Here is a 101,909-nt window from a genome sequence, read left to right as displayed (position 1 = left end):
GCGGGGCTGGGCGGGGCGGGGCTGGGCGGGACGGGCCGAGGTAGGGCGGAGACGGGGCTATGGAACGGGCGTGGGGGAGAGGACTCCGCGGCGGATCAGGGTGGTCACGGCCTCTCGGCCGGCCCGGTTGGCGCCGACCGTGGACTGGGACGGACCGAAACCGATCAGGTGGATGCGCGGGTCGGCGGTCACCGCCGTGCCGGTCAGCTGGATGCCGCCCTGTTCGTTGCGCAGGTGCAGCGGGTCCAGGTGTGCCAGGGACGCCTTGAAGCCGGTCGCCCAGAGGATCGCGTTCACCGAGGTGAAGGAGCCGTCGGCTTCGCGGACACCGTACGGCTCGATCGCGGTGAACATGGGCCGGCGTTCCAGGGCGCCCCGGTCTCGGGCGGCCTGCGCGTACGGGGTCCAGATCAGACCTGTGTAGGAGACAACGCTGCCGGTCGGGCGGCCCGCCTCGACGTCCGCCGTAACCTTGGCGATCGTGTCGCGGCCGGCGCCTTCCGGGGTGAAGTCGCCGTCCAAGAATACCGGTTCGCGGCGGGTGTACCAGAACGTCGTCGCCACCCGGGAGATCTCCTCGAGCTGTTGCAGCGCCGAGATGCCGCCGCCGACGATCGCCACCCGTTTCCCGGCGAACTGATCGGCCGACACGTAGTCGCGGGTGTGCACCTGCGGTCCGGTGAACGTCTCCTGACCCGGGTAGTGCGGGCGCACCGGGTTGTCCCACGTGCCGGTGGCGTTGATGACGGCATCCGTGACCCAGTTTCCCCGGTCGGTCTCGACGGTCAGGCGTTCGCCCGGGCCCGAGTGGACGGCGGTGACCCGTACCGGACGGAGGATCGGCAGGCCGGACGCCTGCTCGAAGCCCGCGAAGTATCGTGGCACGGCCGTGCGGCTGGGTTCGTCCGGGTCGAGGGGTGGTTTCGGGAACCCGGGCAGGTCGAAGATGCCGTTGACGGTGGCCATCCGCAGCGACTCCCACCGCTCCCGCCACGCCCCTCCGGGTGCCTGTGCGGCGTCGAGGATGACGAACGGGACGCCGCGCCGTTTCAGGTGGTATCCCGCCGACAGTCCCGACTGTCCGCCCCCGATGACCACCACGGTCGTGCTGCGTTCGTCCACGAGCATGCCAACCCGCATGATCACCGGGTTATTTCACCGGCGGAAGGTGCGGCGGTACGTCTCCGGTGGCACTCCCAGTTGCCGGCTGAAGTGGCGGCGCAGGGTGGTGGCGGTGCCCATGCCGGTGCGGGCGGCGATCTGCTCCACCGACAGCGCCGACGTCTCCAGTAACTCTTGAGCACGGTGGAGGCGCTGGGTGAGCAGCCACCGCAGTGGGCTGCTGCCGGTGACCGCGTGGAAGTGGCGGGCCAGGTTCCGTTCGCTCATGCCGGCCCGGCGGGCCAGGTCACGGACGGTCAACGGCTCGGTCAGGTGCTCGACGGCCCACGGCAGCACCTGTTCCAGGGCGTGGGTCGGGCCGTGGGACACCGGCGCAGGGATGAACTGGGCCTGTCCGCCGGTCCGGTGCGGCGGCACCACCAGGGTGCGGGCCAGGGCGTTCGCCACGGCGGTGCCGTGGTCGGTGCGGACCAGGTGCAGGCACAGGTCCATGGCGGCGGACTTGCCGGCTGACGTCAGCACGTCACCCTCGTCGATGTAGAGGACGTCCGGGTCGACGCGTACGCCGTGGTGCAGGGTCCGTAGCAGATCGGTGTGCGCCCAGTGTGTGGTCGCGCGGCGGCCGTCCAGCAGCCCCGCCTCGGCGAGCACGAACGCGCCGGTGCACAGTGCCGCCACCCGCGCGCCGGCCCGGTGTGCCTCGCGGACCGCCTCGACCAGGGCCGGCAGTGATGCCGTCTCGGGATCCCGGATGGACGGGACGATCACGGTGTCCGCGGTGACCAGCGCGTCCAGCCCGTGTCCGATGCCGGCCCGCAGCCAGCCGCCGACCAGGCCACCGTCGTCGCCGCAGATCCGGAAGTCGTACCACCACGATGCCAGCTCCCGGTCGACGCCGAAGACTTCGCAGGCGGTGGCCAGCTCGAACAGCGGGGTGCCGTCGGTGACGGCCAGGGCGACGGACGGCATGTCTGAAACTGTACGGGCCATGGCGTTCCGGACACTGGTTCGGCCGGGTCGTACCGGCCAGGCTGAACGGCGTGAACAAGCGAGTAGCCGTCCCCGGAGCGGGCGGGCACACCGGCACCTTCGTCCAGGCCGAACTGCGGTCGCGGGGCCTCACCCCGATCCCGTGCGACCGGAACACCGACCTCGACCAGGCGTTCCGGCAGGCCGACGCGGTGATCAACTGTGCCGGGCCGTTCGCGGCGACCGCCCGGCCGACGATCGAGGCGGCGATCCGGGCGGGCGTCCCCTATCTGGACGTGACGGCCGAGGTCGAGGTGATCGGCGAGACGCTGACCGATTTTGCCGACGCGCCGATTCCGATCGTGCCGGCGGTCGCCTTCTACGGCGGGCTGGGCGACCTGCTGGCCACCGCACTGCTCGGGGACGGATCAGGCGCGGAGCGGCTGCTCATCGCGTACACCCTCAGTGATTGGCATCCGACCCGCGGGACGCGCGCCACCGGGCTGGTGTCGGCGCAGCGCCGCGGGGGTCGCCGGATCGTGTGGGCCGGTGGTCGCTGGGCGTTCCGGGACGGGGACGCGCCGGTCACCAACTGGGCATTTCCGGACACGGAGCGGGCGGTGGTGGGGGAGTTCACGATGGCCGACAGCGCCACCGTCCCGGCTCATCTCACCATTCCCGATATTTCCACGTTCATGACGATGAATGCCGTCGCCGACCTGCGTGATCCGGACACCGGTGCACCCGTTGCGGCCGACGAGTCCGGGCGCTCGGCGCAGACGTTCCTGGTCGACGTGATCGCCGAGACCGGCGGGACGCGACGGCGGATGATCGCGAGCGGACGTGACATCTACGCGATCACCGCGCCGCTGGTCGTCGAGGCGGCCACCCGCATCCTGGACGGCACGGGCGCCGCGCCGGGTGCGATCCCGGCCGGCGCCCGCTTCGACGCCGAGGACTTCCTGATCTCTATCGGTCCTCAGCGGTTGGTCCTCGATCGTCAGTAGACGACCTTGACCCCGGCCTCCTTGCACGCGGCGGTCAGGGCGGCACCGGCCTTCTCGGCCTCCTTGGTGTCGCCGTCCTCGACCGGGTTCGCCGAGGCGGCACCCTTCGCGGCCTCGTCGGCCATCTGCTTCATCGCGGTCGCGACGGCGCTGTCGCCACTGCCGGCCGCCTCGCTGAGACCCGTGGCGAGCTGGGTGTAGAGCTTCTTGCCCACCTCAGGCGTCACATCGCCGCCGCTCTTGAAGATCTCGAGGATCTCGTTCTTGAACTCCTTGCTGACCTTCTCAGCGGCGGCGCAGAGTTCCTTGTCGGAAGCCGCGGGGGCGGCGGCAGCGGCACTGGTGGTGGCCTCGGCGGCCGGAGCGGCGGCCGAGGTGGTGGCGGTGGGAGCGGCGGCGTCGGTCGACGTCGTGTCGGTGCCACCACAGGCGGACAGGGCAAAAACGGACACGCCGATAAGGATGGCGGAAATACGTGCGTTGATCACAGGCGCGGACGGTAGCCGATGCTGTCAAGCACGGTTCACAGTGGAATTCTCCGGCGGTCCGGGTGCGACGTCCGCTGCCGCTCCTTTGCGGGTACGCGCCGCGCCGACTCCCGTGGCCGCGGGCGACGCGAGGCCTCTGCCCGCTCCCGCCCGCTGCCCGCGACGCCCGCTCCGATCAGTGGTCCCGCTCGTGGTCAGACCTGGTCAAACGCCGGTTCAGCAGTGTGCGGGCGGCCGGCCACTCGTCGTCGACCAGGGAGTAGAGGACGGTGTCGCGCCAACTGCCGTCCGACCGTCGACGGTGTTTGCGCAGCACGCCCTCACGGGTCGCGCCGATGCGTTCGATGGCGGTCTGAGCTCGTACATTAAGAATGTCGGTGACCAGGGTGACCCGGACCGCGGACAGGGTCTCGAAGGCGAACGTGAGCATGAGCAGTTTCGACTCGACGTTCGCGCCGGTGCCCTGCCACGCCCGGCCCAGCCAGGTGTAGCCGATCGTCAGACTGCGCAGCCCCGGATCCGGGTCCGCGAACGACGTCGTCCCGGCGAACGCGCCCGTGACGGCGTCGATCTGCGCGTAGGGGAGCCGTGTGCCGCGTGCCCGGGCGGCGAGCGCCGACGTGATGTGTGCACGGGCGTCGTCCACGGTGGCCGGAACCGTCAGCGCACCGCCGGCGGGACTCTGCCAGCGGAAGATGTCCGCCGACTCCTGTGGGGTGCCGGCCGCGGCCAGGTATCCGGGGGCGTGCTCGATCGTCAGCGGTTCCAGGCGGATCCGGCGGCCGGTGAGGGTGGGCAGCGCGAACCAGAGATCAGCATCGGTCACCGCCGGATGGTTCCAGTTTTCGCGGCGGTTGTCTCTCAGAATGGGCGTGACCAGGGGCTGGCCAGGGCGCGCTCGAGGATCGGCCGCAGCCAGGGTTGGGGGGCCTGCGTTTGGAGGGTGCTCAGGGCGTACCCGAAAAGGTCGCCGTCCGGGGTGAAGAGTCTCGATGCCGTCAGGGGTCCCGGGCCGGTGCGCTGGGCCTGGAGGCTGCGGCGGGACGGGTGATATGCGGGGTACGCCCAGATTTCCCACGGCAGCGGCGCCACTCGTGGCCCGGGGCCGGCGTCCCACACCTCGCCGGTCTGCGGATGCCACGGGACCAGGACGATGTCGGCCTCCGGAGCGGAGCGTCCGGGACCGGCGAGCGCGACAGTGCACGGGGTGGACGGCGATGAGGGCTGCGGATGCAGCACGTCGAGCGCCGGCCGGAAGACCTCACTGAGCACCCCGCCGGGCAGCTCGATCGGACGGCCGCCGGAGTGCGCCAACAGATACGCGAGGGCGTGCCCGGCCGCCGCCTGCCAGATCGGGTTCCACCAGCCGGGTTCGTCGACCGGCGGCAGACCGGGGCGGGTGGCGACCAGCTCGTCCCAGGTCAGGACCGGTGCCACATCGTCGCCGACCGGGCGGGTCGCCTCGGCGTGCAGCCAGACGACCTGCCACTCGCCGCAGTCGTCGACGCGGGTGGCCACCGGGGTCCGGCAGGCTTCACAGAGCAGATTGGGGGTGCCGGCCCCGGCCACGCCACAGCACCCGTAGCCGTCGGCGACCGGGACGATGATCGTGCCGTGGACGTCGCCGGGAGCCACCGCGACGCCGCGATCCGGGTCGGCGGCGTAGGTGCCGTGTGCCATCAGAGTGTCGTCGAAGGGGTTGGCGTACCGCCTGCGGGACTGGATCGGCAGGGCCACCCGGGACAGGGGGACGGTGAGGACGGCGTCGCAGCCGTGGCAGGTGAAGACGGTCAAATTTACTCTCCGGCCTGGGGGTTCGGACGGTAGTCGATGCCGTCCATAAAGATCAAAGTAGACTCCCGTCCTCGTGAGATCACGTATCAGCGTCCTGGTCGCCACTTCGGCGATCCTTCTGTCCGCATGCTCCGGCAATTCCTCCACCGAGACGGCCCCCGATCCGGCCGTCTCCAGCGTCGCCCCGGCCGCCGCGGGGGCCGCCGAGGCCGGCCGGGTCGGCGAAGCCGGCTCCGACTGTCCGATGCCGATCAGTGTCGGCCTGGCCGAGGGCTACACGGCGAAGGCTGTGGTCCTGTCCGAGGACGACGAGCTGGCCGCCCTCGCCCGCCGCGGCACCCTCACCATGGTGTGCGAGATCGACGCCAAGCCGGCCGGCAACATCGGCTACCTGCGTGTCTACACCGGCAAGGGCACCGACCTCAAGACCACGCTGACCGCCTTCATCGGCGAGAAGGCGCTGACCCCGGCGTTCACCGAACTCACCATCGGCGGGCAGCCGGCGATCGAGGCCGTCTACACCGAGAAGAGTCAGCTCGACGACACCATCGAGCCGGAACGCGCCTTCGTCGTCAAGGCCGGGGACGGCATCACGGCGGTCTCCCTCGAGAGCCTGGACGGCGACGAACACCAGGCGATGCTGCCGGCCTACGAACTCGCGAAGTCCGCCCTGAAGCTCACCGCCTGACAGTCGGACTCGGTCCGGGCGCCGGGTCGTCCCGCATCGAGTCGTGTCACGTGTCCGAGGGGTCCGGCGCGTCGGGTCGTCCCGCATCGAAGCGCATCACGTGTCCGAAGGGCCCGGTAGTCGAGTTATCCCGCATGTAGAGCCATCCGGTGCATCGATCGCCCGTCACGTCGTGGTGTCCCGTGATCGTGCCGCCCGCCTGATGAGGGGCGGTCGACGCACCCGAACCGCGATCGGGGACGCCCACCATCCCGACAAGGGCGGCAGTCGCACCCGAACCCTTGATCGGGTGCGGCTACCGCCCCAGCCGCGTCCGGCCGCTCCCGATCGAGTCCCGCAGCCCGGTCCAGCGAACCACCGGCACCACGACGAGAGCCGGGAACCCGCCCAGCCGTTGCTGACGGCTGCCCAAGCGATGCAAGCCGTTGCTGACGGCTGCCCAGGCGACGCAAAGTCGTAGGTCTACGTCCGCGATACCGCTGTTCTCGACTGTCCCGCCGTTGCCCCTCGCCCGTCATGCCGCGGTTCTCGACTGGAAACCGCCGTCGTCGATCACCAAGCAGGCTCTGCCGTCGTCAACGGCTGAGTTTGGCCTTCTGGTCAGCCGTGATTGACGGCTCGGGCTGTCGGGCCGTGGGCTGTGGTCGGTTGGTGGGCTGAGTGTGGCCGTGGGCGACGGCCGGTGTCGGTGAGCCGTCGTTGAGGGCTGATTTTCGCCTCCTGGTCAGCCGCGATCGACGGCTCGGGCGGTCGAGCCGTGGCCTGTGGTCGGTTCGCGAGCCGGAAACGACCACAGGCGACGGCCGAGCGACCGTAAGCCGTTGCGGGCGAACACCTGTGACGGCTGGGCTGCCTGTGACGGCTGGGCTGCCTGTGACGGCCGGGCTGCCTGTGACGGCTGGGCTGTCGACTGTGGCCCGTCTGCGCGCCGAAAGACGACCCTGGAGCACGGCTGGGGTGGGCTCGGCCGTCGTGTGTGGTTCCTGGGGAGGACTGGAGCGACCGTGGGCGAAGAACCGGCCGGATGACGGCAGGTGTTCGGACGCCGGCGGAGGTCTCCCGGCACCTGGGCCCGGCGGACGCTCCGGTGAGCTCGAGTGGCACCCTGATCGCGCGGCAGCCACGGTTCTCCCGCCGACGCGTACAAGATGATGAGACGACGGCGGCTGACGCGCCGCACGCGGGTCTCCACCGCCTTGCCCGCGCCGTTAGCGCAGCGTCAGGCGGAGGCGGGTGACCGGGAGGGCGGATCGTCAGCGGCGCAGGTGGGACTGCAGGACCAGGGCGGCCGCCCCCGTGGCCGAGGCCGTCGCCGCGGCCAGTGACACCGTGACGGTGACCGAGCGGCGCCAGGTCCGGGCGTCTGCGGCGGCCATCCGGCGCTGGATGGCCGGGCCGTAGACGAAGCTGGCCGCGGCGAAACCCGGTCCGGTGAGTACCACCAGGTCGATGTCGAGCAGGTTGACCACCGATTCGGCGGCCGCCGCCACGTAGCGGGCGGAGTCTTCGAGCAGGGCCAGGCAGCGTGGGGCTCCCGCCCATGCGGCGCGGGCGACGGCGGCGAAGTCGGCGGGGACGCTGCGGCGGCCGGTGTGGTCGAGGCCCGCTTCGGCGGCGGTGGCCGGGTCGGCGAGGGCCGCGGCTGTCACCGTTCGGGGGCCGGCCAGCACTTCCAGGCATCCGCGGCTGCCGCACCAGCATTCCGGGCCGTCGACCTGGACGCAGACGTGGCCGAATTCGCCGGCTGCGCCGTGGCCGCCGCGCATGGCCCGGCCTTCGACGATGATGCCGGCGCCGAGCCCGCCGCCCATGTAGAGGGCGGCGAACGCCTGTTCCGGTCCGACCCGGGCCACCCAGTATTCGCCGATCGCGGCGGCGGTGGCGTCGTTCTCCACCAGTACGGGCCAGCCGGTCGTGGCGCCGAGTCGCCGGCCGAGGTCGTCGGGGTCCCAGCCGCGTAGCCGGGGTGGGCCTTCCTCGGTGGAGCCGCCGCGCGGGCCGGGCCAGACCACGCCGATGCCCAGGCAGCGGGCCCGGTCCACGCCGGAGCCGGCCAGGAGTACGTCGACGTCGGCGGTCAGGTCGGCGAGGAGGGAACCGGAGACGTCGGTGGCGGGCCGGGCCAGGCGGGAGATGACGCCGCCGGTCTGGCCGGTCAGGACGTACGTGGTGGTGTCCTGGTCGAGGTAGACGCCGACGGCGAGGCGGGCGGCCGGGTCGAGGCGCAGCAGGGTGCGGGGTTTGCCGCCGGTGGGGGCGCGACCGGTTTCGACGACCAGGCCCTCTTCGAGGAGGCGGCGGACGGTCATCGAAACGGCGGCTTCGGTCAGGCCGGTCAGCGCGGCCAGTTCGACCCGGCTGAGCGGTTCGGACGCGCGGATGGCGTCGAGGATGCTCTCGCGGGCGCCGGGCCGGCGGGCGCGGCCTGGTCTGCCGTTCGGCGCGGCGTCGCCGACCGGTTGTCTCACTCGGTCACCACCCTGTCAGGCAGATCGGCCACGGCCGTGGCGCGCACGAGCAAGACGCGATCCGGGAACATCACCGGCAGCCGCAGGCCGGAGGCCCCGAGGGTGCGCCCGGTGAGGTGGACGCCCTGCGGCGTGCACCAGGGTAACGCAGCGCCCCAGGCTGCGGCGTTCCCGTCCGCCACGTCGCCGGGCGGTTGCGGGCGGACGTGGTAGCGCAGGCCGGGGTCGAGTCCGGGCAGCGGCACGGATCCCGGCGGGTAGGACGCGCTGGTCGCGGTGGCGATCACCATGAAGAGCGAATCCGAAAAATCCGGCGCTACCACCCCTGTCACGCTATAGGCGTCATCGGCTACGTCGGCATGCACCAGCGTCCCCGAGTGCAGCAGCCCCCGCACCGACTTGTAGAGCGACACCCACCCGGCCAGCGAAGCCGACTCTGCCGCCGACAACCCCGACAGATCCCATTCAATGCCGAGATGTCCGAAGATGGCAGTCCCGGCCTGGAAGGCGAGCGGCAGCGCCCGTTGTGTCGTGTGCGCCACCGGCGATCCCACATGAGAACCCATCAATTCCAGGGGTACGAGAAGACTCGTCCACCGCTGAATCGGAACCCTCTCGTGCGCGTCGATGCAATCCGACGCCCACACCCGTTCGGTCCGTTCCAGGATCTCCAGGTCGACCCGCCCGCCCCCGGACGAACACGACTCGATCTCGACCGCAGGGTGCCGTTCCCGCAACGTGTCCAACAGCCGATAAGCGGCGTAGGTCTGATCGTGAACGCCCGCACGTCCGTTTAGCGGATGCCCGGCGTCGACCAGGTCCCGATTGTGGTCCCATTTCAGATAGGCGATGTCATAGGTGCTCAGCAGGTCGTCCAGCCGCTGCAGGATGTAGTCGAAAGCGGCCGGATTCCCCAGGTCGAGAACCTGTTGGGAACGGGCCGGCGGCGGCAGCCGTTCGCCGGCCGCCATCATCCATTCCGGATGCTCCCGGGCGACGTCGGAATCGGGGTTCACCATCTCCGGTTCGACCCACAGGCCGAATTCCATGCCGAGTCCCCGGACCACCTCGATCAGCGGGTGCAGTCCGTCCGGCCACACCGCGTCGGAGACCACCCAGTCGCCGAGCCCCGACGTGTCGTCCCGCCGGGAACCGAACCACCCGTCGTCCAGCACGAACCGTTCCGCGCCGACCTCCGCGGCGGCCCGTGCGAGCGCGCTCAGCCGGTCCAGGGAATGGTCGAAGTAGACCGCCTCCCACGTGTTCACCACGACCGGCCGGTCCCGTTGCGGATGCTGTGGTCGGGCCCGCAGATGGGTGTGGAAGCGTTCCGAGATCCCGTCCAGACCCCGGTCCGACCAGCACCCGTACAACCACGGTGACGTGTAGGACTCGCCGGCCGCCAGACCGATCTCGCCGGGCAGCAGCAGTTCCCCGCCGCCGAGCGCGGAATGCCCGTGGTAGTTGCGTTCGGCGAGGGTCCGCGAATTGCCGGAGAACGCGGTGTGCAGCCCCCACACCTCGCCGTGCCGATTGCCGAATCCGGGCGTTCCGGCGCACATCAGGAACGCGTTGTCGTATCCCGTCCGGCCGGTCCGGTTCTCCCGCAGCCGCAATCCGTGCGTGAACGCGGTCCGTTGCGGCGCCCGTTCCCGCAGATGATGTCCGGTGAAGTCGAGCAATTCCGTGGCCGCCGCCGGCACCGGCAGGAACAGTGTCAGATGTTCGAGCCGATAGATCCCGTCGCCGGCGTTCGTCAGCGTCGCGCGGGTCCGGACCACCCCGGCCGGCCGCATCTCGATCTCGAGGTGCAGCGCCAGCCGGGCATCGTCGTCAAAGCTTGTGAGGTGTACGCCGTGCGCCTGCCGAAGTACCTCGACGGTCCGGAACGCGCTGGACCAGGCCCGCCCGTCCCGGTGCCCGGCGAGTCCCGGATGCCCCAGCCAGCCGGTCGACTGTTCGGGGAGGATCGCGGGGCGGACCGTCCCGTCGGCGGAGAAGCCGATCGGTTGCGGCGCGACGGCCAGTGCCAGCTCGGCCAGGTCCTCGTCGCCGGGGTCGGCACCCCAGTGCACGACGACGGGCAGTGCGGGCCCGCGGCAGTCGAGGACGAGGGCCGTCCCGGCGGCGCTGAGCCGCAGCAGCCCGCCCTCCGCGGTGTTCGTTCCGGGCCGCATCGCGCCTCCGCTCCGCCGTCGTTGACCTACTTCGTTCAGTAGCTTAAGAATGTTAGCGGCCCGGCCGTTTCTGACGAGGGAGAGCCGCGATGCTCAAGATCGAGCTGCATGAGGGCTGGACGGTCCGAGCGGTCGGCGGCCGGGTGCCCGAGACGATCGCCGGTGCCGTCCTGCCCGCCGCGGTCCCCGGCACCGTGCACGTCGATCTGCTGGCCGCGGGCCTGATCGACGACCCCTACCGGGGCGTCAACGAGAGCGCGCTGACCTGGTTCCACCGGTCCGCCTGGCGTTACGAGACGGTCCTGACCGCCGCCCCGGCCGAGCCCGGCGAACGCGTCGACCTGGTCTTCGACGGGCTGGACACGGTGGCGACCGTCGAGTTGGACGGCGCCGAGCTGGGACGCACCGCGAACATGCACCGGGCGTACCGGTTCGACGTCCGCGAGCTGCTGAGCGCCGACGGCGTACCCCTGAATGTGCGTTTTGATTCCGCCCTTGAGCACGCCGAGCAGGTGGAGAAGGAGATCGGCGCGCGTCCGAGCGCCTACGACCACCCGTTCAACGCGATCCGCAAGATGGCCTGCTCGTTCGGCTGGGACTGGGGCCCCGACCTGCAGACCGCCGGCATCTGGAAGCCGGTACGCCTGGAACGCTGGCGGACCGCCCGGCTGGCCGCGGTCCGCCCACTCGCCACCCGGGACCGGCTCACCGTGCACGTCGAGATCGAGCGGGACGCCCCGGCCGACCTCGTCGTGGTGGTGAGCGTGCTGGGGCGTACCGAAGAGGTCGCGGTGACCGGCGACCGGGCGACCGTCACGATCGCCGTCCCGGACGCGCCCACCTGGTGGCCGGCCGGGTACGGCGACCAGCCCCTGGTCCCGGTCGAGGTGACACTGCGGGCCGGGGACGAGACGCTGGACGAGCACCACGCCCGGGCCGGGTTCCGCGACGTCCGCCTCGACGAGAGCCCCGACGAGATCGGCAGCCGGTTCACCCTGCTGGTCAACGACGTCGAGGTGTTCGTGCTCGGGCTCAACTGGATCCCCGAGGACCACCTGCTCACCCGGATCACCCGCGCGGACCTTGCCGCGGCGGTCGACCGGGCCGTGGCCGCCAACGCGAACCTGCTGCGCGTCTGGGGCGGCGGCATCTGGGAGTCCGACGACTTCTACGACGTCTGCGACGAACGGGGCGTGCTGGTCTGGCAGGACTTCCCGCTGGCCTGCGCGGCGTACGCCGAGGAGGACCCGATCCGCGCCGAACTGCTCGCCGAGGCCCGGCAGAACGTCACCCGTCTCGCCCCGCACCCGTCGCTGGCGGTGTGGAACGGCGGCAACGAGAACATCTGGGGCCACGAGGACTGGCACTGGAAGCCCCGACTCGGCGACCTGACCTGGGGCGCCGGCTACTACTACCGGGACTTCCCGGAATTGCTGTCCGATCTGGACCCGACCCGGCCGTACCACCCCGGCAGCCCGTCCAGCCCGGGACACGACCCGGAGGTGGTGCACCCCAACGACCAGCGGTACGGCACCCGCCACGAGTGGGAGGCGTGGAACCGCGAGGACTACACGTACCACGACGGGTTCGTGCCGCGTTTCTGCTCCGAGTTCGGCTGGCAGGCACCCCCGGCCTGGGCCACCCTGGTCGCCACCCTCGACCCGGGCGACCTGCGCAAGGACTCGGACGCGTTCCTGCTGCACCAGAAGGCCGAGGACGGCAACGGCAAACTGGAGCGCGGTCTCGCCCACCACCTGCCGATCCCGGACGACTTCGCCGCCTGGCACTGGGCCACCCAGCTCAACCAGGCGCGGGCGACGGCGTACGCGATCGGCCACCTCCGCGGGCACGCGCCACGAACCATGGGCAGCATCCTGTGGCAGCTCAACGACTGCTGGCCGGTGACCTCGTGGGCCGTCGTCGACGGCGAGAGCCGCCTCAAACCCGCTTGGTACGCCCTGCGCCGGGCGTACGCGCCAAGAACGGTCTCCTGGCAGAACCGCGACGGGGGCACCCGGCTCGTGGCGGTCAACGACACCGATCTGCCCTGGCGGGCGCCGGTCGCGGTGCGGCGGCTGCGGTTCGACGGCACCGAGCTGGCCGCCACCGAGGTCAGCCTGCACGTCGCGCCCCGGTCGGTGCAGGTCCTGAACCCGCCGCCGGCGCTGCTGGCCGCGGCCGACCCGGACCGTGAGGTGCTGGTGGCCGACGCCGGGGAGTTGCGTGCCACGCACCTGTTCGCCGAGGACACCGTGTTGCGCTACGACCCGGCCGCGGTCCGGGCGCACACCGTGGTCGTCGACGGCGGATACTCGGTCACCGTGACCGCCGCTTCGTTCGCCCGTGACGTCGCCGTGCTCGCCGACCGGGTCGCCCCGGACGCGGTCGTCGACGACATGCTCGTCGATCTGCTGCCCGGCGAGACGCGCACCTTCACCGTCACCACCGGGGCGTCCGTCGACGCGGAGGTCTTCTCCGCGCCGGAGGTGCTGCGGTCGGCGAACGCCCTGGCAGCGCCCACCCGGGTCGGCTGAGATGACGGCCGGCGGCCTGATCGGGCTGGTGCTGACCGGCGACGCCGCGCGGGTCGGCGTCGAGCCGTTCTTCATGGAGCTGATCGCCGGCATGGAGGAGGCCCTGGCACCGGACGGGGTCACCGTCCTGCTGCTGGTGGTGCCGGACCGGGACGCCGAACTGGCCACCTACCGGCGCTGGGCCGGCGACCGCACCGTACGCGCGGTGGTCGTCGTCAACCTGGTGCACGACGACGTGCGCCCCGCCCACCTGGCCCGTCTCGGCCTGCCCGCGGTGCTGGCCGGCCGGTCCGGTCCGCCGGGGTTCGCCCGGGTGGTGACCGACGACGCCGGGGCGATGACGGCGGCCGTCGAACTGCTGGCGTCCCTGGGCCACCGGGTGATCGGGCGGGTCAGCGGGCCGGCCGACCTGGTGCACACCACGGACCGGTCGTCGGCGATGCTCGCCGCGGCGGGCCGGCACGGCGTACGGGTCCGGATCGTCGAGGGCGACTACAGCGCCCGTTCCGGGGCGGACGGGGTCCGTGAGCTGCTCGCCGGGGAACCGGCGCCGACCGCGGTGGTCTTCGACAACGACGTGATGGCGATCGCCGCCGAGCACGAGTTGCAGCGTTCCGGCGTGCCGGTGCCGGGGCGGGTGAGCCTGCTCGCCTACGACCACTCGCCGCTGTGCGAACTGGCGGTGCCGCCGCTCTCCGCGCTCAGCATCGACGTGCACGAGCACGGCCTGACCTTGGGCCGGGCCGTGCTCGCCGTGCTGGGCGGGGCCGCTCCCCGGGAGATCCCCGGCCCGCCGATCCGCGTCCTGCGCCGGGGGAGCACCGGACCCGCACCGGTCAGTTGCTGACCAGCACCCGCGTCGAACTCATCCCGGACAGCTCCTCGACCAGCTTGGTCGCGGTCTTGAGGACCTCCCGTTCGCGGCCCTCCTCGCTGAAGTCGCGTCCCGGCCGGTGTACGACGACGAAGTTCTCCGCCTTGTGCACCAGGCGCAGCAGGTCGGCGACCGCACCCGGGTGCTCCCGGCACAGCTTCACCGCGATCCGCAGGCGACGCTCGGTGGTCCCGGCACCGGCCAGGTACTCCGGCATCCCGGCCTCCCAGGCCGGCGGGTAGACGAGGTACCCGGCGGGCAGGTGACCCGGGCCGCCGGCCACGGCGAGGACCTTGGTGCGGTCGGTCAGCAGCGGCGGCGCCTTCACTCCGGTGTACGCGAGACCGACGACGGCCAGCGCCACCAGGATCCCGAACGCGAAGACCGGATTGCCGGTGCCCGCCGTCACGATCATCGACAGGGCGGCCAGGACCAGCCCGCCGGCCACCACCGCACCGCCGTGACCGCCGTCCGAAGCGCGCCGCCTCGACTCCGCGATGCACTTGTCGATCACACTGTTGAGCAGCGCATCGGTGGGCTGCCAGCGGTCGTCCCGCGTGGGCACCTGAGGTGTGGTCGACGGCGTGGTGGGCACGGGTTCCCCTTCCGTGGCTCGCAGAGCCCCGAGAGATCGGGTCCGGGATGACCGCGATGTCTCCGGAATTGCAGCGGAGATCGGTTGTCCGGGGGCACCGCTGAAGGGGTTGTGCGTTGTATTACGGGTGCCGGCCCACCGAGGCGGCCAGCACGGTCGCCACGGCCACGCACGGCACCACGAAGAAGAGCCCGAACACCCCGTGCTCGGGCAGCAGCACCAGGGCCAGGCCGGCCGCGAGCACGTTCGCCAGGGTGGCCAGAATGATGATCACTTTGCGCCGGGTGGACCAGACCGGCAGCGGCTCGGACGCGGTCGCCCAGCCGGCCACCAGCGCGTCGAACGGATCCGGGCGGACGTCGTCGAATGCGGCCCGGGTCAGCCGCAGCCGGTTGCAGATGTCCACGACGCCCGGGGTGTCCCGGACCAGAGCGGCGACAGTGGCCCGGACGTGCGGCGAGGTGACCGAGCCGGTCAGGGTCACCACCCGGTTCTGCGCCTCGACGGTGATCCGTTCCTGCCGCAGCTCCGGGCTCTCCAGCAGACGCTCCACCACCTGTCCGGTCAGGCGCAGGTCGGGGTCGTTCGCCGGGTCGGTGCGCCGGTCGAACCACGAGCCGTCGTCGTAGGGAAGAGGCCACACAGGTCAGTCACTCCGTACTCGCCATCGCCCGGGGTGGGGTGGTGCGAACCCCACACCGGGCGACGACGCCCGAACCGGTACGCCGCCACCGGGCGCGGTCCCTGAAGTCTTGGGTGTCCTGGCGACGGTTCCGACCCGGTTCCATGACAGCCGGATGACGATTACCGTTCCTCAGCCGCAGGCGGTGCCGTTCAGCTTGACCGCGGCCGGGGCGGACGCCGTGCCGTTGGCGGTGAACCCGATCGTCACCGCGCTCGCGGCGGGCAGCGACGGCGAGTGGGACGGTGCCGCCGCGGTAACTGTAGTACCGCTCTGTGTGACCGTTGCGTTCCACCCACTGGCGAGGGTGACACCCGACGGCCAGGTCCAGGTCACCTGCCACGGGTTGACCGCCGCGCCACCGGTGTTGGTGACCTTCAGCGAGCCCTGGAAACCGCCCGCCCACGAACCGTCCTGGGTGTACACGGCGGAGCAGGTGCTCGTTCCGGTGGACGGCGACGGTGACGGTGACGATCCGCCGCCCGGCGCGACCGGGGCGATCAGATACGGCTGCAGGATCGCCTGCTTCGCCGTGTTGATCGTGGTCCAGTCGTCGTTGGCGATGCCCCCGGTGTCGCCGGAGTTGGGGTTCCATGCCCAGTAGGTGAAGGACATGCCATCGACGCCCGTGCCGGTGTACGCCATCAGACTCTGCAACCACACCCTGTCGACGTCGTTGGCCAGCGTGGTGCCGAACTCGCCCATCATGATCGGGGCGATGTTCTGCTTGTACAGATATCCGAAGTACTTATCCCAGATGGCCGGCATGTTCGCCGGGTACGTGGGGTCGTCGAACCAGGCCTGGTGGTAGACGCTGGTGGCGTACTCGTGCGGGGAGTAGACCAGCCGGTTCGCCACGTTCAGCCGGACCGGGAACTCGCCGGCCTTGGACAGGTTGCCACCCCACCAGCCGCAGTCCTCGTCGTTGCCGGGGTCGTTGTCCCAGATGTTGGAGAGGCCCCCGCTCGGGCAGCTCACCCCCTCCACGAAGATCAGCCAGTTGGGCTGCACCGACAGGATCGCGTTGCCGGCCCGCTCGGCGGCCAGCCGCCAGTCCCGGGCGGTGTCGCCGCACCCCCAGCAGGAACCGGTCGCGTTCGGGTTGGTGCCCTCGGCGTGCGGCTCGTTGTGCAGGTCGGCGCCGATCACCGTGGTGTTGCCGGCGTAGCGGCGGGCCAGTGCCTGCCAGTTCGCGATCCAGGTGCTCTCCGGGACCGCGGCGGTGTACCAGAGCGCGGTCTGCCCGGCGGCGGTCGGCCGGTGCCGGTCCAGGATCACCCGCATGCCCTTCGACCCGGCGTGCTCGATGACCTTGTCCAGGATCTGCAGCGGGGACAGCCCGATCAGGTCCGGGTTGACGTAGTCGTTGATGCTCGTCGCCGCCGCGTCGCTCTTGAGCGCGTCGTCGGAGAACGGGATGCGCAGCGTGTTGTAGCCCAGCGAGGCCATCGTGTCGACCTGGTTGCGCCACGGGTTGCTGGACCAGAGGCCGTGGAACGTCTTGTTGTCGGTCTCCATGCCGAACCAGTTGATGCCGGTGAGCCGGACGGTGGCCCCGGTGCTGTCGACGATCTTGTTGCCGCTGGTGTGCAGATAGCCGGTTCCGGTGCCGGCCGCGGAGGCCGGGCCCGCACCGGCGACGATCGCGACGACCGAGGCGACGGCGACCGCTGATCCGGTGAGCAGCGCTGAGAGACGGCGGGGAAGGGGCATGGGGGACTCCTTCGATGACGGTGGATGTCCATCGTGACATGGGAGCGCTCCCATTGGTGGTTCTTCCTCTCATCGCGTACGCCGCACAGCGCTCCGCCCCCGCAGAGCCCCGGCTAAGTCCCACCGGGCGCGTGCCGACAAGGCAGGCATGGAACGTCGCATGATTGGCGTGCTCCGCTGGCTGGTGCTCGGCCTCAGCCTGAGCTTCGCCGTCATGCACCTCGCCCGGCTCTACCCGGTCACACCCCAGTGGGTGACCGCCGGCCTGATCCTCGGCGTGTACGGCGGCGCCACCCTGCTCGTGCTCCTCCGGGCGCTCCGACATCCGGTCCGGGCCGTCGCCTGGCGCTGGATGGCCGCCGGACTGTTCTGCTACACCGCCGGGACGACCTACTCCTGGATCCACACCTGGAACGGCGCGATCCTGCCGTTCCCGTCGCCGTCCGACATCCTGTGGCTCAGCTTCTACCCGCTCGCCTACATCGGCAGCCTGGAATTCCTCCGCGAACGCGACACGCCCCGCCGCACCCTGCTCGACGGTGCCATCGCCGGACTGGGCGGCGCCACCGTCTTCTCCGCCTTCGTCGTCGACCTGCTGATCGACCCGGCCGGCACCGGCGGACTCGCCAACTACGTCGCCCTGGCCTACCCCCTGGGCGACTCGCTGCTGGTCGGCACCCTGCTGGCGCGGGCCGCCCTGGGCAGCTGGACCGGCGCCCCCAGCGCCCTCATCATGGCCGGCTTCACCACCTTCATCGCCGCCGACACCGGCTACATCTACCAGGTGTCGCACGGCAGCTACGACCCCGGCTCGATCGTCAACCTGCTGTACGTCCTCGGCCTCGCCATGATCGGCCAAGCCGCGTGGCAGCACCCCACCCCGGTCCGCCCCGCCCTCGACGACCACCACCGCCTCGGCGCCTCGGTGATCTTCGCCTGGGCGACCCTGGTCATCCTCCTGCTGGGCAACCGGGTACGCCTGTCCGCCCTCACCGTGGGCCTGGCCGGCCTCAGCCTGATCATGGTGGTGCTGCGGACCATGGTCTCGATCCGCGAACTGGAGGCGGTCAGCCGCGCCCGCCACCTCGAAGCCCGCCGCGACGCCCTGACCGGCCTCGCCAACCGCAGGGCCGTGATGGAACACCTGGACGGCCTGCTGGACCGGCCCGACCCGCCGCCGATCGCGCTACTGCTGATGGACCTGAACCGCTTCAAATTCGTCAACGACACCTACGGCCATCAGGTGGGCGACCGGCTCCTGGAAGCCGCGTCGGAACGCCTTCAGCAGACGACCCGCGCCGAGGACGTCCTCGCCCGGCTGGGCGGCGACGAATTCGTGGTGGTGCTGGCCGGCCCGCAGGTCGCCGAGCCGGCGGCGGCGGGCCTGGCGACACGCATCCGCGAGCGGCTGTCCGGCCTGTTCCACATCGAGGGCCTGGACATCGAGATCGACGTGAGCATCGGGATAGCGCTGCGCTCCGGCGACGACGACGCCAACCTGCTCCTCCAACACGCCGACATCGCGATGTACGAGGCGAAGCGCGCCGGCGGCGGCCACATGATCTTCCACAGGCGCCTGCTGGACGTCCCGCCGTCGATCGACACCCCCGCCCCGGCCGCCCCGCCGTCCCCCTCACCGGCGTCCTCCTCGCCGGCCTGACAGACCACCCCGGCCCGCGTTTCCGCGCCCGCCTGACAGGCCGTCCCGGCCCACGGTTCCGTCCTCTCGCCCCGCGCTCCGCCCACCTCGCGTGACGGCCGTGCTCCTGCTCCGGTGCCGACTCGGGCTACGCATGGCGCTCATTCCCGCGCGGATGTATCAGCGGGTCCACGACAGCAGTCTCTTCGGCGAGGAACCGCCGACGATCCGAGGTCTGCCATGTCGCACCTGATCGAACTCGCGGTGCGGGCGCTGTCCACCGCCCGCGCCGCCACCCGCGCCACCGGCCATGAGGCGCCCGCCGTCGAGGCGGCGCACCTGAACGCCACCGGTGTCCGTGCCCAGCTCTCCCAGGACCGGGCTGAGGAGACCGCCGACCGTCTCAGCGACGCGGATCCGGGCGACGACGGCCTGCTCGGTGAGATCCGGGACTGGTTCCTCGACCACCTGTCCTGACATCGCTCTGTCCTGAGATCGCTCTGCTTCGAGATCGCCCAGTCCTGAGATCGCCCAGTCCTGACATCGCCCTTCGTTCGGAAAGGAACGCGGAGATGGCCCGATCGCACACCGCCTGGGGAATGTTCGCCGCTCTGAAGATGCTCGGCGCCGATGACCGAGGAGAGTCCTACCGATTCTGGTTCGAGGCGTGGCCCCTCGAACCCGGCGAGCACGCCCTCCAGGGCTGGCGCGCCGTCCAGCTCGGCTCGTCGAAGGTGGGCCGGTACGGCGAGGTGGTCGGCAACCTGGTCCTGACCGGCCGCCGCATCCTCTGGGAGCCGACCGCGAGTCACCGTTCCGGGTACGGCCCGGACGGCCGCAAGGCGACGGTCAACCTGCTCGCCCGACTCGGCGAGTCGCTCTCCCCGCGAGTTCCGCTGCAGTGGCGCCTGCCCGGGGTCGCGGCCACCGGCCTGCCCCACCGCGAAGCCGTGGCGATCACCGACCACCGGGGCACCAGCGCCTCCTTCAGCTTCACCCCGCACCCGCTGGGGCCGGGTGATCCGCTGAAGCGGGCGGCCTTCCTCGACCGTCTCCAGCAGGTGACGAACGGTCAGAGCGGCGTCTCATGACCGGCTCCGGCAGGGGGATGGTGGTTCGGTCCGCGTGCGGCGCGCTCCACCACCTCCTCGCCGGAGAGCGGACTCTTGGGGTGATGGGTCAGGCAGAGCGGTGACTGCACCTTGACGAAGGACGCACTCTCGATCGTGGCGTAGAACTGGCCCGTCCGGAGACGGCCCACATCGGCGATGGCGCTGCCCTTCGCCCGGGCCATCTCCTGCGCCGCGTTGATCTGTGCCGGGCTGTTGAGCAGGCCGAAGAACTGGGTCGCGGCGTTGCCGGGGATGGCGTTGTGCAGGCCTTTCGGCTGCTGGGTGGCGAAGATCAGCCCGAGGCCGTACTTACGGGCCTGGGAGGCGAGCGCCAGCGTGCTGTGGGTGCAGGGCGTCATCGCCCCGGACGGCGCGAGGGTCTGGGCCTCGTCCATCACGAAGAGACCACCCAGTGGACGGTCACCGGCCGGATGGCGTTTGATCCAGGCGAACAGCCCGATCTGGAGCTGGTTGACGAAGTTCTGCCGCTGCTGATCGTCCGGCAGGCCAGCAAAGTTGATCACCGAGACCCGGGCCCGGAACCCGGGCGACGGCGTGAGCAGGTCTCCCGGGTCCGCGGGGGCGCCGTCGCCGCCGAACATCCGGTCGTTGACCGTCTCCGCCCGGAGCAACTGGGCCATCCTTCCGGCGAGCTTGGGGGCGTCGGCGATCCGGCTCACGTCCTCGGGGAGATCAGCGAGGGCGCCGATGAACGCGGTCAGGCTGTTACCGCCGTTCCGGGCGTACCCGATCAGGGCCTCTCGCAGGACGGCCCGGCCGAGAACCGCCTTGTCGGTCTTGCCGTCGACCTTGGCATGCGGGGCCAATGCGGCCAGGGCGGCGTCGATACCGGCCTCGAACGCGTCCGTGTCGTCCAGGATGTCGGCGAAGTCGGGGAGCGGCTGGAAGCTGAGCGGACGGCCGCTCACCCGGTTGGGGGTCCAGACCACGACCTCGGTCTCGCGGAGGTACTCCTCGGAGCGTCGCCGGTCGTCGCTGGTCCACGCGTCCGGCGGCACGGGCCAGGGGTCACCGAGGCGGGCCAGGTCGTTGTTGGGGTCCAGCACGATGGCCGAGACACCGCGGAGCGCGCACTCCTCGACCAGGCGCCGGATCAGCACGGTCTTGCCGGATCCGGAACCCGCGAAGATCGCGATGTGCCGCCGGAACGCCTCGAGGCCGAGGGCGACGGTCTGTCCGCCGTCGACGGTCTTGCCGACCGGGACCGACCGGGCGTCCGCTGATGGTGTGCGTGTTTCACCCTTGTGAGGGGGCGCAGGCGCCGGAGTGTCCGGCGTGGTCGGTGCAGCCGGAGCGACGGTGGCAAGTGCCTCCTGGAGCACACCGATCGTGGCTGCCGGCCGCCGGCTGCGGAACCAGGGGAGCAGCGCCTCCGGACCATGCTTGGCGAGCAGCTCGCGGAGGGCCGTCAGCCGTCTGATGTCGGCCTCCTCGAACGGCAGGGTCACACCACCGGCCTCGTCGAAGTCCCGGATCACCTCCCGGGTGCGGATCCCCTTGCCCCACGGGTTCGACGCCAGATTGCGCAGCAGGATGAGCCGCCGCTTCTGGACGCCCTTCGTCAGGCCGGCGGTGGTCACCGCATTGCGGACCCGGTTGAGGATGGCGATGTGGTGCGGCGAGCTCACCGCGCGGAAGGCCCAGTGCTCCTCGTCCTCCGCGGAGGCGTCCTCGTCGGTGTCGTTCAGACTCCGGCGCAGGCGGCCGTGCAGGGTCGGCTTGCCACCGGCCTGAGGGTCGATGCTGAACTGTTCGGCGGCGTCGCCCTGTTCCGCGATCCAGGCGGTGAGGCCGGCGGTGAGCAGCGCCGGAACTACGGCGTCCTCGGTGTCCTTGTGGACAGCCGGGTGTGGGTCGGCCTGCCGGATCAGCTCAGCGTAGTGGGTGTCGACGCCGTCCAGGTCGAGGTCGGTGCTCGAGGCTCGGGCCGGGACGGGCCGGGCGGCCGGCTCGGTGCGGGCGGTGTCCTGGGCGTCAAGCCGCGTGAGCTCGGTGACCTGCTCGGTGGCCAGGCATGCCCGGACGTGCGTGTCGACCGTGCGGAGCAGCTCGCGGGGGGTGTAGCGGTGTCCCAGGGCGAACGCCTCCGGCCGGACCGGCCAGCTCGGGTAGGGCGGGGTGAAGCGGGCAGCCGCGAACAGTGGGGCGAATCGGCGTTCGATCAGTTCCCGGGCGAGCTCCGGGGTGGGGATGCGCCGCAGCGGCGCGGCCTCGCGGAACCGGTCCTGCACGGTGTCGGTGGCCTCGGTGATGATGTCGGTCCATGTCTGCGGCAGGCAGGTCACCACGGACAACGAACGGCGGGTGGTCTCCCGCAGGGACATCAGCCCGCCGGCGACCTGTTCCAGCAGCAGCGCCTGCTGCCAGTCGACGGCCCGGTCGCTGCGGGCATTGGTGGCCTTGGCGGACTGGGAGATGAGCAGATCGATCTGGTCGACGGCCAGGACCGAAGGGCCGGTCAGGGCGAGCAGCCGGGAGATGTCCCGGACGACCTCCTGCGCCGACCGCTTGCCTCGGCGCATCCCCCACGTGGCCCGGTCGCCGGTCTCCTCCTCGTCGTTGGAGCACAGGAACTCGTAGCCGATGTCCTGCGCGCGGGAACTCTCGGCGGCGCGCAGGGCGAGCGCCCGGGCGGTGTCCTGGGCGTCGATGCCGACCTGGCGGTTGTGCTTGCGGATGAGATCGACGAACGCGTCGAGGCTCGGCCGGTTGAGGTCGGCCAGCCCGGTGACGGCCCGCCGGACCGACCGCGGCGCGCCGACCACGTCGACCAGACGGTTGAGGAAGACCGCCAGCTGACTCTCGCCACCGTCCACCGGCCGGTCCAGCCCGTCGAGCACCGACAGGGCGGTGCTGCGCCAGAAGGCGCTCGTCTCGAGCAGACTGATCAGGAAGAAGTAGCCGCCCTCGGCCTGTACCCGCTCGCGGACGGCGCCGAGGAGGTGGGTCTTGCCGGTGCCGCGCTGGCCGAGGATGGCCACGCCGATGGGGCTCGACTCGGTGGTGTCCCTCGCCTCGTGCACACCGTCGAGCACGGTGCGCATGACATCACGCTGGAGACCGTCGACGTGGAACGGGGCCGACCGCCAGACGTCGTCGGGGGTGGGCGCCCAGTTGAGGCGGAGGGCGGACAGAGCACGCTGCTCGTCGGCGTTCATCAGGACCGGACGGCGAGCAGGTGCATGTCCTGGTTGCCGATGCGGACCGCGGCGGCGCGCTGCCCGGCGGTGAGGACCTTCTGGTTCGACTCCGGGACCAGGTGGACGTCCGGCTGCCGGTCGAGGTCGAGCAGGGCGGTGTCGAAGTCGTCGCGAGACACCCCGGGGAGGGCGGCGCGCAGGTCCTCCAGCATCACGTACACGTTCGGACCATGCGCGAGACCGTCGTAAGCCACCCGGATCTCCGAGCCGACCGTCCGCTCCACCTCGCCCGTGTCCGTGTCCGGAACGGTCACGGGAGCCGCGGTCGGAGCGGCCACCGAGCCGAAGAAATCGGCCGCGGAGAGATCGTGGTGATCGAGGTATTGACGCAGGAAGCCGAGCAGCAGATAAAGCGTCCCGCCCAGGGCGCCGGCCCGCGGCGGAATGTCGGCGGACAATTCCTCGATCGCGCGCGCCCAGCCGTTCTCGGTCAGCTCGAGAACGAGCGGCTTGTCGGTCACCGTGATCAGTTTCCGGTCACGGAGATCATCACGCTTGGGCTTGTCGAGGCTGATCTTGACGGTGTCGGCCAGGAACGTCCGGGGTAGCGGACTCGCCTTGATCATCAGGGCGACGAGTGTCGCCCGCTGGGCGAGAGTGAGTTCCTTCTCCGGCATGCTGACGTGCCCCTCTCGGGCGTGACGCCCGTTTCGCTCAGGCTTATGCCTTATGGTGGCGACATTGATGATCGAATGGCGGCCGAAGCCCGGCTCACGATTGTGCCGATGTCCCGGATGGCTGCGCAAGGCTCGCCGGGGTGCTGCAAAAACCCGACACGAACACATTGTCGATCTTCGAATCTGCAGCTCACGGATTGCCGGGCGGTCCGGGTGGCGGCCATCGACAAAAAGGCCATTGTCATTCGACCGGTCGGCATGCAGCATGACCCGAGCGAGCGCCCGGCCGCTGCGCTTTCCCGGCTGATGGAGGTTGATGACGGTGCCGTCCGAAGTGGTGCGTTACCAGGTGGACGACAAGACCGTCGCCCGGTTCGAGTTCGAGCCCGCGCCGGGCTTCCGCCCGGCCGGTGTCGCCGGTGGTGTCGCCGGAATGGTGCGGGAGGCGGCCGCGCCCTCGATCGAGGCGGCCCGGGCGGTGCTGGAGCAGGCCAGGGCGCTCGCCCCGGACGCGGTCCAGGTGAAGTTCGGGGTCAAGGTCACCGGCGAGGCGAGCTGGGTGGTGGCGAAGGCGGCGAGCGAGGCCAGCTTCGAGGTCACCCTGACGTGGCAGGGCGACGACGCCGTCTCCGGTCTCGCGACCGGCGCCTGACGGCGACCCGGGAGTGGGCGTCACCGGTCCGGAGTCCTGGGCCGTCTCGCTGCACGCGGGTCCGGATCCCGGTGCCGGCGACGAGGTGCTGGGCGCCGGCGTGGTCGTCGACGACTGTCTCGTCCTCGCCTGTGAACACGTTGCGTTCCAGCTGGACGGCCTGCGGGAGATCTGGGTCGCGTTCCCCCGGGCCTTCCAGGTGGCGCCGGGCGTACGCCGCAGGGTCCTCACCTGCCGCCACAACGGCCGCACCGACCAGGGTCTCGACCTGGTCCTGCTGGAGCTCGCCGAGCCGATCCCGCCGGGAGTGTCCCCGGCCAGGCTGCGCCGGCCCTCCGGGACGGACCTGTCCGGCCGTGCCTGGCGGGCCTACGGGTTCCCGGTCGGCAGCGACGGAGGGCGCTCCGCCGAGGGCGTGGTCGGTGGCGAGGGCGGATACGGCCGGGTACACCTCAGCCCGGAGTCCGGCGCCGGCGTCGCCCCGGGGTTCAGCGGTGCCGCCCTGTGGTCACCCGACTACGAGGCGGTGGTCGGTGTCGTGGTGTCCGCCGATCCCACCACCGGTGTCGGTCACGCCCTCACCCTGGCGTACGCCGACGAGCACCTGCCCGGGATGAAACTGTCCACCCTCGACGCCTGGCGGGTCGGCGACGCCGACGATCCGACCCACGCCGCCTGGGGCTGGACACTCGCCGCCGACGGTGAGGCGTCCCGGCACTGGCTGCCGCGGTCCCGCGGGGTGGCCTCCGGCAGCGAGACCGGCAACCGTTTCCGCGGGCGTGCGGTGGCGTTGCGCCGGCTGCGGGAGTTCCTCGACAGGCCGGAAGCGTCCGGCCGCCCGCTGCTCGTCACCGGTTCGCCGGGGGTCGGCAAGTCGGCCGTTCTCGGCCGGGTGGTCACCACCGCCGACGCGGAGATCAACGCCGCGCTGCCCGGCGGGGACACCGCGGAACAGGCGACGGTCGGCTCGGTCGCCTGCGCGGTGCACGTGAAGGGCAAGAGCGCCCTCGAGGTGGCCGCGGAGATCGCCCGTGGCGTGGGCGTCGGGTTCCCGCAGGCCACCGTCGACCTCATGCCCGCGCTGCGGGATCGGCTCACCCGTCGGCCCCGGCGTTTCAACCTGGTCGTCGACGCCCTCGACGAAGCGGTGTCCACGGCGGAGACCCGTCTGCTGATCAACGACGTGCTGGTGCCGCTGGCCCGGTCGTGTGCCGTACTCGGTGTCCAGGTGGTGGTCGGCACCCGCCGCGCGGACGACGCCGGTGACCTACTCGGGGCGTTCGGTGCCGACGCGGATGTCATCGATCTGGACGCGCCGGAGTTCTTCTCGGCGGAGGACCTCGCCGACTACGCGCTGACGACCCTGCAGCTGGCGGGGGCGGGACGGGGCTCCCGGGCGTATTCCGACGCGGCCCTCGCCGCCCCGGTCGCCGCCCGCATCGCAGCCCTGGCCGGGCGTAACTTCCTGATCGCCGGGTTGGTGGCGCGGACCCGGGCACTGCGGGACCTGGCGCCCGTCGACCCGCGGCAGGTCTCCTTCACCGCGACGGTCGGTGACGCGCTCCACGAGTACGTCAGCGACCTTCCCCGGGCCGGCACAGCCCCGGCCGCGGTGGCACTGACCGCACTGGCCTACGCCGAGACGCCGGGCCTGCCGATCCAGCTGTGGCAGGAGGCGGTGACCGCGCTCGGCGCCGCGGTCACCGCCGCCGAGTTGAGTGAGTTCGCCCGCAGCTCCGCGGCGAACTTCCTGGTGGAGACCGGCGATCCGCGCCGGCCGACCTACCGGCTGTTCCACCAGGCGCTCAACGACGCATTGCTGGCCGGCCGCCGCGATGCCGGACTCGCGACCGCCGACGAGGAACGGGTGGTCGGCGCCTGGATCGCGCTGGGCCGGTACGGCGGCTGGGCGACCGCACCGGAATACCTGCTGCGGAACCTACCCCAGCACGCGGCCCGGGCCGGCCGGATCGACGATCTGCTCAACGACGACGGCTACGTCACCCACGCGCACCTCGACCGGCTGCTGCAGGTCGCCCACGGCGCCGGCACACCGTCCGGCCGGGCCCGGAAGAACCTGCTGCAGAGGGTCCCGAAGGCGGTCGGCGCCGAGGCCGGCGAACGTGCCGCGCTGTTGTCGGTGGTGGACCGCCTCGACGACCTCGGCGCGCATGTCGACGCGACCGATGCGCCCTACCAGGCACGCTGGGCCCACACGCCGCCCCGGCTGGAACGCACCGTCCTCGAGGGACATTCACAGGCGGTCTACGACGTGTGCCCGATCGCTGTCGACGGGCGGAACCTGCTCGCCTCGGCCGGGGAGGACGGAACGGTCCGGCTGTGGGATCCGCTGACGAACCAGAACGTGCACGTCTTCAGCTGCCACGACGACTGCATCCGGGGGCTCTCCGCGGTCACCGTCGGCGGCCGCTCCTGGCTCGCCACCGCCGCCCACGACGGCAGCATCGGAGTCTGGGAACCCCGGTCCGGCGACCAGGTGCACCGGTTCACCGGACACGACGACTGGGTGCGCAACATCTGTGCCCTGCCGATGCCGACCGGCGACCTGCTCGCCTCGGCCGGCGACGACCGCACGGTCCGGATCTGGGACGTCGCGGGCCGGACACCGCTGCACACGCTGACCGGGCACACCGGATGGGTCACCGCGGTCACCCACGTGCCGGTCGGGCCGTACGGCATGGTCGCCTCGACGGGATTCGACGGCTCGGTCCGGCTCTGGGACCCGCTGACCGGGGCCGCGGGTGGGACGATGTGGGGACACATCGGCTGGGTCACCACCCTGTACGCCTTCGACGACGGACAGCGGATCCTGCTCGCCTCGGGCGGCTACGACGGCGACGTCCGCCTGTGGGACCCGCTCACCCTGGAGCTGGTCGCCCGGCTGACCACCGGCGGCGGCCCCATCACCGACCTGTGCACCGTGCGCGTCGCCGACGGCCAGCTGCTCGTCTCGACGAGCGAGGACGGCGCCATCCGGATGTGGGACGCCGCGACCCGGGAGGAGACGCGGTGCCTCGAGGGACATGCCAGCTGGATCCGGGCCGTCTGCCGGCTGCCCACCTCCGAACGGGACATGCTGGCGACCGCTGGCGACGACGGCACCGTCCGGCTGTGGGATCCGACCGGTGAGCTCCCCGAGGCCCTTCCCGAGACCGTGCTGCCGGGCGCGGTGGGCAGCCTCTCCGCCGTTCCGCGGGACGGCGGTTCGCTGGTCGCCTCGGGTGGTGCCGACGGCGCGGTGCGCCTGTGGGACGTGCGGACCGGGGAGAGCCGGGCCGTACTGCGGACGCACACCACGGCGGTGAACGACATCTGCGTGGTCGGCAGCGACGATCTCCTCCTGCTGGCGGCCGCGGGGGAGGATTCCTCCGTCCAGCTGTGGGATCTCACCTATCAGGAGATGGTCCGCGAGTTCCGGGACCACCACCGGCCGGTCAACGCGATCACCGCGCTGCACACCGCCGGCGGCTTGGTCATGGCGTCCGCCGGTGACGACGAGACGGTGCGCCTCTGGCGTCCGGACAACGGGGAGACCCGTGGTGGCCTGGTCGGTCACCGCAGCTGGGTCACCTCACTGACCGTCGTGGACCGGTCCGGCCGGCCCGCGTTGGCCTCGGCGGACAAGAGCGGCGTGGTGCGCCTGTGGGACGGCGGCGTGCTGCTCTGGGAGCGCCACACCCACCACGACAGCGTCAACCAGCTGGCCACGGCCGTCGTCGGCGACCGTCCGGTGCTCGTGTCGGCGGGGGCGGACCGGACCATCCGCTTGTGGGACGTCGAGGATGGCCGCCCCTTCCAGGTGCTGGCCGGGCACACCGCCGCGGTGACCGATGTCGACCTCGCCACGATCGGCGGCCGGCAGCTTCTCATCTCGGCGGGCCTCGACCGGACCGTCCGGCTGTGGGACCCACGGACCGGCCGGATCGTGCGGACGATCCCGGTGCACCATCGCGCGTTGTCCTGCCGCTGGATCGACGACCATCTGGTGGTCGGCCTGGACTGCGGGATCCTGGCCCTGACGATCCAGCGGCCCTGAGCGGGGACACTTGCCGGTGGAGTTCGTGGCCGGACTCGAACTGTCCGGGCGGTTCTTCCGGGAGGCTGTGCTGCCGATGCCGGAGCACCGTTTCGCCGGGCTCGCGCACACCGCGGCGCTCCCGGCCCGGTTCCGAGGTGCTCGGGTTCGACATCATGCGCTCCACCGACCACGACTGAGGTCTCCACCTGCAACCCTTCCAACACCATCAAAATCTTGCGGAGTACGGGGCGGAAGTCTGCGCGTTGCTCGCGGCGGAACTCCCGGCCACCGTCGCCGGATATCCGACCAACCTCGAACCGGTCGGCGAGGGTGGCACCCGGCACATGCGGCTCACCGAGCAACACGGGGACGGACCGGCTTCTCAAACCGCAGTTGTACGCGGCGGCGGGCATCGGCTGGTACCTGCTGGTCGAGCCGTCGGCGGACGGTGTCGAGCTGCATCTGCAGAGACTGGTCGGCGGACACTACGTTCCGGCCGTGGTTGCGGGTTTCGGGGAGTCGCTGGCGTCGGAGGATCCGTTCCCGTTCAGCATCGAGGTGGCGTCGCTGCTGCCGTCGCCGCGCCTGACGGGAATGGGGTCTACCGCGGCGAGACTGGTCGCCGGGTGGGTGCGGTGACGCGGCGAGGCCAGACGCGACGTCTGGCGAGTGAGGTCACCCGGTGATGTCGGTGAGCAGGACGTCGAGCAGGCGCTCCTCCATCACGGCCTGACCTGTTTCGGTCATCGCCTCGGTCAATGGCGGGTCCCAGGGCGCGGTTGCGGGGGTGCCGAGCAGCGGGATTCCGCGCCCGGCCCGGGAACGGTAGTCGTCGGTGCTCATCCGCCACGGCGTCGCACCCGGGTAGCGGGCCAGGGCGGCGCGGGTCAGACGGATCCCGGTCCAGTCGAAGTCGTTGCGCCAGTGGATCACCGTGGTCGGTGGCAGCGCGGCCAGCAGGGCGTGCAACGCCGCTGACGGGACGCCCTCGGTGCAGATCAGCGGGGCGGTCGCCCGGCCGGCGGCGGCCCGCAGCACCGCCGGGTTCTCGCAGACGAACACCCGTGGGGCCGCAACGGTCAACGGTGCGAGACGGATCTGGTGCAGGGTCACCCGCAACGGTACGTGCGCTGTCGCGGCCGTGGTCAGCCAGTCGCCGAGGAGACAGCCGGAGGCCGGCAGGTTGAGCACCAGGACCTGGCTGGCCAGGTCGTCGGGTACCACGCCGGACAGTTCCCACAGGGCGCGTTCCTGTTCCGCGCCGGCCGGGTGCGGGACCTCGTGCCATGCGGCCAGCGCCCGGAGGACCAGGCCGCGGAGTGGCCCGTCGGTGAGGGCCTTGGTGTCGTCGAGGAGACGTTCGGCGAACACGGGTAACGGCTCGCCGTCGGCGGGCAGCGCGTCGAGCACCGCCACGACGTCCGCGAACGGCCACCCGGCGCGGACGATCCGGGTCAGGGTGCCGTCGCGGCGCAGCGCGTCGAGCCAGGTGGCGAACCACGGCCGCGCGGCGTGCCGGCTTTCGGCCGCGAGGGCGAGGACGGCGTCCCGGCCGGCGGTGTCACGGGCGCGTTCGCCGGGGCGGTCGCGGAATTCCCCGATCGTCGCGGTCAGGCCGGCGCCGTACGCGTCGCGCAGGAACGCGTCGATCTCGGTCAGCCGTACGGTGACCCGGCCGACGCCGGCGGGCCGGTGCACGCCGGTGATCCCGATGACGACCAGGCGTTCCTCGTCGGTGGGCGCGGCCAGCGAGACGGTGCCGTCCAGACTGCCGCCGGTGCGTTCCAGGCTGCGGCGGGCCGCGGCCAGGAGACGCCGCCACGCCGCGGAGTCCGCCGGGGCGGTGTCAGTCACGGCCGGCGTCGGCGGGGTCCGGCGCCCGGCGGGACTCCGGCGATCCCAGGGCCCGCGCGAGCGTCCCGTCGAAGTCGGCGATGTTGGTGGCGCCGTCCCAGACCAGCAGCACCGTCGAGACGGTGTGCTCCACCGTGGAATGCGACAGGTCGTAGTGGGCACAACCGGTCACCGACGGATGCGTGGCCCACAGGTCGTACCCGGTCATGAACAGGTCCAGGTCGAACTGCTTGGCCAGTGACATCAGTTCACCGCGGCCGGTGTCGTCCACCCCGGCGAACGCCTCGTCCAGCCCGAGGAGCCGCGGCGCGTCCGGCCGGGCCGAGCCGAACAGGGCGTTTGCGGCCGCGAACAGGGGAAGGTGCAGGGACACCGATTGTTCGCCGCCGGACAGCTGGCTGTGCCGGGCCCGGGTGAGCGGTTCGGCCGTGCCGCCCGGCCGGTGCAGCGTGAACGCGAACACCCGCCACTGCCGGTAGTCGAGGACCTCGGCCAGTAACTCGCGGTAGGGCTTCTCCGGCGACTGCGCCCGGGCCGTCTTGATCCGGGCGGCGAAGTGCCGGCGCAGGGTGGTGAGCTGGCCGGGGCCGAGCCGCGCCGGGTCGCGTTCGAGGAGTCTGCACACTTCGCGCTGTTCCGGGTCGAGGTCGTCGGCGAGCCGCCAGCCGACGCCGACGGTCAGGCCCGACGACATCCGACGGGCCCGCATCTGCTGATCCATCGCGGACACCAGGTCGCGGGCTTCGATGGTCCGGCGGTGGATCTGACCGGCGAGCTGGCCGAGCAGCGCATCCTCGAAGACCCGCTGCTCCGCGTCGGTGAGCAACTGTTCCTGGTCGCGGCGTTCTCGGGTGATGCGTTCGGCGAACGCCGCGACCGGGGTGAGGCCCTGCTCGTCGGCGACCCGGACGACGATCACACCCTCGTCGGTGTCCCACTCCGGGCGGTGGTCCAGCCCGGCCGCGGGTAGTTGCGCCTGCAGCTCGGTGAGTGCGCTGGTCAGCCGGGTGGCGCTCTGCTTGAGTGACGTCTCGGTGGGGGAGAGTTCGCGGGTCGCGGCCAGCACGGCGTCGTGCAGGGCGACGACCGCCGGGTCCAGGTCGGTGTCCGCGGCCTCGCCGGTGGGCCACCGCAGGTGCGGCGGGCAGCGCATCAGACCCAGGAGATCACTGTGGGCGTACGGCCGGAGCCGCACCGATTCCCGCCGGGCTTCGGCGACGGCCTCCGTGACGGCGTGCTCGCCGAGGCGCACCCGTTCGGCCGTACCCGCCTCCTCCTTCTGCGCGGCGATGTCATCGGCGCGCGCGGCGGACAGCGTGTCCTCGGCGGCGGTGACCGCCCGTTCGGTGTCGGCCACCTCGGCCAGCACCTGAGCCGCCTCGGCGCCGATGGCCGCGGACAGGGTGCGCAGCTCCTCGTCCTTCTCGGTGTGCCGGGCCCGGGCGTGCCGGGCGGTGCCGGCGGCGGCCTCGGCCCGCTCCTCCGCCTCGGCGTGCCGGTCGGCGGCCTCCCCGGCCAGGTCGTCGGCCCGGTCGACCGTCTCGTAGCCGTGCCGCAGCTCGATGCCCAGCCGCTCGAACCGGTCCAGCGCGGCGCCGGTCTCGTCAAGCCGTTCGACCGGAAGTGATCGCTCGGCGACGGCCCGGCGCAGTGCCGCTCCGGCAGCGGCCTGCTCGGCCACGGCCGCGTCGAGCCGGCCGGATGCCTCGTGCGCTGCTTCCCGGCGTACCCGTAGAAGGGTCGCGGCCTGATCCACCGCACGCTCGGCGCGCGCGACGGCAGTGCGTGCCGGAAGGGCCGCGCCGGCCCGATCCACCTGGTCCAGGGTGGCGCGGCGGGACTGCCGGGCGTCGGACAGCCGGGCCATCCGGGCCAGGATGCCGGCCAGCCGCTGGTCGCAGTCGGCGATCCGGAGGGCGCGGCGGGCAGCCCGGGCGGTGGCGCCGATGTACTCGCAGCGCTCCTTGGCGAACCGGCCGACTCCGGAGCCCTGCGCCCACTGCCCGGTTCCGGTCACGCCGGACGGGCCGGTGACGTCGTCGAGCGCGATGCCGGCCAGCACCGCGACGATCCGTTCGGCCGGCACCCGGTCCTGGTCCTCGGGCACCAGCACGGTGGCCAGCGAGACCCCGGCGACCGCTTGCCCGGCACGCAGGTAGGCATCCTGTTCGCCCTGGTCGAGGGCGGTGTCGGTGGCGTCGGCGGCCGGATGCAGCCAGGCGTCGAGCAGACCGGCCGCGTGCAGGCCCGCCTCGATCGCCGCGGCTCGTTCCCCGGGGACGTCGTCGGCGAACCGGACCAGCCGCCACAGCGGTGCGCCGGCCCGACCGGACCGGTTCGCCGGGCGGGTCGGTGACGGCGGCGGCGCGTCGTCGTGTTCGGCGGCGATCGCGGCCCGTTCCGCGGCGACCGTGTCGCGCTCCCCGGTCAGCTGCTCGACCGTGCTGGCCAGCTTGACCAGGTCGTCGCGGATCACGGCGACCGGCGCGGCGGTCCGCTCGGCGAAGATCTCCCGCAACGACGGCGTCTCGTCGCGGTGCCCGGCGAGCTCGTCCGGCAGGCCCGGCAGTTCCAGCGTCGTCAGCAGGGCGGCATGCTGATCGCCCCACGCCCGGACGGCGGCCGCGGTCTCCTCCCGGGCGGCGTCGAGCGCGGCCGTTGCCTGCTGCTCGGCGGTGATCGCGTCGGCCTCCGCAACCCGGGCGTCCCGGTCGGTCTCGGCCGCACGCACGTGATCACGTTCGGTCTCGACGAGTCTCCCGGCGTGCTGGCGCACGGCCCGCACGTCAGACCTGCGGGCTTCGGTGCGGGCCGCCAGACGGGTGGGCAGACCCTCGGGCTCCTCGTCGCCGGCCCCCCACTCGACGCCGCCGCTCTCCGCCTCGACGGCCATCGCGGCGGCGACCCGGGCGATCCGCGAGCGGGCGTCCCGGGCCTGTTCCGCGGCCCGCGTCGACTCGTCCCGCCGTTTCGCGGCCGTACCCCGCTCGGCGCCGGCCCGGCCATCCGCGGCGAGCGCCGCGGCGAGCAGGTCGGCGACGTGCCGTTCCAGGTCGGCGAGCTGCTCGTGCGAACGATAGGCGGCCGAACCCTTGAGCCGGTCCAGATGCGCCCGCAGCCGGCCCGGCTCCCCCTCGGCGGCCCGCAGCCGGCCGGTCGTCTCCTCGGCCCGGGCCCGTGCCTCGCGGGCGGCCGCCCGTTCGGCGGTCAGGGCCGCCCGGCGCTCCCCGGCGGCGGCCCGGCGCGCGGTGAGCGCATCGGCGGCGGCCCGCGCATGGGTACGCAGATAGGTGGCATAAACGGTCAGGAACACCGTGGTGGCGCCGTCCGCGGCGACCAGCCCCTCGAGGGTACGAGCCACCGCCTCCATGTCGTCGAACGACCGGGCCGCCTCGACCAGCAGATGGTCCTCGACCGGCCGCAGCCCCCGCTGCAACGTGCGGGACAACTCCGCCGGGTTCAGATCCTTCGCCAACTGCGGCTTACGCAGGGTCAGCACCAGATCGAGCAGCTGCTCGTAGCGGGCCGGGCCGAGGTGGAACAGCGCCGCGTCGACCAGATGCCGGTACTCCTCGGCGGAGTCCCGGACCGCCTCCACGCCCAGCCGGTCGATCAGGTCCCGCCGCGACACCGGCCGGTCGTCGGCGTCCAACAGCGACAGGTCCACGCCGACCCGGCCGTCCGCGACGAAATGCCAGCGCGTCACCCGGTCGTTGTGCCGGTGCGCCCGCAGACCGATACCGATCGTCACGAACCGTTCGCCGTCGCCGAACTCCATCCACACGTACGCGTACGACGAATCCTGCCCGCGGTAGAGCAGGTTCGACTTCATCGTCCGGTCCTCACCGGCGAACGGGTTCAGCCGCCGCGGCTCGATCCGCCCGTCCAGCACGAACGGGAACAACACCTCGAGGGCCTTCGTCTTGCCGGACCCGTTCGGCCCGCGCAGAACCAGCCAGCCGTCGACGAACAGGAACTCCTCGTCGCGGTAGTCCCAGAGGTTGATGATGCCGGCCCGGGTGGGGGCGAAACGAGCCACGAGAGTCCCTGTCTAGAAGAGCGTGCGTTGCTTCACCTGCGCGACGGTACTGCGATAACGGCCGATCAGCGGGCGGGCCAGCACCCCGCCCGGCACCTCGATCACCGCCCCGAACCGGACCAGCAGCGCGGTCGCCTCGGCGCGCAACCGCTCCGGATCCGCGTGCCAGGCGGCGCCGAACGCCGACCCGTACCGCGCAAGGACCTCCGCCGTCGCCTCCCGCAGGAAACTGTCGGTGACCAGCGGCAACCGACGCTCCTCGGGGATCTCCGGCTCCGCCTCGGGGCCGGCCTCGTCGCTCACGTCCAGGACCGGGACACTCGCCGGCAGACCGGCGTCGACCTGCCCGGCCAGCTTCACCTGCCACTCCCGCGGATCCGGCGCGGGCATCCGGCGCACCCGGCGGCCGTCCGGATCGGACACCCGCCCGGCGATCGCCACCGCCAACAACACCGCGGCCTGCGCCACCGATCCGGTGCCCGGGAAACGCTCCGCCGACCATCCGGACGTGTCGACCAGCAGCACACCCTCGGCGCGGCGTTCCAGGCGCAGACCGGTCAGCCGCTGCAGGTCGGCGGGGAGCGCCTGACCGCGCAGATGATTGCCGATCTCCGCCGAGACGTCGTCGAAGTAGACCACCGGCTGCTCCAGGACCGTCCGGCGGGCGGCCTGCGCGGCGGCCCGCCGCTCCGCGTTGCCGCTGTGCGCCTGCGAACGGTCCAGCAGAGCGGACACCGCGTCGATGTGCTGCAACACCCGAGGCGGACGGAACAGGGCGAGAACGGCATCGCGGGCGACGTCGTAGAGGGCCTCACCGGAACCTGGATCACCCGCCCACGAGGTGCTGGAACCGTCCGCCAGCCGGAGCACACCACGCTCCTCGAGCCAGGCCACCGCATCCACGAACGCCCGCCGGTCCGCGCCGGTGTCCGGGTTCAGGCCCAGCCCGGCGATCCGGTTGGCGTCGGCGGCGACCGCGTCGGCCAGCTCACTCAACATGATCTGAATACCGGCACGGCCCAGAACGGAGAGACAGAGTGTGAGGTACGCGTACCGCTGACGGTCGAACGGCCGACCGGTCCGTGAGACGGCCGGACGGTCCGCGATCAGCCGATCCGCGGTGCGGACCAGACGCGCCGTCGACCCGTGCAACTCCAGACGGTATCCGAACGCCTCCGACAGATCCCGCCGCAACTCGGCGGAGAACCGGCGCACCCGCGGCAGCGCCTTCTCATCCGGAAACGAAGCCGTGATCAACGGATGGCGGATCAGCAGGCGCACCGCACGCTGATAGTCGGTCAACTCCAGATCGGAGACGTCGGCGGCGAACCTCATGCGGCTGCCGGCTCTGCCTGCCGTCCGACAGCGGTATGCGCGGCCGGGGTGACGGTCAACTCGTAGCCGTCCAGGTGCAACCATCCGGAACCGGTGCGCACCGTGGTGAACCGGCCCGGGGCGGGCGCTAACGTCAGGCGTACCCCGAAAGCGGTGGCACTCATCTTTTGATCTTTAGGCCCGCGCGCGGCGAGAGCGATGTCCAACAGCCGGCGCAACGCCACGACCTGCGCCTCGTCGAGCACCTCGGCCCCGGCGAGACCCGCGGCGGCCTCCGCATGCCGGCGCTCCTCGGCCACCTGACGCTCCCGCAACACCTGCCGGGACCGCTCCGACCGATCGATCCGCGCCGGACGGCCGTTGCCCTGACCGGGCATCCGCCCCGACTGCACCAGCGACCGGGACAACTCCACAGCCGGAGCCTCCCACCAGGACAGACGCCCGGCGATCGCCTCCGGATCGGGATAGGCCACCCCGACATGCCGCGGCGCCCCCAACCCGAACACCACCTCGAAGATCGCGTGCGCCGCCTCGTCCGACCCGGCCCCGGTGAACCACGCCGCCAGATGCCGCAACTGCGACTCCCGGCTCACCCCACCCCGCCGGGCCTCCGTCACCCGCCGCAACAACGCCAGCACGTCACCGATCGCGGCCATCGTCGCCCCGGACAGCCGCTCCGCCTCACTGGGCACGTCGTCGCGCGGCGCCAGCCACGACCGCAGACCCGCCCACCGCCGGCGCCAGTCCGCCAGCCGCTCCACCGGCGTCGCGAACAGCCGCTCGTCCGCCTCCGCCGCGGCCTCGATCAACCGTTCCAGCCCGGTGGCCTCCACCTCGTGGACGGCCTCCCGCAGCCGCGGTGTGTACCGCTGCAGCTCGTCGTGGAAGTCTTTCAGGTGCGTGAGCAGCGCATCCTTGTGCGCCAGGAACACCTCAGGACGCACATCATGGGTACGCCCCAGATCGCCGAGCATGTGATAGAAACGTGCCGCCCGCTCGGCGACGTCCGCCAGAGCCCGGTCCAGCCGGTTCAGCTTGCGGTAGACCTCCTCGGCGTCGCCGGCCTCGTTGGCGTTCTTGAGGGCCTGCAGATCGGCGAGCAGATCGGCGAACACCAGCCGCGACAGCGTGCTGTCGTCAATGCCCGCGGCGAGCACCGACTCGACCGCCCGGTGCGCGCGATAACCGGCCTCGGTGAACTGATAGACCGAATGCCGATTGCGGTATTCCGCGAGGGTGGTGGCCCGGGCGCCGTCCTGCCCACGATCCAGCACACCCCACTCGACGAGCGCGTCCAGCAGCCGCGGCAACTCCATCGCGGCCGGATCCTGACCGAGGGAGATCAGCGCGTCCTGAACCTCGGAGGTGTGCAGGACGACCTGGTAGGACGAGCGGGCGGCCTCGAAAGCACGCAGCACCCAGAGGTAGGCGAGACGGTTGTCCGCATTGACATAGCTGAACAGCCGAAGGCGGTCGTCGACCCCGAAATCGTCAAGCCCGAAGGACGACGAGACCGACGAAGACATGCCCACCACCCTACCGGCCGCCCCGGAACACCCCCAACCAGGCGCGTCACCCGATCGAGGTACTTCAGTTGATGAGACGGCGGACAGCCTCCGAGAGTCCGGTCATCCGCTCGCCGTTCTGGGCCCGCCGGCGGTTGATCCAGCTCTTGCCCTCCGCGGCAATGCCCTCCATCACCTCCAGCGTCCGGCGCAGCCCCGACGCGTCCAGCAGGACGCGGGAGAATGTCAGGTCGTCCTCACCCGCGGCGGTGTCCGCGACAGCGGGTTCCGTCACCTGGACCTGGATCGGCGCACCGTTGAAGAGGGTCAGCTCGAAGGTCTGCCGCCGGGCGGGTGCGCCGTCGATGCGGACCGCGGCGACCGTTTCGAAGCGGTAGTTCAGGCGTTCGGTGCGCTGCGAGGTCGCCTTCTCGAAGTCCAGATCGATGTTGACCTGACGGACGCCGTCCTCGGTCAGAAGGAAGAGCAGCATGCGGTAGCGCGAGTAACGCCAGGGGCCACGGTGGATCCGGCCGCGTTTCGCTGAGGGACCGGGCGCCTCGATGAACGCGTGGGTGATGACCTGGCTGGGATCGAGTTGGTAGTGCCGCATGGTCTCCTCGACGAGAACCCGGCGGTCGCAGTCCAGCCATTCGGCCATCTCGGCGTCGCTGGGGCGCCGGGAGAGTTTCCGCACCCAGCGCTCGTAGGCCGCCTGCCGGGTCTGCAACTGCTCGGCCTTCTCGGCCTTCTCGGCACGGGCTCGTTCCCGCTCTGCGACGATCCGGAAGACGCCGATCGTGGTGACGATGCCGGCGGCCACGGCGCCCAGGATCCCGAGCACCGCGGCGAACGGTGCGGCGCGGATCCCTGCCGGTGCGATCACCGGCAGGGAGGCGGCGAGCGCGACCAGGCCGGCGACGCAGATCGCCCGGTCGGCCACCGAGGTGCGCAGCCGCATCCGGTAGTCGGTGATCGCACCGCTCTGCCAGCGCCGGCTCGTGTCACCGACGAGGTGGCGGATCAGCCACGCGATCTGATCGGCGTTGATCCGCTGTTCGCGATAGATCTCCACCACCTCGTCCCGGAGGCCCTGCCGGATACCAGCCGAGTACTGCACCCAGAGCGACCGGTCGAGGCCGTCCGGTACGTACCTCGCGAAGTACCTGTCGAAGAGCCGGTCGACGCGCCGGGCGAAACCGTCGGGTGGCGCCGTCCCGTCGTCGTGCGGGCGGACGGCGAACTCCGCGTCCCGTGCCCGGATCAACTGGTTCCGGGAGTACCACCGGGTTCCGTACCTCGTGAACACGGCCAGGCCGGCCAGCGCGGCGAGATAGGCCAGGACCGGTACGACCTTGCCGTGCCGCAGCAGGAGCCATCCGATCGTCCCCGCCGTGTACAACAGCGTCACCCCGCCGCCGACGACCCGCAGCCAGTCGACGGGGGAGACCACGAACGGCCGGGCCGGGCGGACCCGGGCCGCAGCGGGTTGCGGCTGGAAGTAGATCCAGACCCTTTCCCCGCGGTCGTCGCTCATCCGTCCCGCCACGGCCTGCTCGAGCGAGAGCCGCCACATGGCGTCCTCGAGAGGGCCTTCCCGGAGTACTCCCAGGTGCTCCAGGACCAGGTCCCGCTGGGGCCGGGGCAACTCTTCGACGCGCTTGACGGCGAGATCCTGATCGGTGTGGTTCGGCGCGTCGAGCAGGGTGAGGACCGCGCGCAACCCGGTGCTCCAGGCGTCCTGGTCGCGGAACTGGTCGATGTGCTGGCAGATCGCCGTCAACCGTGCCAGCTCGCCGACGTCCAGATGCCGGAGGGTGCGGCCGCTCAGCAGGGCGAGAATGCGATAGAAGTGCACCTCCGCGGTCAGCCCGTACCCGCGGGCCACGGCTTCCTCGATGAGCGCCCGCGCCTCCTCCGGGGCCCGGGCGTCGAGATAACGGACGCCGATCCGGAAGAGTTCGTCAGGAGAGGCTCCGGGCGGGACGACATAGTCGCCGTCGAGGTGGAGGACCCCGATCTGTACGGCGACGTGCGAGTCGCCGTCGGCGACATTGGTGACGACCGGGCCGTTCACGACAGGCTTCCCACCATCGCGATGACGGCCGACACGCCCGCGGCGAGGTCCGCCGTGTCGCCCACGAGACCACTCAGCTTCTTGAACGCGACGAGGACCCGATCCCGCGTTCCCGGCAGATCGTCGAGGTCGTCACCCGCGGCGGTCAGCTCCTCCACCGCGGCGGCATAACTCGTGTCGTCCAGAAGCCCGTTGCGATGGGCGTCCGTCAGGTCGTTGTACAGAGCGGCGACGGCCTTGGCCAGCTCGGTGGGGCCGGAGGGGACGTCGCCGGTGCTCAGGTTGCCGTTGAGCTGACCGATCTGTGTCCCGACCCGGGCGTTCCCGGTCGCGATGTTGCGGAACGTGGCTGTCGGTTCCATGCGATGTCCTCCGGTCTTCGAGCGGTGACGAGGTCCGAGTTCCGTGGCGAGTTCCTCGGCCATCGCCATGGCGAACGCCGCGGCGTGGCGGGCCGCGCGTGGCTGCCAGCTCTCCCCGTCGGTCGTGGACTTGCTGCCGTCGGCCCGGTCGCTGATACCGCGAACGACGACGATGGGTAGCGCGTGGTTGAGGTGTCCGGCCTGAGTGACTCCGGCTGCCTCCATCTCGATGGCCAGCGCGTCGTTGTAGTGCTCGCGGACCCACCGGGCATGGTCGGAGATCCGGCTGTCCTGGACCACCTCGCCGGCGGCGATCGGCGCGAAATGGACGGTGGGCCGGGGCGCCTGTGACCACTGGCCGGTCCGGATCAGATGCTGTGCGATCTGACCCGCCTGATGGGAGATCTCCCAGGCTTTGGGCCGGGCCTTCAATCCGTCGTCCTCGGCGGTGCCGCCGTGATAGGCGTACACCTGGGAGGCGACGACCACATCGCCGAGCTCGACCCCCGGCCACAGGGAACCGGCCACCCCGGTGAAGATCACCGCGGTGGGGGAGAACTCGGTGATGGCCCGCTCGGCGATGACGGCGGCCGGATGGTTCCCCTTGCCGACCAGGCCGAGCGCCACCTTGCAGCCGCGTTCGCCGACGGTGCCCGTCTCGAAACGTGTTCCCGCGGGATGCCAGTGCACCCGTGGGGTGCGGACAAGCCGCCGGGCAGCCTCGTACTCCACGTTCAGCGCGGTGAGCACGACGATCGGATCAGCGGTCATGCCGGTGTCCTCGCCATGTCGGCAGGCCTCGGTGGCCTGGTCATCGGGGGGTGCAGGACCGTGTGCGGTCCGGCACGGAACAGTCGTGCGGGCCGTCCGTTCTCCGTCTTGCGGGTGGGACCGGCCGGCACGATGAAACCGTCGACGCTCTGAACCTTGCGATAGAAGTTGCGGGGATCGAGGGTCACGTCCCACACCGCCTCGTAGACCTGTTGCAGCTCGGTGATGGTGAACTCCGGTGAGCAGAAGGCCGTGGCGAGAGCCGAGCTCTCCAGTTTCGAGCGGGCCCGCTCGATGCCGTCCACGATGATCTGCCGATGGTCGAAGGCCAGCCGGGTGTGATCGGCCAGTGCCACGTCGGTCGGTGTCCACCAGGCGTTCGCGGCGTCGGTCCCGGCGACCGGCTCCGGCAGGCGAGGTGCGATCGCCAGGTAGGCCACCGAGACGACCCGTCCCCGCGGGTCCCGCCCCGGGGTGCCGTAGACGCTCAGCTGTTCGAGGTGGAGCCCGGCGGCGTCGAGGCCGGCCTCCTCGGCGAGTTCTCGTTCGGCGGCGGAGGGGATGTCCTCCGTGACGTCGCTGAGGAAGCCTCCGGGCAGTGCCAGGGCGCCGCGGTGGGGGTCGATGCCGCGTTCGACGAGCAGCACCTGGAGCCGGGAGTCGCGAAGAGTGAGGATGACCAGGTCGACGGCCAGAAGGACGGTGGGTGGAGTCCAGATATCGGCGCCCATGAGTGCAATCTAGCCTTCCTGTCAGACTGACAGGAAGTGGTTTCACCGAAAAATATCGACGATCCTGGTTGTGGTCACGGGGCCGGCGGAGAGATCTTCGCGGCTGACCCGCGGGCGGCCTCGACGGTGTAGCGCCGGGCGGAGTCGGCCAGCTTGTCCCGGGCGGCTTCCGCCAGGTCGATGCCGAGGACGTCGGCGAGGCGTACCAGATAGATGGTGACGTCTCCGATCTCGGCCCGGACCCGAGGTCCCAGCTCCGGATCCCGCATCACTGCCTCGGACTGCTCAGGCGTCAGCCACTGCAGCTCGGCCAGGAGTTCGCCCACCTCGCCGGCCAAGGCCATGGCCAGATTCTTCGGGGTGTGGAACTGCTGCCAATCGCGTTCCTCGGCGAAGGCGCGCACCGCGGCGGTCAGCTCGAACATCGTTTCCACGCTCCTGATCATCAGCCGGGTTGATCACGTGAGTCGACCCCCGGTTCGTTTCATGTCCGCCGGACGGGAGACTGGGCGCATGACTTTGCGACTGCGACCGGACCCGGGGACCGTATCCGTCTGGAGGGCCTTCTGGGAGCTGGCCGAAGGCCGCCTCATCAACGACGCCCTCAAGACCGACCGGGCGATGGGGACACTGGCACCCTTCATGGCGGAACACCCGGCCGGCCTGATCGTCGCGGCCACCGACGCGGTGGCCGACACGGTCGTCGAATGGGCCGACGAACTCGGCAAGAACCCGGCCTGCATCGCCGAGACGGCGTTCAACATGCTGCACAGCCAGCTGCAGCCACCGGAACGCCTGGTCCTGCTGGCCGCCAGCCAGACCCTGCTCGCCCAGGACCCGACCGGCGAGGCCGGCAGCCCGCACCAGGTGTGTCACCCGTGGCCGGCCGACGCCGCGGTCACCTCGCTGGCCACCGTCGGCGGCGGCGAGGTGCTCCGGCAGGCGCTGACCGCGGCGTCCCAGACACACGGCATGGAGCAGCAGCCGGTGCCGGCCCTGATCAACGCGGTGCCGGGCGTCCTGACGAACATCCTCTGGGGCCGCAGCAAGGCCGACCCGGACCGGATGCGCGACCTCATCGACATCAAGCTCGCGATGGCCTGACCTTTCACGACCAGGGCAGCGGATCGGGTACGCGACGCCGCCACCACCGTTGCTCGCCGGCAGAGTCGGCGAGTTCGCTGGTGGCGGCGCGGTATACCTGGTCGATGCGGTCGAGGGCCGGGGCGAACCGGTCGGGTAATGCGGCCAGTTGGTCGCGGACGGCCAGGTCGTCGTCGAAATAGTCACGCGGGTACCAGCCGTCCGGTGGCCATCCGGTGGTCATCCGGGCGACGAATGCCTCCCAGCCGCCGAGGGCGCTCACCAGGGCCGGCAGGAGTTCCCCGGTCCCGCGAAGCTCGTCGGTGATCGGCGTCGGCATCCGGTGAAAGCGGATGACCTCCGGCTGCGCCGCGACCGGGATCGGCGGGAGCCCACTCACGGGCTTCGCCACCGCTTCGATGACCACCCGCGTCTCGTCAGCCTCGAAGTACTCCTCGACGGTGGCCCGGGTACGGGAACCGTCCGGCTCGATCAGCCAGTAGGAGCCGGGCGGGAGCGGCTGTGACTGGACCAGCACGTGCAGGCCGGCTTCGGCGGCCAGCCGGGTGGCGACCTCGAGTTCGGGCGGTTCCTGATCGCGGAGGTAGATGTCGAGCGTCGCGGTCACGTTGCCGGGCACCAGGTGATAGGTGCACAGAACGGGCGCCTCCCAGCGGCGGTCGACGACGCCGTCGGGCTGGACGTCGACGTCGGCCTCGGCGACCGCGGCGATCACGGCGAGGGCCGCCCGCAGCCGGGCCACATCGAACTCGCCGGCGATCAGCAGGTCGTAGGTCATGGCGCGTGGGTCCCGTCGTAGATGGACAACGCCTTGGCGATCACTTCAGGGTGCTCCCGGAAACGCGGATTGCGGTCGAATTCCGGGACATCCTCCACCCTGCCGCCGGCTTTCGCGAGGGCGGTCAGAGCCGCGTACTCGTTGCGGTCCAGGAGCACCAGGCCGGGGCCGGTGCCCGGGAACACCGTCCCGGTGGACTTCACGCCATAGGTCCGGCCGTTGATCTCGTAGCGGCTCATCTCCTGGTTCCACGAGGCTTCACCTGCCGCTATGCCTCGGATGTCGTTGTTGACGGCGTCTTCGTACCCCCGAAGGATCATGGTGTTGTCCTCCTTGACGCGACCGTGCCGCACACCGGCGAGCGTGTGGCGAGGATGCGGGGCGGTCAGCGACAGACCACGCGCGGGACCGGCAAGGTCGTCGCGGGCCGGCCAGGGTGGTCCTTCAGATCTATGAGGTGGCGTGCCCTTGGACGGTGGTTCGGTGGGGTTGGAGCGGGACAGTCTGTCGCTGCGCATGCGGAGCAGGTCGAGGATCTTCTCGAGGCCGTTGATCCTGCTGGTGAGGTTGCGGAGGCTGGCGAGCAGGGCTCGGACGTGGCGCTGGATCTTGTTGGCCCAGGTGGAGACCAACGAGGCGACCTGGCTGGCGACCAGGGGTGTGGCGGTGCCGAGACTGATGCCTTCGGCGGCGGCCCACTGTGGCAGGCGGATGGCGAGTGTGGCGATGAACTGGGCGATCAGGTCGCGGACGAGTCCGCGGACCAGGCTGACGATCAGGCCTGCGCCTTCGACGGCTGAGGAGATGCCTCCGCTGGCGACGGAGATTCCGGCCAGGACGGTGAGGTTTTCGGTGGCGTGGGCTCGGTAGGCGTCTGCGGAGGCGCCGTGCCAGTCGGCGGTGTCGGTGGCCAGCCGATCGGCGTACCGCTGGCGGGTCTCGTCGGTGGCGGTGGCGATGTTGGCCCAAGTGGCGGCGTGCGCGGCGACCTCGTCGGGATCACCCGCCAACTGGTCGAGGGCATCCTGCAGGGGTCGGACGTGTTCGATCAGCCAGGCCACGCCCCACGCGCCGAGGGTGCCGAGCGGGTCGACGGCCAGGGACAGGCCGTCCAGTGAGGTGCCGAGGATGCCGAGGCCGCCGTCAACCCAGCTCTGGTTACGGATGCCCTCGGTGAGTTGTTGGGCGTCCGCGACCAGCCCCAGGCCGGTTGTCCCGGTAGTGGAGTCCTGAGCGGCAGCGACGAGCCCCATGCGGTGGTGTACCGGGACAGGGCGGCCCCGGTTCACCGAGCGGCGTCACCAGGCCAGGGCACCGGATCGGGTACGCGACGCCGCCACCACCGTGGATCCTCCGGCGAGTCCGCAACCTCGCTGGTGGATGCCCAGTACACGTCATCGATGCGGGCCAGCGCGGCGGCGACCCGGTCTCGGACGTCGCCGGGCAGGGAGGCCATGCTGGTGGCCACTTCATCGCGCGCCCAGAGATCGTCCTCGAAGTAGTCGCGCGGATACCAGCCGTCCGGCGGCCACCCGGCGGTCATCCGCGCCACCATCGACTCCCACCCGCCGAGGCTGCTCAGCAGGTGTCGCAGATTCTCGGCCTGTTCGGGGTGAGCGTCGGCGAGCGATGTTCTCAGCTCCTCGGTCACGGGAAGCGGAAGCTGGTGTTCTCGGATCACCTCGGGTTGACGCTTGACGTCGACGGTCGGGAGTGCCGCGACAGGGCCGGCGACGGCATCGATGACGAGGTGGGGCAGATCGCCCTCGTCCATCTCGTAGACACGGGCTCTGGTCCGCCGGCCATGCGGTTCCACCAGCCAGTAGGCGCTGGGTGGGAAGGGCTGGGACGCGTAGAGGACGAGAACGCCCAGCGCCCCGGCGAGGTGGGCGGCGGCTGTGCTGACCTCGGGCCCTGTTCCCCGGATGTAGATGTCGAGCGACAACGTGACATCACCGTGGACCGGCTTGTACGCGCACAGGACCGCGGCCTCCCAGTTCGTCGTTTCGGAGTCCTCGGGGCTGACGTCCACCTCGGTCTCCGGAACGGAGAACAGTTCGGCGAGTGCGGCACGCAGGTCATCGGGATCGGTCTCGCCGACGGTCAGGAGGTCATAGTTCATGGCGAGTAGGTCCCGTCGTAGATGGACTTCGCTTTGGCGATCACTGCGGGGTTTTCGAGGAACCGCGGATTCTGCCGGAACGCGTCCACCGCGGCCACGTCGCCGTCGGCCTTGGCTATCTCCCGGAGGGCCGCATACTCGTTGCGGTCGAGCGGGGCGATGCCGGGTCCGGAATCGGGGAAGACCGTTCCGCTGTTCTCGACGCAGTACAGCCGACCGTTGATCTCATAGCGCCCGTTCCCCTTCAGGGTGGCCCGCCCCGCGGCGATCTGGCTGATGTCGTCGAGGACGGCCTGTTCGTAACCGCGCAGGATCATGCTGTTCTTCGGCCTGATAATGCCATGTTTGACCCCGGAGAGCGTGTGCCGGCTGTTCGGAGGCTTGAGCACCTTTCCCCGAGCATTTCCGGGGATGTCGTCCCGTGCACGCCACGGAGGGCCGGACGGCGGTATCGGAAGTCCCGGAGTTGCGTCGCCGCCGCCAGAACCTCCGGTGGGGTCGGAACGTGCGCTGCGGTCGGCGCGCATGCGGAGGAGATCAAGGACCTCCTCGAGGCCGTGGATCCTGCTGGTGAGGTTGCGGAGGCTGGCGAGCAGGGCTCGGATGTGGCGCTGGATCTTGTTGGCCCAGGTGGAGACCAGAGAGGCGACCTGGCTGGCTATCAGGGGTGTGGCGGTGCCGAGGCTGATGCCTTCGACGGCGGCCCACTGTGGCAGGCGGATGGCGAGTGTGGCGATGAATTGGGCGATCAGGTCTCGGACAAGTCCCCGGACCAGCCCGACGATCAGTCCGGCGCCTTCGACGGCTGAGGAGATGCCTCCGGTGGCGACGGAGATTCCGGTCAGGACGGACAGGTTTTCGGTGGCGTGGGCTCGGTAGGCGTCGGCGGAGGCGCCGTGCCAGTCGGCGGTGTCGGTGGTCAGCTGGTCGGCGTACCGCTGGCGGGTCTCCTCGACGGCGGCGGAGATGTTGGCCCAGGTGGCGGCGTGTGCGGCGACCTCGTCGGGGTTACCGGCCAGCTGGTCGAGGGCGTCCTGCAGCGGGCGTACGTGTTCGATCAGCCAGGCGACACCCCACGCGCCTAGAGTTCCGAGCGGATCGACGGCCAGGGACAGCCCGTCCAAGGTGGTGCCGAGAACGCCGAGGGTGCCGTCGACCCAGCTCTGGTTGCGGATTCCTTCGGTGAGTTGCTGGGCGTCCTCGACCAGCCCCAGACCGGTGATTCCGGTCGTGGAGTCTTGAGCGGTAGCAACGAGCCCCATGCGGTGGTGTACCGGGCCGGTGACGCCCCGGTTCACCGAGCGGCGTCACCAGGCCAGGGCAGCGGATCGGGTACGCGACGCCGCCACCACCGTGGTTCACCCGCGGAGTCGGGGAGTTCGCTGGTGGCGGCCCGGTATACCTGGTCGATCCGGTCGAGCGCCGGGGTGAACCGGTCGGGTAGCCCGGCCAGTTCGTCGCGGGCGGCCAGGTCATCCTCGAAGTAGTCGCGGGGATACCAGCCGTCCGGCGGCCACCCGGCGGTCATCCGCGCCACCATCGACTCCCAGCCGCCGAAGGCATAGCGCAGGGGTGGGACGAGATCGAGGTCGTCGGTGACGGGTGTCGGCATCCGATGTTCTTTGATCACTTCCGGTTGGGCCGCGACCCGGACATGGGGGAGGGTGGGCACCGGCTTCTCCACCGCGTCGATGGTGAGCTCCATGATGTCCAGGTCGGGGTCGTCGCCCTCGTAGACGCGGGCCCGGGTGCGGCTCCCGTCCGGCAGGACCAGCCAATCGGCGCTCGGCGGGAAACTCTGGGCATCGTAGAGGACTGGAACGTCGAGGGTCGCGGCCACCTTCGCCGCGACCTGCGCCTCGTCCGGCTCGGAGCGGCTGAAGTAGAGGTCCAGACACCAGGTCACGTCGCCCAGGACCGGTTCGTACGTGCAGAGGACCGCCGCCTCCCAGTAGCGGTCCACGACGTCGCCCGCCCGGACGTCCACCTCCGCCTCCGGAACTCCCGCAACGGCAGCCAGAGCCGTCCTGAGCTGCGCGAAGTTGATGGCGCCGATGACGTACAGGTAGATGCTCATCCGGTCGGGAGGAGGGCTCGGCGGGCTGCCGGGAGGACCTCGAGGGCGGCGTCGAGGGTGTGGAAGCGGACGTCGTCCCGGGTGGGGTTCCCGGCCAGGGTCAGGGAGAGCCCTTGCAGGGTGGACAGGCGTGTCGCGATCTCGGCGACGTTGCCCGGGGTGAGGTCGAGACCGGCCACGAGAGGACGTTCCCGGCCGAAGCCGACGAGATCCTCGAGCTGGAACTCCTCCGGGTACCGGGGGGACTCGGTGCGGAGGAAGTCCCACGACTTCTCGTACTCCGGCAGCACATCGACCTGGAACAGGGCCGCGCCGAGGTCGGGGGTGTCGTCGTGGCGTCCGAAGACCCAGCCGGGGTCGTCGTCGTGGGAGATCTCCAGACCGGCGTAGACGATCTCCAGGCCGGCTTCGCGGAGAGCGATGCGGACCGGGTACGGCGGAACGACGATCGTGATCGGCTGAACCATGTCCGCGCCGAGGAGCTGGGCGAGCCGTACGATCTCGTCCGGTTCGGTGTGGAGGTCCATCGCCGCGACGAGGCGGCTGTCGTGGAGAACCTGGCGGATCTCGGCGGCCTGCTGAACGCTGACGGTGCGATCGTCGTCGAATCTCGGGTCGGCGCTCAGGTCGACGCCGACGATGTCCACGCCGAGGTCCTCGAGCGCTGCGGCCTCCTCGGCGGACCGCACCCGGTCGACTTTGAGGATCCTATTCGTCATAGCGCACCGCCTGTCCCCGCAACCCTTCGGCGCCTCGGAAGTGCCGGTCGATCACCCAGATCTTGCCCGCCGTACTCGTGGATATCTTCCAGTACGGCGACCCGGCAGGCGAGTGCCGGCCGCCGCCGGGGTGCACCTCGATGTTCGTGACCACCGGGTGGCCTTCGACGCGGACCTGGACCGCCAGCCCGGAGGTGCCTTTCCGGAGGGAACGTTCGGGGAACGCGGTGTATCCGGCCGCGGTGAACTGGTCGGCGATCTCCTCGGCGGACCGGCCGACCACGGACCGGGGATTGCTGACGATGTTCGCCACGAACACCTCGGCGCTGTCCTTGTCGACGCGGCGCGGGCCTGAGCCACCGTCGTCGTCGGGTGGCCTGGTGGGATCTCGGCGAGCCATGTCACCGCTGCGCATGTGGAGCAGGTCGAGGATCTTCTCGAGGCCGTTGATCTTGTTGGTGAGGTTGCGGAGGCTGGCGAGGAGGGCTCGGATGTGGCGCTGGATCTTTTTGGCCCAGGTGGAGACGAGGGTGGCGACCTGGCTGGCGATCAGGGGTGTGGCGGTGCCGAGGCTGATGCCTTCGACGGCGGCCCACTGTGGCAGGCGGATGGCCAGTGTGGCGATGAACTGGGCGATCAGGTCTCGGACAAGGCCCCGGACGAGGCCGACAATCAGCCCGGCGCCTTCGACGGCGGAGGAGATACCTCCAGCGGCGACGGAGATTCCGGCCAGGACGGACAGGTTTTCGGTGGCGTGGGCTCGGTAGGCGTCGGCGGAGGCGCCGTGCCAGTCGGCGGTGTCGGTGGTCAATCGGTCGGCGTACTGCCGGCGGGTCTCCTCGACGGCGGCGGAGACGTTCGCCCAGACAGCGGCCTGCGCGGCGACCGCCGCCGAGTCGCCGGCCAGCCAGTCCAGAGCCTCCTGCAGCGGGCGTACGTGTTCGAGAAGCCACGCCACACCCCACGCGCCCAGCGTTCCGAGCGGGTCGACAGCCAGTGACAGCGTGTCCAGGGACGCGCCGACCGTTCCCAGCGTCACGTCCACCCAGCTCTGGTCGCGGATGCCCGCGGTGATCTGCTGGGCATCCTCCACCAGGCCCAGGCCGGTGGCATCGAACGTCATGTCTCGATGTACCTGCGACCGCCGGGCCGGGTTCAGCGCGTGGGCTTTGCCACGCGGCGCGGCCGGTGTCGGCTGATTGTCGGACCGTCCTCCTATGCTGCTTACCGAGCGTGACGCCGACAGCGGAGAGGGGCGTGGGGGTGCAGGCGAACGGTGTGGAGCCCGACGAGGAGGACGAGCGGGGGCCCGACCTGTGGCAGCCGGCTGGGCTTCCCGGCGGGTTGTTGCAGGCCAGCTACCTGACGAGCCGGTTTGCGGCGCAGTATCGGCTGATCGTCGACGTGTTACTGGCCGAGCAGGAGCACACCCTCACCGGCGTTGCCGCGACCGATCTGCCGGATCTGCTGCGTCGGCGGCTGCGGGCGTTGAAGGTGGATGTCCGGCTGCTCGATGACCCTGCGTTCAAGCTGAAGGAGCGGATGGCGCGGCTCGAGCGCTGGGGTGTGGTCTACCGGTTCCAGGACAAGGCTGTCCGGGATGCCGAGTTCGTCCTGGATCGTGACCGCTATCAGCTGACCGAGACGGTCGCCGAGTTGCACCGGGCGATCACCTCGCTCGGGGACGATACGGCTGCCGCGGCCGCGGCGACGCTCGCTCCGGGGATTCTCACCGCCAACCTCACCCTGTTGTACGAGTGTGCCGAAACCGACCCGTCCGGCGCGGCTGCGGCCTGGTCCGTGATCGCCACGACGCACCAGTCCATGGTGCGGGCCGCGGCCGGCTGGCAGGCCCGCCTGGCCGGGGCGCTGGCCGGGGCGCCCACCCCGGAGAAGGTCGCCACCGTGCAGGAGACGCTGCGCCGTTACGTGGACATGTGGGGCGCCGGCATCGACACCCACTCCGAGGCGATCACCGGGGCGGCGGCCCGGCTGGCCACCCTGCCCGCCTCGTCGTGGCGGCGGATCGCCGTGCACACGCTGGGCGCGAACGCCGATGAACCCGCCATCGACGCGCTGGTCGCCACGCACGTGCACACGCTGGACACGCTGCGCCGCTGGTTCGACGGTCCGGACTGTCAGGCGCGGCGGCTGCGCCGGCAGATGCGGGACACGATCGGTCCGCTGCTGCGCGGGCAGCGCACCCTGGCGGCGGTCGGCGGTCACGTGTCGCGGCGCGCCGAACTGGTCGATCTGGCGACCCGTCTCGAATCGGCGGCGGACGACGACGGCGCCTGGCGGCTGTGGTGTTCGGCGACCGGGCTGTTCTCCGCCCGGCACCTGCCCGGTGCGGGCAATCCGCCGGCCGGGAACGCGGGCGCGGTGTCGTTCTGGGACGCGGATCCGGTTCCGGTCGAGGCCCGCCTGCGGAAGCAGGGCCCGAAGGCGGCCGGTGGCAGCGCGGCCCGCATCACCGACCGGACGGGGGCGAAACGGGCGGCTCGCGAGCGGGCGGCCCGGGCTGCGGCGCAGACGGCGACGACCGAGCAGGCGGTGCTGGCCCGGTCCGGGCAGCGCCTGTCGCAGTGGCGTGAGCTGACCGCGGCCGAGCTGCAGATGCTGCTGGTCCTGTTGGGCACGGTCGCCTCGGCCCGCCCGGACCGGGCCGGCCGCCGGACGGCGACCACCGGTGACGCCCGCTGGCGGCTGCGGTCCGAACCGCCGTTGGACGGGGCGCCGGCCGCGGTCGTGCACACCCCGGACGGGCGGCTCGTGCACCCGGACATCGTGCTGCACATCAGCCCTCTGGAGGCGATCGCGTGACCACCTCCGCCGCCGCCCGGGAAGCCCAGCAGGCGTTCCTCGGCCTGCTCGCCCAGCCGCTCGTGACGCCCACGACGAACCGGCTCCTGCACCGCCACGTGATGCGGCACCAGCGGCAGATCGCCGATCACGCCCGGCGGGCCGGATACCGGCTCCAGCGTGTCGGCCGTGCCGTACGCATGATCAGGGTGCCCATCGCCGGAAGCGTGATCGCCCCGCCCCGGCCGGCCACCGCGCCCGGCCGGCGTCTGCTCTCCCTGGTCTGCTGTCTGGCGGCGTGCTGCGAGGAGGTCTCCGGCACGGTCACGCTGCAACGGCTGTCGGACATGGTGCGGGATCTGACGTCCGCGCCCGGTGTCACGGTCGGCGCCTACGACCCGGAGCAGAAACCGCAGCGGCGGCTGCTGCGTGACGCCGCCGCGCTGCTGGCCGGGTGGGGCGTGCTGCGGCGGCGCACCAACGACGAGAAGATGATGTACGACTGGACCGAGGACGGCGCCGGACCGGGCGCGGGCTACGAGGTCGACCGGGACGCGCTGCTGTTGATGACGAGCCCGGATGTGCTGGCCGCGGCCTTGCACCCGCCGGATTCGGACACCGAGCCGGACGGCCGCACCGTGCACCACCTGCGTGCTCTGCTGGAGACGCCGGCCGTGGTCTACGCCGACCTCGACGACGCCGAGGCCGACGCGCTGCGCAAGGGCCGCGGTCTGCGCTCCGCCGACCTGGCGCAGATGACCGGCGGCACGGTCGAGGCCCGCGCCGAGGGGCTGGTGCTGGTGCTCCCCGACGATCCAGATCATCCGCCGACGGTGGCCGACTGGCCGCGGGCCCGCGCCGCCGACTGGGTGGCGCTGCTGATGGCCGACCTGGCCGGCCGGCACGGCGACCGCACCCCGGGCGGCGCGGTGCGACTCACCGGCGCGCAGGTCGACGAGGTCGTGGAGGACCTCGCGAGCTGGCGCGGCGACTACATGTCCAAGGATCAGCGGACCGTGCCCGGCACGATCCGCGCCGACGCGGAGACGATCCTGACCGAACTCGGCCTTCTGCGCGTGGGCGAGGACCGGTCGTGGACGTTGTCCCCGGTGGCGGGCCGGTACCGCGACCCGGACGTCACCCTCGTAGACACCACGGAACCGACCCGATGAGAGACCACGGAGCCGACCCGATGACCAGCGACCTGCCCGTGCCGGGCCCGGCCGCCACCGATGCCCAGCTGTCCGCCTGGCGGGACGCCGTCACCAGTGCCGGCCTGCCCGAACCGTCCCGTTCCCGCTGGCAGGTGCTGCGGGCCGGGGTGGTCGGTCTGTGGGAGTTCGACGTGGCGGAGTACTGGTTCGCCGACGGGCGCGCCCAGTTCGTCGGGCAGAACCAGTCCGGCAAGTCGACGCTGATGGCGCTGACCACGCTGCTCATGCTGGCCGGCAGCCTGGACCGCAAGTTCGTCGACACGTTCGGCCAGTCCGACAAGGAGTACCGCTACTACGTCGAGCCGGTCGCCGACGACCGGGACCGCCGGGACGCCTCGGTGTCGACGAACCGGGGCTGGGCCTGGGTGGAGTACGGCCGGGTCAGCCCGCTCGGCACCCCGGAATTCTTCACCACCCTGCTGTACGCGCAGACCAAACGCGGTGTCTCGCAGATGACCCGTGCCTGGGTGGTGTGCGAGGGCGCGGCCCGGGTCCGGGCCGGCCTGGACCTGGCGGTGGGGCAGTCGGTCACCGAGCCGAAGCTGCTCGAGGCGGTCGACGGGGTGACGATCTACCCCAAGGGTCAGGCGTACGCCGAGCGCCTCGCCCTCGACCTATTCGGTTTCGACGACACCGACCGGTTCGCCACGGTGATCGAGATGTTGAAGGTGCTGCGGACCCCGCACCTGGGCCAGAAGCTCGACCCGGCCTGGTTCACCTCGCAGATCCGGTCGGCGCTGCCGCCGATCGCCCGCAACGAGGTGACCGAGCTGGCCGACGGCTGGCAGGAGCTGGAGCAACTCGCCCGGGACCGGGACTCCGCCGACGAGGCCCGCAAGGCGATCGCCGTCTATCTGAGCAGGGCGTGGCGGCCGTGGGCGGATGCGGTGCTGCGCCTGCACGCGGACAGCCTGATCGCCGCGGACACCGGCGTCACCTCGGCCGGTGCCGCGGTCCGGGCCGCGCAGTCCCGGCTGGACGAGGCGCGGCGGCTGCTGGACCAGGAGGCGGCCGACACCCGGGCGCTGGAGCAGGCCCTGGAGCGGACCCGGACCGAACTGATGCAACTGTTGCGGTCGTCGGCGTACACCGGGGCGATGGAACGCGCGAGCGACGCCCAGCGGCTGCGGGCCGAGGCGAACGCCGCGAACGCCCGTGCCGCGAAGGCCGCCGCGCACCTGGCCCGGACCCGGGAGCAGCTCGTCCGGTCCCGTCTGGAGCAGGAGCGGGCCGCGGGGGAGCTGGACCGGATCGGCCAGGAGGTGGACACCGCGGCCGCCCACTCGGTCGAGACCGCGCTGACCGCCGGTCTCGGCGAGCAGGTTCCGGTGTGGGCGCAGGCCGGTGACGTCGACCGGTTCGACGCGGCCGTCACCACCCGTCGCGCCCAGGTCGGCACGCTGCGCAAACTCACCCGGGCTGCGGCGAAGGCGGCGGCGGCCTGGCAGACCCTCGACGACCTGGCGCAGCGGGCGCAGGAGCAGCTGGACGAGCGCACGTCGGCGGCCGCGGCCGCGGAGCAGGCCCTGGAGCAGGCGTCGCAGGCGCTCTCCGACGATCTGGAACGCTGGGCCGCCGGCCTGGGTGACCGGCGTCCACCGGTCGAGGACCGGTCCGCCTGGATCGGCGCGGTCGCCGAGCAGGCCGCCGCGATCCGGCCGCGGGCGGTGCTCAGCGCTCTGCTCGGCCGGGACTGGCTGGAGCCGGCCGCCGGGCCGCTGACCACCCGGGCGGCGGAGTTGCGCGCCGCGGCGAAGGTCGCCTCCCGGCAGGCCGTCGAGATCGACCGGGAGGCGGACGTCCTGGAGAGGGCCGGCGATCCGGTGCCGGCGTCGCCGTCCCGGTGGACCCGCCGGGAGCGTCCGGATTTCCCGTCCGCCGCCGGGGCGCCGCTGTGGCGGCTGGTCGACCCGGTCGAGGGTCTCGACCCGGTGATCCTCGACCATGTCGAGGCGGGACTGGCCGCCGCCGGGCTGTTGGATGCGTGGGTCACCGTCGACGGGCTGTGGTCGCTCGGCCGCGACGGAAGCGACGACGTTTTAACCCCTGATTACACGAAAAATCCTGACAAAAGCCTGGTTGCGTCGTTGGTGCCCGCCGAAGACGCCGGCGAACTCGCGCCGACCATCCGCCGCGTTCTCGCCACCATCGGCGTCGACGGGACCGGGGCGGTCAGCATCGCGCCGGACGGCCGGTGGCACACCCCGATCGCCGCCGGTCACGCCGCCCCCGCCCCGAACGGCGCCGAACTCATCGGCACCGCGGCCCGGGCCGCCGCCCGCCGTCGCCGGATCACCGAGCTCCGGGACCGGGCCGGCGCCGCCCGTACCGAGTCGGCCCGGCTGTCCGAGCAGGCCGACGCGGCGATCGACCAGGTCACCCGGCTGCGCGAGGCGTACGCCCACGCCCCCGCCGACGCCGACGTGATCACCGCGGCGGCCGCGCACCGGACCGCCCTGACCGAGCAGACCCGGGCCGCCGACACCTACCGCACCGCCCGGGTCCGGGAACGTGATGCCCGATCCCAGTCGGACACCGCCGCCGGTGACGTCACCCGGTACGCCACCGACAACACGCTGCCGACCGTCGACGACCATCTCGACACGCTCGCCGGGGCACTGGACGATGCGGCGGCCGCGACCAGCGGACTCCGTCTCGCCCTGCGGGGCCGGGCCGGGGCGACCGCCGCCGCCACCTCCGCCGCCGCCCGGGTGGCCGCCGAGGACGACCGGGTCCAGGACGCGGCCGGCGCCGCCGAGGAGGAGGCCCAGGCCGCCCAGTCCGCGGACACCGCCGCCGCCCTGGCCGAGCAGTCCGTGGACGCCGACACGCAGGAACTGTTCGCACACGCCCAGAACCTGGAGCGCAAGGTCGAGGAGTACGGGCCGTCCATCTCGGCCAGCAAACGCGAGGGCCTGGCCCGGTCCGAGGCCGCCGGCAAGGCCAACTCGGTGTGGCAGCAGCGCCGCGACGACCTCACCGCAGCCCTGGAACGCCGCGACAAGGCGGCGCTCGCCTGGTGGGTGCCGGTCGACGCGGGGCTGGCCGCAGCCCGCGACCTCACCGAACCGGAGCATCGCACCCTCGACGACGCCCTCGCCCACGCCCGGTCCGCGGCCGAGCGGCTGCGCGTGCCGAACTGGCCGGACCGCCTCGACGACAAGGCCAAACGTGCCGAGGCCGCGCTGTCGCGGATGCTCGGCGGAGCGCTCGTCGACCTCCGCTCGGTGCTGGAGACCTCCGGCGGCCGCTCGGTGCTCACCACCGACGCCGACGAGCAGCACCCGCTGCCCTCGGTCACCCTGATCGTGGACGCCTCCGGTGCCCAGCTGGACCCGGCCGGTGCGATCCGCCACCTGCAGTCCCTGGTCGAGGAGCTGTCCCGGACCCACGACGAGAAGCTGCACACGATGTACACCGAGCTGCTGTCGTCCACCTTCATCGACCACCTCGCGGACCGGATGAAGAAGGTCGTCAAACTGCTCGACGTCGTCAACGACGTGCTCCGCAAACACCCCACCGGCGCCAACCGGACCACGTTGCGGCTGCGTCGCGTACCCGCGGAGGGTCAAGGTCCCGGTTTCAAGATCTTGAAGGCGCTCCAGGAGGGCACCATCGAGTCGGACAGCGCCCAGCAGCAGATCCAGCTCTTCCTCGGCGAACGACTCCGCGAGGCACAGGACGCCGGCCTGGTCGGCACCGAGGACTGGACCGACCGCCTCGCCGAACTCCTCGACTACCGGGTCTGGTTCGACGTGGTGGCCCAGTACCGGGTCGGCGAGGGCGACGACGAGACCCGCTGGAAGGACCTGACCCGCAAGGTGCACGGCGTCGACTCCGGCGGCGGCAAGGTGGTGACGCTGCTGCAGCCGTTGCTCGCCACGCTGGTGGCGCTCTACTCCGAGTCCCCGGACGCGCCCCGCCCGCTCTGGCTCGACGAGGCCTTCGAGGGCGTGGACCCGGCGAACCGCGCCACCATGATGCGGATGCTGACCGATTTCGACCTGGACTTCCTGCTGGCCGGCCCGGCCCCGCTGGTGGCCGTCGCCCAGGTCCCGGCCGCCGCGGTCTGGGTGATCACCCGTGCCCCGGCCCCGGTCGCCGGCGTCGACCTGTCGCTGATGCTCTGGGCCGGCCAGACCCTGGAACAGGTGGCCGTCGGCGACTACGCCACCCACCTGCTGACCCCGCGCCGCGTCCCGGAGGACACCGGCCCGGACCTGTTCACCACGGTCGACACCGCCGGCTGACCAGGTCTGCAAGACGATTGCAGGAGGGGTGGCGCAGCCTCTCCGTCGTGCCTGCCGGGAACCGCCCGGCGGCGGAGGACGACGACGGAGAGAGCGCGATGGCGAGCACGGTCCGGATGGCCGACAGCAGCGACATGTACATGATCCACCGGCTGATCCGGCGGGAGTTCGCCGCGATCCCCGGGCTGGTCCGGGCTGTGCCGCCGGGCGATCGGCGGCGGACGGCGGAGCTGGCCGGCCACGTGACGATGATGACCACGCTGCTGCACCACCATCACACCGGCGAGGACGAGCTGGTCTGGCCCAAGCTGCTGGAACGCGGCCCGCAGGAGATCGCCCCGCTGGTCGCGACGATGGAACGCCAGCATCACGTGGTCGACCGGGCGCTGACCGAGGTCGCCGAACGGCTGGCCGCGTGGCAGCGGACGGCGGCCGTCGCCGAGGCCGGGGCGCTGGCGGCGGCGTTCGACGCGTTGCTGCCGCCGCTGCTGGAGCACCTGGACACCGAGGAGACGCATCTGCTCGCGTTGATCGACAAGTACCTGACCGAGAAGGAATGGGCGCAGGTGGCCCAGGCCGCCAGCGCGCGGACGCCGAAGAGCCAGGCGCCGGTCGGGTTCGGGATGGCGCTGTACGAGGCGAGCCCGGAACACCTCCGGGTGATCAAGGACGCGCTGCCGGGGCCGCTGTGGTTCGTGATGTCCCGGATCGGGCCGCGGGCGTACGCGAAGTACGCCACCCGCATCCACGGCACGCCGACCCCGGCGCGCAGCACGGTGTGATCGGCGCCTCTGACGGAATGCCGACCGGATTCGGGAAGCGGGCCGGAGTCGCGGCATCCTGGGGACGATCAATGTCGTCGCGACGAGGGACATGCCATGACCGCTGCCATTCTGATCCGCGCTCTCGGGCCCGTGCAGGTCTGGCGGGACGGTGAGCGGCAGGCGGTGGGATCCCCGCAGCAGCAGGCCGTGCTCGCCACGTTGTTGCTGCGCGGCGGGCATCCGGCCGGGCACGACGACCTGATCCACGCGGTCTGGGGCGACGATCCGCCGCGGGCCGCCATCAGCACCATCCGCACCTACGTCTACCGGCTCCGGCGGCTCTTCGACGGTTCGGTCGTCACGATCAGCAACGCGGGAGGTGGGTACGCGATGGACACCGGCGCCGCCGCCGTCGACGTCCACGACTTCCGGGCCGGGGTGACGGCGGCCGAGGAACGGGTCCGGGCCGGCGACGACCTGGCCGCCGCCGGACACCTGACCCGGGCCTTGCAGGCGTGGGCCGGCACCGCACTGGCGGGGGTGCCGGGCCGGTACGCCGACGGGCAGCGGGCCCGGCTGACCGAGATGCGGCTCGCCGCCGAGGAGCTCGCCTTCACGGTGGGGTTGCGCACCACCGGCGCCGGGCCGGCGGACCTGGCCCGGCTGGCGGGGCTGGTCGTCGAGCACCCGTTGAGGGAGGGCATCCGGTCGTTGCTGATGCTCGCCCTCTACCAGGGCGGCCGGCAGGCCGAGGCGCTCGAGGTCTTCCAGGAGGGCCGCCGGCTGCTCGCCGACGAACTGGGCCTGGAGCCCGGTCCGGCGCTGCAGGAGATGCAGCAGCGGATCCTGCGCGGCGATCCGGCCCTGCCGGTGCTGTCCGGCGAGGACCGGGCCGAGACCGCGACCCCCGTGGCCGGACCGGTCCGGCCGGCGCCCACCTATCTGCCCGCCGACCTGCCGGACTTCACCGGCCGCGACGCCGAGTTGGCGATGATCACCGGTGCGCTGACCGAGGAGGGCGCCACCGTCGCGCTCACCGGGCTCGCCGGGATCGGGCGCACCACCACCGCGGTACGCGCCGCGCACCTGCTGGCCGGGGAGTTCCGGGACGGGCGGCTCTACGCGAACCTGTCCGACGGCGCGGACATCGCCGAGTTGCTGCTGACGTGGCTGCGGCTGTTCGGCGTCGACGGGCCGTGGCCGACCACCGCGACCGGCCGTGCCACCCTGCTGCGGACCGCCGTCGCGGACCGGCGGCCGCTGATCGTGCTCGACGACGTGACCGATCCGGCCCAGGTGGCGCTGGTCCGCTCGGCCGTCCCGCGCGCCGCGGTCCTGATCACGAGCGCCCGGCGGTTCCCGAACGTGGCGGGCGCGACCTGGGTGATGCTCGGCGGGTTCAGCGAGGACGAGGCGCTGCTGCTGATGGAGCGGATCGCCGGGCCGCAGCCGATCCTCGACGACGTGGTGACCGCCCGATATCTCCTCGGTCTCTGCGACGGCTATCCGCTGGCGATCCGGGTGGGTGCCGAACGGGTGGCCCGCCGGCCGTACCTGCCGTTGCGGGCGTTCGCCGACGAGTTCGAGGCCGAGATGCACGACCCGCGCGCCGAGCAGCACGTCGAATGCGTGATCGCCGAGGCGGCGGTGCTGGCCGCCTACGAGCGGCTGCGCCCGCTGCCCGCCCGGCTGCTGCGGCTGCTGACCGTGATGCCGGAGTGCACGGCCGATCTGGCGGAGACGGCCGCTCTGCTCGGGGTCGGCACCCAGGGCGCGCTGAGCGCCGTCGACGTGCTGACCGACCTGCACCTGGTGACCGAGATGGGCGCGGACGGGCGGTACCGGCTGGAGAGCTTCATGGTCTGGGCGGTCGCCCGCCGCAAGCTGTACGAGCTGCACACCGAGGAGGAGATCACGTCCGTCGGCGCCGCGCTGGTGAGCCGCTGACATCGCGTTCACACCGCGTCGAGAAAACGTCGCAACCGGGGCGGTGTCATCGACGCATGCCCGACGCCCTGACCTTCCCGCCGGTGACCGTGAACGTGCTCGGGCCGGTGACCGCCACCGTCGGCGGCGCGCCGGCCGAGCTGGCCGGCCCTCTGCAGCGGGCCCTGCCGGCGATCCTGGTCGCCGCCCGGGGCGAGGTGGTCGGGACCGATGCGCTGCTGGACCGGTTGTGGCGGGGCCGGCCGCCGGCCCGGGCGGTCACCTCGCTGCACGCCTACGTGTCGCGGCTGCGGCGGGTGCTGGAACCGGACCGGGGACGCCGGGCGCCGGCGCGGGTGCTGGTCAGCGTCGCACACGGGTACGCGTTGCGCCTGCCGGTGGACGCGGTCGACGCCTGGCGGTTCGCGCGGGACGTGGCGGTCGCCCGTACGTCCGCGCCGGAGGCCGCCTGGCACACGCTCGCCGGAGCTCTGAGCGCGTGGCGGGGACCGGCGTTCGGCGAGTTCGCCGGCGAACAGTGGGCGGTCGCCGAGGCCGCCCGGCTGGACGGGCTCCGCGCGGATGCCGGTGAGCTGTTCGCCGGTGCCGCGTTGCGGACCGGCCGGACCGCCGAGGCGGTCAGCGCCGCGCAGAGGCTGACGGTGGAACAGCCTCTGCGCGAGGAGGGCTGGCGTCTGCTGGCGCTCGCCCTGTGGTCGGTGAACCGGCGTGCCGACGCCCTGGCGGCGTTGCGCCGGCACCGCCGGGTGTTCGCCGCCGAACTGGGCCTGGACCCGGGACCGGCGGTGTCCGCTCTGGAACGGGCGATGCTGAGCTCACCCGCCCAGGGTCACGATGGCCTGCCCCTGGGGCGGCCACACCCAGGAGGGGTACGCCCCCGGCGGCAGGACGTCGAGCTGCCACGGCACGTAATCGAGATCGACGGTGACGGAGACCGTTCTCGGCGGTCTGTCGTCGGCCTGCGCGGCACTCGGTGTGAGGATCAGCGCGACGGCCGGTGTGAGGGCCAGCAGCAGTGTCCTTTTCATGACAAGACCCCTTTTTCCTGGTGGGACGGTGGGATGCCTCGAAGGCTAGACCCGCCAGGTTTCCACCGGGCCGAAAAGAGTCACCGGCCCAGGTCGGCCAGCAGCGCCGCGGCCTGCGCCTCCAGCGGGGAACCCGGGCCGGCCACCCGCGCCACGATCCGCCGGATCTCGCGGGAGTCGTCCGGGTCGTCGCGCAGCTGCACCCGCAACGCCAGCGCGGTCGCCAGTTCGAGCAGGGTCCGCTGCTGCGACGGGCCGGGCGGCAGGACGTCCACGGCCCGGCGGATCAGCGTGATGCCCTCGTCCGAGCGGTCCGGTTCGCCCTGGTGCGCGCCCTGGCAGAGCAGCATCCCCAGCGCCGAGCACTCCCGCGCCCACACCCGGCTCCCGGCCGGCGCGGCCCGGACCGCGGCCCGTAGTTCCGCCTCGGTCGCCGTGTACAGCTGGTGCAGGCGCCGGGCGGTCCGCGGGGTGGCCGGGCCGCCGCGTCCGACGAGACGGGCGGCCTGGTACATCAGGTACTGCGCGCGGTGACTGTGCAGCCGGCTCCGGCCGCCGGGCAGCCGCTGATGCCGTTGCACCAGATCGTCGAGCACCCCGATCGCCTCGTGGTATCCGGTGTCGTCGCCGGACTGCTCGGCCCGCGCGCTCTGCGCCTGCACCAGCTGATCGGCGACGGTCAGCGCGAGCGCGGCGTCGACGGCAGGGTCGGCGATCGCATGCCGCAACGCGGGCAGCGCCGCGCCCGGCCCGGCGGTGGCGAGCAGCCGCCGGGCCCGGTCCAGCGATCCGACCGGGGTCGCCGGGGTCCGGTCCGGCGGTCGTCCCGGGTACGCGCGCCCCCGCACCACCGGCACCGGCCGCCCGGTGATCAGGTGCACGCCGGTGGCCCCGGCCCCGATCAGGGCCATCACGAGTGGTGTCGCGAGCGGCCCCGTCCCGTTCATCGCCAGCGCCGCCCCGGCCAGGACCGCCGGATGGACGGTCAGGCAGATGGTCAGCAGCCGCTGCCGGTCCCGCAGGCCGAGCCCCCGGAACCACGCGAGGCACACCAGCCGGTGCACGGTCAGCAGCAGGACCACGGTCACCAGCAGGGCCGCCAGAAGGCCGGGCATCGGACCGTACGACCAGGCGAGAGCAACCCCGACGACCAGCAGGATCAGCGGGAGCCGCCACGGCGGGAGCACCCCGCCGGCGGTGAGAACGCGCATGCCGGCCACTCAGATGGTGATCGCCGGCAGCGGCGTGAAGTGTGCGGCGGGCGTGTCCAGATACAACCCCTGCGCCTTGGCCGGGTCGGCGAGACTGGTCGACGTGGTGCGGATGCTGCCCAGGATCGCGTCCATGATCTCGCCGACCTGGGTGGCCGGGTCCTCGCCCTTGGCGGTGAACGCGAACCGGCTGGCGATCCGCTGCAATGACTCCGGGTGCGAGTCGCCGAACCCGAAACTCACCACCTCCGGCGCGAACTTCCAGCCGCCGTCCCGCAACTCCCGCAGCGGCCCGGTCCAGTCCTCCCCGGCCTGGTGCCTGCCGTCGCTCATGAAGAACACCACCGGCCGGTAGACCGGGGTGCCCTGGGGCAGCGCCGTCATGCCGGTCTCGATGGCCCGGCGCATGCCCCGGAACGCCGCCGCGAAGTCGGTGCCGCCCGCAGCGTTCAGCTCGGGCAGGTGCGCGTCGGCCAGGTCGCAGAGCGGGATCACCACCCGGGCCTCGTCGGAGAAGGTGGTCAGCCCGACCCGGGCGATCTCACCGACCAGCGGGTCGGTCCGCATCGCGGCGCGGATGCCGGGCAGCGCCCGGTTGACGGCCGCGATCGGGCCGCCGGTCATGGACGCGCTGACATCGACCAGCAGGAAGACGGGGAAGACGGTGGACAGCTCGGAGGAGGTCACGGGTTCTCCTTGGAATCGCCGACGCCGAGTCCTACGCCGGGTCTCTGACGGACAGCCCGCGCTGTCCGTCAGAGACCCGGTGACAGGACCGACCGGGGGGAGAACCCATGACCGCTGACCTCGCCCCGGGCGGGGACGCCGCCGAGCTGCACGGACAGTGCATCTTCACGGGTGCCGGGGAGCCGTCGCGGGCCGGCGGGACTGACGCTTTTCCGACAGCCCCGGTGCCCGTCGTCGATCTCGGCCGGCTGCGGGAGACGCTGCGCAGCCGTCTGGTGCGCAACACCGACCTGTACACCGTCCTGGTCTCCCGGCTGGCCGCGGACGCCCCGGTGCTGCCGGTGGCGCTGGTCGACGAGCTGGTCGCGCTGACCGCCGCGATCCTGCAACACGGCGGGGACACCCCCGGTGACCGGGTGCTCGCCGCGTTCGCGCTGTACCAGCGCAGCCGGCTCGGTGGCAGCGGCGCCTGGGACGACGATCCACGCGCGGCCGACCGGCACCTGCTCGCCGCGGCCGACGGGCTGACGGCATCCACCGGTGGCCTGCTCGCGGTGGCGTTCGCCCTGGCCGGCGCTCTGGACGACCGCTATCCGGACGGCGCGGTGCGGGCACACCTGGCGGGCCGGTTCGCGCCCGTGCAGAAGGCCCTCGACGCCGCCGGCGTGCAGGCCCTCGCGGTGCCCCGGCCGGGCGGCCTGACCCTGCTGGCGGAGGGCCGTCTGCACCCGGTCGCGTTCGGCACGCCGCTGCCGCGACGCCTGGTGGTGGTCCCGGACCGTCGCCCGCTGCCGGCCCTGCCGACTCTCCTGTCGTACGCGACGACACCCGCCCAGCTGATCGACCTGGCCGGCCGCGCCCGCCCCGCGCTCGGCAGCTGTCCCGTCTTCCACGCCGACCCGGCGGGCCCCGCCGCGGCGCTGCACGACGCGTTCTACCGTGTCGCCCCGCGGGCCCCCACGTCACCGACGCTGCTCTACCTCGGCGCCGACGGGTTCACCGGCCGTTCGCCCGGTGGCCTGGCCGTCCTCGCCCCGGGGCGGGATCCGTTCGCCGACGACCTCCTCGACGCCGGGTTCACCGGGGTGATCGGCTGGCGGCGCCCGGTCCCCGGTCCGGTGGCCCTGGCCGCGACCGTCGTCCTGCACCGCGAGCTGCTGGCGGACGCCGATCCGGAGCCGGCCGTCGTGCTGCGCCGGATCCAGAGCTGGATGCGCGTCCCGGGCGGGGCGTCGGCGGAGGCTGCCGGCGCACTGGTGCTGCACGGACTCTGACGGTCGGGCCGGTGTGCCTGAGGGCAAGGGCACGGGACCCGCTTCACCCATCGACGGTGCCAGAGAGAGGAGTAGCTCGTACCGCAGAAGGAAGCCGGCGCCGCAGTGACCACCGGGACCGATCCCGGGGTGCCTAATCGCCACCCGATGCGGTACATGTCGCCCGGTGATCTCCCACAGTGGCCGGAGAGCGGGGAAGCTGCACCGAGCCGGCCTGATGGGGAGGAACGCTCGGTGGGCGATGCGACAGGGGTCAGGCGTGCGGCCCGGACCACGCCGAACGGGGCGGGGCGGCGTTACGGATCCCGGGTGGTGCGGCCGCGCGCGGGGGAGGAGCCGTCCGAGGATCGGGTCCGTCTCCTGCGGGAGCTCGCTTCGGACGGCCGTCTCGCGCTCGCGGCCCGCGACGGCGCGCAGCGGGCGGTGCTCACCGCGGCCGCCTACGACCTGGTGTGGCCGATCGTCTTCGCCCGGCTGACCCGGCGGCTCGAACAGCAGCGCGGCCATCTCGCTTGCGCGTCCGGCATCGGCGCCCTGGCCGACGAATGCCTGGACCGGTTCCACGACGACGTCGAGGCGGTGGTCGAGGACCTGCTGGCACACGCCCGCCAGCCGATCGACCGGCTCGAGGCGTGGGTGGCGACCCGGGTCGGCGCGGCGACCGTGAACGCCCATCGGCGCCGCCGGGGCAGTCGCGGGGCGTTACAGCGTCCCCGGCTTCCCGGCTGGCTCGCCGCCGCGCTGGACGACGATCCGTGGCTGACCACGCTGGCCACGCACATCCTGGTCTGGGTGGGGGTGAGCGGCACGGCCGGCAGCGGGACCTGGCCGCTGGAGTCGTGGGCGCAGGAACGCGCCACCCGCACCGGCGACTGGCAGGGCACCGACCCGGCGGCGGTGGGCCGTGACGTGGAACGGGTGCTGTCCGCGATGCGCCGCCGGCCGACCTGGTACGAGTCGTTTGTGGAACGTCCGCTCGGCGCCAAACAGCCGCCAGTGGCCGCGGTCTGCACCGACGAGTACGGCGAGCCGCTCGCCCCGCTCACCCTCGGTGACCCCGATCAGCGGGTCGACGCGGAACTGCACCTGCTGGCCGGCGACGCGGTCCGGGCGATCCGGCACCGGCTGGGCAGCGGTGAGCAGGCCGAGGCGGCGGTCGCCGAGGTGATCCGGACGGTGTTCGGCGGTCTGTTCACCAGCACTCTGGACCGGGCCCCGCACACCGGCGGTGACCCGGTGGGGGAGGTCGCGGCGTCCCGGCTCGGGCACATCGTGGCCACGGTGCTGGCCATCGTCGGCGAAACGGAATGAATCGGTCGCCGGTGGGCAATACAGAGAGGGTGAACTGGCTCGAATTCACGCTGCTGCACACGTCCGGTCCGTGCAGTCTGCGCCTGCACACCGGGCTGGGCGACACCGTCGAGGTGGGCCCGTGCCTGGTCACCGACCGCACGATCTTCTGCCCGCCGGACACCGTCGCCCCGCCCGGCACCCGGCTGGTCCTGCCGTCCGGGGAGACGGTCCGGGTGGTGGCCGCGCACTTCCTCGACGCGGCCGGCACCGCGCTGCCCGAACACTGGCAGCTCGACGTCACCCGGCGCCCGCACGAGACCCCGCGGCACGGTCTTTGCCGGCCACGTTCCGCTCTGCGGCGGGTTTGACGTACCCGGCCCCGAGCGACCGCGGGCGGCAGCCGCGTCCAGCCTGCGGGAAAGCTGATCGCTATCGGGCGGGTTGCGCGCCACCAGCGATAATGGTCCGGGACCGTTCCTCGGAAGGATTTTGATGAGCCAGCGACACCCCGGGCCCGCAGCCGGATTCCCCGCCGACAGTCACGTGCACAGCGAGTGGTCGTGGGACGCCGGGCGGCGGGGCGCCGACATGGTGGGGACCTGCGCCCGGGCCGTGGAGATCGGGCTGCCCGCGCTGGCGTTCACCGAACACCTCGACCTGACCACCTGGGGCGACTTCACCGCGCCGCCGCTGGACGTCGACGGCTACCTGGGCGCGGTGGCGCGCTGCCGGGACATGTTCCCGAGCCTGCGCATCCTCACCGGCCTCGAGCTGGGCGAACCGCACTGGCATTCCGATGCGGTCGCGAAACTGCTGGCCGGCGGTGACTTCGAGCGGGTCATCGGCTCGCTGCACTCGGTGCCGGTCGACGGCGGGCTGGCCGAGGCGAACCGGGCGTTCGGCACCCTGCCCGCCGACCGGATCGTCCGGGACTACCTGCTGGAGATCCCGCGGCTGGTCGCCGGGTCGGACGACTTCGAGGCACTGACCCACATCGACTACACGGCCCGCCGCTGGCCGGCGTCCGAGGGCCCGTTCGACCCGTACCGGTTCGAGGAGGAGTTCCGCCTCGCCCTGCGATCATTGGCGGACAGCGGCCGGGCCCTCGAGGTCAACACGACGGTGCCGCTGAGCCCGGTGATCCTGCGCTGGTGGTGCGAGGAGGGCGGCCCGGCCGTCACGTTCGGCAGCGACGCCCACTCGCCCGAGGACCTGGCCCGCGGCTTCCCGGACGCGGTGGCGATGGCCGAGGCGTCCGGTTTCCGCCCCGGCCATCGCCCCTACGACTGGTGGACCAGGGCTTAGAAGGCCCCGGTGTAGAGCAGGCGGTTCGGTGAGCCGGTGCCCGGGCTGGTCACCGCCCCGGTCGTCGCGTTGCTGACGATGGCCGCCTGCACCTGGGCCGGTGTGTCGGCCGGATGGTTCGCCAGATAGAGCGCGGTCGCCCCGGCGACGTGCGGGGTCGCCATCGAGGTGCCGCTGATCGTGTTGGTCGCCGTGTCGCTGGTGTTCCAGGACGACAGGACGTTGATGCCGGGGGCGAAGACGTCCACGCAGGTGCCGCGGTTGGCCCAGGACGGCTTGGCGTCGCTGCTGTTGGTGGCCGAGACGGTGATCGCCGCGGGGACCCGGGCCGGTGACTGGGTGCAGGCGTCCAGCGCGAAGAGCCCGAGAAGTCCGTTGCCGGCCGCGATGGAGTAGGTGACGCCGGAGCTGATCGAGGCGGCGACCGCGGTGTCCAGGGCGGTGTCGGCGCTGCCGCCGAGGCTCATGTTGGCGACCGCGGGCTTGACCGCGTTGGCGGTGACCCATTCGATGCCGGCCACCACCTGCGCGGTCGTGCCGCTGCCCTCGCAGTCGAGGACGCGCACGCCGACCAGCTGGACGCCCTTGGCCACGCCGTAGGTGGATCCGCCGACCGTGCCGGCCACGTGCGTGCCGTGCCCGTGGCAGTCGTCCGCGGTGCCACCGTCGATGGCGTCGAAACCGCTGGTCGCGCGGGTGCCGAACTCCTGGTGGGTGGTCAGCACGCCGGTGTCGATGATGTAGGCGTGCACGTTCGACGCGGTCGTGCTGTAGGTGTAGGACGTGCTCAGCGGCAGGGCGCGCTGGTCGATCCGGTCGAGTCCCCACGGCGGGCTGCTCTGGGTGTCCGCCACCCGGTGGATCACGTTGGGCTGCACGAACGCGACGTCCGGGTCGGCGGCCACCTGCCGCGCCTGGCGGGCCGTCATGGTCGCCGCAAAACCGTTCAAGGCTCTGGTGTACGTGGTGAGCACGGTCGCGTCGTGTTCCGCGGCGACGGACTTCGCCACCTTGCCGGACTTCAGCACCACGATGTAGCTGTCCGGCACCACCGTGGCGCCGGGTACCGCGAGCACGTCGGCTTCGGCGGGTGCCGCCTGGGCACCGGTCGACAGGCCGAGGACGGCCAAGGCGACGGCACCGGCCGCCGCGAGGGTCTTCTTCACGCATCCTCCCCACTGTGCGTACGTAGGGTGACGCTAACAGTTCCATTGAAACATTTGAATTAAATGTCGATGTCCCCCACGCGGGGGACCCCGGATTGCCCACCGCGCGGTGACGACCCCACGGGGGTCCCGCTCATAGCGTTCAACCCATGTCGACCCGACCCCTGCTTCGCGCGTCGTTCCTGGTAGTCGTCTTCTTCGCGGTCACCGCCGTGGGCAACTCGGTCGGACTGGCCGCCGCCGGCAACCCGGTCACCGGGCTGCTCGTCGGCGGCACGACCGCGGCCCTGACCCTGTGGCTCTACCACTGGCTGATCCGCCGCTACGAGGAACGCCGCCCCGACGAGATCGCCCTCGCCGCCGCCCGGCCCGTCCTGCTCCGCGGCTTCGGCCTGGGCGTCGGACTGTTCACCGCGGTGATCGCCGTGATCGCGATGCTCGGCGGCTACCGGGCGGCCGGATGGGGCTCGATCGGCGGCATGCTCGGCACCCTCGGCCTGATGATCGGCGTCGCCACCTGCGAGGAGGTGCTGTTCCGCGGAGTGATCCTCCGGCTGGTCGAGGAGAAGGCCGGCACCACCATCGCCCTGACCGTTTCCGGACTCCTGTTCGGCCTGATCCACCTGAGCAACACCGGCGCCACGGTGTGGGGCGCGCTCGCGATCGCCGCCGAGGCCGGGCTGATGCTGGGCGCCGCGTACGTCCTGGCCCGCAACCTGTGGCTGCCGATCGGCCTGCACCTGGGCTGGAACTTCGCCGAATCCGGCCTGTTCGGCGCGACCGTCTCCGGCGGTTCCCCGGACGGCCTGCTCCGCGGCGCCGCGGGCGGTGCCGACCTGGTCAGCGGCGGCATCTTCGGCCCCGAGGCGAGCATCGTCGCGGTCGCCGGCGGCCTGGCCGTGACCGTCCTGCTGCTGCGCCGGGCCCGCCGGCAGGGCCGCCTCGTGGCTGCGCCGTGGCGATGATCATTCGCTACGCTGCTGCGATGCTTCGGCACCCGCTCCTCGACCGTTGGCGTGCGTTGCCGGTCACCCTCCGCGACGCGCAGTTCGGTGTCCTCCTCGCCGCGATCGCCTTCCTGCCGGCCCTGGCCTCCTACGGCACCCGCCTCGGCGAACTGCCGCACCGGCCCACCGACGTGCTGGCGGTGGCCGCCGCATTCACGATGAGCCTGTCCCTCGCCGCCCGGCGCAGCCGTCCCGCCGTCGCGCTGGCCCTGGTCGCGGTGGGATTCACCGTTCAGGAACTGCAGGGGTACGAGTCCTTCGCCAGTCTCGGCCTCATCGTGGCGATCTACAGCGCCGGCGCCCACCAGGAGCGGTTCCGTCCGTGGATGGCCGGGGCCGCCACCGTCTGGTACGTGCTGCTGGCGATCGCCCTGCACGCCGCGGGCGCGGCCCCCGGCGTCGGCGACTTCATCACGTTCTACCTGAGCCTCGCGATCGCCGCCGCGGTCGGCGCGAACGTGCGGTCCCACCGGCACGCCACCGCCGAACGCCTGCGCCTGGAAGGCGAGGTGGCGGTGGCGGCGGAACGGGCCCGGATCGCCCGGGAACTCCACGACGTGGTCACCCACCACGTGACGGCGATGGTGGTGCAGGCCAACGCGGGACAGTTCCTGGCCGCCGACCCGGCGAAGGCCACCCAGGTGATGGTGACGGTCAGCGACACCGGACGGCGGGCGCTGGGGGAGCTGCGGGACCTGCTCGGCGTCCTCGACCCGACCCGGGAGGCCGAACCCGCGTCCCGGCCCGCCCCCAGCGGCGACGACCTGGCGAAACTGGCCGGGCTGGTCGAGCAGACCCGGGCGGCCGGGCTGCCGGTGACCCTCACCGAGGACGGCGACGTCCCGCCGATGGGCGCCGGACGGGAGACCGCGATCTACCGGGTGGTCCAGGAAGCCCTGACCAACGCGCTGAAGTACGCCGCCGGGGCCCCCGTCGAGGTCCGCCTCTCCTATCACCGCGACCGCGTCGAGATCGTGGTGACCAGCGGTCCCGGACAGTCGACGCCCGGGGTGGGCGGTTCCGGTCGCGGACTCACCGGCCTCCGCGAACGGGTATCCCTGTTCGGCGGCACCCTCGACTTCGGCCCGGCGCCCGGCGGCGATTTCGTCGTCTCCGCCGTCGTCCCGCTAGCCCAGTAGGAGTTCTGTTGATCCGCGTACTCATCTGCGACGACCAGGCCCTGATCCGGATGGGCTTCGGCACCATCGTCGAGGCCCAGGACGACATGACGGTGGTGGGGGAGGCCGGCGACGGACGCGCCGCCGTCGACCTGGCCCGGCGGCTGCGCCCCGACGTCGTGGTGATGGACGTGCGGATGCCGGTGATGGACGGCATCGAAGCCACCCTGGAACTCGCCGGCCCCAGCGCCACCGACCCGGTCAAGGTCCTGGTCGTCACCACCTTCAACATCGACGAGTACGTGTACCAGGCCCTCCGCGCCGGAGCCAGCGGTTTCCTCCTCAAGGACGCCAGCCCGCAGCAACTGATCGGCGGCATCCGCACCATCGCCGGCGGCGACTCGCTGCTCGCCCCCGAGGTGACCCGCACCCTGATCGGCCGGTACGCGGCACGCCTGCGCCCGGCGGACACCGGCGTCGCCGCGTCCGAGGTGCTGACGCCCCGCGAACTGGAGGTGCTGCGCCTGATCGCCACCGGCATGTCCAACGGCGAGATCGCGGCGACCCTGGTGATCGGGGGCGAGACGGTCAAGACGTACGTGTCCCGCATCCTCACCAAACTGGACCTGCGCGACCGGGTGCAGGCCGTGGTGTACGCCTACCGCACCGGCCTGGTCGAACCCGGCTGAACCGTCCCAACCTGGTCTTGCCCGGCCGAGCCGTCCCGGCGCGGAACATCAACACTTTCGGGTACCGGCTTTTGATCGTCGTCGACGAGAGAATGCGCCTGTCATTGGTTTCGGGCCGGCAGTGTGGCCGGCCCGCATTCTCCGAGGAGCCGAGTGAGGATCCCGTCGAGCGGCCGTACCCTGGCCGCCACGCTGTTCACCCCGGAACTGCCGTCCGGCGCGGCAGTCCTGTTCCTGCACGGTTGGAACAGTGACCGTTCCGGTTACGCTCCCCGAGCCCGGCCGCTGACCGACCGGCTGGGCCTGACCTGCCTGACCGTGGACCTGGGCGGCCACGGCGAATCCACCGGCGACCAGACCACCCTGACCTCCGAGGACCTGCTGGCGGACGCGGCCGCCGCCTACGACACCCTGGCGGCGGAGCCCGGCGTCGACCCGAAACGCATCGGCGTCTGCGGTGCCAGTTTCGGCGGCCACCTGGCGGCCCGCCTGACCGCCGAACGCCCGGTGAGCCGCCTGGTCCTGCGGGCCCCCGCGCTGCCCCCGAACACCCCCGCCCTGGAAGCCATCCGCGCCTTCGACGGCGACACCCTGGTCGTCGAATCCCGCGCCGACGAGAGCATCCCCTCGTCGACGGTCCAGGCTTACGTGGCCGCGGCCCGCCATGCCGAGCACCACGTCATCGAGGCCACCCACGCTTTGGTGACCCCTGCCGCGAACGCCGCGTTCGTCGCCGAGCTGCTGGCCTGGTTCGCCGACCTGTGATCGCCCACTGGTTGCACACACGGGTGTCCGCCGTCCTCCGCTGAGGGCGATCCACCCATAACGATCTTGGACGGTTGACCACACCCGGCTGTGGTCAACCGTCCAAGATCGCGGATCTGGCTGTGGGCGTCGGGGCTATCTGCGCTGCCCGATGTCAGACCAGGCTGTTCGCATGCTCTCGCGGACGGCGGCCTGCTCGTAGACCGAAGCCGCCAACCACGCCCGAGCCAGCATCCGAGTGTCGTGCGGGTCAAGCCGTCCGAAGACGTCCCGAGTGCGCCGGACTCCCGCCGCCCCCAGTTCACCCAGCATCGCGGCCGCCCCACCGAGCTGAGCAGCCCCGAGCCGCCGGACATCAGCCGCGACCCCGGCCGACAACGCCGTCCGGCCGCCGGCCACCACCCGCTCCAGGTGATGCCGCAACAGGTGAATCGGTGGCCCGACCACGTCCCCGCTTCCCTCGACACCGACCGCGCGCACATGGTTCGCAGGATCGCCGCTCTGATGCCCGGCACCCGAGGGCACATCAGTCGCGTGCACGTCGGCTGTAGCCGACTCGACGTCAGCCATGACGGTGTCAGCCGTATGCAGGCCGTCGGACGCGCTGGAGTGGAAGTCCGCTCGGGTCAGTGTCGCCGTGCCGAGGTCGACGTGCCCGCCGTGCCGGTTCGCCAGCCACGGAGCGGCGAAAGCCAGCCCCGCCACCCGCCGGGCCCCGGAAAACCGTCCGACCAGCCGGATCGTGCGCCCCACCGCGTTGGCTGCCAGCTGCCGAAGGTTGGTCACATACGGCAGTGACCGGTCCTCCTGTGCCGGGATCACCACCACCGTGAAGCCGGCATCGACCCCCACCAGCAGCCCTCGACGATCAGCCCCCACGACGGTCCCGTCAAGGAAGGCGAGGTCATGCCCCGCCCGCTGCTCGTGTCCCGGCAGCGCCGCCCCGTCGAGCCACCGCCCCACCTGCGCCCCGAGCCCGGTCCCACCCGCGTCCTCCGCCGTGGCCGAGTGAACCCCGGACCCCCGCGCAGCAGTCGCCGGCCAGAGGTGGTTGAGGGGGTCGGCGAACCAGCCCGCACCCGGAGCGGCCACCGCCTGCCGGGCCCTGCCATGGCTGAGCCGTCCCGCCGCGGAGGCGTGGGCGTTGACCGCGCGCAGGCCGCCGCGTGCCAGTTCATGATGGGTCGAGCGCACCTCACCGAGGTCGACCGCGGTTCGTGCCGACGGCTGCGGGCTGCCCGGGACGACCGGTTTGACGTCGGACACCACCCAGATCCGCCCCTGCGCGTCCGCCAGGTAGGTCACCGTCCCCGCATGCCCGGTGGCCGCCCGCACCGGCTCGCAGAACAGCCCGTAGAGGCGCAGATCCCCGACCGCCTCATAATCCCGCCGGGCCACGCCGACCGCCCCCGGATCGCCCCGTCCCAGCCGATGGCAGGCGGTCAGTAGTTCCCGGACAGCCGCGGTCAACTCCTCCAGCCGGTACCCCGGATCGTCCCGCCGAGCCGCCCGCAGATGCTCCACCACCTGCACCGCAGCAGCCGCCGCAGCATGCAGCCCCACCCCACGTGCCCGGTGCACGGCCCGCAGCAGTTCGGCCTGGGCCACCGCCCCCGCGCCGGGAATCCCGGAGCTGAGCACTCCGGAAGCCACCTCCCACAAAGCCCCGGCAGCATCCGCCTGCCCGGAACTGATCAGCCCGGCACTGCCGCCCACACCGCCGTCCCTCTCCTCCACACCACCGGAGAGAGAACCGTCCTGGACCGGCGCCGCACTGAGCACCGCCGCTCGATGCAGACACCGAGGCGCCAGCAGGCAACTGCACACCACCGCAGCCTCCGAAACCACCGGAAGCCGAAGCGTCACCACCGTCTGCTCATCCGGCCGCACCGTGACGACATCCCCGTCCACCGCGACCGTCCACCCCGCGACCTGCTCCACCACCGTGTCGAGCCGCCGCTGCAGCCGTGCGGGCAGTGCCGCCACCGCCGCCGCCGTCACTTCCGCCTCCACCGGGGGTAAACCTGTCATCGGACCTTCTCCCCGATCCAGCGGGCCAGTTCCAGCGGGCTCAGCGCCGCCACCGGCATCCCCGCCCCCACCAGCTGCGATGCCACGCCGGTGCTGTACCGGGGCGCACCCCGGTCGTCGAGGCTCGCGCAACCCAGCAGGGTGACGCCGTCGTCCACCAGCGCGCGTACCGATCCGAGCAGATCACCGATCGGGAACCCCTCCTCGAAGTCGCTGATCGTGACGACCAGGGTGCGGGCCGGGACGAGCGTGATCTGCCGCGCGTACCGCATGCCGGCCGCGATGTGCGTCCCCCCGCCCACGCTGATCCCCAGCAGGAGGGCGAGCGGGTCGTCGACGCGGTCGGTGAGGTCGACGACCTCGGTGGAGAACGTGACGAAGTGGGTACGCAGCGACGGCACCCCGGCCAGCACCGACGCGGTCATCGCGGCCCAGATCGTCGACTCCTCCATCGACCCGGACACGTCGACGAGCAGGATCACCTGCCAGTCGACGCTGCGCCGGCCCGGGCTGCGGAACACCGGTCGTTCCGGCACGATCCGGGGCCGCCCGTCGTCGCCGGCGCGCACCGTGTGCAGGTTGCGGCGTACCGTGGCGGCCAGATCGAGCCGTGCCGTGCGTCGCCGGGTGGTTCGGGGTGTGCCGATCCCGGTCAGTGCCGGGCGGATCCGCCGGGCCAGTTGCCGGGTGAGGTCCCGGGTGAGCCGGGCGACGAGCGGCCGCAGTTTGGCCAGTCGTGCCTCGGGCAGCCCGCCGGCCAGGGACAGCACCGCGTGCAGCAGGTCCACCGACGGCCGGACCCGTTCCGGTTCGGCGGCGAGGATCGCGTCCACCCGTCCCCGTTCGGCGGCCCGCGCGATCACCTCGTCGCGGACGTCGCTGCCGAACAGCGCCTCCAGGTCGGTCAGCCAGTCCCGTACCCGCGGATAGGGCGCCTCGGTCCCGCCACCACCCCGGTCCACCGTGTGGGAGCCTTCGCCGCGCCCGGTCCCGTAGAGCTCGTCGAGCGCCGTAGCCAGCCGCTGCTGCCCGCCGCTGAGCTGCTCCTTCTCCCGCCCGAGCAGAAGCCGCCATCGCTGCACCGCCGAAAGATCCCCCGCCGCGACGACGTCCCCCGCCGCGACGACGTCCCCGGCCGCCGTCAAGGGCGACACCACACCGCCTTCGGGTACGAGTCCGACCGCCCGCACCGCCGCCATCCCGGCCCGGTCCGCCGCCAGCCATCCCGCCAGCACCACCGGATCCGCCACCAGCCGGTCCTCGAACCCGCCGTGCCGTTCCCGCACGGTGGCGAGGAGCCGGTCCCGGTCGGCCGGGCTCAGCACGTCGAACCCGTCCCGCAACCCGGGCAGCCGGCGCACGAAATCGTCGTCCGCCATCCGTTCCACCGCCGCCAGCAGCGGTTCCAGCACCTCCCCGCCGGCCTGCAGCATCGCCCCCGCGACGCTGAGCGCCCCGCGCAGCCGGTCACCGGAGTCCATTCCCGCCCACGAGGCCAGCAGCTGCCCGAACTCCCCGGGTTCCACCTGTCCGAGCTGCACCCCGAGCGCCGCCGCGGCCCCGCGCATCAGCGGCGACCCGTTGGTGGCCAGCTCCCGTACCGCATGTCCGAGACGGATCACCTGCCCGGCCTCGTCGGCGTCCCGCACGAGATCATGAAGAGCACGGGCGTCCTCGACCCGCTGCGACCCGGCCAGACCGGAGACCGCGGCCACTGCTGCGGCACGCATCTCCTCGAGTACGCCGTCAGCACCCACCACCGGTTCGACCAGCCCCGGATGATGACCGCGTCCGATCCGGCGCACGAGTCCGAGGGCGGTGACGATCTGTTCGACCGTACCGTCGTGGGTGACGGCACGGCGTACATCGGAGAGACGGTCCTGGACCGCGGCGCCGAGCCCGCACGCCGCGCTCCGGGCCAGTCCGGTCAGGGCCTGTTCCGCGGTCGGTCCGCCGGCCCGGTGTTCCCGGCGGCGGCGGGTGGCCAGCATCCCGGCGGCGGCCTGTTCGAGGGTGACGCCGTGTACCCCGGCCACCGCGAGCGCCGCGTCCACCGGCGGCGTCCACTGCACCCGCCACGTCGTGGTCAGCGTCTCGCCGCCGACGGCCGGCCCCGTCTCGCCGGCGTCCCCGTAGGCCGCGCCGCACACCTCGAGCCGCCGGATCGCCAGTTCGCGGGCCCGGTCGGTGGGGGAGCGCAGCGGGTCGAGCCGGATCCGCTGCGCCGCCTTGCCCGGGCCGGGCAGCTTCAGCCGCTGCAGCTCCTTCTCGACCGCCGGCGTCAGCCCGCCGATCGGTGTGCCCGCAGCGAGCCGGCCGCGCCGCTGTCCGACCAGGACGTTCTCCATGGCCCGGGCGACGCCGCGGCCCACCCCGGCCGGCGCACCCTGGGCGAGCACACTCTGCAGCGCTTCGACGAGTTCGCCGCGGCTCGGCGTCGGCAGCGACCGGAGTGCGGCCAGGTCACCGGCGAGCCGGGCCACCTCCGCGGCCTCACCCGGACCGGCCGGCCAGCCCCGGTTGCGGAGTTCCCGGGTCACCTCCACGGCGATCGTGTGGGTGGCCAGGCGGATCCGTTCCGGGTCGGCGCCGTTCTCGTAGACCGCCTGCTGCCAGCGCGGATCCCGGATGCCCGCCGGATAGCCGGACCGCGAGTCCAGCAGGTCGAACGTGTACGGCACCAGCGACACCACCGGCGCCTCCCCGCCGCGGGCCTCGACCAGGGCCTCGACCAGGGCCTCCGCGTCCAGCAGTGCCGGGGCGTGGAACGCGCCCACCACCACGGCCACCCGTCCGGTGGCGGCGGCGATCCGCCCGCGCATCCACGCCTCCCGGCGCAGGTCGAGCGGGTCGATCCCGTGCCGCCTGGCGTCGTGCCGTAGCGCCCATCCGGCGGCCAGCGCGGCCCGGCGTACCGCCTCGGGCGAACTGCCCGGAGCACCCGCCTCGATCCACCGGTCCCACAACTCGTCACCGTCGCGCCCGGTCAACGATGCCCGAACGATCTCCCCAAGCCCGGGCTCGCCGGAATCAAGCCCAGGCTCGCCGGAATCGAGTCCGGGCCTGCCGGCATCAAGACCCGGACCGCCCGGAACAAGACCCGGACCGGCGGAGATGACGGCAGGCTCCCGCGACCTCCAAGCCGGATCGACCATCGGCAGGTCGCAGCAGTCCACCGGCACGCCGTGCTCCCGCGCCCACCGAACCGCCGCCAACTCCGGACTGAAGTCCGCGAACGGGTAGAACGCCCCGTCAGCCGCCAGCGCCACCGGTGTGACCGTGCCCTCGGCGGCCAGCCACCGCACCCACGGCTGCATCTCGGCCGGTAACTCCACCAGCACCGTCTCCGGCCGGAACGCGGTCAGGATCGCCGGCATCGCCGCCGCCAGCACCGGCGAGTGGTGCCGGACCCCGATCAGGTGGACCCGCGGGTCACCCGCGAGCCGGTCCACATGATCGCGCGGTTCAGTCGCGCCCACCGGATCGCGCGGTTCAGGGACGTCCGCCTGATCACGCGGTTCAGGGACGTCCGCCTGATCACGCGGTTCAGTCACGCAGCACGTCCCGGTGTTCCCAGAGCTGCCGCCACATCCGCGCCCCCGCTTCGGCCCGCCGCCGCAGAGCCCCGTCCCAGTAAGCCAGCAACCGTTCCGCATCCGCCGGATCGTCCTTGCGCACCACACCGAGCAGGTGCCCCGGCAGCAGCGACAGCGGATCCGGGCCGGGAAGGTAGGCCGCCGACAACCCGATCGACGCGGCCACCGCCACCGCCTCCGCGGTGCTCATCACCGACGACGGCCGTTCCACCTCCCAGCCTTCGGCGCTGCGCCCGGTCCGCAGGTCCCGGAACGCCGTGACCAGCGTGTCCAGCACCGCTTCGTCGACCGCGAAGTCCGCCCCGCCGCGTTCCACCGAGGCTTTCGCCTGACGGGTCACCAGGGCGACCTCGGCGTCGAAGTCGGCGATCGGCGGCACCACCTCGAAGTTGAACCGCCGTTTGAGCGCCGCCGACATCTCGGACACCCCGCGGTCGCGCAGGTTCGCCGTGGCGATCAGGCAGAACCCGGGCGCGGCGTAGCTGACCGCCCCGTCCCGCCCGGCCAGCTCCGGCACGCTGACACGGCGCTCCGACATGATCGACACCAGGGCGTCCTGCACCTCCGGCAGACACCGGGTGATCTCCTCGACCCGGGCCACCGCGCCGTCGCGCATCGCGGTTAGCACCGGCGACGGCACCAGGGACTCCTCGGACGGGCCGGCAGCCAGCAGCAGCGCGTAGTTCCACCCGTACCGCAGCTGGTCCTCGCTGGTCCCGGCGGTGCCCTGCACGGCCAGCGCACTGGTCCCGCAGATCGCCGCGGACAGCAGCTCGGACAGCATCGACTTGGCCGTGCCCGGTTCGCCGACGAGCAGTAGTCCGCGCTCGCCGGCCAGGGTGACCACGCAGCGTTCGACCAGGGCGCGTTCCCCGACGAACTTCGGCGCGATCACCCGTCGGCCGCCGGGCCCGTCGACCGGCACCCCGGCCGACCCGGCGACGAAGGTGACCACGTTCCGCGGGGTCATCCGCCAGCCCGGTGGGCGGCGCCCGGCGTCGGCGCCGGCCAGGAAGGCGAGTTCGTCGGCGAACCGGTGCTCCGGCGGGTCGATCTGACGGACGGCGGCGGTCACAGCGTGGGCTCCAGTTCGTGGTAGCGGGGGACGTCACCGGATTCGACCCGGGACCATGCGGCGGTCACGGCTTGGCCTCCAGTTCGTGGTAGCGAGGGACGTCACCGGACTCGACCCGGGACCAGGCGGCGGCGAAGAGGCCGGGCAGCGTCCGCGGGACGATCCGGTGACCGTTCGCCCACACGTACAGTGACTGCTTCCAGGTCTCCACCGGCAGGGACGGCGCTTTCGCCGGAACCCAGCCACCGGGCAGGAACACCGGGCGTCCCGCACGTTCCCGCTTGGCGGTCACCACCACGCCGGCCGTGATCAGCGCCTCGCGGGCCTTGCGCAGCTGCGCCGGTTTCCAGCCGTTCCACGCTTGCACAGCCTTGTCGGTCGGGTCCGGCAGGGCGAGGAGCTGCAGATAGTACGCCGCCGCGTCCGCACCACAGCCCACCCGCGTGTCGACCGCGGCCACCAGGCCCGGCACGCTGACCCGTGGGTCGTGCGGCTCGCCGGTGGCGCCTTCCGGGGTGGTCAGCACCCCTTCGATCCAGCCTGCGAGCAGCACCCGCAACGCGTCGCCGTACTCGTCGTCGATGAAGCCGAGCGCCGGGTCGTCCGGCCCGCTCAGTTTCGCCGGGGCGACGTGGTGGATGCCGTGGTCGGGGAGGCCGGTGTAGTTCCCGTCGACCAGGGCGGGCCCGGCGTCCGGCCGCGAGTCCAGCCGGTGCATCCCGGATCCGGTGAGCAGGAGCGGGTTGGCCAGCCGGGCCCGGGTGAGCCGCAGCGCCTCGGGCAGCGTGGCCCGGACGGGGTCGCCCCAGGGCAGGTGATATGCCAGCCACGGCAGGGCGACCGCGAGGCGCCGAGCCCACTCGCTGCTGAACGGGACGCCCTCGTCCGCGGTGGTGGTCAGGTTCCAGTAGCCCTCGGATCTGCTGCGGCCGTCGGTGGTCAGCCAGTCACCGGCCGACGGCGCCACGATCACCCGGAGCACCTCGGCGGCGTGAGCGCCGCCCACCACTCGGGCCAGTTCGCCGACCAGGGATTCCGGCACGGTCACCCGCCGCCCGCGCATCCGGATCCACACCTCGGCGACCGCCGCCACGTCCGGCCCGTGTTCCCACAGGGCGGCCGGGTCGGTGGGCATCGCCGCGTCGAGCAGGGCGATCCGTTCCTGCCCGGTCAGCGGTTGCAGCCCGGCCCGCCCCACCTTGGCCTGCTGCGCGGTGAGGCCGAGGACCGCGCGCTGCTCGGCGGTCAGGAAGGTCGCCTGCCAGGTGGCGATCCCGGGCAGACCGGCCAGCAGCAGTGCCGCCTCGGGCCGGGTCATCCCGGTCGCCGCGGCCAGGGCTTCGGCCGCCTCGGGGCGCCAGGGCGCCGGGCCGCGTTCGCGCAGCAGGGTGGTGAACGCGGCGACCCGGTCACCGGACAGCCGGGTGCCGGGGCCTGACTCGGTCTCCAGCAGGGTCTCCGGCGGCAGGGTGAACGTCCCGCCGGGTGCGGACTGCAGGACCGCGCGCCGCCAGGTCTTCGACGACCAGTATGAGCCGTATCCGGGTGGGAAGAGGACGCTGACCTGGTCGCCGTCGCGGTGCACCCGGACGGTGCGGCCCTCCTGATGCGGTTGGGTCACCTCGATCAGCCGGATCGGCGTGCCCGCACCGGCGAGCGGGGTGCCGGCCACGGTGTCGAGGAAGACGGCCAGCGCGTCCCGGTCCTCCGCCGGGGTGACCGGTGACGCCGCCCGCAGCGCCACCGCGCCGAGGCCGGTGAGCAGCAGCGGCCAGCCCTCGTCGGTGTCCGGGAGCGCCTCATGGTCCGGCCCGCCGGCCGGACCGAACAGCGCGCCGACCCGGCTGATCTGCTCGATGACCCGGTGGGAGAGATCGGCGCTCCCGCTGTAGTAGTGGGAGACGTCGCCGAGCCCGGCCCACGCTTTCGTCAGCGCGCCGTCGGTGATCTCCGGCGTGGCCCGTACGGCGCCGGCCGGGCCGGACAGCAGCCCGGTGACGGTGGCGAGCCGGGCCCGCAGGCGTGCCGCGGTCGCGACGACCGTGGCGATCCCGCCGCGCAGGGTCGCGTCACCGACCTCCGGGAGAAGCTCGGCCACGGCGGCGACAGCAGCGGCTCGCCGGGCCGCGGCGCCGGGGTCGGTACCGCCGGGCTGGATGGCCGTGCTGATGAGACCGGTGACCGGAGACAGGGTCACCCCGGTGGCGACGACGGGAACCGTCTCGCCGGCGGAGGGGGTCGCGGCGAGCAGTTTCGCCGCCCGCACGGTGTCGAGCCCGCGCAGCACCGTAGAACCGGCCTCGTCGCGCGCCCGGGCCGCGTGCAGCCAGGCCAGCGGCGGCAGCAGACTGGTGGCGTCACCGCGCCGGGCGAGCTGGAACATACCGTCGGCCGTCCACACGTGCAGGTCGTCGTGGCGGTAGCTGCTCACCCGGCTCACCGGCAGGAACTCCTGCGATCCCGGCAGCCGCAGCGCCCCGGCGAGCAGGTGCCCGCCCCGGCCGTGCTGCCCGAGCCGGTCCGGGCCGGCGGACGGGAGGACGACCCGCCGGCCGTCCACGCCGTCACCGGTCTGCGACCCGTCGGCGGCGATCGTCGTGCGCCACCCGGCGAGGCCGTCCGCCCAGCCCAGCGGTGATCCGGCGAACGCGGCCGGGGTGGGCCGCAGCCGGCACGCCTGCGGGAGGAGCTCGCCCCCGGCGGCGGCGAAGAACGCCGGGACACTGACCCGGCCCACCTCCCCGGTCCGCGGATCGAACTCGCGCCACCGCCACGCCGGCGGACCGTCGCCGGCGGACACCCATTCGCACCGCCAGAACGCCTCGCCGTCGCCGGCCAGCAGGTAGGCGTCGGCAGGGCCCCGGGTGTCACCCGGGTGCAGCGGCCGGACGCCGGTGCTCAGCCCACCGCCGGGCACCGGCAGCGGTTCCGGGGTGACGCCCCAGCCGACCGCGTTGGCCGGGACGACGCCTTCGACGATCTCGTCCGGCCGCGACGACCAGTAGCCGGGGTTCGCCTGCGGCGCGTGCCAGCCCACGAACAGGTCGCCGTCGACGTACCGGCAGTACGCATGTGAGTGGCGTGCCGGGGCCAGCGGGTCACCGGCCGGCGGGAGGCGGAACACGTGTTCGGTGACCGTGCCGTCCGGCTCGATCACGAACGCCGTCCGGTCGTCGTGCACCACCAGCTCCGGCCACGACTCGCCGATGGTGATGCTCCTCAGCTGTTGCACCGCCGACTCGTAAGCCGGCCAGGCCAGCTCGTCGAGCACACCGGCCCGCAGTGTCCGGGCGAGCAGCGCGTCCAGATCGATCGCGGACAGCAGCCGGAACGCTTCGGGGGCGAGCGCCATCCCGGTCGGCGACCAGAGCGGGGCCAGGTCGATCAGGTCCTGGTGGAGGCTGGCGACCGTGCCGTTCCCGGCCGTCCGGGCGGTGGCGGTGACCAGCGCGACCAACGCCCGCCGTACGCCGTCTGCCCCGAACGCCTGCCGGATCGTCTGCTCGGGCAGCGCCGGACTGGTCAGGAACACCCCGTCGCGCAGGCGCAGGATCGCCCGGCGCACCCCGGTGGCCAGCATCGGGGCGAGCACCGGGTCGTCCGCGATGGCGGACAGCTCCCGGCGGCCGGGCCGGTCGTCCTCGGCCCACTCGGCGACGTCGAGGGGCCCGTCGCCGAGACCGCGGGAGAACCCTGCGCGGACCCCGCCGGACAGGCAGAGGTCCAGGATGTCGAGGTCGGCACCGCCGGGATACGGCGCGATGGTGATGGTGTCCTGCCGAGCCAGCGCGGGCAGCATCCGCTCGATCAGCGCCAGCAGACCGGCGTTGCGCTTGCGGGCGGACCGGCCCATCGACCAGCGGCCGGCGAGGAAACGCTCCAGCCAGTGGGCGGCGGTCCCGGACGAGGTGGTCAGGATCCCGGTCGCCCCGGTGGCCTCCAGCAACTCCAGCCACTGGTCGGTGACGTCGACGTCCCAGCCCGGCGGATCCGGGATGATCGCGAGGAGCCGTTCGCGGATTCCGGAGTCCGTCGCACCGAGCCGGACCAGCGCCTTGCGGTACGCCTTCCACACCGACGGATGTGACCGGGCCATGGCCGGGTAGGTCAGCAGCCGGGCGAGCACCTCGTCGGTCTGCTCCTCGGGGTCGAGACCGGCCGTCTTGGCCAGCCGGGCCAGGTCGGCGGCCATCGACACGTGCGGCGCCAGACCACCCGCGACCCGGCGGACCGCCAGCGTCCGGACCAGGTCGTAGGCCTCCCGGGCGGGCCGCCGTTGCGCCACACCCCGGCTGTATTCCGCGAGCATCGCCGCGGTCAGCGCCCCGGCGAACGCGAACTCCAGATGCACGTCCCGCAGCCGGTCCTCGTCGACGGCCAGCCCGTGGACCTGCTCGGCCCGGCGCGCCGCGGTGAAGCAGGCGCCGGCCATCCGCTGGTTGTCGGCGGCCAGGAACGCCCGCCCGGCCTGCTCCCAGAAGGTCGGCAGGAACGCCGGGGCGGCAGCGCCGAGCCGGTCGGCCAGCGCGTCGTAACCCTCCTTGGCGTTGCCCGGTTTGCTGCGGGCCACCCGGGCGAGTTTCTCCATCTCCTTGACCAGGGCGAGCGCGTGGCGCCCGTTGGCCGGGTCGTGGACCAGCGCCCACGCCGGGAACCCCAGCGCCTGCCGCCGGGCGTGCCCGACGGTCACCGGCTCACCCGCCTGGAACCCGAGGAACTCCATCGTCAGGTCCTCGGCCGGGCCGACGGTGGCGCCGACCAGCCGGACCACCGTGCGCCCCGCGAGCGCCGGATGACGGTAGGTGCGGGCGGTCATCGTGTCGAGGGCGGCGCCCTCCGCCGTGCCGGGAAGAATCGCGCCGGCCTCCAGCAGGGTCTCACTCATCGTCGCGCTCCACTCCACCGCTGTGCAGCAGGGCGGCCATCCGCAGCCCCTCGGACCAGGCCACCGGCGGCACCGCGGCCGCGGCCACGGACTCACCGGCCACGTCGGCGAAGGACAACTCGCCGACCTCGGTCTCCTCGGAAGGGTCGCCCTCACCGATCCACACCGACGCGACGATCGTGTCGCCCGCCTCCCAGACCCGGCAGACGGCCGTGCCGCCCTGCACCCGGTAGCCCGCGGAGACCGCCCGCGACTGCGCGTGCCGCAGCTCCTTGTACCGCGCCCCGGTGTAGCGGGCCAGCTCGGACCGGCGCCCGGCATCGTCGGCCGGCCGGTGCCACACCTCGCGGAAGAGCTGCAGCATGCCCTGCTCCACACCGAGGTCGCCGGCGAACTCGCGAAGGTCCTCCAGGTCGGGCAGCAGCACCGGGTGGGGGATCGCGACACTGGCCGCGGTGATCCGGGCCGACTCGCCGTCCAGGTCGACGACGCCCAGGCCGGAGCCGTCGGCGTCGCGCAGCAGCCCGGCGGACGCCACGTCCCAGCCGCCGACGTCGTCCACCGGCACGATCACCACGTCGCGCAGCAGCGCCCGCCACGACTCGTCCGCCCAGACCTGGGCGACGACCGCCGTCGGGACCGGCAGCGAGCGGATCATCCACCGCTCGGCCTCGGCCCGGCAGGTCGCCTCGTGCCGGCGCAGCCACTCGACCAGCTGCCGCAGGCCGGTCACCGCCTCATGGTCCTTCAACGCCTTGGGCAGGCTCTTGAGCGCCTTGCCCTGCGCGGTGCGCGCGACGACTCTGCCCCCGTCGACGCTTATCTCGTAGTCGGCCCCCGCCGGCACCCAGCCCATCGCCATCCCCTCGCCGAGAAACGTGAGGCGCATGCTGCCACCGGGGTCCGACATTTTTCGTCAGCCGGGTTCGAGCGCTGCCCGCGCGTGCTCGCGGACCAGCTCGTCGGAGTCGTCGGTCCAGCGTTCGAGCAGGCCGCGGACCTCCGGCCGGTCGATCCGGCCGACCACGGCCACCTCGAGCGACCCGACCCGCGGCATCTGCGCCACGTCCGCCACGAACAGATCCGGATGCGCCAGGGCCACCGCCGCCACGATCACCGACCACGCGTCGTGGATCTCCATGGAGTGCCGCTGCCGGATCGCCGCCGACACCGGTTTCGGTATCGGCGTACGCCCGTAGTAGATGGAGGTGACCCGGCGGTAGGCCGCCGGGCCGAACCCGGTGAGCACCCGCAGCCGGGCCGGGGTGGGATCGGTCAGACAGGCCGCGAGGGCGTCGTCACAGGCGTTGTCCACACCGGCGACGGTACCGACGATCTCAGGCCAGCAGGGCCTCTCTCATCTCCTTGCCCGGGTTGAATCCGCCGATCTGCCAGTCTCCGGCGGCGTCGAGCACCGGGACGGTGTTGTTGCGGCGCATGAGCTCACGCACCGGCGGCGGCAGCGGGGGCGGGTCACCCATGGCGTCACGGACCCACCGGGCGGCGTCGATCAGCCGGGCGGCGAGCGCTGCCGCGTCCGCGTCCACGCGGACCCGGCCGAACTCCCATCCGGCGAAGGTCAGGTCCAGGATCTCCATCAGGTGCTCCAGCAGCGGCCCCGGGTCGTTGACCTGGATGGCCCGCTTCGCCTGCCCGCCGACGACGGTCACCGCCGCGTTGACCTGGATGTAGGGGTGCAGCCCACCGGGCAGCGCGAACATCGGGTACCGCAGATTGTGCCCGGCGTGCTTCCACAGCGGCCGGTAACTGCGCCGGTTGAACGGCATCCGCCCACCGACCTGCGCGGTCAGATCCGCGAACGCGCCGTCGGCCACCTCCCGCAGGATCGCGGCGGCGACCAACAGGCCGTCGTCACCCTGCAACTGCCGCCCGGCCGCCTCCGCCTGGTCGGCGAAACCGCCGGCCACGTGCACCCCGTACTGTTCCCGCATCGTGTGCAGGAGAGCCTGCGCCCGTTCCGGGTCGTGCTGTTGCCGTTGCTCGTCCCGACCGAACCGGAACCACCGCATGTCGCCTCGCCTCACGCCGCCTGCAGAACCCGGCAATGCTAACGAAAGATCCGGAGACTTCCTTGTTCCGGGAAGCCTGAGGGGTGTGGGGTCGACTCGTACTTTCGGACACCTTTATCGTTCGGGATCAACATCTGGCACTCGGCGCGCGTCTATGCCGAAGGGGCTGATCGACCTGAGGGAGACAAGGTGATTCGGCAGTGGAGCCGGGCCGCGGTCCGGGTGGCATCCGTCGGTCTGCTGGTCGCGGGCACGATCGCCGGCGTCTACGTCGGCCAGCAGCGCCAGACGCAGGAGGCCGGTGAACGCTCGCAACTGACCGCGGCGGCCACCGCGGAGGAGAACCGTCTCCTCAAGGAACGGCACGGCCGGCAGATCGCCGCCCGCGCCTTCCGCGACGCGGCCGAGGACCGTGCGGCGGAGAAGGCGGCGACGATCGCCAAGACCGCCGCCACCGAGGCCGGCGACCTGGAGAAGAAGCGCAAGGCGAAGATCGAGCAGGAGAAGAAGGAGAAGGAGGCCGAGGAGCAGAAGGCCAGCGGTTCCGTGCCCTTCGACGGTGAGATCCCGGCATCCTGCAGCGAATTCAAGGGAAACCGCGCCACCGGCTGCGCCCTGATGCTGGAGAAGGGCTTCGCCATCGCCGAATTCCCCTGCCTGAACAACCTGTGGAACAAGGAGTCCGGCTGGAACCACCTGGCCGAGAACCCCAACTCCGGCGCTTACGGCATTCCCCAGGCATTCCCCGGCGACAAGATGGGCACCATCGCCGACGACTGGCGCATCAACGCCGCCACCCAGATCAAGTGGGGCCTGGGCTACATCAAGGGCCGCTACCAGAGCCCGTGCGGAGCCTGGACCTACTGGCAGAACAACCACAGCTACTGAAACCATTTCTCTGGTACGCGTGACGACACGTCCCTGACCACCGCGGCCATGCGGCGCGGGGCGAGTTCCGGCGGCGTGGACATCAGACGGCGGTGCCGGGAGGTACCTCTTCTCCCGGCACCGCCGTTTCACCGTCTGACGCCACCACCACGACCGCACCCGGAGAGCCCGAGGTGCAGCGGGGTGAGAGGACTTCGCAGATCCCCTTCCGAGCAATACGGCCGACATTGCGGAACCTCTCCCGCTGAGCCGTGGGCAGCCCCCTTATCCTGCCGTGATGACGGATTCCTCAGGCGATCTCCCGGCCGGCGTCAGCTGCTCGACACCGCTCGTCCAGGCCGCTCTGCGGCATGCCTTTCGGGAACTCGCCGGCGACAGCAGCGGTCACGATCGGCACCATGTCGTCCGTGTCTACCGGATGGCGCAGCGGCTTGCCGACGCTGAGGGCGCCGACCGGGAGGCCGTGGAACTCGTCGCCGCGCTGCACGACGTCAAGGACTTCAAGTTCACCGGCGACGACATGTCCGGCGCGCGGGAGGCGCGGCGCTGGCTGGCCGGGCAGGGCGTGGACGACACCATGATCGACCTGGTCGCGGAGAACGTCGCCGGCATCTCCTTCAAGGGGGCGGGCACTCCGGCTCGGCCCCTCACCCTCGAGGGGATGTGCGTTCAGGACGCGGACCGACTCGACGCCATGGGGGCGATCGGCATCGCTCGCTGTTTCGCATACGGCGGAACCACGGGACGTCCCCTGCACGACCCGGCCACCGCCGTCGCCGAACACACCACGACCGACCAGTACCTACGGCACCAGGGCACGAGCATCAACCATTTCCACGAGAAGTTGCTGCTCCTCAAGGATCGACTGAACACCGAGTCGGCAAAGAGGATCGCGACCGGCCGGCATGCCTTCATGGAGTCGTTTCTCCAGCAGTTCCACGACGAGTGGGAAGAGGGCTTCGTCATCCGCGACGTCGACGAGCCGTACGGCATCGCCGCCGGCTGACGGGGGTGCCGGTCAAACCGGTGGTCCGGCGGCCTCGCCAGACACGTCTCGTGGTCAGGCCGCGAAGCCCGTGCGCGTGGTGACTTCAGGCGCGCTGGGCGCCCGAGGTCACCACGCCCGTGGTGGAGCGTGGTGATTGTGGGCGTGCTGGGCGCCCGAAGTCACCACGCGGACGTTGACCGCGAAACGTGGCTAGTCTGCCGGGATGTCGATCTCTTCGGGGCTGACCGGATTCGCGGTGTCGCGCTGGGGGGACGATCCCTGGGCGCTCGGCTCGTGGAGCCTCATCGGCCGACACGGCACACCCCGGGACAGGATCGGATTGGGTACGCCGGTGAGCACCCGTCTACGGATCGCGGGTGAGGCCACCCACCCGACCCGGGCCGGGATGACCCACGGCGCCTACGAGCAGGGTGCCGACGCCGGGGCGTGGGCCGCCGGGCTCGGCCATCGGCGGGTGGCGGTCGTCGGCGCCGGGATGGCGGGGCTCGCGGCGGCCCGGGTGCTGGTGGCCCGCGGTGTCGAGGCGGTGGTGTTCGAGGCGCGGGACAGGATCGGCGGGCGGACCGCCGGGGTGGACGTCGGCGGCACCGGGTTCGACCTGGGCGCCAACTGGCTCCAGCAGTACGACGACAACGTGCTGGCCCGTCTCGCCGAACAGTGTGGCCTGACCGTGGTGGCCACCGATTTCACCGACCCGCTGGTGCTCGGATCCGCAGTGTCGACTACGAAAACGGATGCGGCGGGTCTGGAGGACGAACTGCGGTCCCGTCTGGCCGCGGCTCCGGCGGACGCGAGTATCCAGGACGTGCTCGACGACTGGCTGCGTTCGCCCGCCCCGTGGGCCCCGGACGTGATCCGCCGGTTCGTCGACGCGGAGATCGTGATGGACACCGGCGCGCCGCTGTCGTGGCTCAGCGCGCGGCACGGGTTCGAGCCGGGAGTCGGCGAGGGCGACCGCTGGATCGTCGGCGGATACCGCCTGCTCACGGATCATCTGGCCGAGGGTTTGGACATCCGGCTGTCGCATCCTGTGTACCGGATTGAGATCGACCGGCAGGTCACGGTGAACGGTGAGGACTCCTACGACGCCGTGATCGTCACTGTTCCCGTTCCGGTCCTGGCGGCGGGGACGATCCTCTTCGACCCGCCCCTGCCCGCCGCACACCGGACCGCGTTGGATCATCTCGGGGCGGGCCGCGTGGAGAAGGTGATCCTCCGCTTCGACCGCCGTTTCTGGCCCGTACACGGCTACTACCGAGTCCACGGCCCCGAACCCACCTCGGTCAGCGAATGGCTGGACGCCACCCCCGCCGACGGCATCCCCACGCTGGTGGGCCTCTTCGCCGGCCCGTGGCTGGCCGGGCTCTGGACGGGCACCGACTCCGCCGTGGCCCGCGGAGCCGCCGCCGTCTTCAGGGCCGCGTCGGCGGGACACGACTGCGGGTGGTGACGCCGGGGCAGCAGGAGCGTGCCCCGGCTGTTCCGGGTTGAGGCGGTCCCGGTGGGGGGGGTTCTCCGCGTCTCCCGAGAACGTCCATCTGGTGTCCATGAATCGTTTATCCGGGTTGCCGAGTCGGAAAATGAACCGGTTCAGCGAAACTGCGTAACATCGCCGAAACGCGACCCGGGCCGGTGATTAAGCGCACACCGTGACCGGCGCGCTGCTCAGGGCTTCGATGTGCCTTCTTCCGAGGGTCGCAGCCTTGACGATCCCTCCGGGTGCGCACCACTGTGGATGGCGCACCCCGAATGGGACCGCTCCCATTTCTGAAGCGTTCGTGATTGCTGGCGGGCCGCCGCGAACGACATCGAAACTCACGTTGTCACCGGGCGTTCCACCCTGCCCGAAAAACGGAGAAGGAAAGGCCGGCAATGAGCTCAAGCGTCGTCCACAGGCCCGCGACGGGTCTGCCCGAGTACTCCGGAGAGGGGATCTACCTGCAGGTACGCGGTGAGCGTCTGCTCGACTGCGCATCCGGCACCTTCAACGTCCCGCTCGGCTACTCGGCCCGGGAGGTCATCGACGCACTTCATGACCAACTCGACCGGGTCGTCCATCTCTCGTCCGATTTCACCCGGGACAAGTCGGCTTCGATATTCGAACTGATGCGACCAGACCTGCCATCCCATATCGGGGCCTTCTGGTTCCGGGACATCACCGGATCCGGCGCCAACGAGGCGGCCATCCGGATCGCCCAGAAAGCGACCGGACGTACCGATGTGTTCTCGCTCTTCCTGTCGCATCATGGACAGAGCGTGGCCACCACCGGAATCTCCGGCAACGCTTTCCGGCAGCGCGGATTCTCGCTGCCGTTCGCCACCTCGGTGAAGATCCCGGCGCCGGACTGCGGCAACTGCTTCTACCGGCAGGACCCGGCGACCTGCGGCATGCTGTGCGCCCGCCGGATCGAGGACTTCGCCGAGTACGCGTCGAGCGGCCGGGTCGCCGCCCTGATGATCGAGCCGGTGCTCGGCAACGGCGGCAACGTGATCCCGCCGCCCGGATACTTCCGTGTCCTGCGGGAGACCTGCGACAAGCTCGGCATCCTGATCATCGCCGACGAGGTGCAGACCGGATTCGGGCGGACCGGTTCGTTCCTGGCGTCCACCGGGTTCGCCGCCGACCTGAAACCGGACATCATCACGTTCGCCAAGGGTGCCGGCGGTGTCGGCATCCCGGTTGCCGGCGTGCTCATGCGCCCGGAACTGGATGTGCTCGAACCGTGGGAGCACTCCAGCACCTCCGGCGCGAACCCGCTGGCACTGGTCGCCCTCGAGGAGACGGTTCGCTACCTGCGGCGGCACCGGGTGCTGGACAACGTCGCCGCGGTCTCCGGCCCGCTGCTGCGCGGCCTGCACGACCTGTCCCGGGCGTTCCCGGCGATCACCGGGGTCCGCGGTGTCGGCCTGATGACCGCGTTCGACCTGCCGACCAGCGTCGACGTCAAGGAGTTCATCACCGCCGGTCGCCGGCACGGCCTGCTGCTGCGCGGCAGCCGCTACGGCTTCGGCCGCACCGTCAAGATCCGCCCACCGCTGATCATCACCCGCACCGAGGTGGACGACCTGCTGACCCGCCTGTTCGCCACCGCGAAGGAGACCCGGCTGTGAAAGCACTCAAGTACCGCGGCGCCTGGGACGTCACTCTGGACGAGGTCCCGGATCTGCACGTCACCGGCGACGACGACGTCGTCGTGGAGATCGCGTACTGCGGGATCTGCGGCACCGACCTGGGCATCGCCTCCGGGGCGTACCCGGTGGCCGTTCCCGGCACCACGCTCGGCCACGAGGCCAGCGGCATCGTCGCGGAGATCGGTGACGCGGTCACCGGGCTGGCCGTCGGCGACCGCGTCGTGATCAACCCGACGCCGTACTGCGGGCGCTGCCGGATGTGCCGGACCCAGCGCATCAACCACTGCGTCAACAAGCACGGCACCGAGAGCGGCGTCAGCTACGACGGCGCGTACGCCGGCCGGTTCCGCACCACGTCCGGCTTCATCCACCCCGTACCCGATCATGTGAGTCTGCGCGCCGCGGCCCTGACCGAGCCGCTGAGCTGCGTGGTGGCGGGCGCGCGCAAGCTGCAGCCGCCGGGCCTGACCGCGCACACCTTCGTGATCGGCGCCGGTCCTCTGGGCCTGCTCTACACCTGGGTGCTGTCGCTGCGCGGGCTGACACCGGTGGTCGTCGAGCACTCGCCGGCCCGGCTGGCGTTCGCCCGGGACCGGCTCCCGGTCGGCAGTGCCGTCTACGGGTCGCTGGCCGAGGCCCGCGCCAAGCACTTCGGCGACCCGGACGCGCCGCTCGACGTGGTCGTGGACACCACCTCGCACCTGCTGGAGGAACTGTTCCCGCAGATGGCGCACGGTGGCACGTACATGTCGATCGGCCTCAAGGAGAAGGTCGCCGCGATCGACACGATGCTGCTCGCCGACCGCAGCCTGTCGGTGATCGGCTCGATCGACTCGCTGCACGGGTCGTTCGTCGAAGCGCTTCACCTGATCACCAGCGGGCGGGTGCCGGCCGAGCGCCTGGTCAGTCACGTGGTGCCGCTGGAGGACTACCGGACCGGGTTCGCGGCACTGGGCTGTGATCTCGACGCGCGGGTGTTCGGCCCCGCCGACCAGGCCAGTTGCAAGGTGCTCGTGGCACCCGGAGGACGTCATGAGTGACCGGATCAGCGTCGTCGTCCCGTACCGCGGCAGGGGTGTGAATCTGCGGATCGCCCTGGCCGCGCTCGCCGACCAGCGGGACCCGGGCGAGGTCGAGGTGATCCTCGGGGTGCTCGACGACGACGAGATGGACGGCATCCACCGCGAGTTCCGGGACCGCCTCGACCTGGTCATCGTGCGCGGCTCGGGGCCGTGGCGGGTCGCCGCGGCGCGGAACCTGGCGCTGCGCCAGGCGAGCGGGCGGACCGTGGTGCTGATGGACGCGGACATGGCCCTGCCGCCGGGTTGCCTGCGTGACCTGCGCGAAGCCCATGACGGGACGGCGTGCCTGGTCGGGCAGATGGTCGACTACGACAACAACACCGGTGACGTGTCGAGCGTGGACGTGCGGCCCTACGAGCACCACCGCAAGATCCTCGAGGATCTGCAGGAGACCGGGCCGGGGGATCTGGACCCACGGATGCGGACGCCGCACGTGATCCCGTGGTCCTTCGCGTGGACCGCGTTGATCGCCCTGCCCCGCGCGGCGGCCGTCGACTTCGACGAACATTTCGCGGGGTACGGGGTGGAAGACCTCGAGTGGGCCTACCGGGTGGCCCGTGTCGGGACACCGATCGTGATGGGGGAGCGGTTCTTCGGGCTGCACCTCCCGCATGTCCGCGACGTGGCCGCGAACCGGCGTACCGAGGGGCCGAACTACCGGTACTTCCTGCGCACATGGCCGGACCACGACGTCGAGTTGGCGTGTGCGTTCGGCGACTTCGAGGCCAACGAGCTGGCGACCGACTTCCGTGAGGTCATCGGTGGGCGGGAGTTCGTGGTCGCCCGGGAGGGCCGGCGGCTCACCGTCGGCGCTGATGTCACGAGAAAAGCGGATGAGACGCTGCCGCTGGTCGGGCTCGCGCTGCCCTATGACGATCACAGCCTCGACGGGGTGACGATCGGCGAGGAGATCACGCGGCTTCCCGCCCGTTATCGGGACAAGGTACTGGCCGAGGCGCGACGGGTGACCCGCCCATGATCCACGAGTTGACGGCCGTGGCGGCGGCCGCGGCCCGCGCAGGCGGCAAGATCATTATAAATGCCGAGAAAGTGGTTCAGATCCGGCAGAAGTCTACGGCTACCGACCCGGTCACGGCCGTCGACCTCGCCGCGGAGTCCACGATCACCGGAATGATCACCATGGAACGCCCGGACGACGGCATCCTCGGCGAAGAGGGTGCCGACCGGGACAGCCGCTCCGGTCTGCGCTGGGTGATCGACCCCGTCGACGGCACCACCAACCTGCTCTACGACCTGCCGCACGTCACCGTCAGCGTCGCCTGCCAGCAGCGCGACACCGACGGCACCTGGCGAACCGTCGCCGGCGCCGTCCACGACCCGTACCGCGACGAACTGTTCACCGCGGGCCTCGGCCACGGCGCCTTCCGCAACGGCGAGAGGCTCACCGTCAACGACCCGGTGCCACGGGACCGGGCACTGATCGCGACCGGATTCGCGTACACCTCGGAGAGACGCACCCGGCAGGCGGCGATCCTGACCGGTCTCCTCGGCGTGGTCCGGGACCTCCGCAGCCACGGCAGTGCCGCCCTGGAGTTGTGCTGGCTCGCCGCCGGCCGCTGCGACGCCTATTACGAGGACGACCTGGCCCCCTGGGACTTCGCCGCCGGCGCGCTGATCGCCGCCGAGGCGGGCGCGGTCGTCACCCCGCTCGCCGCCGGCGTCCTGGCCGCCGGCCCAGCCCTGCATCCGGCTCTGAAGGAGCTCATCGCATGATCATCGACCGTGACCCGCCGCTGCTCCGCGCCGTCTTCTGGATCTACCTGACGGTCGTGCCGGTCTTCGCCGTCTGGCGTACCGCCGTCGTCGCCTGGGACGTCTGGTACGGCCCGCCGGCCTGGGCCGCCGAGATGTTCGCCGTGCTCACCACCACGATGTTCGTCCTGTCGCTGCGCCGCCGCAGCCACCCCGAACCACGCGCCGTCACCACGGTCACCGCGACCGTCGACATCCTGGTGCCGACCGTCAACGAGCCGCTCACCGTCCTGGAACCCACCGTGTTCGGCGCCCTGCGGGTCCGTGGCGTCCGCGACGTGATCGTCCTCGACGACGGCGTACGCCCGGAAGTCCACGCGATGGCCGAGCGCCTCGGCGCCCGCTACCTGCCGCGGGCCACCAGTGAGGGGGCGAAAGCCGGCAACCTCAACCACGGCCTGACCGTCTCCGACGCCGAGTTCGTGGTCACGCTCGACGCCGACCACATTCCGCTGCCGGAGTTCATCGAACAGACGCTCGCCTACTTCGACGACCCGTCGGTCGCGGTCGTCCAGTCACCGCAGTCGTTCTACAACACCGAGTCGTTCACGTTCCGCGACGGCGGCTGGCACGAGCAGCAGATGTTCTACGGTGGCGTGCAGCCCACCAAGAACACCACCAACAGCGCCATCTTCACCGGCACCTCGGCCATGCTGCGCCGCGCCGCCCTCGACCAGATCGGCGGTTTCGCCGTCGACACCTCCACCGAGGACATCCACACCTCACTGCGCCTGCACGCGCGCGGATGGCGCTCGATCTACCTGCAGCGACCGCTGGCGTACGGGCTGGAGGTCGAGAACCTGCGCGAGTACTACGGCACCCGCCGCCGCTGGGCGATCGGCAGTCTGCACCTGCTCCTGCGGCACCCGGACTCGCCGCTGCGGGTCCGCGGCCTGAGTCTCTGGCAGCGCCTCAACTACCTGAGCGCGATGGTCGCCCACTTCCAGGGCGTCAACCGGCTGATCTACCTGCTGGTCCCGGTCCTGGCGCTGACCACCGGCGTCGCGGCGGTCACCGGACCGTACGCCGTCTACGGTTTCGCCTTCCTGGCGTTCACCGTGTTCTCGCTGTGGACGGTGGTCCGATTCGGTCGCGGGCACTACCACATGCTGCACAGCGAATCGTTCGCCGTCGCCGACACGCTGCCGATGATCGCCGCGCTGGTTCCGGCGCTGGTGGGGGAGCGGCAGTTCGGGGTGACCGCCAAGCGGACCAGCCGGCGCACCGACCTGCGGCTCAAGCTGGCCTACCGCGGGTTCGCGGCACTCAACCTGGCGGCGCTGGCCTACGCGGTGGTCCGGCTGGTCCGCGGGGAGCACCTGGTGATCGCGGGCTGGTCGGCGGCGTTCCTGACCATGAGCGCGGTGTACGTGCTGGTCTTCCTCTACGGGATGGAACGCTACGAGCGCTCGCCGGTCACCCCGTGGTACGTCGACCTGACGCCGGAGCAGCTCTACCGGCGCATCGTCGCCGGGCCGGTGACCACCCGGACACCCCGCCGTCCCGGTTCCGGCGCGGTGGCGGGACGACCGTCGGCGGCCCTGATCGCGGGATACGCCACCGGCGTCGCGGCGCCGGAGTCCGGCGACCCGGTGACGGCCGCATGACGACGCTCGGCGCGGTGTTCCTGCCGCACCTGCCACCGGAGCGTCTCCTGGGCATCGCCCGGACCGCCGACGAGGCCGGGCTCGAGGAACTCTGGCTGTGGGAGGACTGCTTCCTGCAGGGCGGGATCGCGGCGTCCGCCGCAGCCCTCGCCGCGACGAGCCGTCTGCGGATCGGCATCGGGATCCTGCCCGCGCCGCTGCGCAACGTGGCCCTGACCGCGATGGAACTCGCCACCCTGCACCGGATGTTCCCCGGGCGGCTGCTCGCCGGTGTCGGGCACGGCGTGCAGGACTGGATGGGCCAGGCCGGCGTGCGGGTCGACTCGCCGCTCACCCTGCTGCGCGAACAGATCACCGCCCTGCGCGGGCTGCTCGGCGGCGAGACGGTCACGATGGCCGGCCGGTATGTGCACCTCGACGGCGTGCGGCTCGACCATCCGCCGCTCGTTCCGGTGCCGATCCTGGCCGGGGCGAGCGGGCCGCGGACCCTGCGCCTGGCGGCGGAGCTGGCGGACGGTGTGATCCTCACCGGAGGGACCACTCCGGAGCAGGTGCGAAAGGTCCACGAGACCGTGGAATCCTATCGACGAAACCAGGGGAGGCGCAGCGCGTACAAAATCATCGTCTATCTCCACGCGGCGACCGGAAGCGATGCGGCGGCCCGGTTGGAAATCGAATGTGCCCGATGGGGATATCCGGCGGTGACCGACCGGACGGCCTGCGGTGATGCCGTCGCGATAGCGTCACAGGTGCGGCGATGGGCGGCGGCGGGCGCCGGCACGGTGGTTCTCCAGCCGACTCCCGACGATCAGAATCCCGACGATTTCGTACGCTTCGCCGCCCGCGAAGTCCGCCCTCTGGTGCTCTGACGTCGAGCTGTCGTGGAAGTCCCGTTCGCGGGGCGGTGACCCGGGTGCGCGACAACGCGCACGAGGTGGTGCCGGGGATGTCGTGGCGCGCCGGGGGAATGCGCGCACCCGGGTCGGGGTGAGGTCTGCTGGGTTAACATCCTGGAAATATAGGCAGACCATAAAATCGTGCATCCGCGAGCGTCAATGCTTTAGGCCTTGCAGGAATGTTGCAGTGACCCGGTCGGGTGACGGTGGCCCCGCGGGGACGCCGTCCGGGAAGACTCAAGCCCGCGCGTTTCCCGCCGATCGGGGTGCACGAGATGGGTCATCGGCGCGTGTGCACCGTCCTCGTGGCGGCCGGGTTGCTGCTCGGTTCCTGTTCCGAGCCGCAGGTGACGACCGAGGCGGTTCCGCCCCGGCCGGCGGGTTCGCCGACCCTGATCCTGGTCCGTCCGTCCCCGGCGGCACCGTCCAGCCGCCCGGTTCCCGCCGGGGCGGAGGCTGCCGCGGACCCGCCCTTGTCGTATTCGTCCTCTTCACCGCCTTCTGGGACTTCGGCTCCGTTGGCGGCGCCCGTCCCGACTCGGCACTCTCGTCCGGCCAAAAAGCCACAAGTACGGCAAAGTCCCGGCAATCCGCACCGCGTCGTGCCGCGAACGGTCAAACCCCGCCGGACCGTCAAGCCGCGCCGGACCGTCAAGCCGCGCCGGACCCTCAAACCGCGCCGGGCCCGGATCCGGAGTGTGCCCGTGCCACTGCGGATCATGCCGCTCGGCGACAGCATCACCTCCGGCGTCGGTGACCCGGCCCGCGACGGATACCGTCGTGACCTGCAGCAACGGTTCGCCGCCGCGGGTCAGCCGGTGGACTTCGTCGGCTCGCAGACCGACGGCTTCGCGGCGGACCGCAACCACGAGGGGCACGGCGGCTGGACCATCGACCAACTCGCCGTCCAGGCCGACACGTGGCTCGCCACCTACCGCCCCGACGTGATCCTGCTGCACATGGGCACCAACGACATCACCCGCCGCGAGGCGCCCGGGGTGGCCGCGGCGAAACTGTCCGCCCTGATCGACCAGATCCGCTGGACGGTGCCCGCCGCGCACCTCTACGTCGGCAAGATCATCGCCACCGGGGTGCCCGCCGAATCCCCGTCCAACCGGCGCTTCAACGACCTGATCCCCGGCATCGTGGCGGGAAAGGGCCCCCGCGTCCACGTGGTGGACCACTCCGGCGTCGACGGGGTGAGCCTCTACGACCGGCACCACCCGAACGAATACGGCTACTCCCGGATGTCCTACCGCTGGTACACGGCGATCCGGGCGACATTGCACCCGGAATGGCCCGCCACCGGCAACCCGTTCACGGTGGCGCGCGCCTACCTGTGTCACTGGGTGGGCATCCGCGACTGCCGCTGGTGGCGCCGCACCACCGTGGTGGGATCCCGGCGGCCCGGCGGCGCCGCTCATGACGGGAAACGTCCGCGGCGGGTGGCGCGCTGGACGCCGGAACGGCGCTGACAGAATGTCGGCGCCGTTCCCGGGAAGGTGAATTTACGCGTTGAGAACGATCATTGCGAGAACGGTGCCGAGCACACCGCCGGCGACACCGGCGGCCGCGGCGTACCAGCCCATCGGCTTGTCACCGAGGAACCCGGCCACCAGGCCGAGCACCAGTGCGGCCAGCCCGAACAGGACCGGCGCGAGGAACACCGCGACCGCGGCGAAGACAAACGCGATAATGGTGCACACGCGGGCGGCGGAAACGGTGCTGCGACGGCTGTTCGTCAGCTGGCTCATCAGTATTTCCTCCCCAGTGGAATCGTTGACGAACTATCTCTACCCACCGGCTCCCGGCGCTATGCACACCCTCCCCGAAAGGACGACCACCCCACGACCGCCGGCAGTGCTCGCCGATCACCCTCGGGTCATCAGCCTCGGGAAGAGACCCACTCACAGAAGCGGCTGTGCCAACTCCCGCACACCGTGCCCGGTCACCAGATCCCGGACCCGGTCGGTGTCGAACCACTCCCGCCACCGATCGGTGAAGACGAGTTCGCCGGGCGTCCACCGGGCAACGGCGAACTCTCCGTTGTGGAGCAGCACGCCGCTGTCACTGAACCGCTCGTGAATCGCGACGACGCTGGCCAGCATCAGGACGGTGTTCTCCGCACGTGTGTCTTCGGTGGCGAGATTGGCGAAGCGGAAAGTCGCCGTCACGCGATGCTCGAAGCCGAACAGCGCGGTCGTCTCGTCCCGATCGCCGGGCTCCACACGACGGGCCATCACCCGCAACCCGGCGCGGAGAACAGCCCGGCCCTCATCGTCCGGCGCACCACCGATCGACTCGGCGATCAGCGCACGTAGTTCCGCCGAACCGACCTCGGCGTCGCTCTGCAGGTCGAACTCGAGTGCCATCGAACTCTCACTCCGTGAAGGGATAGAAACGGGTGACCCGGCCGTCTTTGACGACCAGTATCTCCTCGAGGCCGGTGATCGGTTTACGGCGCAGGACGGCGGCCACCTCCTCCATCGTGCGGGAGGTGTCCGTCAGATTGAGGACGAGGCGGGACGCCTGACCCTCGGAGACCTTCTCACTCAGCTTGTTCCTGATCTTGTCCGCGTTGCCGCTCGTCGGCGCGTAGCAGTCGAAGTACTCGCCCTCGATCCGATAGTCGGGATTCGTGCCGTTGGCCTTGGTCGGCGGGTTCTGTTCCACGTCATAACCGTGCTGGACGAGGACGTCCGCCGATTCGTTCTCCCTCCGTAGACCACGATGTGTGTCCTTGGTCGGGTGCGCCTCTGTCCGGTCGCCGCGGGGGCGGCGGCCCGGGCCGGGCGGCATCGACGGTGGGGTGAAGGCCGTACCGCCTCCGCTGGTTCCGGCGGGGGTGTCGGCGGAGCGGGAGAGGTCGTCGGCCTTCATACGGAGCTGGTCGAGGATCTTCTCGAGGCCGGTGATCCGGGATGTCAGGTGGCGCAGGCTGTCCAGCAGAGACTGGACCAGGCGGCGGATGCGGCCGGCCCACTCCGAGACCAGGGCGGCCACCCGGCTGACCACGAACGGTGTGGCCGCGCCCAGGGTGAGGCCCTCCGCCGCGGCCCACGTCGGCAACCGGACCGCCAGCGTGGCGACGAACTCGGCGATCAGGTCGCGGACCAGGCCCCGGACCAGGGCGACGACCAGGCCGGCCCCTTCGACCGCTGCGCCGATGCCGCCGCTCGCGACGCTGATGCCGTCCAGCACTGCCAGGTTCTCCGCGGCGTGCCGGCGGTACGCGTCCGCCGAGGCCCCGTGCCATTCGGCGAGTTGCGTGGTGACCCGGTCCGCGTACGCCGTCCGCGTCGACGCCACCGAAGCGGCCACCGAGTGCCAGGTCGTGGCCTGCGCTGCCACCGCCGGAGCGTCCCCGGCGAGCCGGTCCAGCGTCTCCCGCAGTGGTTCGACATGGTCCAGCAACCATGCCACGCCCCACGCCGCCACCGTCCCCAGCGGATCCACCACCAGGGACAGCCCGTCCAGCGATGCCCCGAGCCCGCCCAGGGAGACGTCGACCCAGCTGCCGTTCCGGATCCCGTCCGCGATGAGCGTCGCGTCGTCGAGGAGCGGAACCGGCGCGGTCATCTCAGGTCCCGAGCCGACTCGCCGAGCGAAGCAGCCGACTGGTCGTCTGTCGAGACCAGCGAGGATACGGCGCCGCGCAGCCCGTACGCGGTCTCCTGCAACGATTCCGCGCTGCCCGCCATCGCGACCGCCGCCGCCTCGAACACCACCCCGAGGACCGTCGGCAGGAACCGGCACAGCTGCCCGTACGCGTCACCGCCCAGCGCCACCGACGCCACCGCCGACCGGGCCTCGAGGATGGCCTGCCCGGCGTCGTCCACCGCTTCCGCGTGGGCTGTCACCGCCGGGACGGGCAGCCGCACGTACTCAGCGGACATCGGGGTCGGGGTATCGGCGGGCGAAGGCGTCCAGCACCGCCTGCCCGGTGGCCGAGTCGCCGCCCACCGTGGACCGCACCTCGTCGGCGACCTGCTGGTTGAGGCGGTGCTGGGCGATCCGCATGACGGCCAGGATCTGCCGGGCGAGTCGCGGGTCGTCGAGGTGCAGGTCTTCGATCTGCCCGTTGGCGCCGACGGTCACCGAGACGGTTCCGTCGGCGCTGCGGGCCCGGGCGCTCACCCCGGACACCCGTTGTGCCAGTTCGGCGGCGAGGGCCGCCCGTGCGTCGACCCCGGCTTCCCAGGCGTCGAGCCATTCCTCGGCCGCGTCGATGTCGCGCATCGCGGTACGCCTCCCCGGGGTGATGACGGCTGTCACCCCGGTCTACAGGCGAATTCAGGGAACGGTTCAACGAAAGCCGATCAACATTCGATGACGTTGACGGCCAGCCCTCCGCGCGCGGTCTCCTTGTACTTGACCTTCATGTCGGCGCCGGTCTCCTTCATGGTCTTGATTACCTTGTCGAGGGACACGTGGTGCCGGCCGTCGCCGCGCAGTGCCATCCGGGCCGCGGTCACCGCTTTCACGGCAGCCATGCCGTTGCGTTCGATGCACGGGATCTGCACCAGGCCGCCGACCGGGTCGCAGGTCAGGCCCAGGTTGTGTTCCATGCCGATCTCGGCCGCGTTCTCCACCTGTTCCGGGGTGCCGCCGAGTACTTCGGCCAGCCCGGCGGCGGCCATCGCGCACGCCGATCCGACCTCGCCCTGGCAGCCCACTTCGGCGCCGGAGATCGACGCGTTCTCCTTGAACAGCATGCCGATCGCTCCGGCGGTCAGCAGGAACCGGACGACGCCCTCGTCGGAGGCGCCCGGCACGAAGTCGGTGTAGTACCGCAGCACGGCGGGGATGATCCCGGCCGCGCCGTTGGTGGGCGCGGTGACGACCCGGCCTCCCGCCGCGTTCTCCTCGTTCACCGCCATCGCGTACGCCGTGAGCCACTCCATGGCCAGCGGGCCGGGATCGCCGGCCGCCCGCAGCTGGCGTGCCGTGGAGGCGGCCCGGCGACGGACTTTCAGCCCGCCGGGTAGCACCCCTTCGGCGTCCAGTCCGGCGTCCACGCAGTCGCGCATCACCGACCAGATCTTCAGCAGGCCGTCGCGGATCTGGTCGGGGCAGCGCCACGCGGTCTCGTTGGCCAGCATCAGGCGGGAGATCGACAGCCCGGTCACCTGGGTGAGTGCCAGCAGTTCGGCGCCTGAGAAGAACGGGTAGGGCAGGGACGTGTCGTCCGCGCGTACCCCGGAGGAGGTCTCATCCACCACGAAGCCGCCGCCGACCGAGAAGTAGGTCTTGCGGAGCAGCTCGTCGCCGTCGTCACCGAGAGCCGTGAAGATCATGCCGTTGGGGTGGCCGGGCAGCGAGCGCCGGCGGTGCAGCACCAGGTCGACGCTGGTCCGGTCGCCGCCGGGCAGCAGTAGTGTCCCGGCTTCGTGGATCCGGGCGGCCCGTTCGTCGGCGGTGCCGACGTCCACGGTCTCCGGGTCGGATCCTTCCAGGCCGAGCAGCACCGCCTTGGGGGTGCCGTGCCCGTGGCCGGTGGCGCCCAGCGAGCCGAACAGTTCGGCCCGCACCGTGCGCAGGCCGGGCATTCCGGTCAGATGCCGGCTGAACATGCGGGCCGCGTGCATCGGCCCGACGGTGTGCGAGCTGGAGGGCCCGATGCCGACGGAGAACAGGTCGAATACCGAGACGGCCATGTGACAACTCCCGACGTCGTTGAGGGGAACGCGCCCATGGACACGGATCGGTCGCCGGTGCGGATCAAGGCGGGAGCATATGCCAACGAAGACCTTGACTGTCCGAGAGTGATCCTGAAACTCTACGTCGCGACCCGATCACGCGAGGTTTCCCCAGTCTCGCCCGGAGAAGGGGACGCGTTCGTGCTCAGCACCCTGATGGCCGATCCGAACCCGGCGGCCGTAGACCGATTCTGGTCGGCGGCAACCGCCGCCGGCACGCCACTGGTCGAGCCCCGTGACGACGGCAACGTCCTGGTCACCTTCCTCTGGCGGGGCGAGGCCCGGAGCACCCGCGCGTGGTGGAACATCGACGTGCCGTTGTCCCGTTTGCCCGGTACCGATCTGTGGGTCGGCTCGCACGTGTTCCCGGCCGACCTGCGCACGATCTACTATTTCCGCCACCACGGCACCGAAACCATGCCGTCCGGTCCCGGTGGTGCCGGGCCCACCCACATCGACGTCGCCAACCCGCGCCGCCTGCACATGCCCGCTGACCCGCTGGACCCCGCCGACCACGACTGCTGGGCGTCGCTGCTGGAGTTGCCGCAGGCGCCCGTGCAACCGTGGTCGGGTGTGCTGCCCGGCGTCGGCCGGGGTGAGCTCACGACGGCGATGCTGGCGAGCGCCGCGCTGGGCGGTGAGCACCCGATCACGGTCTACCGCCCGGCCGGGGTGCCCGCGGCCGATCTTCCGGTCTTGGTCGTCTTCGACGGCCACCTGGGCCAGGCGCTGCTGAAGGCGCCGACCGTCCTGGACAACCTGATCGCCGCCGGGCGCATCCCGCCGGTCGCCGCCCTGTTCGTGCACACCTTCACCGACCGCCGCGACCGGGACCTGACCCCCGGCGACCCGATCGAGGCGTTCGTCACCGCGGAACTCCTGCCGTGGGCGCGCGCCCGGTTCGGCGTCGGCTCCCCGGCCGGCCACAATCTGGTCACCGGCGTCTCCCGGGGCGGCCTGGTCGCGACCTACCTGGGCCTGCGCCGCCCCGACCTGTTCACCGCGGTGATCGCCCAGTCCGGCAGCTTCTGGTGGCCGTCTCCGGCCGAGGGCGACCCGTGCCGCCTGATCCGCGACGTGCCCAGGATGCCGCCGGGCGACGTCGACTTCTACCTGGACGTCGGCGACCACGAGACGATCCCCGGTCCGGGCGGCGCACCGTCGCAGCTCACGGTCGGCCGGGGGATGCGCGACGCCCTGCGCGCCGCGGGCCGCCCGGTCACCTATCGGGAGTACTCGGGCGGCCACGACTACGCCTCGTGGCGTGGCACCTTCCCGGCGGGCCTGACCGCCTGCCTGGGCCGCTGACGAGCCTTCCTCGTCGAGCGCTGGAGGCCCGTCGTCGGCCGTATCGTGCCGACGACGGGTGGCATCAGGGCCGTGCGAGGAAGGCAGCGCTGTCAGAGGATCTGGTCAGGCGATCAGTTCGTCGATCGACTTGGCGGTGGCTGCCCGGTTGTTCGCGGTGTCCGGGTTCTCCGCGACCAGTCGTTCGGCGATCTCGGCGGCTCGTGGGTCGTCGTCGAACCGGAAGCTGATGAGCCCCTGAACAAGGCGCACGGCTGCTCGCCGGGCGCCGTCCCGGGCGCCTTCGTTGTACGCCTTCAGGGTGACGCTGGAATCACGCAGATCAAAGGCCATGGCTCTCCTCCAGAGTTCTTCTACTTTATCGTTGCTCAGGCGGACGCCGGCAAGGGTGGACGTCATCCCGGCCAGGCTGTCGGCGGTGTCCTGGTCCGCCACGGTGCGGATCATTTTCAGGGCGGCTTCGAAGATGTCGAGTCGTTCGGCGTCCGAGGTGGCTTTGCCGAGGGCTGCCAG

General features: G+C 71.8%; 80 protein-coding genes and 1 pseudogene. 36 read left to right on the top strand and 45 right to left on the bottom strand.

Translation table 11 applies throughout. The features are described 5' to 3' along the window. Window positions 1-57: 57 nt before the first annotated feature. Together WH85_RS23075 and WH85_RS23070 are read right to left on the bottom strand one after the other, a co-directional pair. A complete protein-coding gene (locus WH85_RS23075) occupies window positions 58-1,140 on the bottom strand; it encodes a flavin-containing monooxygenase (RefSeq protein ID WP_045744032.1) in 1,083 nt (360 codons plus the stop codon). 15 nt (window positions 1,141-1,155) lie between these two features. After that, a complete protein-coding gene (locus WH85_RS23070; protein WP_045744031.1) occupies window positions 1,156-2,091 on the bottom strand; it encodes a helix-turn-helix domain-containing protein in 936 nt (311 codons plus the stop codon). A 71-nt stretch (window positions 2,092-2,162) separates the two neighbouring features. Between WH85_RS23070 and WH85_RS23065 the strand changes: the two genes are divergently transcribed. Next, window positions 2,163-3,098 (top strand): saccharopine dehydrogenase NADP-binding domain-containing protein, encoded by a 936-nt coding sequence (locus tag WH85_RS23065; protein WP_045744030.1) that lies wholly within the window; start codon window positions 2,163-2,165, stop codon window positions 3,096-3,098. On the opposite strand, the gene WH85_RS50665 is transcribed toward WH85_RS23065, so the two are convergent. The 3 genes from WH85_RS50665 to WH85_RS23050 form a co-directional block, all read right to left on the bottom strand. After that, the gene (locus WH85_RS50665) at window positions 3,092-3,550 is read right to left on the bottom strand and encodes a hypothetical protein (protein ID WP_052720715.1); all 459 of its coding nucleotides are present in this window, start codon (window positions 3,548-3,550) and stop codon (window positions 3,092-3,094) included. The two genes, WH85_RS23065 and WH85_RS50665, sit on opposite strands and share 7 nt — an antisense overlap. 211 nt (window positions 3,551-3,761) lie before the next feature. Continuing rightward, a complete protein-coding gene (locus tag WH85_RS23055; RefSeq protein ID WP_045744028.1) occupies window positions 3,762-4,412 on the bottom strand; it encodes a GNAT family N-acetyltransferase in 651 nt (216 codons plus the stop codon). Window positions 4,413-4,447: 35 nt separating this feature from the next. Beyond that, window positions 4,448-5,380, bottom strand: a complete 933-nt coding sequence (locus WH85_RS23050; protein ID WP_045744027.1) for a hypothetical protein — start codon at window positions 5,378-5,380, stop codon at window positions 4,448-4,450. 73 nt (window positions 5,381-5,453) lie between these two features. On the opposite strand from WH85_RS23050, the gene WH85_RS23045 reads away from it, so the two are divergent. Beyond that, the gene (locus tag WH85_RS23045) at window positions 5,454-6,068 is read left to right on the top strand and encodes a lipoprotein (RefSeq protein ID WP_045744026.1); all 615 of its coding nucleotides are present in this window, start codon (window positions 5,454-5,456) and stop codon (window positions 6,066-6,068) included. A gap of 1,253 nt (window positions 6,069-7,321) precedes the next feature. Here WH85_RS23045 and WH85_RS23040 read toward each other — a convergent pair. Then, the gene (locus WH85_RS23040; RefSeq protein WP_063775536.1) at window positions 7,322-8,536 is read right to left on the bottom strand and encodes an ROK family transcriptional regulator; all 1,215 of its coding nucleotides are present in this window, start codon (window positions 8,534-8,536) and stop codon (window positions 7,322-7,324) included. Beyond that, on the bottom strand, window positions 8,533-10,713 hold the full coding sequence (locus tag WH85_RS23035) for an alpha-galactosidase (RefSeq protein WP_045744025.1): 2,181 nt from the start codon (window positions 10,711-10,713) through the stop codon (window positions 8,533-8,535). Before WH85_RS23035 ends, WH85_RS23040 begins: the two co-directional genes overlap by 4 nt. A gap of 89 nt (window positions 10,714-10,802) precedes the next feature. On the opposite strand from WH85_RS23035, the gene WH85_RS23030 reads away from it, so the two are divergent. Together WH85_RS23030 and WH85_RS23025 are read left to right on the top strand one after the other, a co-directional pair. Continuing rightward, on the top strand, window positions 10,803-13,247 hold the full coding sequence (locus WH85_RS23030; protein ID WP_045744024.1) for a glycoside hydrolase family 2 protein: 2,445 nt from the start codon (window positions 10,803-10,805) through the stop codon (window positions 13,245-13,247). Between the two features lies 1 nt (window position 13,248). After that, a complete protein-coding gene (locus WH85_RS23025; protein WP_045744023.1) occupies window positions 13,249-14,094 on the top strand; it encodes a LacI family DNA-binding transcriptional regulator in 846 nt (281 codons plus the stop codon). Here the strand turns inward: WH85_RS23025 and WH85_RS23020 are convergent. The 3 genes from WH85_RS23020 to WH85_RS23010 all read right to left on the bottom strand — a co-directional run bounded on the left by WH85_RS23020 (window position 14,084) and on the right by WH85_RS23010 (window position 17,111). After that, entirely contained in the window at window positions 14,084-14,686 is a 603-nt protein-coding gene (locus tag WH85_RS23020) for a hypothetical protein (RefSeq protein ID WP_169792480.1), read from the bottom strand. The two genes, WH85_RS23025 and WH85_RS23020, sit on opposite strands and share 11 nt — an antisense overlap. Before the next feature lie 151 nt (window positions 14,687-14,837). Continuing rightward, entirely contained in the window at window positions 14,838-15,359 is a 522-nt protein-coding gene (locus WH85_RS47300) for a BON domain-containing protein (protein WP_052720713.1), read from the bottom strand. A 171-nt stretch (window positions 15,360-15,530) separates the two neighbouring features. Further along, window positions 15,531-17,111, bottom strand: a complete 1,581-nt coding sequence (locus WH85_RS23010) for a cellulase family glycosylhydrolase (RefSeq protein ID WP_045744021.1) — start codon at window positions 17,109-17,111, stop codon at window positions 15,531-15,533. Between the two features lie 160 nt (window positions 17,112-17,271). Here WH85_RS23010 and WH85_RS23005 point away from each other — a divergent pair, with 160 nt between their 5' ends. From WH85_RS23005 to WH85_RS22995, 3 genes are all read left to right on the top strand, one after another. Continuing rightward, window positions 17,272-18,771: a GGDEF domain-containing protein gene (locus WH85_RS23005; protein WP_157411181.1), complete on the top strand. Its 1,500-nt coding sequence runs from the start codon at window positions 17,272-17,274 to the stop codon at window positions 18,769-18,771. Window positions 18,772-18,990: 219 nt separating this feature from the next. Next, window positions 18,991-19,227 (top strand): hypothetical protein, encoded by a 237-nt coding sequence (locus WH85_RS23000; protein ID WP_045744019.1) that lies wholly within the window; start codon window positions 18,991-18,993, stop codon window positions 19,225-19,227. Between the two features lie 95 nt (window positions 19,228-19,322). Then, the gene (locus WH85_RS22995) at window positions 19,323-19,841 is read left to right on the top strand and encodes a hypothetical protein (RefSeq protein WP_157411180.1); all 519 of its coding nucleotides are present in this window, start codon (window positions 19,323-19,325) and stop codon (window positions 19,839-19,841) included. Here WH85_RS22995 and WH85_RS22990 read toward each other — a convergent pair. Together WH85_RS22990 and WH85_RS22985 are read right to left on the bottom strand one after the other, a co-directional pair. Beyond that, window positions 19,823-23,041, bottom strand: a complete 3,219-nt coding sequence (locus WH85_RS22990; RefSeq protein WP_045744017.1) for an ATP-binding protein — start codon at window positions 23,039-23,041, stop codon at window positions 19,823-19,825. The genes WH85_RS22995 and WH85_RS22990 overlap by 19 nt on opposite strands. Continuing rightward, window positions 23,041-23,700, bottom strand: coding sequence for a hypothetical protein (locus WH85_RS22985; protein ID WP_045744016.1), 660 nt, complete (start codon window positions 23,698-23,700; stop codon window positions 23,041-23,043). The genes WH85_RS22990 and WH85_RS22985 overlap by 1 nt, the downstream gene beginning before the upstream one ends. Window positions 23,701-24,016: 316 nt before the next feature. Between WH85_RS22985 and WH85_RS22980 the strand changes: the two genes are divergently transcribed. From WH85_RS22980 to WH85_RS22970, 3 genes are all read left to right on the top strand, one after another. Beyond that, entirely contained in the window at window positions 24,017-24,352 is a 336-nt protein-coding gene (locus tag WH85_RS22980) for a CU044_2847 family protein (protein WP_245674057.1), read from the top strand. 13 nt (window positions 24,353-24,365) lie between these two features. Further along, entirely contained in the window at window positions 24,366-28,409 is a 4,044-nt protein-coding gene (locus WH85_RS22975; RefSeq protein ID WP_052720712.1) for a WD40 repeat domain-containing protein, read from the top strand. A 312-nt stretch (window positions 28,410-28,721) separates the two neighbouring features. Beyond that, window positions 28,722-29,030: a Uma2 family endonuclease gene (locus WH85_RS22970; RefSeq protein ID WP_052720710.1), complete on the top strand. Its 309-nt coding sequence runs from the start codon at window positions 28,722-28,724 to the stop codon at window positions 29,028-29,030. 36 nt (window positions 29,031-29,066) lie between these two features. On the opposite strand, the gene WH85_RS22965 is transcribed toward WH85_RS22970, so the two are convergent. The 8 genes from WH85_RS22965 to WH85_RS22930 form a co-directional block, all read right to left on the bottom strand. Continuing rightward, window positions 29,067-30,245 carry a TIGR02679 family protein gene (locus WH85_RS22965; RefSeq protein WP_045744015.1) on the bottom strand — a complete coding sequence of 393 codons (1,179 nt, stop codon included), beginning with the start codon at window positions 30,243-30,245 and terminating at the stop codon, window positions 29,067-29,069. Further along, on the bottom strand, window positions 30,238-34,284 hold the full coding sequence (locus tag WH85_RS22960; RefSeq protein WP_045744014.1) for a TIGR02680 family protein: 4,047 nt from the start codon (window positions 34,282-34,284) through the stop codon (window positions 30,238-30,240). Before WH85_RS22960 ends, WH85_RS22965 begins: the two co-directional genes overlap by 8 nt. A 12-nt stretch (window positions 34,285-34,296) precedes the next feature. Beyond that, window positions 34,297-35,619, bottom strand: coding sequence for a DUF2398 family protein (locus WH85_RS22955; protein WP_045744013.1), 1,323 nt, complete (start codon window positions 35,617-35,619; stop codon window positions 34,297-34,299). Beyond that, window positions 35,616-37,145 carry a TIGR02677 family protein gene (locus tag WH85_RS22950; RefSeq protein ID WP_045744012.1) on the bottom strand — a complete coding sequence of 510 codons (1,530 nt, stop codon included), beginning with the start codon at window positions 37,143-37,145 and terminating at the stop codon, window positions 35,616-35,618. The genes WH85_RS22955 and WH85_RS22950 overlap by 4 nt, the downstream gene beginning before the upstream one ends. Window positions 37,146-37,209: 64 nt before the next feature. Then, window positions 37,210-39,201 (bottom strand): hypothetical protein, encoded by a 1,992-nt coding sequence (locus WH85_RS22945; RefSeq protein ID WP_045744011.1) that lies wholly within the window; start codon window positions 39,199-39,201, stop codon window positions 37,210-37,212. Beyond that, complete coding sequence (locus WH85_RS22940) at window positions 39,198-40,334, bottom strand: 5'-methylthioadenosine/S-adenosylhomocysteine nucleosidase family protein (protein WP_045744010.1); 1,137 nt, start codon at window positions 40,332-40,334, stop codon at window positions 39,198-39,200. The genes WH85_RS22945 and WH85_RS22940 overlap by 4 nt, the downstream gene beginning before the upstream one ends. After that, complete coding sequence (locus WH85_RS22935; protein ID WP_045744009.1) at window positions 40,331-41,065, bottom strand: NUDIX hydrolase; 735 nt, start codon at window positions 41,063-41,065, stop codon at window positions 40,331-40,333. The genes WH85_RS22940 and WH85_RS22935 overlap by 4 nt, the downstream gene beginning before the upstream one ends. A gap of 74 nt (window positions 41,066-41,139) precedes the next feature. After that, window positions 41,140-41,490, bottom strand: coding sequence for a nucleotide pyrophosphohydrolase (locus tag WH85_RS22930; RefSeq protein WP_045744008.1), 351 nt, complete (start codon window positions 41,488-41,490; stop codon window positions 41,140-41,142). 88 nt (window positions 41,491-41,578) lie between these two features. Here WH85_RS22930 and WH85_RS22925 point away from each other — a divergent pair, with 88 nt between their 5' ends. Then, complete coding sequence (locus tag WH85_RS22925) at window positions 41,579-42,169, top strand: hypothetical protein (protein ID WP_157411179.1); 591 nt, start codon at window positions 41,579-41,581, stop codon at window positions 42,167-42,169. Window positions 42,170-42,173: 4 nt separating this feature from the next. On the opposite strand, the gene WH85_RS47295 is transcribed toward WH85_RS22925, so the two are convergent. The 7 genes from WH85_RS47295 to WH85_RS47275 are packed head-to-tail and all read right to left on the bottom strand — an operon-like array spanning window position 42,174 to window position 48,988. After that, window positions 42,174-42,947, bottom strand: coding sequence for a hypothetical protein (locus tag WH85_RS47295; RefSeq protein ID WP_052720708.1), 774 nt, complete (start codon window positions 42,945-42,947; stop codon window positions 42,174-42,176). Further along, window positions 42,944-44,200, bottom strand: a complete 1,257-nt coding sequence (locus WH85_RS53765) for a WXG100 family type VII secretion target (RefSeq protein ID WP_052720706.1) — start codon at window positions 44,198-44,200, stop codon at window positions 42,944-42,946. The genes WH85_RS47295 and WH85_RS53765 overlap by 4 nt, the downstream gene beginning before the upstream one ends. Before the next feature lie 32 nt (window positions 44,201-44,232). Continuing rightward, window positions 44,233-45,069 (bottom strand): hypothetical protein, encoded by an 837-nt coding sequence (locus tag WH85_RS22910; RefSeq protein WP_045744006.1) that lies wholly within the window; start codon window positions 45,067-45,069, stop codon window positions 44,233-44,235. Next, window positions 45,066-46,331 carry a WXG100 family type VII secretion target gene (locus tag WH85_RS47285; RefSeq protein ID WP_157411178.1) on the bottom strand — a complete coding sequence of 422 codons (1,266 nt, stop codon included), beginning with the start codon at window positions 46,329-46,331 and terminating at the stop codon, window positions 45,066-45,068. Before WH85_RS47285 ends, WH85_RS22910 begins: the two co-directional genes overlap by 4 nt. A gap of 32 nt (window positions 46,332-46,363) precedes the next feature. Beyond that, the gene (locus WH85_RS47280) at window positions 46,364-47,146 is read right to left on the bottom strand and encodes a hypothetical protein (protein ID WP_052720704.1); all 783 of its coding nucleotides are present in this window, start codon (window positions 47,144-47,146) and stop codon (window positions 46,364-46,366) included. Continuing rightward, window positions 47,143-47,865: a beta/alpha barrel domain-containing protein gene (locus WH85_RS22890; RefSeq protein WP_157411177.1), complete on the bottom strand. Its 723-nt coding sequence runs from the start codon at window positions 47,863-47,865 to the stop codon at window positions 47,143-47,145. The genes WH85_RS47280 and WH85_RS22890 overlap by 4 nt, the downstream gene beginning before the upstream one ends. Further along, window positions 47,855-48,988: a hypothetical protein gene (locus tag WH85_RS47275; RefSeq protein ID WP_052720703.1), complete on the bottom strand. Its 1,134-nt coding sequence runs from the start codon at window positions 48,986-48,988 to the stop codon at window positions 47,855-47,857. Before WH85_RS47275 ends, WH85_RS22890 begins: the two co-directional genes overlap by 11 nt. A 134-nt stretch (window positions 48,989-49,122) precedes the next feature. On the opposite strand from WH85_RS47275, the gene WH85_RS22880 reads away from it, so the two are divergent. From WH85_RS22880 to WH85_RS54175, 6 genes and pseudogenes are all read left to right on the top strand, one after another. Beyond that, entirely contained in the window at window positions 49,123-50,688 is a 1,566-nt protein-coding gene (locus WH85_RS22880) for a DUF2397 domain-containing protein (RefSeq protein WP_045744004.1), read from the top strand. After that, the gene (locus WH85_RS22875; RefSeq protein ID WP_045744003.1) at window positions 50,685-51,839 is read left to right on the top strand and encodes a TIGR02678 family protein; all 1,155 of its coding nucleotides are present in this window, start codon (window positions 50,685-50,687) and stop codon (window positions 51,837-51,839) included. Before WH85_RS22880 ends, WH85_RS22875 begins: the two co-directional genes overlap by 4 nt. After that, entirely contained in the window at window positions 51,836-56,131 is a 4,296-nt protein-coding gene (locus WH85_RS22870; protein ID WP_245674056.1) for an SbcC/MukB-like Walker B domain-containing protein, read from the top strand. Before WH85_RS22875 ends, WH85_RS22870 begins: the two co-directional genes overlap by 4 nt. 47 nt (window positions 56,132-56,178) lie before the next feature. Next, entirely contained in the window at window positions 56,179-56,913 is a 735-nt protein-coding gene (locus WH85_RS22865; RefSeq protein ID WP_052720702.1) for a hemerythrin domain-containing protein, read from the top strand. Between the two features lie 96 nt (window positions 56,914-57,009). Next, a complete protein-coding gene (locus tag WH85_RS22860; protein WP_052720701.1) occupies window positions 57,010-58,842 on the top strand; it encodes an AfsR/SARP family transcriptional regulator in 1,833 nt (610 codons plus the stop codon). Between the two features lie 56 nt (window positions 58,843-58,898). Beyond that, window positions 58,899-59,642: pseudogene (locus WH85_RS54175) on the top strand (AfsR/SARP family transcriptional regulator); the annotation flags it as partial. Between the two features lie 15 nt (window positions 59,643-59,657). On the opposite strand, the gene WH85_RS53085 reads toward WH85_RS54175, so the two are convergent. From WH85_RS53085 to WH85_RS22840, 3 genes are all read right to left on the bottom strand, one after another. Beyond that, window positions 59,658-59,870: a hypothetical protein gene (locus WH85_RS53085; RefSeq protein WP_045744000.1), complete on the bottom strand. Its 213-nt coding sequence runs from the start codon at window positions 59,868-59,870 to the stop codon at window positions 59,658-59,660. 80 nt (window positions 59,871-59,950) lie between these two features. Further along, a complete protein-coding gene (locus tag WH85_RS53080) occupies window positions 59,951-61,081 on the bottom strand; it encodes a hypothetical protein (protein ID WP_245674055.1) in 1,131 nt (376 codons plus the stop codon). A gap of 9 nt (window positions 61,082-61,090) precedes the next feature. After that, window positions 61,091-61,768, bottom strand: a complete 678-nt coding sequence (locus WH85_RS22840) for a vWA domain-containing protein (protein WP_052720700.1) — start codon at window positions 61,766-61,768, stop codon at window positions 61,091-61,093. Window positions 61,769-61,875: 107 nt separating this feature from the next. On the opposite strand from WH85_RS22840, the gene WH85_RS22835 reads away from it, so the two are divergent. The 4 genes from WH85_RS22835 to WH85_RS22820 all read left to right on the top strand — a co-directional run bounded on the left by WH85_RS22835 (window position 61,876) and on the right by WH85_RS22820 (window position 65,640). Further along, window positions 61,876-63,042 carry a hypothetical protein gene (locus WH85_RS22835; protein WP_045743998.1) on the top strand — a complete coding sequence of 389 codons (1,167 nt, stop codon included), beginning with the start codon at window positions 61,876-61,878 and terminating at the stop codon, window positions 63,040-63,042. A 309-nt stretch (window positions 63,043-63,351) separates the two neighbouring features. Continuing rightward, on the top strand, window positions 63,352-64,353 hold the full coding sequence (locus WH85_RS50655; RefSeq protein WP_052720699.1) for a hypothetical protein: 1,002 nt from the start codon (window positions 63,352-63,354) through the stop codon (window positions 64,351-64,353). A 29-nt stretch (window positions 64,354-64,382) separates the two neighbouring features. After that, the gene (locus tag WH85_RS22825) at window positions 64,383-64,703 is read left to right on the top strand and encodes a hypothetical protein (RefSeq protein ID WP_045743997.1); all 321 of its coding nucleotides are present in this window, start codon (window positions 64,383-64,385) and stop codon (window positions 64,701-64,703) included. Between the two features lie 124 nt (window positions 64,704-64,827). Then, the gene (locus WH85_RS22820) at window positions 64,828-65,640 is read left to right on the top strand and encodes a PHP domain-containing protein (protein WP_045743996.1); all 813 of its coding nucleotides are present in this window, start codon (window positions 64,828-64,830) and stop codon (window positions 65,638-65,640) included. On the opposite strand, the gene WH85_RS22815 is transcribed toward WH85_RS22820, so the two are convergent. Then, window positions 65,637-66,806 carry a S8 family peptidase gene (locus WH85_RS22815; protein ID WP_045743995.1) on the bottom strand — a complete coding sequence of 390 codons (1,170 nt, stop codon included), beginning with the start codon at window positions 66,804-66,806 and terminating at the stop codon, window positions 65,637-65,639. The genes WH85_RS22820 and WH85_RS22815 overlap by 4 nt on opposite strands. 149 nt (window positions 66,807-66,955) lie before the next feature. On the opposite strand from WH85_RS22815, the gene WH85_RS22810 reads away from it, so the two are divergent. The 4 genes from WH85_RS22810 to WH85_RS22795 all read left to right on the top strand — a co-directional run bounded on the left by WH85_RS22810 (window position 66,956) and on the right by WH85_RS22795 (window position 70,385). Further along, a complete protein-coding gene (locus WH85_RS22810; RefSeq protein ID WP_045743994.1) occupies window positions 66,956-67,771 on the top strand; it encodes a CPBP family intramembrane glutamic endopeptidase in 816 nt (271 codons plus the stop codon). A 20-nt stretch (window positions 67,772-67,791) separates the two neighbouring features. After that, a complete protein-coding gene (locus WH85_RS22805; RefSeq protein WP_052720698.1) occupies window positions 67,792-68,952 on the top strand; it encodes a sensor histidine kinase in 1,161 nt (386 codons plus the stop codon). Between the two features lie 8 nt (window positions 68,953-68,960). Then, window positions 68,961-69,620 carry a response regulator gene (locus WH85_RS22800; protein WP_083449196.1) on the top strand — a complete coding sequence of 220 codons (660 nt, stop codon included), beginning with the start codon at window positions 68,961-68,963 and terminating at the stop codon, window positions 69,618-69,620. Window positions 69,621-69,773: 153 nt separating this feature from the next. Beyond that, window positions 69,774-70,385: an alpha/beta hydrolase gene (locus tag WH85_RS22795; RefSeq protein ID WP_045743993.1), complete on the top strand. Its 612-nt coding sequence runs from the start codon at window positions 69,774-69,776 to the stop codon at window positions 70,383-70,385. A 135-nt stretch (window positions 70,386-70,520) separates the two neighbouring features. Here WH85_RS22795 and WH85_RS22790 read toward each other — a convergent pair whose 3' ends face one another. The 7 genes from WH85_RS22790 to WH85_RS22760 all read right to left on the bottom strand — a co-directional run bounded on the left by WH85_RS22790 (window position 70,521) and on the right by WH85_RS22760 (window position 84,002). Next, entirely contained in the window at window positions 70,521-72,416 is a 1,896-nt protein-coding gene (locus WH85_RS22790) for a hypothetical protein (RefSeq protein ID WP_157411175.1), read from the bottom strand. Next, the gene (locus tag WH85_RS22785; RefSeq protein ID WP_045743991.1) at window positions 72,413-75,895 is read right to left on the bottom strand and encodes a DUF5682 family protein; all 3,483 of its coding nucleotides are present in this window, start codon (window positions 75,893-75,895) and stop codon (window positions 72,413-72,415) included. The genes WH85_RS22790 and WH85_RS22785 overlap by 4 nt, the downstream gene beginning before the upstream one ends. A 67-nt stretch (window positions 75,896-75,962) precedes the next feature. Then, complete coding sequence (locus WH85_RS22780) at window positions 75,963-77,087, bottom strand: ATP-binding protein (RefSeq protein WP_045743990.1); 1,125 nt, start codon at window positions 77,085-77,087, stop codon at window positions 75,963-75,965. Window positions 77,088-77,151: 64 nt separating this feature from the next. Continuing rightward, window positions 77,152-81,972, bottom strand: coding sequence for a hypothetical protein (locus tag WH85_RS22775; RefSeq protein WP_157411174.1), 4,821 nt, complete (start codon window positions 81,970-81,972; stop codon window positions 77,152-77,154). Continuing rightward, window positions 81,965-82,861 carry a DUF4132 domain-containing protein gene (locus WH85_RS22770; RefSeq protein WP_245674054.1) on the bottom strand — a complete coding sequence of 299 codons (897 nt, stop codon included), beginning with the start codon at window positions 82,859-82,861 and terminating at the stop codon, window positions 81,965-81,967. The genes WH85_RS22775 and WH85_RS22770 overlap by 8 nt, the downstream gene beginning before the upstream one ends. Before the next feature lie 27 nt (window positions 82,862-82,888). Beyond that, on the bottom strand, window positions 82,889-83,287 hold the full coding sequence (locus WH85_RS22765) for a hypothetical protein (RefSeq protein WP_045743988.1): 399 nt from the start codon (window positions 83,285-83,287) through the stop codon (window positions 82,889-82,891). A 22-nt stretch (window positions 83,288-83,309) separates the two neighbouring features. Continuing rightward, on the bottom strand, window positions 83,310-84,002 hold the full coding sequence (locus WH85_RS22760; RefSeq protein ID WP_045743987.1) for a hypothetical protein: 693 nt from the start codon (window positions 84,000-84,002) through the stop codon (window positions 83,310-83,312). 189 nt (window positions 84,003-84,191) lie between these two features. Between WH85_RS22760 and WH85_RS22755 the strand changes: the two genes are divergently transcribed. From WH85_RS22755 to WH85_RS22710, 10 genes are all read left to right on the top strand, one after another. After that, window positions 84,192-84,890: an aggregation-promoting factor C-terminal-like domain-containing protein gene (locus WH85_RS22755; RefSeq protein WP_045743986.1), complete on the top strand. Its 699-nt coding sequence runs from the start codon at window positions 84,192-84,194 to the stop codon at window positions 84,888-84,890. Window positions 84,891-85,167: 277 nt separating this feature from the next. After that, window positions 85,168-85,896: an HD domain-containing protein gene (locus WH85_RS22750; protein ID WP_157411173.1), complete on the top strand. Its 729-nt coding sequence runs from the start codon at window positions 85,168-85,170 to the stop codon at window positions 85,894-85,896. A gap of 205 nt (window positions 85,897-86,101) precedes the next feature. Next, window positions 86,102-87,349, top strand: a complete 1,248-nt coding sequence (locus tag WH85_RS22745; RefSeq protein WP_045743985.1) for a flavin monoamine oxidase family protein — start codon at window positions 86,102-86,104, stop codon at window positions 87,347-87,349. A 422-nt stretch (window positions 87,350-87,771) separates the two neighbouring features. Continuing rightward, window positions 87,772-89,010: an aspartate aminotransferase family protein gene (locus WH85_RS22740; protein ID WP_045743984.1), complete on the top strand. Its 1,239-nt coding sequence runs from the start codon at window positions 87,772-87,774 to the stop codon at window positions 89,008-89,010. Continuing rightward, complete coding sequence (locus WH85_RS22735; protein WP_045743983.1) at window positions 89,007-90,071, top strand: zinc-dependent alcohol dehydrogenase; 1,065 nt, start codon at window positions 89,007-89,009, stop codon at window positions 90,069-90,071. Before WH85_RS22740 ends, WH85_RS22735 begins: the two co-directional genes overlap by 4 nt. Further along, window positions 90,064-91,092: a glycosyltransferase family 2 protein gene (locus WH85_RS22730; RefSeq protein ID WP_045743982.1), complete on the top strand. Its 1,029-nt coding sequence runs from the start codon at window positions 90,064-90,066 to the stop codon at window positions 91,090-91,092. Before WH85_RS22735 ends, WH85_RS22730 begins: the two co-directional genes overlap by 8 nt. Further along, a complete protein-coding gene (locus WH85_RS22725) occupies window positions 91,089-91,847 on the top strand; it encodes an inositol monophosphatase family protein (protein ID WP_045743981.1) in 759 nt (252 codons plus the stop codon). The genes WH85_RS22730 and WH85_RS22725 overlap by 4 nt, the downstream gene beginning before the upstream one ends. Then, window positions 91,844-93,493: a glycosyltransferase family 2 protein gene (locus WH85_RS47270; RefSeq protein WP_052720697.1), complete on the top strand. Its 1,650-nt coding sequence runs from the start codon at window positions 91,844-91,846 to the stop codon at window positions 93,491-93,493. The genes WH85_RS22725 and WH85_RS47270 overlap by 4 nt, the downstream gene beginning before the upstream one ends. Further along, window positions 93,490-94,362 carry an LLM class flavin-dependent oxidoreductase gene (locus WH85_RS22715; RefSeq protein ID WP_045743980.1) on the top strand — a complete coding sequence of 291 codons (873 nt, stop codon included), beginning with the start codon at window positions 93,490-93,492 and terminating at the stop codon, window positions 94,360-94,362. Before WH85_RS47270 ends, WH85_RS22715 begins: the two co-directional genes overlap by 4 nt. A gap of 629 nt (window positions 94,363-94,991) precedes the next feature. Then, entirely contained in the window at window positions 94,992-95,864 is an 873-nt protein-coding gene (locus WH85_RS22710) for an SGNH/GDSL hydrolase family protein (protein ID WP_052720696.1), read from the top strand. Window positions 95,865-95,897: 33 nt separating this feature from the next. On the opposite strand, the gene WH85_RS22705 is transcribed toward WH85_RS22710, so the two are convergent. The 6 genes from WH85_RS22705 to WH85_RS22680 all read right to left on the bottom strand — a co-directional run bounded on the left by WH85_RS22705 (window position 95,898) and on the right by WH85_RS22680 (window position 100,046). Continuing rightward, the gene (locus WH85_RS22705) at window positions 95,898-96,143 is read right to left on the bottom strand and encodes a hypothetical protein (RefSeq protein ID WP_045743979.1); all 246 of its coding nucleotides are present in this window, start codon (window positions 96,141-96,143) and stop codon (window positions 95,898-95,900) included. A 153-nt stretch (window positions 96,144-96,296) separates the two neighbouring features. Next, entirely contained in the window at window positions 96,297-96,761 is a 465-nt protein-coding gene (locus tag WH85_RS22700; protein ID WP_045743978.1) for a SitI3 family protein, read from the bottom strand. Between the two features lie 7 nt (window positions 96,762-96,768). Next, complete coding sequence (locus WH85_RS47265; protein ID WP_052720695.1) at window positions 96,769-97,968, bottom strand: CdiA C-terminal domain-containing protein; 1,200 nt, start codon at window positions 97,966-97,968, stop codon at window positions 96,769-96,771. Next, a complete protein-coding gene (locus WH85_RS22690; RefSeq protein WP_052720694.1) occupies window positions 97,965-98,285 on the bottom strand; it encodes a hypothetical protein in 321 nt (106 codons plus the stop codon). The genes WH85_RS47265 and WH85_RS22690 overlap by 4 nt, the downstream gene beginning before the upstream one ends. Further along, window positions 98,275-98,628, bottom strand: a complete 354-nt coding sequence (locus tag WH85_RS22685; RefSeq protein ID WP_052720693.1) for a YbaB/EbfC family nucleoid-associated protein — start codon at window positions 98,626-98,628, stop codon at window positions 98,275-98,277. The genes WH85_RS22690 and WH85_RS22685 overlap by 11 nt, the downstream gene beginning before the upstream one ends. Before the next feature lie 80 nt (window positions 98,629-98,708). Next, a complete protein-coding gene (locus WH85_RS22680) occupies window positions 98,709-100,046 on the bottom strand; it encodes an L-serine ammonia-lyase (protein ID WP_045743977.1) in 1,338 nt (445 codons plus the stop codon). A gap of 183 nt (window positions 100,047-100,229) precedes the next feature. On the opposite strand from WH85_RS22680, the gene WH85_RS22675 reads away from it, so the two are divergent. Beyond that, window positions 100,230-101,396 carry an alpha/beta hydrolase-fold protein gene (locus tag WH85_RS22675; protein WP_245674053.1) on the top strand — a complete coding sequence of 389 codons (1,167 nt, stop codon included), beginning with the start codon at window positions 100,230-100,232 and terminating at the stop codon, window positions 101,394-101,396. Window positions 101,397-101,501: 105 nt separating this feature from the next. On the opposite strand, the gene WH85_RS51675 is transcribed toward WH85_RS22675, so the two are convergent. Beyond that, a partial coding sequence (locus WH85_RS51675) for a hypothetical protein (RefSeq protein WP_045743976.1) occupies window positions 101,502-101,909 on the bottom strand: 408 nt, incomplete at its 5' end.

Origin of the sequence: Actinoplanes rectilineatus, from assembly GCF_000962825.1 — a bacterium.
Lineage (GTDB): Bacteria > Actinomycetota > Actinomycetes > Mycobacteriales > Micromonosporaceae > Actinoplanes > Actinoplanes rectilineatus.
Note: the sequence above shows the minus strand (reverse complement) of the source record. Positions and strands in the feature narration are given on the sequence as shown.

Excerpts from the sequence above, each read along its gene's own strand:
- WH85_RS22680 (WP_045743977.1), bottom strand. The coding sequence starts at position 100,046 with ATGGCCGTCTCGGTATTCGACCTGTTCTCCGTCGGCATCGGGCCCTCC.
- WH85_RS47270 (WP_052720697.1), top strand. The coding sequence starts at position 91,844 with ATGATCATCGACCGTGACCCGCCGCTGCTCCGCGCCGTCTTCTGGATC.
- WH85_RS22740 (WP_045743984.1), top strand. The coding sequence starts at position 87,772 with ATGAGCTCAAGCGTCGTCCACAGGCCCGCGACGGGTCTGCCCGAGTAC.
- WH85_RS22995 (WP_157411180.1), top strand. The coding sequence starts at position 19,323 with ATGGCCCGATCGCACACCGCCTGGGGAATGTTCGCCGCTCTGAAGATG.
- WH85_RS23005 (WP_157411181.1), top strand. The coding sequence starts at position 17,272 with ATGATTGGCGTGCTCCGCTGGCTGGTGCTCGGCCTCAGCCTGAGCTTC.
- WH85_RS22930 (WP_045744008.1), bottom strand. The coding sequence starts at position 41,490 with ATGTTCGAGCTGACCGCCGCGGTGCGCGCCTTCGCCGAGGAACGCGAT.
- WH85_RS53080 (WP_245674055.1), bottom strand. The coding sequence starts at position 61,081 with ATGCGCGTTCTCACCGCCGGCGGGGTGCTCCCGCCGTGGCGGCTCCCG.
- WH85_RS22790 (WP_157411175.1), bottom strand. The coding sequence starts at position 72,416 with ATGACAGGTTTACCCCCGGTGGAGGCGGAAGTGACGGCGGCGGCGGTG.
- WH85_RS53085 (WP_045744000.1), bottom strand. The coding sequence starts at position 59,870 with ATGAAAAGGACACTGCTGCTGGCCCTCACACCGGCCGTCGCGCTGATC.
- WH85_RS23030 (WP_045744024.1), top strand. The coding sequence starts at position 10,803 with ATGCTCAAGATCGAGCTGCATGAGGGCTGGACGGTCCGAGCGGTCGGC.
- WH85_RS22910 (WP_045744006.1), bottom strand. The coding sequence starts at position 45,069 with ATGAACTATGACCTCCTGACCGTCGGCGAGACCGATCCCGATGACCTG.
- WH85_RS22955 (WP_045744013.1), bottom strand. The coding sequence starts at position 35,619 with ATGAGGTTCGCCGCCGACGTCTCCGATCTGGAGTTGACCGACTATCAG.
- WH85_RS23010 (WP_045744021.1), bottom strand. The coding sequence starts at position 17,111 with ATGCCCCTTCCCCGCCGTCTCTCAGCGCTGCTCACCGGATCAGCGGTC.
- WH85_RS22775 (WP_157411174.1), bottom strand. The coding sequence starts at position 81,972 with ATGAGTGAGACCCTGCTGGAGGCCGGCGCGATTCTTCCCGGCACGGCG.
- WH85_RS22950 (WP_045744012.1), bottom strand. The coding sequence starts at position 37,145 with ATGTCTTCGTCGGTCTCGTCGTCCTTCGGGCTTGACGATTTCGGGGTC.
- WH85_RS22745 (WP_045743985.1), top strand. The coding sequence starts at position 86,102 with ATGTCGATCTCTTCGGGGCTGACCGGATTCGCGGTGTCGCGCTGGGGG.
- WH85_RS22925 (WP_157411179.1), top strand. The coding sequence starts at position 41,579 with ATGACTTTGCGACTGCGACCGGACCCGGGGACCGTATCCGTCTGGAGG.
- WH85_RS22690 (WP_052720694.1), bottom strand. The coding sequence starts at position 98,285 with ATGTCCGCTGAGTACGTGCGGCTGCCCGTCCCGGCGGTGACAGCCCAC.
- WH85_RS22700 (WP_045743978.1), bottom strand. The coding sequence starts at position 96,761 with ATGGCACTCGAGTTCGACCTGCAGAGCGACGCCGAGGTCGGTTCGGCG.
- WH85_RS47275 (WP_052720703.1), bottom strand. The coding sequence starts at position 48,988 with ATGACGTTCGATGCCACCGGCCTGGGCCTGGTGGAGGATGCCCAGCAG.
- WH85_RS22985 (WP_045744016.1), bottom strand. The coding sequence starts at position 23,700 with ATGCCGGAGAAGGAACTCACTCTCGCCCAGCGGGCGACACTCGTCGCC.
- WH85_RS22770 (WP_245674054.1), bottom strand. The coding sequence starts at position 82,861 with ATGCGCCTCACGTTTCTCGGCGAGGGGATGGCGATGGGCTGGGTGCCG.
- WH85_RS47295 (WP_052720708.1), bottom strand. The coding sequence starts at position 42,947 with ATGACCTACGACCTGCTGATCGCCGGCGAGTTCGATGTGGCCCGGCTG.
- WH85_RS22980 (WP_245674057.1), top strand. The coding sequence starts at position 24,017 with ATGACGGTGCCGTCCGAAGTGGTGCGTTACCAGGTGGACGACAAGACC.
- WH85_RS22990 (WP_045744017.1), bottom strand. The coding sequence starts at position 23,041 with ATGAACGCCGACGAGCAGCGTGCTCTGTCCGCCCTCCGCCTCAACTGG.
- WH85_RS22805 (WP_052720698.1), top strand. The coding sequence starts at position 67,792 with ATGCTTCGGCACCCGCTCCTCGACCGTTGGCGTGCGTTGCCGGTCACC.
- WH85_RS23070 (WP_045744031.1), bottom strand. The coding sequence starts at position 2,091 with ATGCCGTCCGTCGCCCTGGCCGTCACCGACGGCACCCCGCTGTTCGAG.
- WH85_RS47265 (WP_052720695.1), bottom strand. The coding sequence starts at position 97,968 with ATGACCGCGCCGGTTCCGCTCCTCGACGACGCGACGCTCATCGCGGAC.
- WH85_RS23000 (WP_045744019.1), top strand. The coding sequence starts at position 18,991 with ATGTCGCACCTGATCGAACTCGCGGTGCGGGCGCTGTCCACCGCCCGC.
- WH85_RS22835 (WP_045743998.1), top strand. The coding sequence starts at position 61,876 with ATGACCGCTGACCTCGCCCCGGGCGGGGACGCCGCCGAGCTGCACGGA.
- WH85_RS53765 (WP_052720706.1), bottom strand. The coding sequence starts at position 44,200 with ATGGGGCTCGTCGCTGCCGCTCAGGACTCCACTACCGGGACAACCGGC.
- WH85_RS22810 (WP_045743994.1), top strand. The coding sequence starts at position 66,956 with ATGTCGACCCGACCCCTGCTTCGCGCGTCGTTCCTGGTAGTCGTCTTC.
- WH85_RS22870 (WP_245674056.1), top strand. The coding sequence starts at position 51,836 with ATGAGAGACCACGGAGCCGACCCGATGACCAGCGACCTGCCCGTGCCG.
- WH85_RS22940 (WP_045744010.1), bottom strand. The coding sequence starts at position 40,334 with ATGACCGCTGATCCGATCGTCGTGCTCACCGCGCTGAACGTGGAGTAC.
- WH85_RS47285 (WP_157411178.1), bottom strand. The coding sequence starts at position 46,331 with ATGGGGCTCGTTGCTACCGCTCAAGACTCCACGACCGGAATCACCGGT.
- WH85_RS23035 (WP_045744025.1), bottom strand. The coding sequence starts at position 10,713 with ATGCGGCCCGGAACGAACACCGCGGAGGGCGGGCTGCTGCGGCTCAGC.
- WH85_RS22750 (WP_157411173.1), top strand. The coding sequence starts at position 85,168 with ATGACGGATTCCTCAGGCGATCTCCCGGCCGGCGTCAGCTGCTCGACA.
- WH85_RS22890 (WP_157411177.1), bottom strand. The coding sequence starts at position 47,865 with ATGACGAATAGGATCCTCAAAGTCGACCGGGTGCGGTCCGCCGAGGAG.
- WH85_RS22715 (WP_045743980.1), top strand. The coding sequence starts at position 93,490 with ATGACGACGCTCGGCGCGGTGTTCCTGCCGCACCTGCCACCGGAGCGT.
- WH85_RS22935 (WP_045744009.1), bottom strand. The coding sequence starts at position 41,065 with ATGGGCGCCGATATCTGGACTCCACCCACCGTCCTTCTGGCCGTCGAC.
- WH85_RS22685 (WP_052720693.1), bottom strand. The coding sequence starts at position 98,628 with ATGCGCGACATCGACGCGGCCGAGGAATGGCTCGACGCCTGGGAAGCC.
- WH85_RS22705 (WP_045743979.1), bottom strand. The coding sequence starts at position 96,143 with ATGAGCCAGCTGACGAACAGCCGTCGCAGCACCGTTTCCGCCGCCCGC.
- WH85_RS47280 (WP_052720704.1), bottom strand. The coding sequence starts at position 47,146 with ATGAGCATCTACCTGTACGTCATCGGCGCCATCAACTTCGCGCAGCTC.
- WH85_RS23025 (WP_045744023.1), top strand. The coding sequence starts at position 13,249 with ATGACGGCCGGCGGCCTGATCGGGCTGGTGCTGACCGGCGACGCCGCG.
- WH85_RS23075 (WP_045744032.1), bottom strand. The coding sequence starts at position 1,140 with ATGCGGGTTGGCATGCTCGTGGACGAACGCAGCACGACCGTGGTGGTC.
- WH85_RS22820 (WP_045743996.1), top strand. The coding sequence starts at position 64,828 with ATGAGCCAGCGACACCCCGGGCCCGCAGCCGGATTCCCCGCCGACAGT.
- WH85_RS22860 (WP_052720701.1), top strand. The coding sequence starts at position 57,010 with ATGACCGCTGCCATTCTGATCCGCGCTCTCGGGCCCGTGCAGGTCTGG.
- WH85_RS22730 (WP_045743982.1), top strand. The coding sequence starts at position 90,064 with ATGAGTGACCGGATCAGCGTCGTCGTCCCGTACCGCGGCAGGGGTGTG.
- WH85_RS22760 (WP_045743987.1), bottom strand. The coding sequence starts at position 84,002 with ATGCGGTGGTTCCGGTTCGGTCGGGACGAGCAACGGCAACAGCACGAC.
- WH85_RS22725 (WP_045743981.1), top strand. The coding sequence starts at position 91,089 with ATGATCCACGAGTTGACGGCCGTGGCGGCGGCCGCGGCCCGCGCAGGC.